83 protein-coding genes (1 of these 83 running past the window's edge) are annotated in these 115343 nt (G+C 72.8%); 38 read left to right on the top strand and 45 right to left on the bottom strand.

Annotation, left to right across the window (positions count from 1 at the left end; all coding sequences use genetic code 11):
• The 4 genes in view from ACWDLG_RS33520 to ACWDLG_RS33505 are tightly spaced (at most 11 nt apart) and all read left to right on the top strand, a layout consistent with a single transcriptional unit that may run on beyond the window.
• On the top strand, nt 1-1364 hold the 3' portion of the coding sequence (locus tag ACWDLG_RS33520; RefSeq protein ID WP_354905238.1) for a hypothetical protein. It extends 154 nt beyond the left edge of the window; the window shows 1364 of its 1518 coding nt (coding positions 155-1518); its start codon lies beyond the left edge, outside the window; it ends in the stop codon at nt 1362-1364.
• An 11-nt stretch (nt 1365-1375) separates the two neighbouring features.
• Nucleotides 1376-2131, top strand: coding sequence for a LamB/YcsF family protein (locus ACWDLG_RS33515; protein ID WP_354905105.1), 756 nt, complete (start codon nt 1376-1378; stop codon nt 2129-2131).
• Nucleotides 2128-2748, top strand: a complete 621-nt coding sequence (locus tag ACWDLG_RS33510) for a 5-oxoprolinase subunit B family protein (protein ID WP_449927888.1) — start codon at nt 2128-2130, stop codon at nt 2746-2748. The genes ACWDLG_RS33515 and ACWDLG_RS33510 overlap by 4 nt, the downstream gene beginning before the upstream one ends.
• Nucleotides 2745-3605 carry a 5-oxoprolinase subunit C family protein gene (locus tag ACWDLG_RS33505; protein ID WP_449927886.1) on the top strand — a complete coding sequence of 287 codons (861 nt, stop codon included), beginning with the start codon at nt 2745-2747 and terminating at the stop codon, nt 3603-3605. The genes ACWDLG_RS33510 and ACWDLG_RS33505 overlap by 4 nt, the downstream gene beginning before the upstream one ends.
• A gap of 75 nt (nt 3606-3680) precedes the next feature.
• On the opposite strand, the gene ACWDLG_RS33500 is transcribed toward ACWDLG_RS33505, so the two are convergent.
• The 4 genes from ACWDLG_RS33500 to ACWDLG_RS33485 form a co-directional block, all read right to left on the bottom strand.
• On the bottom strand, nt 3681-4778 hold the full coding sequence (locus ACWDLG_RS33500; RefSeq protein WP_449927884.1) for a winged helix DNA-binding domain-containing protein: 1098 nt from the start codon (nt 4776-4778) through the stop codon (nt 3681-3683).
• A gap of 99 nt (nt 4779-4877) precedes the next feature.
• Nucleotides 4878-6578 carry an ABC transporter family substrate-binding protein gene (locus ACWDLG_RS33495; RefSeq protein ID WP_449927882.1) on the bottom strand — a complete coding sequence of 567 codons (1701 nt, stop codon included), beginning with the start codon at nt 6576-6578 and terminating at the stop codon, nt 4878-4880.
• 207 nt (nt 6579-6785) lie between these two features.
• Nucleotides 6786-9017: an AAA family ATPase gene (locus ACWDLG_RS33490; RefSeq protein WP_449927880.1), complete on the bottom strand. Its 2232-nt coding sequence runs from the start codon at nt 9015-9017 to the stop codon at nt 6786-6788.
• A 197-nt stretch (nt 9018-9214) separates the two neighbouring features.
• Nucleotides 9215-10978 carry a hypothetical protein gene (locus tag ACWDLG_RS33485; protein ID WP_449927878.1) on the bottom strand — a complete coding sequence of 588 codons (1764 nt, stop codon included), beginning with the start codon at nt 10976-10978 and terminating at the stop codon, nt 9215-9217.
• A 175-nt stretch (nt 10979-11153) separates the two neighbouring features.
• Between ACWDLG_RS33485 and ACWDLG_RS33480 the strand changes: the two genes are divergently transcribed.
• Together ACWDLG_RS33480 and ACWDLG_RS33475 are read left to right on the top strand one after the other, a co-directional pair.
• Entirely contained in the window at nt 11154-12686 is a 1533-nt protein-coding gene (locus ACWDLG_RS33480; protein WP_449927876.1) for an MFS transporter, read from the top strand.
• A gap of 23 nt (nt 12687-12709) precedes the next feature.
• A complete protein-coding gene (locus ACWDLG_RS33475) occupies nt 12710-13687 on the top strand; it encodes a DoxX family membrane protein (protein WP_449927875.1) in 978 nt (325 codons plus the stop codon).
• A 57-nt stretch (nt 13688-13744) separates the two neighbouring features.
• Here ACWDLG_RS33475 and ACWDLG_RS33470 read toward each other — a convergent pair whose 3' ends face one another.
• Nucleotides 13745-14467 carry a VC0807 family protein gene (locus ACWDLG_RS33470; protein ID WP_449927873.1) on the bottom strand — a complete coding sequence of 241 codons (723 nt, stop codon included), beginning with the start codon at nt 14465-14467 and terminating at the stop codon, nt 13745-13747.
• 19 nt (nt 14468-14486) lie between these two features.
• Between ACWDLG_RS33470 and ACWDLG_RS33465 the strand changes: the two genes are divergently transcribed.
• Nucleotides 14487-15344: a hypothetical protein gene (locus ACWDLG_RS33465; protein ID WP_449927871.1), complete on the top strand. Its 858-nt coding sequence runs from the start codon at nt 14487-14489 to the stop codon at nt 15342-15344.
• 113 nt (nt 15345-15457) lie between these two features.
• Here the strand turns inward: ACWDLG_RS33465 and ACWDLG_RS33460 are convergent, their stop codons facing one another.
• Nucleotides 15458-16234, bottom strand: coding sequence for an enoyl-CoA hydratase-related protein (locus tag ACWDLG_RS33460; protein ID WP_449927869.1), 777 nt, complete (start codon nt 16232-16234; stop codon nt 15458-15460).
• A gap of 92 nt (nt 16235-16326) precedes the next feature.
• Between ACWDLG_RS33460 and ACWDLG_RS33455 the strand changes: the two genes are divergently transcribed.
• Nucleotides 16327-17661, top strand: coding sequence for an aminotransferase-like domain-containing protein (locus tag ACWDLG_RS33455; RefSeq protein ID WP_449927867.1), 1335 nt, complete (start codon nt 16327-16329; stop codon nt 17659-17661).
• Between the two features lie 135 nt (nt 17662-17796).
• Here ACWDLG_RS33455 and ACWDLG_RS33450 read toward each other — a convergent pair whose 3' ends face one another.
• Complete coding sequence (locus ACWDLG_RS33450; RefSeq protein WP_449927865.1) at nt 17797-18771, bottom strand: DMT family transporter; 975 nt, start codon at nt 18769-18771, stop codon at nt 17797-17799.
• Nucleotides 18772-18821: 50 nt separating this feature from the next.
• Nucleotides 18822-19322 (bottom strand): MarR family winged helix-turn-helix transcriptional regulator, encoded by a 501-nt coding sequence (locus tag ACWDLG_RS33445; protein ID WP_449927863.1) that lies wholly within the window; start codon nt 19320-19322, stop codon nt 18822-18824.
• 88 nt (nt 19323-19410) lie between these two features.
• On the opposite strand from ACWDLG_RS33445, the gene ACWDLG_RS33440 reads away from it, so the two are divergent.
• Together ACWDLG_RS33440 and ACWDLG_RS33435 are read left to right on the top strand one after the other, a co-directional pair.
• Nucleotides 19411-20052, top strand: coding sequence for an FMN-dependent NADH-azoreductase (locus ACWDLG_RS33440; RefSeq protein WP_354905137.1), 642 nt, complete (start codon nt 19411-19413; stop codon nt 20050-20052).
• Between the two features lie 77 nt (nt 20053-20129).
• Nucleotides 20130-20783: a class I SAM-dependent methyltransferase gene (locus tag ACWDLG_RS33435; protein ID WP_449927860.1), complete on the top strand. Its 654-nt coding sequence runs from the start codon at nt 20130-20132 to the stop codon at nt 20781-20783.
• A gap of 156 nt (nt 20784-20939) precedes the next feature.
• On the opposite strand, the gene ACWDLG_RS33430 is transcribed toward ACWDLG_RS33435, so the two are convergent.
• A complete protein-coding gene (locus ACWDLG_RS33430; RefSeq protein ID WP_449927858.1) occupies nt 20940-21641 on the bottom strand; it encodes an SDR family NAD(P)-dependent oxidoreductase in 702 nt (233 codons plus the stop codon).
• A 144-nt stretch (nt 21642-21785) separates the two neighbouring features.
• On the opposite strand from ACWDLG_RS33430, the gene ACWDLG_RS33425 reads away from it, so the two are divergent.
• Nucleotides 21786-22424 (top strand): TetR/AcrR family transcriptional regulator, encoded by a 639-nt coding sequence (locus ACWDLG_RS33425; protein WP_449927856.1) that lies wholly within the window; start codon nt 21786-21788, stop codon nt 22422-22424.
• A gap of 16 nt (nt 22425-22440) precedes the next feature.
• Here ACWDLG_RS33425 and ACWDLG_RS33420 read toward each other — a convergent pair whose 3' ends face one another.
• Entirely contained in the window at nt 22441-23379 is a 939-nt protein-coding gene (locus ACWDLG_RS33420; protein ID WP_449927854.1) for a methionyl-tRNA formyltransferase, read from the bottom strand.
• Between the two features lie 81 nt (nt 23380-23460).
• Between ACWDLG_RS33420 and ACWDLG_RS33415 the strand changes: the two genes are divergently transcribed.
• Nucleotides 23461-24735: a lysine N(6)-hydroxylase/L-ornithine N(5)-oxygenase family protein gene (locus ACWDLG_RS33415; protein ID WP_449927852.1), complete on the top strand. Its 1275-nt coding sequence runs from the start codon at nt 23461-23463 to the stop codon at nt 24733-24735.
• Here ACWDLG_RS33415 and ACWDLG_RS33410 read toward each other — a convergent pair.
• The 3 genes from ACWDLG_RS33410 to ACWDLG_RS33400 are packed head-to-tail and all read right to left on the bottom strand — an operon-like array spanning nt 24701 to nt 27636.
• Nucleotides 24701-25543, bottom strand: a complete 843-nt coding sequence (locus ACWDLG_RS33410; RefSeq protein ID WP_449927850.1) for an ABC transporter ATP-binding protein — start codon at nt 25541-25543, stop codon at nt 24701-24703. The two genes, ACWDLG_RS33415 and ACWDLG_RS33410, sit on opposite strands and share 35 nt — an antisense overlap.
• Nucleotides 25540-26613, bottom strand: a complete 1074-nt coding sequence (locus tag ACWDLG_RS33405) for a FecCD family ABC transporter permease (RefSeq protein ID WP_449927848.1) — start codon at nt 26611-26613, stop codon at nt 25540-25542. Before ACWDLG_RS33405 ends, ACWDLG_RS33410 begins: the two co-directional genes overlap by 4 nt.
• 3 nt (nt 26614-26616) lie before the next feature.
• Nucleotides 26617-27636 carry a FecCD family ABC transporter permease gene (locus ACWDLG_RS33400; protein ID WP_449927846.1) on the bottom strand — a complete coding sequence of 340 codons (1020 nt, stop codon included), beginning with the start codon at nt 27634-27636 and terminating at the stop codon, nt 26617-26619.
• A gap of 138 nt (nt 27637-27774) precedes the next feature.
• Between ACWDLG_RS33400 and ACWDLG_RS33395 the strand changes: the two genes are divergently transcribed.
• Genes ACWDLG_RS33395 through ACWDLG_RS33385 form a run of 3 tightly spaced genes read left to right on the top strand, consistent with a single transcriptional unit; the run spans nt 27775 to nt 44125 of the window.
• Nucleotides 27775-28782: an iron-siderophore ABC transporter substrate-binding protein gene (locus ACWDLG_RS33395; protein WP_449927844.1), complete on the top strand. Its 1008-nt coding sequence runs from the start codon at nt 27775-27777 to the stop codon at nt 28780-28782.
• Nucleotides 28783-28838: 56 nt separating this feature from the next.
• Nucleotides 28839-43913: an amino acid adenylation domain-containing protein gene (locus tag ACWDLG_RS33390; RefSeq protein WP_449927842.1), complete on the top strand. Its 15075-nt coding sequence runs from the start codon at nt 28839-28841 to the stop codon at nt 43911-43913.
• Nucleotides 43910-44125, top strand: a complete 216-nt coding sequence (locus tag ACWDLG_RS33385) for an MbtH family protein (protein ID WP_354905160.1) — start codon at nt 43910-43912, stop codon at nt 44123-44125. The genes ACWDLG_RS33390 and ACWDLG_RS33385 overlap by 4 nt, the downstream gene beginning before the upstream one ends.
• Nucleotides 44126-44143: 18 nt before the next feature.
• On the opposite strand, the gene ACWDLG_RS33380 is transcribed toward ACWDLG_RS33385, so the two are convergent.
• Together ACWDLG_RS33380 and ACWDLG_RS33375 are read right to left on the bottom strand one after the other, a co-directional pair.
• Nucleotides 44144-45967, bottom strand: coding sequence for an ABC transporter ATP-binding protein (locus tag ACWDLG_RS33380; protein ID WP_449927839.1), 1824 nt, complete (start codon nt 45965-45967; stop codon nt 44144-44146).
• On the bottom strand, nt 45964-47742 hold the full coding sequence (locus ACWDLG_RS33375; RefSeq protein WP_449927836.1) for an ABC transporter transmembrane domain-containing protein: 1779 nt from the start codon (nt 47740-47742) through the stop codon (nt 45964-45966). Before ACWDLG_RS33375 ends, ACWDLG_RS33380 begins: the two co-directional genes overlap by 4 nt.
• 130 nt (nt 47743-47872) lie before the next feature.
• On the opposite strand from ACWDLG_RS33375, the gene ACWDLG_RS33370 reads away from it, so the two are divergent.
• From ACWDLG_RS33370 to ACWDLG_RS33360, 3 genes are all read left to right on the top strand, one after another.
• A complete protein-coding gene (locus ACWDLG_RS33370) occupies nt 47873-48142 on the top strand; it encodes a metal-sensitive transcriptional regulator (protein ID WP_354905167.1) in 270 nt (89 codons plus the stop codon).
• 74 nt (nt 48143-48216) lie between these two features.
• Complete coding sequence (locus tag ACWDLG_RS33365) at nt 48217-49557, top strand: MBL fold metallo-hydrolase (RefSeq protein ID WP_449927834.1); 1341 nt, start codon at nt 48217-48219, stop codon at nt 49555-49557.
• A gap of 38 nt (nt 49558-49595) precedes the next feature.
• On the top strand, nt 49596-50168 hold the full coding sequence (locus ACWDLG_RS33360) for a rhodanese-like domain-containing protein (RefSeq protein WP_449927832.1): 573 nt from the start codon (nt 49596-49598) through the stop codon (nt 50166-50168).
• A gap of 69 nt (nt 50169-50237) precedes the next feature.
• Here ACWDLG_RS33360 and ACWDLG_RS33355 read toward each other — a convergent pair whose 3' ends face one another.
• The 9 genes from ACWDLG_RS33355 to ACWDLG_RS33315 form a co-directional block, all read right to left on the bottom strand.
• Nucleotides 50238-51443: an ROK family transcriptional regulator gene (locus ACWDLG_RS33355; RefSeq protein WP_449927830.1), complete on the bottom strand. Its 1206-nt coding sequence runs from the start codon at nt 51441-51443 to the stop codon at nt 50238-50240.
• Nucleotides 51444-51522: 79 nt separating this feature from the next.
• Nucleotides 51523-51699: a DnaJ family domain-containing protein gene (locus tag ACWDLG_RS33350; protein ID WP_449927828.1), complete on the bottom strand. Its 177-nt coding sequence runs from the start codon at nt 51697-51699 to the stop codon at nt 51523-51525.
• 101 nt (nt 51700-51800) lie between these two features.
• On the bottom strand, nt 51801-53303 hold the full coding sequence (locus tag ACWDLG_RS33345; RefSeq protein ID WP_449927826.1) for an AAA family ATPase: 1503 nt from the start codon (nt 53301-53303) through the stop codon (nt 51801-51803).
• A 65-nt stretch (nt 53304-53368) separates the two neighbouring features.
• The gene (gene sthA / locus ACWDLG_RS33340; protein ID WP_449927825.1) at nt 53369-54772 is read right to left on the bottom strand and encodes a Si-specific NAD(P)(+) transhydrogenase; all 1404 of its coding nucleotides are present in this window, start codon (nt 54770-54772) and stop codon (nt 53369-53371) included.
• Between the two features lie 15 nt (nt 54773-54787).
• On the bottom strand, nt 54788-55039 hold the full coding sequence (locus tag ACWDLG_RS33335) for a hypothetical protein (protein WP_354905185.1): 252 nt from the start codon (nt 55037-55039) through the stop codon (nt 54788-54790).
• A gap of 102 nt (nt 55040-55141) precedes the next feature.
• Complete coding sequence (locus ACWDLG_RS33330) at nt 55142-55894, bottom strand: SDR family NAD(P)-dependent oxidoreductase (RefSeq protein ID WP_449927824.1); 753 nt, start codon at nt 55892-55894, stop codon at nt 55142-55144.
• Nucleotides 55895-55934: 40 nt separating this feature from the next.
• Entirely contained in the window at nt 55935-57038 is a 1104-nt protein-coding gene (locus tag ACWDLG_RS33325; protein ID WP_449927822.1) for a hypothetical protein, read from the bottom strand.
• Between the two features lie 100 nt (nt 57039-57138).
• Complete coding sequence (locus ACWDLG_RS33320) at nt 57139-60477, bottom strand: protein kinase domain-containing protein (protein WP_449927820.1); 3339 nt, start codon at nt 60475-60477, stop codon at nt 57139-57141.
• 16 nt (nt 60478-60493) lie between these two features.
• Nucleotides 60494-63946: a protein kinase domain-containing protein gene (locus ACWDLG_RS33315; RefSeq protein ID WP_449927818.1), complete on the bottom strand. Its 3453-nt coding sequence runs from the start codon at nt 63944-63946 to the stop codon at nt 60494-60496.
• Nucleotides 63947-64348: 402 nt separating this feature from the next.
• Here ACWDLG_RS33315 and ACWDLG_RS33310 point away from each other — a divergent pair, with 402 nt between their 5' ends.
• On the top strand, nt 64349-64522 hold the full coding sequence (locus ACWDLG_RS33310; RefSeq protein ID WP_354905199.1) for a hypothetical protein: 174 nt from the start codon (nt 64349-64351) through the stop codon (nt 64520-64522).
• On the opposite strand, the gene ACWDLG_RS33305 is transcribed toward ACWDLG_RS33310, so the two are convergent.
• Both ACWDLG_RS33305 and ACWDLG_RS33300 read right to left on the bottom strand, forming a co-directional pair.
• On the bottom strand, nt 64519-65142 hold the full coding sequence (locus ACWDLG_RS33305; RefSeq protein ID WP_449927816.1) for a pyridoxamine 5'-phosphate oxidase family protein: 624 nt from the start codon (nt 65140-65142) through the stop codon (nt 64519-64521). The two genes, ACWDLG_RS33310 and ACWDLG_RS33305, sit on opposite strands and share 4 nt — an antisense overlap.
• Before the next feature lie 263 nt (nt 65143-65405).
• Entirely contained in the window at nt 65406-66035 is a 630-nt protein-coding gene (locus ACWDLG_RS33300) for a TetR family transcriptional regulator (protein WP_449927814.1), read from the bottom strand.
• 64 nt (nt 66036-66099) lie between these two features.
• Between ACWDLG_RS33300 and ACWDLG_RS33295 the strand changes: the two genes are divergently transcribed.
• The 3 genes from ACWDLG_RS33295 to ACWDLG_RS33285 all read left to right on the top strand — a co-directional run bounded on the left by ACWDLG_RS33295 (nt 66100) and on the right by ACWDLG_RS33285 (nt 69219).
• A complete protein-coding gene (locus ACWDLG_RS33295) occupies nt 66100-67527 on the top strand; it encodes an MFS transporter (protein WP_449927812.1) in 1428 nt (475 codons plus the stop codon).
• A 105-nt stretch (nt 67528-67632) separates the two neighbouring features.
• Entirely contained in the window at nt 67633-68730 is a 1098-nt protein-coding gene (locus tag ACWDLG_RS33290) for a PrsW family intramembrane metalloprotease (protein ID WP_449927810.1), read from the top strand.
• Nucleotides 68731-68928: 198 nt separating this feature from the next.
• The gene (locus ACWDLG_RS33285) at nt 68929-69219 is read left to right on the top strand and encodes a WD40 repeat domain-containing protein (RefSeq protein WP_449927808.1); all 291 of its coding nucleotides are present in this window, start codon (nt 68929-68931) and stop codon (nt 69217-69219) included.
• 305 nt (nt 69220-69524) lie between these two features.
• Here ACWDLG_RS33285 and ACWDLG_RS33280 read toward each other — a convergent pair whose 3' ends face one another.
• Nucleotides 69525-70373, bottom strand: coding sequence for an alpha/beta fold hydrolase (locus tag ACWDLG_RS33280; protein ID WP_449927806.1), 849 nt, complete (start codon nt 70371-70373; stop codon nt 69525-69527).
• A gap of 53 nt (nt 70374-70426) precedes the next feature.
• On the opposite strand from ACWDLG_RS33280, the gene ACWDLG_RS33275 reads away from it, so the two are divergent.
• Together ACWDLG_RS33275 and ACWDLG_RS33270 are read left to right on the top strand one after the other, a co-directional pair.
• Nucleotides 70427-70999: a CGNR zinc finger domain-containing protein gene (locus tag ACWDLG_RS33275; protein WP_449927804.1), complete on the top strand. Its 573-nt coding sequence runs from the start codon at nt 70427-70429 to the stop codon at nt 70997-70999.
• Between the two features lie 818 nt (nt 71000-71817).
• A complete protein-coding gene (locus ACWDLG_RS33270; protein ID WP_449927802.1) occupies nt 71818-75012 on the top strand; it encodes a S8 family serine peptidase in 3195 nt (1064 codons plus the stop codon).
• Between the two features lie 306 nt (nt 75013-75318).
• Here ACWDLG_RS33270 and ACWDLG_RS33265 read toward each other — a convergent pair whose 3' ends face one another.
• Entirely contained in the window at nt 75319-76527 is a 1209-nt protein-coding gene (locus ACWDLG_RS33265; protein WP_449927800.1) for an amidohydrolase, read from the bottom strand.
• Between the two features lie 69 nt (nt 76528-76596).
• Between ACWDLG_RS33265 and ACWDLG_RS33260 the strand changes: the two genes are divergently transcribed.
• Entirely contained in the window at nt 76597-77079 is a 483-nt protein-coding gene (locus ACWDLG_RS33260) for a hypothetical protein (RefSeq protein WP_449927798.1), read from the top strand.
• Between the two features lie 266 nt (nt 77080-77345).
• On the opposite strand, the gene soxR is transcribed toward ACWDLG_RS33260, so the two are convergent.
• Genes soxR through ACWDLG_RS33240 form a run of 4 tightly spaced genes read right to left on the bottom strand, consistent with a single transcriptional unit; the run spans nt 77346 to nt 80846 of the window.
• A complete protein-coding gene (soxR, locus tag ACWDLG_RS33255; protein ID WP_449927796.1) occupies nt 77346-77801 on the bottom strand; it encodes a redox-sensitive transcriptional activator SoxR in 456 nt (151 codons plus the stop codon).
• A 56-nt stretch (nt 77802-77857) separates the two neighbouring features.
• Entirely contained in the window at nt 77858-79030 is a 1173-nt protein-coding gene (locus ACWDLG_RS33250; protein WP_449927794.1) for an alpha/beta hydrolase family protein, read from the bottom strand.
• 23 nt (nt 79031-79053) lie between these two features.
• A complete protein-coding gene (locus ACWDLG_RS33245) occupies nt 79054-79851 on the bottom strand; it encodes a hypothetical protein (RefSeq protein WP_449927792.1) in 798 nt (265 codons plus the stop codon).
• Nucleotides 79851-80846 carry an ATP-binding cassette domain-containing protein gene (locus tag ACWDLG_RS33240; RefSeq protein ID WP_449927790.1) on the bottom strand — a complete coding sequence of 332 codons (996 nt, stop codon included), beginning with the start codon at nt 80844-80846 and terminating at the stop codon, nt 79851-79853. The genes ACWDLG_RS33245 and ACWDLG_RS33240 overlap by 1 nt, the downstream gene beginning before the upstream one ends.
• A 132-nt stretch (nt 80847-80978) precedes the next feature.
• Here ACWDLG_RS33240 and ACWDLG_RS33235 point away from each other — a divergent pair, with 132 nt between their 5' ends.
• Both ACWDLG_RS33235 and ACWDLG_RS33230 read left to right on the top strand, forming a co-directional pair.
• On the top strand, nt 80979-82229 hold the full coding sequence (locus tag ACWDLG_RS33235; protein WP_449927788.1) for a sensor histidine kinase: 1251 nt from the start codon (nt 80979-80981) through the stop codon (nt 82227-82229).
• Entirely contained in the window at nt 82226-82882 is a 657-nt protein-coding gene (locus ACWDLG_RS33230) for a response regulator (protein WP_449927786.1), read from the top strand. Before ACWDLG_RS33235 ends, ACWDLG_RS33230 begins: the two co-directional genes overlap by 4 nt.
• A 206-nt stretch (nt 82883-83088) precedes the next feature.
• Here ACWDLG_RS33230 and ACWDLG_RS33225 read toward each other — a convergent pair whose 3' ends face one another.
• The 3 genes from ACWDLG_RS33225 to ACWDLG_RS33215 form a co-directional block, all read right to left on the bottom strand.
• A complete protein-coding gene (locus ACWDLG_RS33225; protein WP_354922904.1) occupies nt 83089-85899 on the bottom strand; it encodes a vitamin B12-dependent ribonucleotide reductase in 2811 nt (936 codons plus the stop codon).
• On the bottom strand, nt 85896-86351 hold the full coding sequence (nrdR, locus tag ACWDLG_RS33220) for a transcriptional regulator NrdR (RefSeq protein ID WP_354922901.1): 456 nt from the start codon (nt 86349-86351) through the stop codon (nt 85896-85898). The genes ACWDLG_RS33225 and nrdR overlap by 4 nt, the downstream gene beginning before the upstream one ends.
• Nucleotides 86352-87075: 724 nt before the next feature.
• Complete coding sequence (locus ACWDLG_RS33215) at nt 87076-87276, bottom strand: hypothetical protein (protein ID WP_449927783.1); 201 nt, start codon at nt 87274-87276, stop codon at nt 87076-87078.
• A gap of 732 nt (nt 87277-88008) precedes the next feature.
• On the opposite strand from ACWDLG_RS33215, the gene ACWDLG_RS33210 reads away from it, so the two are divergent.
• Both ACWDLG_RS33210 and ACWDLG_RS33205 read left to right on the top strand, forming a co-directional pair.
• A complete protein-coding gene (locus tag ACWDLG_RS33210) occupies nt 88009-89007 on the top strand; it encodes a hypothetical protein (RefSeq protein WP_449927781.1) in 999 nt (332 codons plus the stop codon).
• Nucleotides 89008-89080: 73 nt separating this feature from the next.
• Complete coding sequence (locus tag ACWDLG_RS33205; protein WP_449927780.1) at nt 89081-89377, top strand: hypothetical protein; 297 nt, start codon at nt 89081-89083, stop codon at nt 89375-89377.
• A 111-nt stretch (nt 89378-89488) separates the two neighbouring features.
• Here ACWDLG_RS33205 and ACWDLG_RS33200 read toward each other — a convergent pair whose 3' ends face one another.
• Together ACWDLG_RS33200 and ACWDLG_RS33195 are read right to left on the bottom strand one after the other, a co-directional pair.
• Complete coding sequence (locus ACWDLG_RS33200; RefSeq protein WP_449927778.1) at nt 89489-90022, bottom strand: hypothetical protein; 534 nt, start codon at nt 90020-90022, stop codon at nt 89489-89491.
• Nucleotides 90019-90438 carry a DUF2867 domain-containing protein gene (locus ACWDLG_RS33195; RefSeq protein WP_449927776.1) on the bottom strand — a complete coding sequence of 140 codons (420 nt, stop codon included), beginning with the start codon at nt 90436-90438 and terminating at the stop codon, nt 90019-90021. The genes ACWDLG_RS33200 and ACWDLG_RS33195 overlap by 4 nt, the downstream gene beginning before the upstream one ends.
• Before the next feature lie 449 nt (nt 90439-90887).
• Between ACWDLG_RS33195 and ACWDLG_RS33190 the strand changes: the two genes are divergently transcribed.
• Nucleotides 90888-91508 carry a TetR/AcrR family transcriptional regulator gene (locus ACWDLG_RS33190; protein WP_449927774.1) on the top strand — a complete coding sequence of 207 codons (621 nt, stop codon included), beginning with the start codon at nt 90888-90890 and terminating at the stop codon, nt 91506-91508.
• 134 nt (nt 91509-91642) lie between these two features.
• Here ACWDLG_RS33190 and ACWDLG_RS33185 read toward each other — a convergent pair whose 3' ends face one another.
• Complete coding sequence (locus tag ACWDLG_RS33185) at nt 91643-92311, bottom strand: hypothetical protein (protein ID WP_449927772.1); 669 nt, start codon at nt 92309-92311, stop codon at nt 91643-91645.
• 941 nt (nt 92312-93252) lie between these two features.
• Nucleotides 93253-93558 carry a LysM peptidoglycan-binding domain-containing protein gene (locus ACWDLG_RS33180; protein WP_449927770.1) on the bottom strand — a complete coding sequence of 102 codons (306 nt, stop codon included), beginning with the start codon at nt 93556-93558 and terminating at the stop codon, nt 93253-93255.
• 1715 nt (nt 93559-95273) lie between these two features.
• Here ACWDLG_RS33180 and lexA point away from each other — a divergent pair.
• On the top strand, nt 95274-95981 hold the full coding sequence (gene lexA, locus ACWDLG_RS33175; protein ID WP_354916687.1) for a transcriptional repressor LexA: 708 nt from the start codon (nt 95274-95276) through the stop codon (nt 95979-95981).
• Between the two features lie 563 nt (nt 95982-96544).
• Nucleotides 96545-97648, top strand: a complete 1104-nt coding sequence (locus ACWDLG_RS33170; protein WP_449927768.1) for a MalY/PatB family protein — start codon at nt 96545-96547, stop codon at nt 97646-97648.
• A gap of 482 nt (nt 97649-98130) precedes the next feature.
• Here ACWDLG_RS33170 and ACWDLG_RS33165 read toward each other — a convergent pair whose 3' ends face one another.
• The 3 genes from ACWDLG_RS33165 to leuS all read right to left on the bottom strand — a co-directional run bounded on the left by ACWDLG_RS33165 (nt 98131) and on the right by leuS (nt 104535).
• Entirely contained in the window at nt 98131-101238 is a 3108-nt protein-coding gene (locus ACWDLG_RS33165; RefSeq protein WP_449927766.1) for a S41 family peptidase, read from the bottom strand.
• A 188-nt stretch (nt 101239-101426) separates the two neighbouring features.
• Entirely contained in the window at nt 101427-101948 is a 522-nt protein-coding gene (locus ACWDLG_RS33160) for a DUF1697 domain-containing protein (protein ID WP_449927764.1), read from the bottom strand.
• 136 nt (nt 101949-102084) lie between these two features.
• Nucleotides 102085-104535 (bottom strand): leucine--tRNA ligase, encoded by a 2451-nt coding sequence (leuS, locus tag ACWDLG_RS33155; RefSeq protein ID WP_449927762.1) that lies wholly within the window; start codon nt 104533-104535, stop codon nt 102085-102087.
• A gap of 545 nt (nt 104536-105080) precedes the next feature.
• Here leuS and ACWDLG_RS33150 point away from each other — a divergent pair.
• Nucleotides 105081-106649, top strand: coding sequence for a hypothetical protein (locus ACWDLG_RS33150; protein ID WP_449927760.1), 1569 nt, complete (start codon nt 105081-105083; stop codon nt 106647-106649).
• Between the two features lie 49 nt (nt 106650-106698).
• On the opposite strand, the gene ACWDLG_RS33145 is transcribed toward ACWDLG_RS33150, so the two are convergent.
• On the bottom strand, nt 106699-107940 hold the full coding sequence (locus ACWDLG_RS33145) for a cytochrome P450 (protein WP_449927758.1): 1242 nt from the start codon (nt 107938-107940) through the stop codon (nt 106699-106701).
• A gap of 125 nt (nt 107941-108065) precedes the next feature.
• On the opposite strand from ACWDLG_RS33145, the gene ACWDLG_RS33140 reads away from it, so the two are divergent.
• Together ACWDLG_RS33140 and ACWDLG_RS33135 are read left to right on the top strand one after the other, a co-directional pair.
• Nucleotides 108066-109262: a beta-ketoacyl-[acyl-carrier-protein] synthase family protein gene (locus ACWDLG_RS33140; protein WP_449927756.1), complete on the top strand. Its 1197-nt coding sequence runs from the start codon at nt 108066-108068 to the stop codon at nt 109260-109262.
• A 249-nt stretch (nt 109263-109511) separates the two neighbouring features.
• Complete coding sequence (locus ACWDLG_RS33135) at nt 109512-110582, top strand: methyltransferase domain-containing protein (RefSeq protein ID WP_449927754.1); 1071 nt, start codon at nt 109512-109514, stop codon at nt 110580-110582.
• Here ACWDLG_RS33135 and ACWDLG_RS33130 read toward each other — a convergent pair.
• Together ACWDLG_RS33130 and ACWDLG_RS33125 are read right to left on the bottom strand one after the other, a co-directional pair.
• Nucleotides 110548-111387 (bottom strand): alpha/beta fold hydrolase, encoded by an 840-nt coding sequence (locus tag ACWDLG_RS33130; RefSeq protein ID WP_449927752.1) that lies wholly within the window; start codon nt 111385-111387, stop codon nt 110548-110550. The genes ACWDLG_RS33135 and ACWDLG_RS33130 overlap by 35 nt on opposite strands.
• Nucleotides 111388-111410: 23 nt before the next feature.
• Entirely contained in the window at nt 111411-112640 is a 1230-nt protein-coding gene (locus tag ACWDLG_RS33125) for a cytochrome P450 (protein WP_449927750.1), read from the bottom strand.
• Nucleotides 112641-112826: 186 nt separating this feature from the next.
• On the opposite strand from ACWDLG_RS33125, the gene ACWDLG_RS33120 reads away from it, so the two are divergent.
• The 3 genes from ACWDLG_RS33120 to ACWDLG_RS33110 all read left to right on the top strand — a co-directional run.
• Entirely contained in the window at nt 112827-114362 is a 1536-nt protein-coding gene (locus tag ACWDLG_RS33120) for a long-chain-fatty-acid--CoA ligase (protein ID WP_449928021.1), read from the top strand.
• 85 nt (nt 114363-114447) lie between these two features.
• Nucleotides 114448-114885: a MarR family winged helix-turn-helix transcriptional regulator gene (locus ACWDLG_RS33115; RefSeq protein WP_354916654.1), complete on the top strand. Its 438-nt coding sequence runs from the start codon at nt 114448-114450 to the stop codon at nt 114883-114885.
• A 71-nt stretch (nt 114886-114956) separates the two neighbouring features.
• Nucleotides 114957-115343, top strand: a 387-nt coding sequence (locus tag ACWDLG_RS33110; RefSeq protein WP_449927748.1) for a hypothetical protein, incomplete at its 3' end; no start/stop codon positions are given.

Here is a 115343-nt window from a genome sequence, read left to right as displayed (position 1 = left end):
AGGCGGGCACGCCCGCGTCGCTGACGCTGCTGATCTGCCTGGCCTACCTGGGCACGGCCCGCCAGGGCGCCAAGGCCGAGGGCGCGGCGCTGGCGATGATGGAGTCGGGGGTGGCCAGGCCAGGATGGGCCGACAGGGTCGGCGCGGTGAAGCCGACCGGGTGCTACGTCTCGCGCGACGCCTACGGCGACCAGGACACCGTGATCTGCACCTTCGGCTACCGGTGGAGCGAGGAGCGGACCGAGGGCGCCCACGCCGCGGCCGCCCACCCGCAGGACCGCCACGCGCTCGTGATGGTCGTCGACTACAACATGTCGGGCATGGCCCGCGACGCGTGGGTCTCCACCCACGTCGACAAGCTGCTCGACGAGGCCCGGGCGGAGGCGGAGGCCAACCCGATGCTGCTGTTCGAGGAGGTCGAGCCGCAGCAGGCCAGGGCACTGCTGGAGTCGGCGATGCGGGCCACCCGCGAGCCGAAGAACCCGCCGCCGGTCAGCGACAGCTACAGCGCCTACCACGCCTTCGCCAGGTCCAGGCTGAAGGCGCTGCCGCCGGGACGCAGGCGGCCCGCCCCGCTGCACAGCGAGGCGCCCTACAGCAGGGAACGCAGGGCGATGCTGGCCGCCGAGTTCCTGGCCTCCGACGCGGCCGAGCACCTGTCCGACCCGTCGGCCGCCTCGCGCTGCGCCGACCACATCATCGACTACGGCTGCGAGCAGGACTTCGACCGCCCGCTGCGGGTCAGCCCCACCAAGTGCGAGACGTTCCTGCTCGACTGGCTGCCGCGCAAGGTCATGCTCAGCCACGCCGAGCAGGAGGCGATGCCGCACGTGCTGGCGGCGTGGGTGCGGTTCGCCGCCCGCCGTACCGGGCTGCCCGAGCAGGGGATCGCGGCCACGCTCGACGGGGTGTGGGAGGCCACCGCCCGCTTCCCCGACGCCTACCGCGATCCGGCCTCCTTCGGGCTCGACATGGCGCTGATGGAGCGGCTGCTGCCGGACGGCGACCTGTCGGCGCTGGCCAGGCGGGTGTTCGCGTTCCCGATCCTGCAGGGCAGGCACGGCGACATCGACCTCGACACGCTCAACCCCGCCGACGAGGCCGACCGGCGCATCCTGCTGGAGATCGACCACGTCGGCGAGATCGACGAGCAGCACCTGGCCTGGCACGAGGAGATCGCCACGCGGCTGTGGGAGGGCGATCCGCCGCAGCTGTGGGAGGCGGCGCAGCGGCTGCTCGACCTGGGCCACGACCGGCACGAGGTGCTCCACGTCCTCATCGAGATCGTCGAGCGCATCGGCGCCGACCCCGAGGAGCTCGCGTCCGCGCTGGATGACATCGCGGACATCCCCGACGGCCTGTAGCGTCATGACCTATGGTGATCGACCTCAACGCTGACCTCGGAGAGGGCTTCGGCATCTGGCGGCTCGGTGACGATCTCGCCCTGCTCGACATCGTCACCTCGGCCAACGTCGCCTGCGGCTTCCACGCGGGCGACCCCGTGACGATCAGGCGCACCTGCGCCGCGGCCGTCGACAGGGGGGTGACCATCGGGGCGCAGGTGTCCTACCGTGACCTGGCCGGTTTCGGGCGCAGGGAGATGGACGTCGAGCCGGAGGAGCTGTGCGCCGAGGTGCTGTATCAACTGGCCGCCGTCGACGGGATCGCCCGGGCGATGGGCGGCCGGGTCGCCTACGTCAAGCCGCACGGCGCCCTCTACAACCGGGTCGTGCGTGACCCCGTGCAGGCCGCCGCGCTGGTCGACGCGGTGCTCGACTACGACGCCGGCCTGCCCGTGCTGACCCTGCCCGGTTCGGTGGTCCACACGGCGGCGGCCGAGGCGGGGGTCCCGACGGTCACCGAGGCGTTCGCCGACCGCGCCTACACGCCGGCGGGCACGCTGGTCTCGCGCCGCGAGGAGGGCGCGGTGATCCACGACCCCGGCGAGGTGGCTGCGCGGGCGGTGCGCATGGCCGTGGACGGCACGGTGACCGCGATCGACGGCTCGGAGGTGTCCGTCAAGGCGCGGTCGGTGTGCGTCCACGGCGACACCCCCGACGCGGTACGGCTGGCGCGTGCCGTACGGGACGGCCTCCTGGAGGCCGGGGTGGCCATCCAGTCCTTCGCATGAGCCTGATCAGGCCCGCCGGAGAGCACGGACTGCTGGTGGAGACGGGGTCGCTGGCGGCCTCCCACCGGCTGGACGCGCTGCTGCGCGCCGAACGGCCGGCCGAGGTCGAGGAGATCGTGCCGGGGCCCGAGACGGTGCTGGTGGTGGCCAGGGGCGGCGACCAGTCGCGGCTGCGCGCCCGGCTGTCCGAACTGGCCGAGCTCGCCTCTGCCGGCGGCGATTCCCCGGCGCTGTCCGAGAAGGTGGTGACGATTCCCGTCGTCTATGACGGGGCGGACCTGCCGTCGGTCGCCGCCGAGACGGGCCTGACCGTGCCCGAGGTGATCGCCAGGCACACGGGCACCGAGCTGGTGGCCGGCTGGCTGGGCTTCGCGCCGGGCTTCGCCTATCTGACGGGGCTGGACCCCGTGCTGCACGTGCCCCGCCTGACCACGCCGCGCACGTCGGTGCCCGCGGGCTCGGTGGCGATCGCCGGTCCCTACGCGGCGGTCTACCCCACGGCCTCGCCCGGCGGGTGGCGGCTGCTCGGCCGCACGTCGCTGCGGGTGTGGGACGTCCACGCCGACCCGCCGTCGCTGCTGCCGCCCGGCACCCGGGTACGCTTCGAGGCGACATGATCGAGGTGCTCGCCCCCGGGCCTTACGCCACGGTGCAGGACCTGGGCCGGCCCGGCTACGCGCACCTCGGCGTGCCCCGCTCCGGGGCCGCCGACGCCGCCGGCCTGCGCCTGGCCAACCGCCTGGTCGGCAACCCCGAGAGCAGCGCGGGCCTGGAGCTGACCTTCGGCGGCGCCAGGCTCCGCTTCCTGAGCGGCGCGTGGATCGCGGTGACAGGGGCGGCCTGCCCGCTGACGGTGGTCTCAGGGGCCGGGGCGCACGGGATGGCGGTGCCCTTCTGGCTGCCGCCGGGCGCCGAGCTGCGGGTCGGCGCGCCCGCCGCGGGGCTGCGGACGTACGTGGCCGTGCGCGGCGGCATCGACGTGGAGCCCGTGCTCGGCAGCCGCTCGACCGACTCGCTGTCGGGGCTCGGGCCCGAGCCGCTCCGGGCGGGCACGCGGCTGCCCGTGGGCGCCACCGGCGCGCTCGCGCCGATCCGCGCCGACCACGCGTCCGCGGGGGCGCTGCCGCCGCCGGTGCTGCGCGTGCTGGCCGGGCCGCGCGACGACTGGTTCGCGCCCGGCGCGCTGGCCGGGCTGTGCGCCCGGCCCTACGAGGTCACCCAGGACAGCAACCGGGTCGGCGTACGGCTGCGCGGCACCGCCCTGGAGTGGGCCCGCCGGGGCGAGCTGCCGAGCGAGGGCGTGGTGACGGGGGCGATACAGGTGCCGCCGAGCGGGCAGCCGATCGTCTTCCTGGCCGACCATCCGCCGACCGGCGGGTACCCGGTGATCGGCGTCGTGCTGGACGCCGACCTGCCGGTCGCCGCCCAGGCCCGTCCCGGCGACGGGCTCACCTTCAGGCTCGTGCGGCGCTGACCCGGCCGGGGCCGCGGACCAGGGCCCCTTCGGCGCGCCGCACCCTTCCCCGACGGCTGGTCGCCTCCCGGTTCGTCAGGCGCCGGGATCCTGCGCGGTGGCGGCCCGCAGCCTGGCGACGGCCGCGGCGAGCGGCTGCTCGGGGACCGGTTCGAAGAGCTCGAGAACCGGCTCGCTGTCCTTGCTCTCCCAGACGCCCGCCACGCGGCCCTGGTAGATGACGACCGGCGAGATCCACCCCGCCGCCCGGCTCACCTTGGACTTGACGCCGGCGGGGATGAGCGGCTCCAGGGAGCGGGGCGCGCCCAGGATGTACTGATCGAAACCGGGCAACAGGTGCACGGCCTGCGAAGGCTCGGTGGCCGCCAGGTCGTCGAGGTGCTCGGTGAGCGCCAGCAGCGGAGTGCCCTCCACGTCGACCTCGGTGAGCTCGGGGGCCAGGTCGCGGAACCAGCCCTTGAGCACGCCCTTCCTGGCCACGCCGCCGAACAGCCAGGTGTCGAAGGCCTCCGGCGAGGCGGGGCCGTGGGCGGCGAGGAACGCGCGCGCCAGCCGTACGCCCGCCTCCTCGAAGGGGGGCAGCGCGGCGGGCCATGACGGCAGCCACGCGCGCGGGGCGGTGAACGTCACCCTGCCCTCGCGCGGCGGGCCGTAGCAGAGCTCGCCGAGGCGGGCCAGCGGTTTGAGGAGCACGCCCCAGCCCGAGGTCAGGGCCTCGCGGAGGTGGTCGTCGCCGGTGCGGTCGACGACGGCCTCGACCAGTTCGTCGCGGGTCAGGGGGGCGCCGCCGAGGACCCGGGGGACGGCGTCGATGATCGCCTCGGTCTCCGCCGCGGTGACGCCGTGGCCGCGCTGCCACGACCCCTTCTCCCAGAAGCGCAGGGTGCTGAGGGCCGCGCAGTAGTCGGGCAGGTCCTCGGCGGGGACGAGGTGGAGGGTGCCGCGCATGATCCAGGTCTTGACCAGGGTGCGGTCCTGCCAGAGGGCACGGTCGAGCTGCCCGGGGTCGGGGGTGGCGCTGCGGACGGCGACGGCCTGCCGGGTGGAGGAGGCGACCTGGTTCTGCAGGCCGCAGAGCCTGCGGGCGATCTCCACCGCGCCGGGGCCGTCGGCTGCGGCGACGAACTGGCGGCGCAGTCGCCAGGAGAGGACTTGGGGCCAGGTCAGTTTCACGGATCCACTTCTACACGGCGCCACCGACACAACCGCCGGCCGGTACGGCATGCCGCCGGACGCCCGCCCCGGGAAGGGCGGGGCGCCAGGCGCGGCAAGTCAGGAGGTGAAGCCGATGTCCTGGTATCTCAGGTCGTAGAACCCCCGCGCCCCCATGTTGGCGAGCGCCGCCTTCGTCGCCACGATCTGCGGCCGCTGGTAGAGGGGCAGGACGTTGACCTCGTCCCAGATCAGCCGGTCGGCCAGGATGGTGGCCTGGCGGGCCTTGCCGGCGTCCAGTTCCTCCGTGGCCCGCTGCATGGCCAGGTCGATCTCGGGTGATCCGATGCGGGCCACGTTCGCGTTCCACTGCCGGGCACCCTTGGCGTCGGTCGTCGCGTCGGCGTACGTGCCGTACCCGCTGGAAACCGGATACGGCGTCCCGAGATATGAAAAAGCCGTTATGTCGTAATTGCCGGGAATGATGTATTTCGGGAAGTAGTCGTCGGCCGGCACCGCCTGCAGCGTCACCTTCACCCCCAGCCGGATCAGCATGTGCTGCACCAGCTCGCCCTCCGACTTGGTCAGCTGCGAGCCCGCCGGCATGACGAAGCGCAGGTTCAGCTCCTTGCCGTCCTTGACGCGTGTCTGCCCCTTGAGCTTCCACCCCGCCGCGTCGAGGGCCGCCCTGGCCCGCTCCGGGTCGTGGTCGCCCACCCGTCCCGCGCCGCCCTCGTAGCCCTCGTGGGTGTTCATGAGGAAGTGGTTGTCCAGCAGCGTGACCGGCCAGTCGAGGCCCCGCAGGTCCGACTCGGCGATCGCGCGGCGGTTGATCGCCATGGCGATGGCCTGGCGCACGCCGGCGTCGGCGAGCACGGCGCTCTGGCCGTTCATCGTGATGTGGCGGAAGTCGGGACCGGCGGCCCGCCGTACGACGGCGCCCCGTGTGGCCTTCGAGCGGGCGTAGCCGGGGGCGGACGGGCCGATGTCGAAGGTGTCGATCTCGCCGTTGGCGAAGGCGCCGACCAGCGCGTCGGTGTCCATGGCGCGGAAGACGATCCGGTCGAGCTTGGCGCGCTCGCCCCACCACGCCGGGTCGCGCACGAGGGTGACGGTCTTGGCGGTCCTGTCGAGAGCCTGGAACCTGAACGGCCCCGCGGTGACCGGGATGCGGTTCACCCACCCGCGGTTGAAGGTCTCCGCCGAGCCGTTGGTGGACCTCGGATAGAGCGGGGTGAACAGCGACTGCCAGTCGCCGAAGCGGTTGGCGAAGGTGATGACGACCTCGAAGTCGTCCTTGCCCCTGGCGACGGACGCGATGTCGCGGTAGCCGGTGGTCGAGCCGGCGCGGAAGCCGTCGGCGGCGCCGTTCATCGCCTTCCACTGGGCCTGGTAGTCCTGCCAGGTGATGGCCCTGCCGTCGGACCAGTGGGCCTTGGGGTTGAGGGTCAGCGTGACGACCTGCCGGGGGGCGGTGGCGGTGACCTCGCCGCCGAGGAGGTAGTCGGGGTTGGCGCTGACGACCGCCTTCTCGTCGCTGCGGAAAGGGGTGGGCATGAGGGCGTCGACGACGTTCTTGGCGTCGATGAGGCCGCCGTCGACGTGGTGGACGTTCCACTGGGCCGGGTACTGGCCGATCCCCCAGTGCAGCGTGCCGCCGTCCTTGACGCGGGCGCGGTCGACGGGGTTGATGTCGAAGGCCTTGACCGCGGCCGCCCTGTGCCCTGGTGGCCCTCCGGCGGCCGGTTCGCCGCCCGAGCAGGCGGCCAGGGCCACCGCGCCTGCCACGGCCATGAGCGCGACGAGCCGGGATGTTCTCACTGTTCCTCCTGGATCGCCTCGGGCGCGGCGGCGTGGTGGCGGGCGGCACCGGAGGCGGGAGGGCCGTCCCGGCGGCGCGATACGCCGCCTGGAACGTTCCCGCCCCAGACCGGCGGACCAGATGGACGCGGGGGCCCGAGACATGAGCCCCGCCATCATCACCGATCGTAGCCAAACAGATACACCCTGCGATCGATATGGAGGAGGTCAGCGTCCCGCGAGCTCGTCGACGGCGGCGCGCACGTCGTCGCTGGTGATGGTGGTCAGCTCCGACTCGCTGGCGGCCTGGCCCAGCGCGGCCAGCCGTACGTCGCGGCGCATGGCGGCCCGCTCGAACAGGGAACGGGCGAAGCGGCCGTTGCCCAGGCCGTCGATGAGGCGCTCGCCGCAGACCCAGGTGAAGACCTCGTCCAGGTCGGTGCGGGCCGCTTCGTCGAAGTGGTCGCCCGAGCGCTCGGCCAGCAGCACGGCGATCTCGGACAGCTCGCGCGGCGAGTAGCTGGGGAAGGCGACCTTCTGGTTGAAGCGGCTGGCCAGGCCGGGGTTGGTGGCCAGGAAGCGGTCCATCTCCCGCTCGTAACCGGCCAGGACGACGACCAGCCTGTCGCGGTCGTCCTCGGCCCGCTTGAGCAGCGTCTGGACGGCCTCGGCGCCGAAGGCGTCGCCGCCCGCGTAGCCGGGGTTGACCAGGCCGTAGGCCTCGTCGACGAACAGCACCCCGCCCAGCGCCCGGTCGACCAGCTCGTTGGTCTTGATCGCCGTCGCGCCGAGGTGCTGGCCGACCAGGTCGGCGCGCTGCGCCTCGACCACGTCGGGCCGGGCCAGCAGGCCGAGCGCGGCGAAGATGCGGCCGATGACGCGCGCGACGGTGGTCTTGCCTGTGCCGGGCGGGCCGACGAAGACGAAGTGCCGCATCTGCGGCGGCGTGGGCAGCCCCCGCTCCTGCCGCATGCGGGACACCTGGAGCTGGGCGGCGATGGCGTGGACCTGCCGCTTGACGGGTTCGAGGCCGGCCATGCGGTCGAGGTCGGCCAGCGCCTCCTCCAGCGTGGGCGTGGCGGTGTAGCCGCGGAAGCGGGCGGTCAGCTCGTTGAAGGCCTTGGTGACGTCGGCGACCGTCGTGGTCGTGAGGTCCTCGGTGCTCGGCGTGCCGCCCGCCCCGACCACGCGCACGTCGCGGGCCTGCGCGGCGGCTTCGACCAGGCTGCGCACGAAGCGCGCGTTGCCGAGCTCGTCGACCAGGCCGCGGCGCTGGACGTCCTCGAACAGGCCGAGCAGCGCGGGCCTGGCCTCGGTGGCCAGCCGGTCGCCGCGCCGCTTCTGCAGCAGGTCGGTGATCTCCAGCAGCTCGGCGGGCGAGTAGCTGGGAAAGCGGACCCTGGTGGCGAACCGCGACGACAGCCCCGGGTTGGAGGCCAGGAAGGAGGTCATCTCCTGCTCGTAGCCCGCCAGGATGATGATCAGGTGCCCGCGGTCGTCCTCTGCCCGCTTCAGCAGGGTCTGTACGGCTTCCGCGCCGAATCTGTCGGGCTGTCCCTCCGAGGAGTTGATGAGGCTGTAGGCCTCGTCGATGAACAGCACCCCGCCCAGCGCCCGGTCGACCAGCTCGTTGGTCTTGATCGCCGTCGCGCCGAGGAACTCCCCCACCAAGTCGGCCCGCTGCGCCTCGACCACGTAGGGCGTCTCGAGGAGGCCGAACGCGTAGAAGATCTTGGCGACCGAGCGGGCGACGCTGGTCTTGCCCGTGCCCGGCGGCCCGACGAAGACGAAGTGCCTGGTCGGCCGGTCGGCGGGATATCCGGCCTCGGCGCGCAGCCTGGAGGCCTCGATGGAGGCGGCGATGGAGCGGACCTGCTCCTTCACCGGGGCCAGGCCGACCATGCCCTCCAGCTCGGCCAGCGCGTCCTCCACCGAGATCGGCGGCGGCGGCGCGGCCCTGTCGGCGTGCTGCGGATGGCCCGGCTGCGCCTCGCGCGCCCTGACCCGGACGGGCTCCTCCGCCACCAGGTCGGCGCGGGCCTTGCGGGCCAGGACGAAGCGGTGCACGAGGACGGCGGCGGCCGCGCCGTACGACGCCCAGACCGCGATGCCGTCGGAGACGGGAGACAGCGCGGCGGCCAGCGCGCCCGCGGGAAGCAGCGCCATCAGCGCCGTCACCCAGGGCGGCACCCAGCGGATCAGGTGCGCGCCGGCCGCGACGGGCAGCGCGAGCACCATGAGAAGGGTGGGCGCCATGGACGGCGCGGGGAACAGCATCACGAACACCGGCAGCAGGCAGCCCCATCCCAGCAGCACGAGCGCGGTGGCGGCGGCGCGGGGGAAGCGCAGGGTGAGCGCGACGAAACCGAGCAGGACGAGCGTGACGAGGAAGGTCTTGAACAGGTCCCAGCCCATGGCGGCCGCCAGACCGACCGCGCCGACCAGGACGCCGACGTGCATCACCCTGCGTATGGCGGGAGGGAGGCGGAAATAGCGCAGCCGTACCTGTTCAAACAGATCTCGCGCCGCGGCCCGCCCCGCAGAGCGAGTCCTGTCGGAGTCCCGCATCACGCCTCCCCGGTTCGACCCCGGTTATACCGCACAGACGTCGCCGCCGCGCTATACGGCGCGCGTGGACGCGGCGATTCGGAGTGCCGCTACCGGCGCTGGTGCCGTCCGGGGAACTCGCCCACGAGGACCTGCTGGGGCGTCACGCGCAGCACGTCGGATTCGGGGTCGGGCAGGGCGACGCCGCGGATCTCCGCCCAGAGGCGGCGGTGCGCCGCGTCGGCGGCGAACAGGGCGACGCGCGGGTCGCGCTCGACCGCCTCCCACGCCTCGGCTCCGGCGATCAGCCGCAGCTCGCCCGAGGCGGTGACGGAGGTGACGGCGCCGACGGCCAGCGCGCGGGGGCCGAGGGGGTCGGCGCAGGCCAGCACGATCTCACGGGAGGACGTGACGGCCTTCATCGTCTCCGGGGTGAGCCGCACCGGCGGGCCCGCCCCCTCCATGACCGGCTCCGCCATGATCAGGGCGGCCCGCCACGGGCCCGGCGCGCCGCGCCACCAGGCGCGTGCCGCGCGCAGCCCGAACACCGCGGCCGCCGCGGCCAGCGCGCCGAGCACCAGGCGCCATGCCCATGCGCCCACCTGCTCGCCGCCGGGCACGAGCAGGGTCGCCAGGCTCGCCGCTCCCCCGGCCGCACAGGCCAGCGCGGCGGTCAGCGTGAGCGCGACCGCCGCCACCAGCCACCTGTCGGCGCCCGAGGCGCCCTGACCGGCCAGCCCTCCGCGCCGCCTGACCCGTGCCAGCAGGTACGGCAGGGCGAGCGCGGCCAGCCCCGCCGCGGGTTGGGCCACCATGGCGGCCGCCGCCAGCGCCGCCAGCGCGGACCAGGATCTGACCAGCACGATCCAGAGCGCGACGGCGACGTCCCGGCGCGCGGCGCGCTCGCCGTAGGCGGCCGACAGCTGGGCCAGGGCGAGCACCGGCCTGCCGCGCCAGGCCTCCGACAGCACGCGCAGGACGGCCAGCACGGGCGCGTTGAGCAGCACGATTCCCGCCAAACCCGCCCAGAGCGGGTCGGCGAGGGGCACGAGCAGGGAGGCGGCGTAGGCGAGGACGGCGATGCCCGCCGTCGCCACCGACAGGCCGAACCACCGGTCGCGGCCGAGCATGACGGGGACGACGGACCAGATCCGCACCCTGCGGGCCTGGCGGACGCTCGCCGCGCCCACCAGGACGAGGGCGATGATGCCGGCCAGTCCCAGCGGCGCGGCCGGGACCGGACCAGTGACCACCAGCAGGCCCGAGGCGGCGGTGGCGACGGCGGGCAGCAGGCGGGCCTGGCGCGACCAGACCTCGAGGGCGCGCCTGGCCCGGCCGGTCTCGCGCGGGTCGATGGTCCAGGCGGGGTCGTGGTGGGCGCGCGGCGGGTCCCAGCGCAGGAGGGCCAGCCCGTGGTTCACGCGGGCGGGGGCGTGCGCGCCGTTCCTGCGCAGCGCGGCCAGGTAGGCGGCCGCCGCGCGTCGATGCTCGCCGCGCAGCAGCGCCAGGTCGCCGGCCATGGCATGGGGTTCGGGCGCCTCCGGGGCGAACCGGGCCGCCGCCGCGGCGCTGTCGGCGGCCTCGCGCCAGCGCCCGGGGACGCGGCGCAGGGCGGCGCCGAGCCGCAGCCGTGCCTGCCACGAGCCTGGCGCCAGCCGCACGGCGCGCTCCGCCTCCCGCACGGCCTCGGCGTCGCCGCCGAGCCGTTCGAGGGCGAGGCTGGCCAGGCGGTGCGGCCACTCGTCGGCGGGCTCGAGGGCGACGGCTCGCCGCGCGGCCTCCAGCGCGGCCTCGGGGCGCTCGGCGGACAGGTGGGCGAGAGCGACGGCGCACCATCCGGCAGCGGAATCCGGTTCCTCGCCGTCGCTCCCCACCGCTCCATGATCCGTTCGCGCAGGTCGTTGCGATAGATCAGGACATATGGCTGTATCTCACTAGAGAGGTGGAACCACTCCATGTGATCAGTCGATCCGGGTGTGCCACGTGCCGGACATCGCCTAAGCTGCCACGCATGTTCCATGACCGAGGCGAACCTGTCATGGACGTCGCATGACGATCCTGCAGAGCGCGCCAGGTGTGCGGCGGGCCGAAACGGCGCGCGGGACCAACCGTTGGTCAATTCTGGTCCTGCTCTGCCTCAGCCTGCTCCTCATCACCGTGGACGCCACGGTGCTGCACATCGCCGTCCCCGCGTTGACGGCGGCGCTGGAGCCGTCCTCCGTCGAGCTGTTGTGGATCATCGACGCGTACTCGCTGGTCGTGGCCCCCCTGCTGATCATGTTCGGCACGCTCGGCGACCGCTACGGCCGAAAACGCCTGGTCCTGTGGGGATACGTGGTGTTCGGCCTGGCCTCCGCGGGCGCCGCGTTCGCGCCGACCCCGCTGACGCTCATCCTCGCGCGAGCCCTGCTCGGGGTCGGCGGCGCGATGATCATGCCGGCCACCCTGTCCATCATCCGCCAGGTCTTCACCGACCGGCGCGAGCGGGCGATCGCCCTCGGGGTCTGGAGCGCGGTGGCCGCCGCGGGCGCGGCCATCGGCCCCCTGATCGGCGGGCTGCTGGTCGAGCACTCCTGGTGGGGCGCCGTCTTCCTGATCAACGTGCCCATCCTGCTGGCCCTGCTGCCCGCCGCCCATCTCCTGCTGCCCGAGTCGCGGGAGCGCGCGGGCCGTCCGTGGGACGCCACCAGCGCGGTCCTGTCCGTGCTGGGCATCCTGGCCGTCGCCTTCGGCATCAAGGAGGCGGGCTCCGGCCACCCGGGCGCCGTCGCCGTGCTGCTGGCGGGCGCGGCGCTGCTCGCGTGGTTCGTACGGCGGCAGCGGCGCCTGCCGTATCCCCTGCTCGACGTCGGCCTCTTCAGGGACAGGGCGTTCGCCACCGGCGTGGCGGGCGTGCTGCTCGGCGTCTTCTCCCTGGTCGGACTGCAGCTCATGCTCGCCCAGTACCTGCAGCTGGTCCTCGGCGACAGCCCGCTGGGCGCGGCGCTCAGGATGCTGCCGCTGGTGCTGTCGGCGATCGCCGGAGGGCTGGCCGCCGCGGCGGTGCTGCGCAGGGTCGGCATGCGGGCCACGATGAGCGGCGGTCTCGCGCTGGTGGCGGTGTCGCTGACGCCGACCCTGGCGTGGGGCGTGGAGCCCCACTCGTTCCTGCTGGCGGTCTGCTTCGTCGGCATCGGCTTCGGACTGCAGGTGGCGCTGCTGGCCGCCTCCGACACGATCATGTCGGCCGCGCCGGAGTCCAGGGCGGGCGGTGCCGCCGCCATCGAGGAGACCGCCTACGAGCTCGGTGCCGGGCTCGGCGTCGCCGTCCTCGGCACGATCACCGCGGTGGTCTACGCGCCGGGCGTGCCCACCGTTACGGGGGTGCCCGCGCAGGCCATGGAGCAGGCGCGCCAGTCGATGGCCGCCGCGGCGCACGTGGCCAGGCAGACGGGCGGCGAGGCGGGAGCCGCGCTGCTCGAGGCGGCGCGGTGGGCGTTCGTCCACGCCCTGCACACGACGATCATCGTCTCCGTGGTCCTGCTCGTCGTCACCTCGGCCGCCGTGGCCGTGCTCATCCGGCGTGACCGAGGTTTGGAATGACCCGCTCAGGTCACAGGAATACCGTGAGACGGACCCTCCACGATCTCGCCACGCTCGCCGCCAGATTAGGGGTCGGCGGGCTCTTCTTCGCCAACGGCTGGCACAAGCTCGAAGTGGGCCTGACCGCCACCGGCGCCCAGTTCGCCGCCCAGGGCGCCCCCGCGCCGGGGGCATGGGCGGCGATCACCATGCTCACCGAGCTGATCGGCGGCGCGCTGCTGGTGGCCGGGCTGTTCACGCCGGTGCTGGGGCTGCTGCTGTTCGCCGAGACGCTGGCCGTCTTCCTGGTCGCCCGCCCGCTGAACCCGGTCGACACCAACCTGGTCGTGGCGCTGGGCGCGGCGTCCGTCCTGCTGGCGGTGACGGGAGCGGGGCGGATCTCGGTGGACCACATGGTGGTGATCAGACGCCGGGAGGCCCAGGCGGCCGACGAGTTCGCGGCCGACAACGAGGCCGACTCCGTCATCGACGCCCTGCGCGAGCCCGGCACCTCCCGCGACCGCGAGTCCAGCCGGGACGGCGAGACCGCCCGCGACCGCGAGTCCGGCCGGGACGGCGAGACCGGCCGTGACCGCGAGGTGATCGGTGACCACGAGATCGTGCGTGACCGGGCGGAGGCCCGTGACCAGCGTGATCGTGCGGGGGCCCGTGACGGCGAGGGTTCGGGCGGTTCCGAGACCTTTCGCGAGCACGGCGTGAGCGCGGCGGGCGCGAGCGGTCCCGCGGCCGTGGCGCCGGGACGGGCATCCAGGTCCGCCGCGCCCGCGGCGGCGTCCCCGGTGCCTCCCCCTGCGTCATCCCCGCCGGCGTCTCTGGCGGCGGGTGGGGACGGCGGGGCCGGCGAGGACACCGCGCCACATCCGCGACCGGGCCGCTCCTCCGGGTCCGAAGCCGCCGAGCCGCCGCTGCCGGGCGACACGCTCGTGGCGGGCCGGAAGGCCACCGACGGCGCCAAGGGCGGGCGCGGCCGGTCACGGAAGCCCGTCGACCCGGCCGGATAAGCGGTCCCGGCCGCCCTCCGCCCGCCATCCCAACCTGGACAACCGGGGTCCGTCGGGTCAGCCCTCGGCCGACTGGGGTCCGGCGGGCATCGGGGCCGTGCTCTGCTGCTTCTCGATCGTCATGGCCGCCGTAGCGGCGGCCGAGCGAGCACGGCCCCGTTTCGCCATGAAGATCGTCCATGTCACCAACGCCGCCACCACCGCGATCGGCAGCACGTTGTTGACCAGGAGCATCGTCGCGGTCGGCAGCACATAGGTCAGCGGGATGCGCACGATCGCCTCCAGCAGGAAGCTCACCCCCCACACCGTCGTCATCAGGTACTGGGTGCGGCGGAAGCCGGGGTACTGCCACAGGCCGTTCCAGGCGGCGAGACCCTCGGGCGTGCCGTCGGTGCCGAACTTGCGGCCCAGATAGAACATGATCGGCCGGCGCAGGGCCAGGCTGCCCAGGAACGTCAGCCCCAGCAGCCCGGTGATCGCCGAGTCCTTGACGAAGAACAGCTCGGTCGTGTTGTAGGCGACCGCGCTCAGCGCGCCGAGCAGGAGCAGGACCAGCATCATCAGTCCGAATTCGTCCACCCGCCGTTTGACCGCCAGGTACAGGACCAGATCCCCGACCGGCCACAGCGAGGCCAGCAGCAGCGCGGTGACCGGGGCGAAGCCGCGGTCGGTCAGCATCCCGTAGGTCACGAACGGCAGGACCACGCCGAACAGGATCGAGGGGACGAGATTCACCAGCACCGCCCCACCTCTGCCGCCCTGCGCCTTGTTCTGTGTCATCTCGATCCCCACTCGTCATATGTCGACTAAGCTCACGAACGTGAGCAAAAGCGTAACAGGTCAGCAGGGTCCGGCAAATGTCTCACGCGGTGCCAACATTGGACTTGTCCCGTTCCTCTATGGGGTGGCGGGCCGCGAGGAGCTACCCGGAACCGTCCTGACACGGCTCCTCACCGACGTGGGACTGACCGAGGGCGCGGCGCGTTCGCTGATCGCCCGGATGCGGCGTGACGGCCTGCTCGCCGCCACGCCGCGCGGCCGGGGGGCCGACTACCACCTGGCCGGGAACTTCCTGGCCGACTTCCGGCGGGCCCGGGACCGGCGAGCCGGGCCGCCGCCGGTCTGGGACGGCTACTTCCACGCGGTCTTCTACACCGTCCCGGAGTCCCAGCGCGCCTACCGCGACCGGCTGCGCCGCGCCGCCACTCTCGCCCGTTACGGGCTCATGCAGCCAGGCGTGTTGATCTCACCGGCCGACCGCCGCGCCCACCTCCTGGAGGAACTGGGCGGCCAGCCGCCCGCGGGGACCGTCTACTACGGACGCGTCGGGCTGTCGACGGCGGACGCGGCCGACGTCGCCCATCGCGCCTGGGAACTGGGCGAACTGAACAGCCGCTTCCACGAGCACGCCGTTCGGCTGCGAGCCGCCGCCCGGGAGCCGATGACACCTGTCGAGCCGAACGGCGCAGCGCTGGCGGCCTACATCCGGCTGTTCGGGGGCGCGTTGGTGGACACCCTGCGGGCGCCCCCGCTACCGCAGGAGTTGTTGCCTGACGACTGGGGGCTGCCCGCCCTGCACGCCGCGATAGGCGAGGTGTTCGCCCGCTTCGGGCCGCCGTCGCAGGAGTACGTGGCGCGCGTCCTCGCCGGGTCCTGACACGACCGTCACTCGCATGACGCCTGCCGTTCGGCCGTCGCTTCGCCGTGCTCGCGCGACATGCCAGGGACAGTCGCGGAGCACGGTCGCCGCGGCGTGGCTCTCCCGACGGGCTAGCCGGACACAGCGGAGCGGTCGAGGAACCGGCGCAGCCCGGTCCGTACGCCGTCGGTGGGCACGGTCGCGGCGAAGCAGGCCGCCTCGACCGCGAGCCCTTCGTCGATCGGCAGGTTGATGCCCCGGGTGACCGCGCGCAGGCAGGCCGCCACGGCGGTCGGCGCGTGCCGGACGATCCGGGCGGCCAGGTTCCGTGCGGCGTCGAGGAGGTCGTCGGCGGGTACGACGGCGTTGACGAGGCCGATCTCGGCGGCGCGGGAGGCCGGGATCGGGTCGCCGGTCAGGATCATCTCCAGGCCGCGCTTGCGTCCAACGTGGCGCGGCAGCCGCTGGGAGCCGCCGAACGGCGGAGGGAAGCCGAGGGTGATCTCGGGCTTGGCGAACATCGCGTGCTCGGCCGCGATCGCGAGCGGGGCGGCCTCGACGATCTCGCAACCGCCGCCGTAGGCGAGGCCGTTGACCGCGACGATCACCGGCTTGGGGAACTCCTCGATCCGCCGGGTCAGCCCGTGGCCACGCCGGACGATCTCGCGCAGGGCGCGCTCGCTCCCGCCCGCGATGCTCCGCGCGAGAGACGGGATGTCCGCGCCCGCGCTGAACGCCCTGTGGCCGGCGCCGGTCACGATGACGGCGCGGGCGCGGTCGTCGGACTCGATGCGGTCGAGCGCGGCCAGCAGCGCATCGATCGTCGGGTAATCCAGGGCGTTGAGTTTCCGTTCCCGATCGATGGTGATCGTGACGAGATGGTCGTCTTGGTGGATGTGGACGGTCATACCTGGGCTCCGTTCGCTCGCGCGTGGACGCACCGAGGTTAGGAGCCATAATCTAGGACGATCCACTTATTGTCCTAGATACAAGGTCCGGTATGCGGCCACCGTCCTACAGGGCCGTCGTCGACGAGTACGTCGCGGCGATCCGCTCCGGCGTGCTCCCCGCCGGTACCCGCCTGCCGACGCACCGCGATCTGGCTCGCGAGCGGCGGATCGCGCTGGCCACGGCCAGCCGCGTCTACGCCGAGCTGGCCGCCATGGGTCTGGTCGTCGGCGAGCCGGGGCGCGGGACGTTCGTCCGGGTCCTGTCCGGCTACGACGGGTTGGAGCCATCGCGCGCCCTGCCGGTGCCGCGCGTGGCCGACCTGTCGTTCAATCAGCCGCTGGCCGACGGGCAGGCCGATCTGCTGCGCCTGGCCCTGCGCGCCCTTGCGACGTCGGGCGAGGTGGAGTCGCTGCTCCGGCAGGACCCGCCGGGCGGGCGCGGGCATCACCGGGCGATCGTGGCCACCTACCTGCTCGGCCGCGGGATCGACACCGTGCCGGCGAACGTCCTGCTGGCGAGCGGAACCCAGCAGGCGCTCGACACCGTGCTCCGCGCGCTCACCCGGCCCGGCGACGTCCTGGCCGTCGACGCGCTCACCTATCCCGGCATCACGGCTCTCGCCTCGGCGCACGGCCTCGACCTCGCTCCGGTCCCCTTGACGGCGACGGGTCCGGACCTCGACGCGCTCGACCGGCTGTGCCGTACGCGGCCCGTCCGCGCGATCTATGCGATCCCCACCGTGCACAACCCCCTCGGCTGGGTGCTCGACCGAGACCAGCGCGCCCGCCTCGTCGCCACAGCCCGCGCCTGCGACTGCGTGATCGTCGAGGACGGCACGTACGCGTTCCTCGAGGCCGCACCGCCCCCTCCGTTGCAGGCCTTGGCCCCCGAACGCACCTGCTACGTCGCCGGCCTGTCGAAGAACGTGGCGACCGGCCTGCGGTTCGGCTTCGCCGTGGTCCCCGACCGGCACGTCCGGGCCGTCACCAGGAGCCTGCGCGTGGCGGCTTGGGGCGCGCCGGGACTCATCACCGCACTGGCCACCGGCTGGATCGCCGACGGCACGGTCGCGCAGCTGGAGAAGGCCCGTCGCCAGGACGCCGCCGCCCGGCAGGACATCGCCCGCGCCGCGCTCGCCGGCATGGACGTCACGGCACACCCGGCGTCCTACGTGGTATGGCTCGGCTTGGCGCCGCACCAGCGTCCCGACCACGTCACGGCCGTGCTCGCGGAGGAAGGGATCCTCGTGTCCACCGCCGACGCCTTCGCCACCGGGCCTTACCGTCCCCGCGCGCTCCGGCTGGCGCTGGGCACGCCACCGCTGGGCGAGCTCGGGCCGGCGTTGCACCGCCTGCGGGACGCTATCGCGGCGATCCCGCCGTAACCGCCGTCGGGGCGGATACCGCCCGGACCAGGTCCTCCTCCTTCGCCGTCCATGCGCCCAGGCGCTGCGACCACGACGGCGCCCGGCCGCTCAAGGAACCCATGGGTCGTATCCCGTCGCGGCCGGTCCACGCCGTCACGTCCTGGAGGGGATCGTGGGTTCAGGTTCGGGTTCGGGTTCGGGTTCGGTCCGGGGCGCCGCGGCGGCCGGGGTACGGCCGAGGCGGACCATCCCCTGGGTCATCGCGATGGCCAGCAGGATCACCACCGCGCCCACCGGCTGGTTCCAGGTGAGGCCCTCCCCCAGCACGAGCACCCCCGACACGACCGCGAACACCGGCAGCAGGTAGGTCACCGTCGAGGTGGTGGTCACCCCCGCCCTGGCCTGCACGCCGTACAGCAGCAGGTAGGCGACGCCGGTGCCGAGCCCGCCGAGGCCGAGCATGCTCCACCAGACCGCGGGCGGCGCGGACAGGTCGACCAGCGGCACTCCCGCCAGCGAGGTGATCACCGCGAGCTGGAGGGTGCCGCTCATCAGCTGCCCCGTGGCGAGCACGACGGGCGCCTCGGTGCGGCGTCCGGTGACGAAACGGCCGAGGTAGGAGCCGCCGATGCCGTAGCAGAGGGCCGCGCCGAAGCAGGCCAGGCTGCCGCCGAGCTGGCCGCCGTCCATGGGCTGCCACACGCCGAGCACCACCATGACGCCCGCGAATCCGAGGCCGAGCCCGGCGACCCTGCCGGCGTTCGGCTTCTCGGTGCGCAGCAGCAGCGTGAAGGCGAGCGTGCACAGCGGGGTGGTGGCGTTCCAGATGGCGGCCACGACCGAGGAGACGTACTGCTCGCCGTAGGCGAAGAGGGTGAACGGCAGCGTGGTGAGCACCACGGAGGCCACCTGGAAGTGTCCCCACAGGCGTGGATCGCGTGGCAGCGCCTTGCGGCTGACGGCCAGGGCGGCCAGCAGGGTCGCCGCGCCGATGGCCATCCGGCCGAAGGAGATCTGGAGGGGATGCAGGGCGCCGACGGCCACCTTGATGAAAAAGAAGCTGTTGCCCCAGATGAGGGCGAGCAGCAGGAAAGCGGGCAGCCAGCGGCCCATGGGGGTGCTCTTCACGAGGTCATGAGCGTAGCGATGAGCCACGCGCACGATGTAGGGAAATATCCCTATTTGTCCGCGACGGCCTCGGCGGCCACGCAGGCGTCGTGCTCGTTGCCGCCGTTGGCCAGATGGTGGGCGGCCAGACGCCGGAGCATGTCGCGGAAGCGCCCGCGCTCGTCGGGGTCGAGCGCGCGCAGCACGTGCTCGTCGACCAGACCGAGCACCCGCGCGGCCTCCTCGAGCCTGGTCCTGCCCGCGTCGGTGGCGACGATGACCCTGCTGCGCCTGTCGTTGGGGTCGGGCATGCGCTCGACCAGCCCCGCGGCCACGAGCTGGTCGACCAGATAGACCATCACGGTGCGGTCGAGGCCCAGCTGGTTGGCCATGTCGATCTGGTTGCGGGCGCAGCCGTTGACGGCCGCGTGGACCACCATGTAGCCGCGCTGGGAGCCGGGGAAATCGGCGAGCGCGTGCTGCGCGGCCGTCAGGTGCGCGTGGAAGACCTGTCCCATGAGCCACCCCAGGTTGGTGTCGAATCCGGCGGGGAGCCCGTGCTCAGTCTTCATGGCCCGATGTTACTTCACTTGACAGATAAGCTGATGGGCAGACAATCTGTCTAACAGATTATCTTTTCAACAGACGAAAGGGATCATCGTGGCTCATCTGCTGCACATCGACGCCTCCGCCGTACCCGCCGGCTCGGTCTCCCGCGGGGTGGCCGAGACGTTCAAGGACGCGTGGGAGGGCACCGTCGCCTACCGCGACCTGGGCTCCCGGCCGATCCCGCACCTGACGGCCTCGGGCATCAGCGCCCGCCTCACCCCCGCCCAGGACCACGACGCCGAGCAGGCGACGGCCTCCTTCCTGCAGGACGCGCTGGTGCGCGAGCTCCTGGAGGCGGACGCTTACCTGTTCGCGGTGCCGATGTACAACTTCGGCGCCCCGTCGACCTTCAAGGCGTGGCTGGACCAGGTCCTGATCCCCGGCCGGACGTTCGGGATGAGCCCGGCCGACAGTCCCGTCGCCGGCCGTCCGGCGACGCTCGTCCTGTCGCGCGGCGGCGCGTACGGCCCCGGCACGCCGAGGGAGGGCTGGGACTTCGCCGACCCCTACCTGCGCAAGATCCTGACCGAGGTCTTCGGCCTGGACCTCCACGTCATCACCGCCGAGCTGACGCTGGCCGAGACCACGCCCGCGATGGCGCCGCTGCGGGAGGCGGCGGCCGCCTCTCAGGCCGCCGCGCACGCCGCGGCCAGGGAGCACGCGCGCAGGCTCAGCGGAGCGGCACTCGTCTGACGGCCCGCCGCCTCGGGGCCGCGGCGGCCGTCCGGGAAGGCCTCGGCCGCGGCCCCGGAGGACTACGGTGGTCACCCGTGATCGAACCGGACTTCCTTCGCGCCACCCGCGCGGCCTACGACCTGGCCGCCGTTCCGTACACCGAGTTCAACAGCACGGTGTTCCCGACCCTGACCTTCGACCATGCCATGATCGCCGTGTTCGCCGACGTCGTGCGGGCGGCGGGGGGCGGGCCGGTCGCCGACCTCGGCTGCGGGCCCGGCCACGTGACGGCGCAGCTGCACGATCGCGGGCTGCCCGCCTTCGGCGTCGACCTGTCGCCGGAGCTGATCGCGCTGGCCCGCCGGGCGCACCCGGAGCTGCGGTTCGAGGTGGGCTCGATGGACGCCCTCAATCTGACGGACGGTTCCCTCGCCGGGATCCTGGCCCGGTACTCGATCATCCACACCCCGCCGGAGCGGCTGCCGGAGATCTTCGCCGAGTTCGGCCGGGTGCTGGCTCCGGGCGGCCACCTGCTCGTCTCCTTCCAGGCCCATGAGGATCCGGCGGGGCCGGCGGAGATGTTCGACCACAAGGTGACCCCGGCCTACCGGTGGCCGCCCGACCGGATCGCGGGCCTGCTGCGTGAGGCCGGGATCGCCGAGGTGGCCCGGCTGGTGTCGGCCCCGGAGGAGGACGCCCAAAGGGGCTTCCCGCAGGCCCACCTGCTGGCCCGCAGGCGGGCCGGCTGAGCCCGGTCGGCCCGCACAAGGACGTGCGTGCGGGCCGACCGCGGGGACGTGCGGTCCGAGCGCCGGGACGTGCGGGCGGCACACGGGGACGTGCGGGCGGCATCGGGGACATGCGGGCGGCACACGGGGACGTGCGGGCCGACCGCGGGCCCCGGGTCAGGCGAAGGCGCTGAACGTCGTCTCGGCGCGGTCGCGCGTGGTGTACATCTGCCACGCGGCGTCGGCGATGGCGTCGGGGTTCAGCGTCTTGTCCCCCACGTCGCCGAACTGCTCCGGCTGCGACGTGACCAGCTGGTGGATGTCGCCACGCTCGATCAGCCCGCCGATGGTGAGCATCCCGGCGTAGACCCCCGTTCCCGCCAGTCCCGCGTTGAGGGTCAGGACGTAGTTGCGCAGCGCCGCCGAGGAGACGGCCAGGTCGCCGAGCGCGGGCATCGGCACGGCGGCGCTGAGCCCGCCCGCGAACAGCAGCCCGCCCGCGCCGCGCTCGATCATGCCGGGCAGCACCGTGCCGGTCACGTCGATGGCCGGGTACACCCAGCTCATCGCCTCCCGCACCCCGGCCGTGTCGGCCTCGGTGATCGGCCTGGGCCGGGGCCCGTCGATCGCGCCGGGACCGTAGTAGATCAGGTCGATGCCGCCGTACCGCGCGGTGACGGCCTCCAGCGCCGAGCGGAGCTGGTCGCCGTCGCGGACGTCGGCGGGGAAGGAGGCGGCCTCGATCCCCTCCTCGGCCAGGCCGGCGATGTACCCCGCGTGCCTGGCGCCGGTACGGGAGACCAGGGCGACGGTGTGGCCTTCGCGGCCGAAGCGGTGGGCGACGGACAGCCCGAGGCCGGGCCCCACCCCGATGACCACAGCCGTCCCGCGGGCGGTTTGAGACGTGGAAAAGGACACAGTGCTGCCTTCCGAGTCGCAGTGACAAATAACTCGAGGGCGCCCTCAGGTTATGTCGACGGTAACATAATCTGAGGGCGCCCTCGAGTTAATGGGATGGGAAACATGGCCACGGGATCACGACCCCTGCGCGCCGACGCCGCACGCAACCGCGACAAGCTGCTGGTCACCGCGACCCAGCTGTTCGGTGAACGCGGCCTCGACGTGCCGCTGGAGGAGATCGCCCGCACGGCCGGGGTCAGCATCGGGACGCTCTACAACCACTTCCCCACCAGGGAGGCCTTCTTCGACGCGATCTTCCCCGAACGGCTGGCGGCCCTGGACCGGATCGCCGCCGCGGCCCTGGAGGACCCCGATCCGTGGAACGGCTTCGCCGGCTTCCTGGAAGGGCTCTTCGCGCTGCAGGCCGAGGACCGCGGGCTCAACGACGCGCTCGCCCGGCGCTTCCCCAGCACCTCCGAGGTGAGCGACGCCTGCCACCGCGGCCTGCGGGACGTGGACCAGGTCATCGAGCGGGCCAGGCGAAGCGGGCAGTTGCGCGCCGACTTCACGGCACAGGACGTGGCGACGCTGGTCTGGGCGATGTCGCAGGTGATCAGGGAGTCGACGGGGGTGGCACCCCAGGCCTGGCGGCGGTGCCTGTCCTTCTTCCTGGACGGCCTGCGCACCGAGGCCGCCCATCCCATGACGCCGGCGGAGCCGCAGCCGGAGCAGGCCGGCCACGCGACGGCGGACAGGCCCTGAGCCCCGGCGGGCATCCCTAGCGGAGGTAGCCGCCCATCGTCGTGAAGAACTCCGTCGCGGGCAGCTCGACGTCGTCGTCCGTCCGGACCCGCTCGATCACCAGGCCCTGGCTGCGGCCGCGCCGGGCGTCGGCGCCGGCGACGATGACCACGCCGTCGCCCTCGCGGATGAACACCCTGCCGGGCGTGCCGCCGTACCTGCCCCGGGAGACCGAGGCGCGCAGCACCCTGATGCGCGTGCCGTTGTAGTGGGTGAAGGCGTTGGGGTACGGGTCGAACTGGGCGCGGACCAGCCGGGCGATCTCCTCGGCGCTCCAGGTCCAGTCGATCCTGCCGTCCTCGATCGAGCGCTTGTGGAAGAAGCTGGCCTTCGAGCGGTCCTGCGGCGTCCAGTCCGTCCGGCCGGAGGCGATGAGCTCGAGCGACTCGGCGACGATGGGGCCGATCAGGTCGACCGTGCGGTGGAACAGGTCGGTGGCGGTGTCGTCGGGGCCCACCGGTACGGCGCGCTGGAGCACGATGTCACCCGCGTCCAGGTCGGCGTCCATCATGTGCGCGGTGACGCCGACCTCCTTCTCGCCGTTGACGAGCGCCCAGATGATCGGGGAGAACCCGGCGTAGGCCGGCAGCAGCGAGTCGTGCACGTTGAGCGTGCCGTGACGGGGCAGGGCGAAGATCTCCGGCGGGATCCACGTGCGCCAGTTGTTGGCGACGATGAGGTCGGGGTCGGCCTCCTTGAGCCTGGTCATCAGTTCCTCGTCGCCTGGCCGGTCGCGCACCAGGACCGGGACACCGTGCTCCGTGGCCAGGTCGGCGACCGAATCGCCCCAGATCCGCTCGTAGGCGTGCTCGCTCTTGGGATGCGTCACGACGAGGGCCACCTCGTGGCCCGAGTCCAGCAGCGCTCGCAGCGTGCGGTGGCCCCACGTCTGGTAGCCGAACATCACGACCCGCATGGCGTCTCCTTGTAGGGGGGATCGGAAAAGGTTAGGCTCGCCTTAATTAGGAGAGGCTAACCTAACCATGGAAGGTCATCAATGCCCTCGTCGGAGCACCACGTCCACGATCTCGTGGGCATCGGTTTCGGTCCCTCCAATCTCGCCCTGGCCATCGCGTTACGGGAACACACCCCGCTCGACGCGGTCTTCTTCGAGAAGCAGCCGGCCTTCGGATGGCATCGCGGCATGCTGATGGAGGGCACGACGATGCAGGTGTCCTTCCTGAAGGACCTGGTCACCATGCGCAACCCGGCCAGCCCGTTCAGCTTCCTGAGCTACCTGAGCGACAAGGGCCGGCTGGTCGACTTCATCAACCACAAGACGATGTTCCCCTCGCGCCTGGAGTTCCACGACTACCTCGAATGGGCCGCGGCCTCCTTCGCCGACCAGGTGGAGTACCGGTCCGAGGTCGTCGCCGTCACCCCCGTGACCGTCGACGGCGTGATCGAGTTCCTCGACGTGGTGGTACGTCAGGGCGGCTGCTCCGACGAGCTGACCACCAGGAGGACCAGGAACGTGGTGATCGCCGCGGGCCTGGACCCGGTGCTGCCGCCGGGCGTGGTGAGCGACGAGCGCGTCTGGCACAGCGAGGAGCTCCTCGACCGGCTGCCCACGCTGCGCGAGCCGCGGCGCGTGGTCGTGGTGGGCGCGGGCCAGAGCGCGGCCGAGGTGACCGACCACCTGCACAGCACCTTCCCCGGCGCTGAGGTGTGCGCCGTCTTCGCCAAGTACGGCTACACGCCCGCCGACGACAGCTCGTTCGCCAACCGCATCTTCGACCCCGCCGCCGTCGACCACTTCTACACCGCGCCGGACGAGGTGAAGCGGCGGCTGCTGGACTACCACGCCTCCACCAACTACTCGGTGGTCGACCTGGAGCTCATCGACGAGCTCTACCGGCGCCACTACCAGGAGAAGGTGCGCGGCGTGGAGCGGCTGCGGATCCTCAACGCCTCCCGGGTGGTGGAGGTCGCCGAAGGGCCCCGGGTGACGGTGGAGTTCCTGCCGACGGGAGAGCGCACGGTCCTGGAGGCCGACCTGCTGGTCTACGCGACCGGTTACCGTCCCGGCGACCCGCTGACGCTGCTGGGCGAGGCCGGCGAGCACTGCCTGCGGCTGCCGCACGGCGGCCTGCGGATCGAGCGCGACTACCGCGTCGCCACGACGGAGGCGATGCGCTGCGGCATCTACGTGCAGGGCGCCACCGAGCACACCCATGGCATCACCTCGACGCTGCTGTCGAACACCGCCGTGCGGGTGGGCGAGATCGTCCACTCGATCAGCCGCGCGCGTTCCTACGCGGGCCGGCGCTGACGCCGCCGTCGTGGTGGCGGCCGATCGGGATGATCAGCGGGGTTCCGCTGACCGGGTCGGCCGCCACCTGGCAGCGCATGCCGAAGACGTGCTCGACCAGCTCGGCGTCGATCACGTCGGCGGGCGGCCCCTCCGCCACGACGCGCCCGGCCCTCATCACGATCAGCTGGTCGGCGTACCTGCAGGCCTGGTTGAGGTCGTGCAGGACCATGACGACCGTGCGGCCCTGGTGGCGGTTGAGGTCGACGACCAGGTCGAGGACGTCGATCTGGTGGGCCAGGTCGAGGTAGGTCGTCGGCTCGTCGAGCAGCAGCACGGGCGTGCCCTGGGCGACCGCCATGGCGATCCAGGCCCGCTGCCGCTGGCCGCCGGACAGCTCGTCCAGCGGCCGGTCGGCGTGTTCGAGCATGCCGGTGGCCACCAGCGCGTGCGTGACCGCGTCCTGGTCGGCCGACGACCACTGCCGCCACCAGGTCTGGTGCGGTGAGCGGCCCTGCCCGACCAGGTCGGTGACGGTCAGCCCCTCGGGCGCGACGGGCGACTGCGGCAGGATGCCGAGGCGCCGGGCGACCTGCCGGGTGGGCATGGTGTGGATGGCGCGGCCGTCCAGGTGCACCGCGCCGTCGCGGGGGGCCAGCAGCCGGGCCAGGGCGCGCAGCAGCGTGGACTTGCCGCAGGCGTTCGCGCCGATGACGGCGCTGATCCTGCCCTGCGGGATCTCCAGGTCAAGGCCGTCGACGACGACGCGGTCGTCATAGGCGAGCGTCAGCCCGCTGGCCCGCAGCGACGGGTACGTCACGTGTCTCATCCTCCCGTGCCCCGCCGGTTGGCCCGGCTGAGCTGCCACAACAGGAACGGCGCGCCGAGCACGCCCGTCACCACCCCGACGGGCAGCACGGAGTCGGCCATGAGGCGCTGGCTGACCAGATCGGCGACCAGGACGACCACCGAGCCCGTGAGAGCCGAGGCGGTCGCGGGCGGGCCTGCGGTGCGGGCCATGCGCTGGGCGATCTGCGGCGCGGCCAGCGCGACGAACAGGATCGGCCCGGCCGCGGCGGTGGCGAAGGCGGCCGCCGCGGCGCCGCACAGCAGCAGGGCCAGGCGGGTGCGCTGCACGGGGGTGCCGAGCCCGCGGGCCACGTCGTCGCCCAGACGCAGCGTCCGCAGCAGCCGTACCAGCAGGAGCACCGCGGGCAGCAGGATGGCGAGCGTCACGGCAAGCGGCCCCGCCTGCGCCCATCCCCGGTCGTTGAGATTGCCGACCAGCCAGCCCAGCACCTTCTGCGCCTGGTGGAGCTCCGCCCTGCTCAGCAGGTAGGAGGTGAGGCTGACGCACATCCAGCTGACCCCGATGCCCACCAGCACGATCCGGTAGCCGGTGGTGCCGCGCTTCCAGGCCAGCAGGTAGATCAGCACGCCCACGGCGACGGCGCCCGCCAGGCCGAGCCACTGGAGCCCCAGGCCGGCGCCGGCGCCGAGCACGATGCCCGCGGCGACGGCGGCGCCCGCGCCCTGGGTGATGCCCAGCATGTCGGGGCTGGCCAGCGGGTTGCGGGTGACGGCCTGGAAGATCGCGCCCGACAGCCCGAGGGCGGCCCCGGCCAGCAGACCCACCACGGCCCTGGGCAGCCGCAACTCCCACACCACGAACAGGTCGGCCCGCTCCCCCTCCCCCGCCAGCGCGCGGACGACGGCGGCGGGCGCAAGCGCGTAGTCGCCCGCGCCCGCGCCGACGGCCAGGCAGAGGACGGCGAGCGTCACGAGGGCGAGCAGCAGCCAGGTCAGCACGAGCCGGGGGCGCAGCACGCCGGAGACGGCGGGCCGGTCCACCCGGAAGGTCAGGCGGTCGCTCGAGCGCGTGAGATGCGGTCCGGGCATCGGCTACAGCTCCGCGAGCCTGCGGCGGCGGACCATGGCGATGAAGAACGGCGCGCCGAGGAAGGCGGCCACCAGGCTGACGTCGAGCTCGGTGGGGCGCACGACGACGCGGCCGAGGATGTCGGCCACCAGCAGCAGGCAGGGCGCCAGCAGCATCGAGGCGGGCAGCAGCCAGCGGTGGTCGGGGCCGGTGACGATTCTCACCAGGTGCGGGACGACGAGCCCGACGAAGACGATCGGTCCGGTGACCGCCACGGTCGCCCCGGTCAGCACGGTCACCGCGAGCGCGCCGCGCAGCCGTACGGACACGAGGCCGCGACCGAGGGCGGCGGCGACGTCGTCGCCCAGGGACAGGCTGTTGAGCGCGGGCGCGGTGCTCAGCGCCAGCACGGCGCCGCAGGCGAGGAACGGCAGGAGCACCAGCAGCGTCCCGCCGTCGTGCCCGGTCAGCGAGCCGGCCGACCAGTACCTGTAGCGGTCGAGCGCCTCGGGGTCGGTCAGCGCGATGCCGCCGGTCAGCGAGTCGAGCAGGTAGGTCACGGCCACGCCCGCCAAGGCGAGCTTGACCGGCGCGGCGCCGCCTCTGCCCCTGCTGCCCAGCAGGTAGACCACGGCACTGGCGACCGCCGCGCCGCCGAAGGCGAACCAGACCGACGACAGCAGGCCGCTGACACCGAGCGCGGCCGCGGCGACCACGGCGCCGAAGGCGGCGCCCGCGCTCACGCCGAGCAGGCCGGGATCGGCCAGCGGGTTGCGGGTCAGCCCCTGCATGACGGCTCCGGCCAGGCCGAGGGCCGCTCCGGCGAGCACGGCGACCAGGGTGCGGATCAGCCGCGTCCCGCCGACGATGGCCGCGACCTCGGGGTCGACGGCGGCCGGATCGGCCAGGGCCGTCCAGACCTGGCCGAGCGGGATCGCCCTGCTGCCGACGGCCAGGGACAGCGCGCAGAGCACGACCAGGACCCCCGCGCTCGCCGCGATCAGGAGCGGCCGCCGTGCCGCGACGGTTCTCTGCTGTGTCACGAAGATCCGATCGTTCGCTTTTTAGGTTAGGCATACCTCACTCATGTGCCTCGCGCAAGACTTTTCCGGCGATTGAAGATAGGTAAGGCTTACCTTAGTCTGCGTGCCGGTGACACTTCAGATCCGGAAGAGGAAACTATGTCCAAGCGTCTCTCGACAGTGCTCGCCGCACTGGCGCTGACCGTCGCCGCCGGCTGCGGCAGCCCCACCCCGGCCGGTACGGCGGAGCCCGCCCCCGCCTCGTCCGCCCCGGCGGCCGGATCGGCCTTCCCGGTGAAGGTCGAGCACATGTACGGCACGACCGAGATCGCCAAGCGTCCCGAGCGGATCGTCACCATCGGCCTGAGCGACCACGAGCCCGTCCTCGCGCTCGGCTTCAAGCCGGTCGGCGTCGTGGACTGGTTCCAGCGCAGCCCGTTCTCCGACTGGCCCTGGACCAGGGACAGGTGGGGCGGCACCGAGCCCACCGTGCTCGGCCTGCGCGAGGACGGCGTCAAGTTCGAGAAGCTGGTCGCGCTCAAGCCCGACCTCATCTTCGCCATGTACTCCGGCATCCAGAAGGAGCACTACGACAAGCTGTCGCAGATCGCTCCCGTCGTCGCCCAGCCGAAGGGCTTCGACCCCTATGGCGCCCCGTGGCAGGAGATGACGCTGCTGGCCGGCCGCGCCCTCGGCGAGGAGGACACGGCCAGGAGGCTCATCGCCGGCATCGCCGACCGGTTCGCGAAGGTCCGGGCCGACAACCCGCAGTGGAAGGGGCTGACGGCCGTCGCCGCCGACAGCTTCAAGGCCGGGCAGTACTCGGCCTTCCAGAAGGGCGACCCCAAGTCGGCGTTCCTGGCCGAGCTGGGCTTCACCGTCCCGGAGGAGATCACCAGGCAGGCCGGCACGTCCAACGTGGCCGAGTTCGGCTCCGAGGGGCTGAGCCTGCTGGAGGTCGACCGCCTCGTCTGGCTGACCACCGGCAGGCAGCCGTGGGAGCGGATCAGGAACGACAGCGTCTACAAGCAGCTGAAGGTCGCCAGGCAGGGCCGCGACCTCTTCCTGACCTACCAGGACCCGCCGATCGGCGCGGCGCTCTCCTTCAACACGGTGCTGAGCATCCCCTACGCCATCGACCAGGTCGTGCCGCTTCTCAAGAAGTGATCCCCGGCCGGCCCGGCCCACCCTGATTCCCGCAGAGTGACGTGAAAGGCAGCCAGATGTCCGTACTTCCGCTGACCGGAGCCCAGACCGGAATCTGGCTGGCCCAGCAGTTAGCGCCGGACAGCCCGGCCTACACCATCGGCGGCTACGTGGAGCTCGCGGCCAACGTGGCGCGGCTGGCCCGGGCGATCAGGCAGGCCGTGACCGAGGCGGAGAGCCTGCACGTGGTGTTCGCCCAGGACGAGGCCGGCCCTGTCCAGATCACCAGGCCCGCGGGCGACTGGCCGCTGCCGGTCCTCGACCTGGCGGAGGCGGAGGCGCGGGCGTGGATGGCGGCCGACCTCGCGCGGACCGTCGATCCGGCCCGCGGGCCGATGTTCGCCCACGCGCTGCTCAGGCTGGGCGACGGCCGGCTGTGGTGGTACCAGCGGTACCACCACCTGGTCACCGACGGCGCCGGGATGCTGCGCCTCATCCAGCGCGTGGCCGCCCTGTACGGCGGCGGCCCCGACGCCGGCGTCGACTGGTCGCTGCCGGCGCTGGTGGCGGCCGACGCCGGCTACCGAGCCTCCGCCGGGCACGCGGCCGACGCCGCGTACTGGCACGGCAGGTTGGCGGGCCTGCCCGACGAGCCTGCCAGGCTGGTGGAGTGCCCGCCCGCCCAGGCCGGCGGTGTCCTGCGCCGCACGGTGGAGCTGTCGCCGGAGCGCTCGGACGGGCTGCGCGCGGCGGCGGCCGCGCTGGGCACCCGGCTGTCGCGGCTGGCCATCGCGGCCGTGGCCGCCTACCTGCACCGGGCGAGCGGCGAGCGTGACCTGGTGCTGGGCCTGCCCGTCGCGGGCAGGCTGCACGGCGAGGACTCCCCCGCCCTGATGTCCAACGTGCTGCCGCTCAGGCTCGCCGTCAGCCCCTGGACCACGGGTGCCGAACTGGTCGCGGCCGTGGCCGAGGAGATCAGGTCGCTGGGCGCGCACGCCCGCTACCGGGGCGAGGACCTGGCCAGGGAGCTGGGCCGCGTCGAAGGGCTGCGCTCGCTGATCGGGCCCACCGTGAACGTCATGCCGTACCACCAGGGGATCAGGTTCGGCGACGGCGACTGCGTCATCCACCACCTGTCCCTCGGGCCGGTCGGCGACCTGTCCGTGGCCGTCTACGACCGGCCCGCGGGCCAGGGGCTGCGGATCGACCTCGACGCGGACGCCGCGGTGTGCGACCCCGAGGCGCTCGCCGAGCACGAGCGGCGCCTCCTGCTGACGCTGGAGGCGCTGGCCGAGCGGCCCGACACGCCGCTCGGCGGCATCGACCTGGCGCCCGTGCCGCCGTTCGTCCCCCTGCCCGGCGACCTGCCGGAGATCTCGTGGACGGCGGCGTTCGAACGGCAGGCCGCGCACGCGCCCGGCAGGCTCGCCGTGATCTGCGAGTCGGAGCGGCTGACCTACGGCGAGCTGAACGCCAGGGCCAACCGGCTCGCCCACACGCTGCGCGCCCAGGGCGTCGGCGCCGAGGACGTCGTCGCGGTGGCGCTGCCCCGCTCGGCCGACCTGGTCGTGGCGCTGCTCGGCGTCATGAAGGCGGGCGCCGCCTACCTCCCGCTGGACGCCGACCATCCGGCCGACCGGCTGGCCTTCATGGTGGCCGACGCCGGTGCCCGCCTGCTCGTCACGGTCTCGGGCCACGCCGCCGACCTGGAGCTGCCCCGCCTGCTTCTGGACGCCCTCCCGCAGGCGGCCGACACCGACCCGCCCGAGGGCGCGCTGCACCGGGCCGCCTACGTCATCTACACCTCCGGCTCGACCGGCCGGCCGAAGGGCGTCGTGCTCTCCCACGAGGGCGTCGGCGCCCTCATCGCCACCGCCGTCGAACGGCTCGGCGTCGACTCCTCCAGCAGGGTCGCCCAGTTCGCCTCCGTGGGCTTCGACGTGGCCGTCTGGGACCTGGTGATGTCGCTGTGCGTGGGCGGCACCGTCGTCGTCGTGCCGTCCGAGCGGCGCGTGGCCGGCGAGGAGCTGACCGGCTACCTGGCCGAGCACCGGGTGACCCACATGATCCTGCCGCCGTCGCTGGTGGCGGCGCTGCCCGCCGGGTGCGCGCTGCCCGAGGGCGGCGTGCTGGTCGTCGGCACCGAGACGGTCCCCGCCGAGCTGGTCGCCCGCTGGAGCGAGCGCATGCGGGTCGTGGCCGCCTACGGCCTGACCGAGGCCACGGTCAACTCCACGCTCTGGCTCGCCGAGCGCGACTGGGCGGGCCCCGTGCCGATCGGCGTGCCGGACCCGGGGACCCGCTGCCACATCCTCGACGCGGCGCTGCGCCCGGTGCCGCCCGGCGTCACGGGCGAGCTGTACGTCGGGGGCCTCGGCCTGGCCAGGGGCTATCTCGGCAGGCCGGGGCTGACCGCCGAGCGGTTCGTCGCCGACCCGTTCGGCGCGCCGGGCGAGCGGATGTACCGCACCGGCGACCGGGCCCGCAGGCGCGCCGACGGCACCATCGACTTCCTCGGCCGCGAGGACGGCCAGCTCAAGATCCGCGGGTACCGCATCGAGCCCGGCGAGGTCGAGAGCGTCCTGATGAGCCACCCCGCGGTCGCCCAGGCGGCGGTCTCCGCCGTCGAGGACCACCGGGGCGTCAGGCGGCTGGTCGGCTACGTGACGGGCGACGGCGGCCTCGACCCCGCCGACCTGCGGCGGCTGGCGGCCGGCGCGCTGCCGGAGTACATGGTGCCCGGCACGATCGTGGTGCTCGACGGGCCGCTGCCGCTCACGCCGAACGGCAAGCTGGACCGCAAGGCGCTGCCCGCGCCCGAGTGGACGGTGCAGGCGGGCGACACCGCCCCCGAAACCCCCGCCGAGCGCGTGCTGGCCGGGCTGTTCGCCGAGGTCCTCGGGCTGCCGTCGGTGGGCGCGTACGACAGCTTCTTCGAGCTCGGCGGCGACAGCATCGTCGCGATCCAGCTGGTCAACAAGGCCAGGCGGGCGGGTCTCGCGATCACGCCGCGGGAGGTCTTCCAGCACAGGACCGTCGCCGCGCTGGCGCGGGGGCGCGGCCAGGCCGTACCCGAGCAGGCTCATGACGCGGGCGTCGGCCTGGTGCCGGAGACGCCGATCGTCGGCCGGCTGCGGGAGGTGGGCGGGCCGATCGACGGCTTCCACCAGTCGGTGACCGTGCGCGTGCCGGACGATCTGGACGAGGGCCTGCTCACCGGGGCGTTGCAGGCCGTCCTCGACCATCACGGCATGCTGCGCGCCCGGCTGCTGCGCGGCGAGGACGGCTGGCACATGGAGGTGCCGCCGCCCGGCACGGTCCAGGCGGGCGGCCTGGTGGCCGGCGACGGGGTCGAGGCCGCCGTCGGCCGGCTGGACCCGGCGGCGGGCGTGATGCTGCAGGCGGTGTGGTCGCCGGACGAGCGGCGGCTGTCGCTGGTGGCGCACCACCTGGTGGTGGACGGCGTCTCCTGGCGCATCCTGCTGTCCGACCTGGCCCAGGCCGCGCGGGCGGTGTCCGCGGGCGAGCCGGTCGAGCTGCCGCCGGTCGGCACCTCGTTCGCGCGCTGGTCGCGGCTGCTGGCCGAGGACGCGCCGACCCCCGCGCGGCAGGCGGAGCAGCAGGTCTGGCGGCGGACGCTCGCCGGGCCGGTGCCGTCGCTCGGGCTGCGGCCCCTCGACCCCGCGACCGACACGGCCGCGCGCGAGCGCAGGCTGACCGTCGTCCTGCCCCCCGACGGGACGACGCCACTGCTGACCGACGCCCCGGCCGCCTACCACGGCACCGTCAACGACGTGCTGCTGACCGCGCTGGCGGCGGCCTTCGCCCGCCGTCAGGGCGCCGGCGGCCTGCTGGTCGACCTGGAGGGGCACGGCCGGGAGCAGGACGCGGTGGCGGGCGATGCCGACGTGACCCGCACGGTCGGCTGGTTCACCAGCCTGTTCCCCGTCAGGATCGACGGCGGCGACGTGGCGTGGGAGGAGTTCCGCGCCGGCGGCCCGGGGGTGGGCCGGGCGCTCGGGCGGGTCAAGGAGCAACTGCGCGCCGTCCCGTCGGCCGGTCTCGGTTTCGGGCTGCTGCGGGGCGCGCTGGGCGACCTGCCGACGCCGGAGGTGCTGTTCAACTACCTGGGCCGGTTCAGGGCGGACGGCGGCGCGGACTGGGAGCCGGCCGCCGGGGCGGAGCCGCTGTCGGCCGGGCGCGACCCCGGCATGCCGCTGACCCATCACCTCGAGGTCAACGCGATCGTCCGCGACGGCGCGTCCGGGCCCGAGCTGAGCGCCACCTGGTCGTGGCCCGAAGGGGTCCTCGAACGGGCCGACGTGGCGGAGCTGGCCGGCGCCTGGCTGGAGGCGCTGCGCGGGATCGCCGCCCACGTGGCCGGGCCGGCGGCGGGCGGGCACACGCCGTCCGACTTCCCCCTGGTCACGCTCGACCAGGAGGAGATCGACGCGCTGCCCCGCGACCTGGAGGACGTCCTGCCGGTGACGCCGCTCCAGCAGGGCCTGTACTTCCACTCGCTGTCCGACCCCGACGTCTACACCGTCCAGCAGGTCGTCGAGCTGGCCGGACCCGTCGAGCCCGCCACGCTGCGCCGCCGGGTGGAACGCCTGGTGGACCGGCACGCGCCGCTGCGCGCCGGGTTCCTGCAGCGCGCCGACGGCAGGGTCGTGCAGTACGTGGCCGGCCGGGTCACGGTCCCGTGGGCGGAGGTCACCGGCGCCGACGTCGACGAGATCGCCGCGCGGGAGCGGGCCCGGCCCTTCGACCTGGCCGCGCCGCCGCTGCTCAGGGCCGCCCTGGTCAACGGGCGGACGCTGGTGCTGACCCTGCACCACCTGGTCGCCGACGGCTGGTCGGTGCCGATCATGCTGCGGGAGCTGCTGGGCGAACACCTCGGCGAGGTCACCCCGTACCGCGACTACTTCACCTGGCTGCGCGACCGCGACGACGAGGCGGCGGGACGGGCCTGGCGTCGGGCGCTGGAAGGGCTCGACGAGCCGACACTGCTCGGCCCGCGGTACCAGGCCGGCGCGCCCGGCCAGATCACCTTCGAGGCCGGCGCGGACCTGGCCGGCTGGGCACGGGCGCGCGGGCTGACGCTGAGCACGCTCGTGCAGGGCGCGTGGGGGCTGCTGCTGGGCCGGCTGACCGGCCGCCACGACGTCGTCTTCGGCAGCACCGTCTCAGGCCGGCAGGCCGCCGTCGAGGGCGTCGAGTCGATGGTCGGCCTGCTGGTCAACACCATCCCCGTACGGCTGGCCTGGCGCCCCGGCGACCGTCCGGCCGACCTGCTGGCCGGGCTCCAGGACGCGCAGGCGCGGCTGCTGGACCACCAGCACCTCGGCCTGGCCGACATCCAGCGGATCACCGGGTGGGGCACCCTGTTCGACACGCTGGTGGCGGTCGAGAACTATCCCGTCGAGGGCGACATGGGGGCGATCGCGGGCGTGGACGTCCGCGACGGCTCCCACTACCCGCTGTCGCTGACCGTCGTGCCGGGACGGCGGACCACCTTCAGGCTCGACCACTCCATCGGCGCCAGCGCCGCCGCGCGGGTGGCGCGGGCGCTGCGGCACCTGCTGGAGGAGCTGGTCACCGCCGGCGAGCGCCCCGTGGGGCGGCTCGACCTGGTCGAGCTCGAGCAGGCGCGCCTGCTGGGCGGGCCCCGTGAGGTACCGCCCACGACGCTGGCCGCCGCGTTCGCCGCCCAGGCGGCCACGACGCCCGACGCCACCGCGGTGATCCTCGGCGAGGAGGAGGTCTCCTACGCCGAGCTGGACCGCAGGGCGCAGGCGCTCGCCGTACGGCTGGCGCGACGCGGCGTCGGTCCGGGCGGGTTCGTCGCCGTGGCGCTGCCCCGCTCGCCCGACCTGCCGGCCGCCGTGCTCGGCGTGCTGCGGGCGGGCGCGGCCTACGTGCCGCTGGACCTCGACCATCCGGCCGAGCGGCTGGCGTACATGCTGGCCGACTGCGGCGCCCGCGTGGTGGTCACCGACGAGTCCTTCCCCGAGCACGAGGGGGTGGAGCGTGTCCTGGTCGGCGGCCCCTCGATCGGCCCCGCGAGCGATCTTTCGAGCGACCCCTTGAGCGACCCCTCGAGCGATCTTTTGAGCGGCCCTTCGAGCGACCCATTCCGCGGCCCCTTGAGCGGCGCCGAGAGCGGCACCCGTAGTGGCGCCGGCGGCGGCGAGGGCGGTCCCGACGGTGGTGGGGGCCCGCTTCGCGCTCCCGCGCCGGACGACCCCGCCTACCTCATCTACACCTCGGGCTCGACGGGCCGGCCCAAGGGCGTGGTGGTCACGCACCGCGCCATCGTCGGCCACCTGGCGTGGGCCCAGGACCTGTTCGCCATGGACGGCACCGACCGGATGCTGCAGCAGGCGTCGGCGAGCTTCGACGCCTCGGTGTGGCAGATCTTCTGGCCGCTGTGCTCCGGCGCCGCCGTGGTGCTGGCCGAGCCCGGCGGGCACGTCGATCCGGCCTACCTGGCCGGGCTCGTCAGGGACCGCGGGGTGACCGTCCTCGACATCGTGCCCTCGATGATGAGGGCCTTCCTGTCCACCGACGAGGTCACGCGGGATCCGGGCTGGGCGGCGAGCCTGCGCAGGGTCTTCGGCGGCGCCGAGGCGCTGACCACGGGGTTGGCCCGCCGCTGGCGGGAGCTGACCGGCGTCCCCGTCGACAACTGCTACGGGCCCACCGAGGCGACCGTCCAGGTCACCTGGTGGGACGGCGACGAAGGTGGCGGCACGGACGGCGACGCGAACGGCGGCACAGACGGTGGCACGGACCGCGGCACGGACCGCGGCACGGACCGCGGCACGGAACGCGACGCGGACCGCGACACGGCCGTGCCGATCGGCGGGCCGGTCTGGAACACCGGGCTGTACGTCCTGGACGTCTGCCTGCGCCCGGCGACCGAAGGCGAGCTCTACATCAGCGGCGCGCAGCTCGCCCTCGGCTACCACGGCAGGACGGCGCTTACCGCCGAGCGGTTCGTCGCCGACCCGTTCGGCCCGCCGGGCACGCGCATGTACCGCACGGGCGACCTGGTGCGGCTGCGCCCCGACGGCGCCCTGGAGTACACCGGCAGGACCGACCACCAGGTCAAGATCCACGGCAACCGCGTCGAGCTCGGCGAGGTCGAGGCGCGGCTGGCGGCCCTGGACGGCGTCGCGCAGGCCGTGGTCGTCGCCCGCGACCACGGTGGCGCCACCCGCCTGGTCGGCTACGCCGTCCCCGAGCGGGGCGCCCGCCTCGACGGGGCGGGGTTGCGCGCCGCGCTGGCCGCCGCGCTGCCCCCGCCGATGGTGCCGAGCGCGGTGGTGACGCTGGAGCGGCTGCCGCTGACGCTGAACGGCAAGGTGGACCGCGGCGCCCTGCCCGTTCCCGAGATGGCGCCGCGGGCCGTGCGGGCACCGCGGACCGAGCGGGAACGGCTGTTCTGCGACATCTTCACCGCCGTGCTCGGCACCGAGGCGGGCCTCAACGACGACTTCTTCGCCCTCGGCGGTGACAGCATCGCCTCGATCGCCGTCTCCGGCCGGGCCAGGAAGGCGGGCCTGGCGGTCAGCCCCAGGGACGTCTTCGCCTGCCGGACGCCCGCCGCGCTGGCGGCCAGCGCGGAGGCCAGCATGGAGGCCACCGCGGAGGCCACCATGGAAGCCACCGCGGAGGAGCACGGGGCAGCCGAGCTGATCACGCTGACCGCAGAGGAGCACGAGAGCGTGCGGCGCGTCTGCCCCGTCCCGGTCGAGGACGTCTGGCCGCTGTCGCCCTTGCAGGAGGGCATCCACTTCCACTCCAGCTACGACACCGCCGCCGTCGACGTCTACACCTCGCAGGACGTCTTCGAGTTCGCGCGGCCCGTCGACGCCGGCCGGCTGCGCGCGGCGTGCGCGGCGATGCTGGCCCGCAACCCGAGCCTGCGGGCGGGCTTCACCGCCGAAGGGCTGTCGCGTCCCGTGCAGTTCATCGGCGCCGGGGTGGAGCCGCCGCTGCGCGAGATCGACCTGTCGGCGCTGCCGCGCGAGGAGCGCGACCGGATGGTCGCCGAGCTGCTGGCCGAGGACAGGACCACCCGGTTCGACCTGGCCGCCCCGCCGCTCATGCGGCTGCTGCTGATCCGCCTCGGCGAGCGCGACCTGCTGGTGCTGAGCCACCACCTGATCCTGTGGGACGGCTGGTCGGGATGGCTGGTGCTCGAACAGCTCCTCGGCGACGCCGCGGCGGCGCCCGCCGCCGGCACCTACCGCGACTACCTGGCCTGGCTGGCCACGCAGCCCGCGGGCGAGGCGCTGACCGCCTGGCGCGCGGCGCTGTCGGGGCTGGAGGAGCCGACGCTGGTACGGCCGGCCGACGACGGCCTGCGCCCGGAGATCCCGGTGAACCTCGACGTCGTACTGTCCGCGGAGCTGGGCGAGGGCCTGCGCGCGCTGGCCCGCGAGACGGGACTGACGCTCAACACGCTGCTCAACCTCGCCTGGGGACTGGTGCTCGCGGCCACGGTCGGCCGCGACGACGTGGTGTTCGGCGCGGCGGTGGCCGGCCGGCCGGTGGCGGTGCCCGACGTGGAGAACGTCATCGGGATGTTCCTCAACACGGTGCCGGTGCGGATCGGGTTCGACCCGCGCGAGCAGGTGCTCGAGCTGGCGCGGCGGGTGCAGGACGAGCGCGTGGCGCTGATGCCGTACGAGCACGTCGGGCTGGGCGAGCTGCATCGGGAGAGCGGCCACCGGCGGCTCTTCGACACCCTCTTCGTGCTGCGCGAGGCGGGCGGGCAGGAGCGGATGGCGGAGTTCACCGGCCGGCACGGGATCGTGAACGTGTCGGCGGTCGACGCCACGCACTACCCGCTGACGCTCATCGTGACCCAGGGCGCCCGCCTGCGCGTGACGCTGTCGTACCGCCCCGACGTGGTCGGCGGCGCCGAGGCCGGCCGGGTGCTCGACCGGTTCACCACCGTGCTCGGGCGCCTGGTGGCGGCGCCGCGGGCGCTGGTCGGCACCGTGGACCTGCTGCTGGAGGGCGAGCGGCGGCAGGCGGCACCGGCCCGGCCGCTGCCCGCGGTGACGGTGGCCGAGCTGCTGTCGGAGCAGGCCGCGCGCACCCCCGGCGAGGTGGCGCTCGTCTTCGGCGCCGAACGCTGGACCTACGCCGAGCTCGACGCCCGCGTCGACAGGCTGGCCAGGCTGCTGCTGGAGCACGGCGCGGCGCCGGAGCGGGTGGTCGCGCTGGCGCTGCCGCGCTCGGCCGACATGGTGGCGGCGCTGTTCGCCGTGCTGCAGACCGGCGCGGCCTACCTCCCGCTGGATCTGGAGTACCCGGCGGAGCGGCTGGCCTTCATGCTGGAGGACACCTCGCCCGTCTGCGTGGTGACCACGGGATCGGTGGCGCTGCCCGAGACCGGGGTGCCGCGCGTGCTGCTCGACGACCCGGCGACCGCCGACCGGCTGGCCACGCTGCCGGCGGGCGTGCCGTCCGACGCCGAGCGGCCCGGCTTCGCCCGCGGCCTGCCGTACCGGCTCGAGCATCCCGCCTACGTCATCTACACCTCCGGGTCGACCGGCAGGCCGAAGGGCGTCGTCACGCCGTACCGCGGCCTGACGAACATGCAGTTCAACCATCGTGAGGCCATCTTCGGGCCGGCCGTCGCCGCCGCGGGCGGCAGGCGGCTGCGCATCGCCCACACCGTCTCCTTCGCCTTCGACATGTCGTGGGAGGAGCTGCTGTGGTTGGTGGAGGGGCACGAGGTCCACGTCTGCGACGAGAACCTGCGCCGCGACGCCGAGGCCCTGGTGGCCTACTGCGACAGGGAGCGCGTCGACGTCGTGAACGTCACGCCCACCTACGCCCACCACCTGATCGACCAGGGCCTGCTCGACGGCCACCGGCCGCCGCTGGTGCTGCTGGGCGGCGAGGCCGTCTCCGAGACGGTGTGGACGGCGTTGCGCGACAGCGAGGGCACCGTCGGCTACAACCTGTACGGGCCCACCGAGTACACGATCAACACGCTCGGGGCGTCCACGGACGACAGCGCGACACCCGCCGTGGGCAGGCCGATCTGGAACACGACGGCGTACGTGCTCGACGCGGCGCTGCGCCCGGTGCCGCCCGGCACGCCGGGCGAGCTGTACATCGCGGGCGTGGGCCTGGCCCGCGGCTACCACCGCAGGCCGGGACTGACCGCCGCGGCCTTCGTCGCCGACCCGTTCGGCGCGCCGGGTGAGCGGATGTACCGCACGGGCGACCTGGTACGGCAGCGCCCCGACGGCGTCATCGACTTCCTCGGCCGCACCGACGACCAGGTGAAGATCCGCGGCTACCGGGTGGAGCCGAGCGAGGTCGCGGCGGCGATGGAGGAACACCCGCTGGTCTCCCACGCGGCGGTCGTCGCCGACGGCGGCCGGCTGCTCGGCTACGTCGTGCCGCGCGAGGAGGGCGCGGACCTCGCGGTGGTGCGGGCGGCGCTGAAGGAGCGGCTGCCCGGCTACATGGTGCCCGCCGCGCTCGTCGCGGTGGACCGGCTCCCGCTCACCGTGAACGGCAAGCTCGACGTGCGCGCGCTGCCCGCACCCGCCCTCAGCGGCGGTCAGGAGAGCCGCCCGCCCCGCACGGCGCGCGAACGGGTGCTGTGCGAGCTGTTCGGCGACCTGCTGGGCGTGACGGGCGTCGGGATCGACGACGACTTCTTCGACCTGGGCGGCCACTCGCTGCTGGCCACCCGCCTGGTCAGCAGGGCGCGCGCGGCCCTCGGCGCCGAGCTGGCGATCCGCGACCTGTTCGAGGCGCCGACCGTGGCCGAGCTGGCCGCCAGGGTCGGCGGGCAGGACGCCAGGCCCGCCCTGACGGCCGCGGCCGACCGGCCCGCCGAGCCGCCGCTGTCGTTCGCGCAGCGCCGGCTCTGGTTGATCGAGCAGCTGGAAGGGCCGTCGGCGCTCTACAACTTCCCGCTGGTGATGCGGCTGCGCGGCGAGCTCGACGTCGAGGCGTTGCGGGCCGCGCTGGCCGATCTGGCGGCCCGGCACGAGGCGCTGCGCACGCTGATCGTCGAGCGGGAGGGCCGCCCCTTCCAGCGGGTGGTGCCGGCGGCCGAGGCGGTCCCCGTCGTCGAGGTGGTCGAGGCCACGGCGGCGACGCTGGAGCCGACGCTGGAATCGGTCGTCGCCCGGCCGTTCGACCTGGCCGCCGAGCTGCCGCTACGGGCCACCGTGGTCCGGCTGGGCGCGCGCGATCACGTGGTGGCGCTGCTGCTGCACCACATCACGACCGACGAGTGGTCGGACGGCCCGTTCCTGCGTGACCTGTCGGCCGCCTACGCCGCCCGCCGCGGGGGCGGGGCGCCCGCGTGGGAGCCGCTGCCCGTGCAGTACGTCGACTACACGCTCTGGCAGCGGCGGCTGCTCGGCGAGCGGACCGACCCGGACAGCGTGGCCGCCCGCCAGCTGGCCTTCTGGGCCGAGACGCTGCGCGGCGCCCCCGAGCGGCTGGAGCTGCCCACCGACCGGCCGCACCCCGCGCGGCCGGCCGCCGCGGGCGGCGAGCTGCGGGTCGAGTTCGGCGCCGAGGACAGCCGGCTTCTGCGGCGGCTGGCCCAGCACTCGGGCGCGAGCATGTTCATGGTCTGCCACGCGGCGGTCGCGGCCCTGCTGCACCGCCTCGGCGCCGGTGCCGACCTGCCGCTCGGCGTGCCGGTCTCCGGCCGCGCCGACGAGGCGCTGGACGACCTGGTGGGCTTCTTCGTCAACACGCTCGTGCTGCGCGCCGACGTGTCGGGCGACCCGACCTTCGCCGAGCTGGTCGCGCGGGTCAGGGAGCGGGCCCTGGCCGCCTTCTCCCACCAGGACGTGCCGTTCGAGGCGGTCGTGGAGGAGCTCAACCCGGTCCGCTCGCCCGGCCGCAACCCGCTGTTCCAGGTGATGGTCGGCTACCGCAACCGCGGCGCCGACGACTTCGCGCTGGAGGGCCTGGAGGTGCTGCCCGCGCCGGTGTCCGCGAGCACCGCCAAGTTCGACCTGGTGTTCAGCTTCGTCGAGGACGAGGCGATCACCTGCGTCGTCGAGTACCGCGCCGACCTGTTCGACCGGTCCACGGTGGCGGCCATGGGGGCGCGGCTCGCCGGGCTGGTCGGGACGGTCGCCGCCGACCCGTCGGTCAGGGTCGCCGACATCGACGTGCTCACCCCGCCGGAGCGGGAGCTGGTCGTCACCGGCTTCAACGCGACCGACCGCGAGGTGGCCGAGCAGACCCTGCACGGCATGTTCCTGCGCAGGGTCGCCGAACGCCCCGGCGCCGTGGCGGTGGTCGAGGGGGACCGCTCGGTCGGCTACGCGGAGCTCGACGCCCTGTCCGACCGGATGGCGGCGATGCTCGCCCATCACGGCGTGCGGGAGGAGAGCGTGGTCGGTGTGGCCGTGCCGCGCTCGGTGGACATGGTGGCGGTGATGCTCGGCGCGCTCAAGCTCGGTGCCGCGTTCCTGCCCCTCGACCTGGCCCACCCCGCCGACCGCCTGGCGTACATGGTCGGCGACTCGGGGGCGAAGGTGGTCGTGGCCGCGCAGCCCGTCGAGGGCCTGGACGTGCTGCTGCTCGGCGACGCGCCCGACGGGCGGTGGCGGGCACCCGCCTACCCGGAGGTGGCGCTCGACCAGGCGGCCTACGTCATCTACACCTCCGGCTCGACCGGACGCCCCAAGGGCGTGGTCGTCACGCACGAGGGGATCGGCAGCCTGGTCGCCACGGCCGTCGACCGCATGGGGCTCACCCCCGACAGCAGGGTGCTGCACTTCGCCTCGATCGGGTTCGACGTCACCGCCTTCGAGCTGAGCATGGCCCTGTGCCACGGCGGCAGCCTCGTGCTCGTCCGCGACGCGGCCAGGGTGCCAGGCCACGAGCTGACCGGCTTCATGACCGAGCACGAGATCACCCACGCGATCCTGCCGCCGTCGCTGGTGGCGGCGCTGCCGGCCGGCTGCGAGCCGCCCGAGGGCTGCACGGTGCTGGTCGGCACCGAGACGGTCCCGCCGGACGTGATCGAGCGCTGGGCGGGCCGGCTGCGCCTGCTGGCCGCCTACGGGCTGACCGAGGCGACGGTGAACTCCACGCTGTGGGCGGCCGAACCGGGCTGGGCGGGAGCGGTGCCGATCGGCGTGCCCGACCCCAACACCCGCGCCTACGTGCTCGACGAGCGCCTGCGCCCGGTGCCGCCTGGGGTGGCCGGCGAGCTCTACATCGCCGGGCGCGGGCTGGCGCGCGGCTATCTCGGACGGCACGGCCTGACCGCCGAGCGGTTCGTGGCCTGCCCGTACGGCCCGCCCGGCGCCAGGATGTACCGGACCGGCGACCGGGCCCGCTGGCGCGCCGACGGCAACCTCGACTTCCTCGGCAGGGCGGACGACCAGGTCAAGATCCGCGGGTTCAGGATCGAGCCGGGCGAGATCGCCGGCGCGATGACCAGGCACCCGATGATCTCCCAGGCGGCCGTCGTCACCGACACGAGCGGTCCCGAGCCGCGCCTGGTCGGCTACGCGGTCGCGGCGGGCGGCCCGCTCGACCCCGCCCAGGTGCGGTCGCACGTCGCGGCGCTGCTGCCCCCGGCCATGGTGCCGTCCGCGGTGGTGGTGCTCGACCGGCCGCTGCCGCTGACGCCCAACGGCAAGCTGGACCGGGCCGCGCTGCCGGCGCCCGACTGGTCGGCGCTGACCGGTGCCACCCGCCCGCGCACCGGGCGGGAGCACGCGCTCGCCGAGCTGTTCGCGGAGGTGCTGGGCCTGCCCCAGGTCGGCGTCCACGACAACTTCTTCGAGCTCGGCGGCCACTCGATGTCGGCCATGCGGCTGCTCGGCAGGATCCGCACGACGCTGGACGCCCGGCTCACGCTGCGGGCCGTCTTCGACGCGCCCACCGTCGCCGAGCTGGCCGCCCGCCTCGACGAGAGGGATCTCGGCGAGCGGGCCAGGCTGCGCCGGCGGGAGCTGCCCGCCGCGCCGCCCCAGGAGTGGCAGCACGCCAGGACCGGGGCCGGGCGGCCGCACGACATGGCCTTCGCGCTCCGCTCCCCCGATCCCGGCGCCGCGGCCGCCGCGCTCGCCGACGTCGCAGCACGTCACGAGCCGCTCCGCACGGCCGTCGTCCGCGGGGACGGCGGGCTCGTCCAGGTGCCGGCCGCGCAATGGCTGGAACACGTCGAGGTGCCCGACCTGGACGAGGGACTGCACGCGCTGGCGGGCGAACCCGCCGACCTGGAGGGGCGCGCGCCGCTGCGGGCCAGGCTGCTCACCGACCGCTCGGGCGCGCGGGCGCTGCTGCTGACCATGCACTACCTCGCCGTCGACGAGTGGTCGGTGGTGCCGCTCCTGCGCGACTTCGCCACCGCCTACGCGGCCCGGCGGCGGGGCGCCGCCCCGGCGTGGGAGCCGCTGCCGGTCGGCTACGCCGACTACACGCGATGGGCGCACGAGGTGACCGACGGCGCCCAGCTCGAGCACTGGCGGCAGGCGCTGGACGGCATGCCGCGCGCCGTCGCGCTGCCGTACGACCGGGCCGGTGAGGGGGTGCGGGGCGACCACGTCGGCGTCACGCTCGACGCCGGCCTGCACGCGGCCATCGACGCGGTCGCCGCCGAGAGCGGCACCAGCATGTTCATGGTGCTCCACGCGGCGTTCGCGACGCTGCTCACCCGGCGGGGGGCGGGCACCGACCTGCCGATCGCCTCGCTGGTCGCGGGCCGTACCGAGGAGGAGCTGACCGGCCTGGTCGGCTGCTTGTTCAACACCGTGGTGCTGCGCACCGACACCTCCGGCGAGCCGGCCTTCCGCGAGCTGCTCGCCCGGGTGAGGGAGACCGACCTGGCCGCGCTCGACCGGCAGGACGTGCCGTTCGACCGGGTGGCCAGGGCGCTGGGCCTGCGGCCGCCACAGGTGATGATCGTCCATCACGAGCAGGCCGACACCGGCGAGCTGGCCTTCGAGCACGTGCCGACGGGAGCGCTCAACGCCGACCTGACGCTGAGCTTCTTCGAGCCGCGCGGCGACGGTCCGGTGGAGTGCCTGCTGGAGTACGCGACCGACCTGTTCGACCGGGCCACGATCCAGTCCATGGCGGACGAGCTGGTCCGCATTCTGCACACCGAAGTGAGGAGCAACGCATGAGCACGAACCCGTTCGAGGACCGGGACGGCCGATTCCTGGTGCTGGTCAACGACGAGGAGCAGCACTCCCTGTGGCCCTCGTTCGCCGAGGTGCCCGCCGGGTGGCGGGTGGTGTTCGGTGAGGAGACGCGGGAGGCGTGCCTGGAGTACGTGGAGACCCACTGGACCGACCTGCGCCCCCGCAGCCTCGTCGAGGCGACGAGGCAGGACTGACCCGCCGGCCTGGTCCGGTCACCCCTGGCGGTGGCCGGACCAGGCGGCCCACAGGGTCGCGTAGCGGCCACCGGCCCGCACGAGCTCGTCGTGCGTGCCTGTCTCGGCCACCCGGCCCTCCTCCAGCAGCACGACGCGGTCCGCGGCCGCGGCCTGGGTGAGCCGGTGGGCGACGACCAGCGCGGTCCTGCCCTCGATCGCGGCCGCCGCCGACGCCTCCAGCGCCCTCGCGCCCGCGCTGCCCGCCTCGGCCGTCGCCTCGTCCAGCACCACCACCGGAGGGTCGGCGAGCACCAGCCGGGCCAGCGCCAGCTGCTGGGCCTGGGCCGCGGTGAGCCGGTGGCCGCTGTCGCCCACCACCGTGCCGAGCCCCTCCGGCAGCGCCCGCGCCCACGCCAGCGCGCCGACACGGTCGAGCGCGGCGACCAGCTCGGCCTCCTCGGCGTCCGGCTTGGCCAGCCGCAGGTCGTCGGCGAGCGGGCCGGCGAAGACGTGCACCTCCTGGGTGAGCAGCGCGACGTCGCGGCCCCCGCCCCCGACGCCGATCGAACCGCTGCCGGGCGGGTGGATGCCCGCGATCAGCTTGGCCAGCGTGGTCTTGCCCGCCCCGCTGGCGCCCACCAGCGCCACCGTCTCCCCCGCGGCGATGTCCAGGCAGACCCCGCGCAGCACCGGACGGCCGCCGCGGTAGGCGTACCCGACGTCACGGACGCGCACCTCAGGCGCGGCCGTGCCCGAGGCGAGCGGCGGGGCGGGCGCGGGGGCGGCCTCCACCACGCCCACCAGTCTGGCCAGGCCCGCCCCCGCCGCCTGCGCGTCGTCGACCAGGCCCAGCGCGATGTTGATCGGGGTGAACAGGCTGTGGAAGTACAGCGCGGCGGCGCCTGCCGTACCGACCGTGACGCCGCCGCCGCGCACCAGCAGGAAGCCGGTCACCAGCACCGCCGACAGCCCGACCCACTCGGCCAGGTTGAGCCTGGCGTAGAACCGGGTGACCAGCCTGACCCCGGCCACCGCCAGGTCGACCGCGGCCCGCGAGCCGACCCCCACCAGGCCGACGTGCCGCTCGGCCAGCCCGAACGCCCTGACGGTCGGCGCGCCGCCGACCGTGCCGAGCAGTTGCTGCTGCTGCGCGCCGACGGCCACCCGCTGCGCCGCGTACAGCGGGACGGCGCGGCGCACGTACCAGCGCAGCGTGTGCGCCTGGATCGGCACCGCGAGCAGCGCGACGAGCAGGAAGCGCCAGTCGAGGACCGCCATGCCGACCAGGGTCAGGACGATCGTCAGCAGCGAACGGGCCAGCGCGGGCAGCGCGTCGCGGACCGCGTTGGTGATCACCGCCACGTCGCCGGTGACGCGGGCGGTCAGGTCGCCGGAGCCGGCCCGCTCGACCTGCTCCAGGGGCAGCCGCAGCGCCCTGTCGACGAAGCGTTCGCGCAGGGTGGCGAGCATCCCCTCGCCCAGCCTTGCCACGAGCGAGACGCCGACGGCGCTCGCCACGCCCTGGCCGGCCGCGATCGCCACCAGCCAGACGACCGGCTCGGTGACCGCGTCCGCGGGCCTGCCCTGGACGACCAGGTCGATGATGTGGCCGAGCACCGGCGCGGTGAGCAGGCCGACGCCGGTCGCCACGACCAGGACGGCGAAGCCGGCCAACGCGGTGACCCGGTGCGGGCGGGCCAGCCGCCACACCGCCGCCCTGGTGCGTGCCGCGGTGGCGGTGGGCAGCAGCTCGCGCTCCCCGCCCTTCGCCGGGGCGCCGCCGGGCGCGGGCCTGCTCTCCTCAGCGGTCACGTGCCGCGCCTCCTCCGTCGTCGCCTGCTCGCTCTTCGCGGCCGTCACGTCAGCACCGCCGCCCGGTAGGTCTCGTGCTCCTGGACGAGGTCGGCGTGGGTGCCGTCCGTCACCAGGTCACCGTCCAGGAAGATCACCCTGTCGGCCGCCGCCAGCAGCGCCGGGCTGGTGGCCACCATGACCGTGGTGCGCCCCGCCCTGGCCGTCCTGATCCCCTGGGCGATCGCGGCCTCGGTGGCCGCGTCGACCGCGGTGGTCGGGTCGTGCAGGACCAGCACCGGAGGGGCGGCGGCCAGCGCTCTGGCCAGCGCCACCCGCTGGCGCTGGCCGCCCGACAGCGACAGCCCGCGCTCGGTGAGCAGGGTGTGCGCGCCGTCCGGCAGCGCCGCCGCGACCTGGTCCGCGGCCGCCGCCGCCATCGCCGAGACCACGGCACGGGACACCGGGCCGTGGCCGGACCGCGCGGCGGCGTCGCCCTTCTCCGGCAGGAGGCCGTCACCCTGGGCGGCGGCGACGTCCTCCGGCAGGAGGGCGTCATCCTGCGCGGCCGCGGCGACGTTGTCCAGCAGGGTGCCCTCGAACAGGTCCGCGTCGTGCGCGGCCACCACGATCGCCCGGCGCACCAGTGCGGGCTCGACGCTCGACAGCGGCACCCCGTCCAGCTCGACGGTGCCCGACCCCGGGTCGGCCGTCCGGCCGAGCACCTGCAGCAGCGCTGTGGCCACCGCCGGGTCGGTCGTGACGACACCCAGCAGCTCCCCCGGCGCCACCTCGGCGCTCAGCCCGCGCAGGGCGCCGTGGGAGACGTCCTTGATCACCAGCCCGCCGCGCACGACCTCGGGCAGCTCGCGCGAGCCCCCCGCCACCGCCGGCGGCGCGGCCAGCACGGAGGCGATCCTGGCGGCCGACGCCCGGCCCTGGGCCAGCTCGCCGTTGGCCCAGGCCAGGATCGACAGCGGGGTGAGCAGAAACTGGGCCAGCCCGACCGCCGCCACCAACTGGCCGACGCTGATGTCGCCCTGCGCGGCCAGCCGCCCGCCCACCAGCGCCACGATCGCGAGGAAGACGCCGGTGAGGATCAGCATCCCGCCGTCGTGCCAGGCCTGCGCCCTGGCCGCCCGCACGGTCGCGGCCAGGGCGTCGCGGCTGGTCCGCCGGTACCTGTCGACCGCCGCCCGCTCGGCGCCGATGCCCTTGAGCACCCGCAGTCCTGCGACCAGGTCGGCCGCCACGCCCGAGGCGCGCGCGGCGCGTTCCTGCTCGGCGCCGCTGCGCCGTTCCAGCGGCTTGCCGAGCAGGTGCGCCAGCGCCAGCAGCGGCGGGACGCCCAGCAGGACCAGCAGGCCGAGCGGTACCGACACCATCAGCAGCGCCACGCCGCCGGCCACCAGCCCCGCCAGGGCCGCGACGCCCGCGGTCAGGGCGACGTTGACGGCGCCCACCCGCTTGGCGTCGGAGGTGGCGACGGAGACCAGCTCGCCCGGCAGCCGGCCGGTCTCGGCGCCCGCCCCTGGCGCCAGCACCCGGCTGGTCAGCGCCAGGCGCAGCTCGTGGGCGGCCAGCTCGGCGGCCTTCTCCGCGGCGCGGGCGCTGAAGCGGTAGCTGAACGACAGCCCGGCGAAGGTGAGCGCGAGGACGGCGATCCAGCCGGCGAGCGCACCGCCGTCACCGCCGGAGATCGCCTGATCGATCACCACGCCGACCACGACGGGGACCAGGGCCTCGCCGGTCTGATGGCTCGCGGCGAGCAGCGCTCCGCTCGCGGTCTGTCTCCACTGTCCGGTGATGGCACGTCGCAGGACGTCACGGCCTTCGCTGGGCACCCGGGGTTCCTCCGGTCGTCGCGCGCGGGGGTTCGCACTAAGGTGAGCCTAACCTAATCATCCGGATCACCGAAGCCTCCCATCGGCTCCGATTTGCCTTGCCGGATGCCCCCGGGGGTATAGTCGAAGCATGGAGCTGAACGAGGGCATGGTCGGCGACGCGCTGACCCGGCTGAAGCGGGCACACGGCCAGCTGGCCGGGGTGATCGCGATGATCGAGGCGGGCGAGGACTGTACGAAGGTGCTCACCCAGCTCGCCGCCGTCTCCAAGGCCCTGGACCGGGCCGGCTTCAAGATCGTCGCGACCGGCCTGCGCCACTGCCAGGACGCCCAGAACCGCGGCGACCAGCCCCCCATGAGCGTCAGCGAGCTGGAGAAGCTCTTCCTGGCCCTCGCCTAGCCCGGCGGCCGCGCGCCCGCGGCCGCACTTTTTTGCTCGAACGATACCCCCAGGGGTATCAGAGAGGAGACGGGATGGAGATCACGTCGTTCCGTACGCCCGGCCTGGGCGACCAGACCTACCTGCTGTCGCACGAGGGCCGCGGCGTCCTGGTCGATCCCCAGCGCGACATCGACCGCTTCCTGCGCGCCGCCGCCGAGCGCGACGTGGAGCTGCGGTTCGTGCTGGAGACGCACCTGCACAACGACTACGTCTCCGGCGCCGAGCAGGCCGCCCTGCGCACCGGCGCCGAGCTGGTCCTGCCCGCCGCCGCGGCGGCCGCCTACCGGCACACCCCCGCCTTCCACCTGGAGGACATCGACGGCGGTACGGGCCTGACCATCCGCCCGGTCCACACCCCTGGCCACACTCCCGAGCACACCAGCTACCTGGTGCTGGTCGACGGCGAGCCGGTCGCGGTGTTCTCCGGCGGCAGCCTGCTGGTCGCCTCGGCCGGACGTCCCGACCTGCTCGGCCCCGAGCGCGCCCGCACGCTGGCCCGCATGCAGCACCGCTCGCTGCACCGCCTGGCCGCCCTGCCGCCCGGCGTCGGCCTGTACCCCACGCACGGCGAGGGCTCCTTCTGCACGGCCACCGGCGCCGGTCGGCTGACCTCCACCATCGGGGCCGAACGCGCCGGCAACCCGCTCCTGACCATCGACGAGCCCGAGAGGTTCGCCGACGAGCTGCTGGCCCACCCCATGCCCATCCCCGCCTTCTACGCGCGCATGGGGCCTGCCAACACGTTCGGTGTGCCGCCCATGCCGTCCGTGGCGGTTCCCGATCTCGGCGTGGCCGACATCCCCGCCGGCTCTCACGTGGTCGACCTGCGGCCCCGCCGGGCACAGGCGCTCGGCATGCTGCCCGGCTCGGTCGGCATCGAGCTGGACGAGGACTTCGGCAGCTGGGCGGGGTGGCTGCTGCCCCACCAGGAGCCGATCACGCTGGTCGCCGAGCCGGGGCAGGACGTCGCCGAGGCCGTCACCCAGCTCGCCAGGATCGGCGTCGACACCGTCCAGGGCGTCGTCCGCGACCTCGGCGAGGCCGCCACGCAGACCTACGAGCTGCTGGAGCTCGACGCCTTCGTCGAGCGGGCCGCCCAGCCGGACGCCCAGCTGCTGGACGTGCGGATGCCCGGCGAGCGGGAGGAGAAGCGCCTGGAGGGCGCGGCCGAGCGCTTCCTGCCCGAGCTGTTCACCCTGGGCGTTCCCGGCGAGCTCGACCCGGCACGACCGGTGCTGGTCGCCTGCGTCTCCGGACGCCGCGCGAGCATCGCGGCAGGCCGCCTCGCCGGCGAGGGCTACCGGGCGATCGCGCTCACCGGCGCCGGCGTCCGTGAGGTCGCAGCCGCGCTGGAGACGCGCGCGAGCGCCTGACGCCCGCGCCCCACCTTCGACAGAACAGGAGAAACCCCGTGTCACGTATCGACGCCGCCTCCGCCCGAGCGCTGGTCGCGGCCGACCCCGGCGTCCTCGTCGTGGACGTCCGTACCCCGGCCGAGTTCGCCTCCGCGCACATCGACGGCGCCGTCAACCTGCCCCTCGACCAGGTGGAGGCCCACCGGCGGCGCATCGTCGCCGACGCGGGCGGCCGCCTGCGCCTCGTGTGCCAGTCCGGCAGCCGCGCCGAACGTGCCGGAACGGCGCTCGCCGGCGCCGGGCCCGCCGACGTCGTGGTCCTGGACGGCGGCATGAACGCCTGGATCGCCTCCGGCGCGCCGGTCAACCGCGGCCGGCCACGCTGGGCGCTGGAGCGGCAGGTCCGCCTCGTCGCGGGGACCATCGTGGTCGCCTCCGTCGTGGCGAGCCTCTGGATCCCCGCCGCGGTGGTCGTGGCCGGGCTCGTCGGGACGGGCCTGGCGGTGGCCGCCGTCACCGACACCTGCGCCATGGGCATGCTGCTGTCCAGGCTGCCCTACAACCGGGCGGGCGGCGCCGACGTCGAGGCCGCTATGACCCGCCTGCGCCGCCCCGCCCCCCGCGCCTGACCCCCGAAACGCCGTACGGCACGCCGGCCCATGACCTCTGGATACCCCCGGGCGTATCGCCGTCCGGGGTCACGAGGCCTGGAGGGCGGGGAGGCGGCCCGAGTCGACCGAGTCGAGGACGCGCGCCGCCCCGCCGAGGGCCGCCGCGCCGTACCCCAGGGTGGAGGCGACGATCCGGCACCCGCCCAGGTCGCCGGCGAGGGTGCGGTCGCAGGCTTCGGCCGTGGCCGCGGGCAGCAACCACGGGGCGAGCGGCACGTAGTAGCCGCCCAGGATGACCGCCTCGGGGTTGAGCAGGTTCGTGACGATCGCGATGCCCCTGCCGAGGTCGCGCCCGACCCTGGCGAGCAGGTCGAGGGTCGGGCGGTCGCCCGCCTTCGCCCGGCGGACGACCTCCCGGATCTCCGGCTCCACCTCCGCGGGGTCGGTGGCCGAGACGAACACCCCGATGCCGGCGACCGCCTCGAGGCAACCGGTACGGCCGCAGCGGCACGCGGGCCCCTCGGGGTCGATCTGGATGTGCCCGATCTCCCCGCTGAAGCCCTGGCCGCCGCGCCGCAGCCGTCCGTCGAGGACGACACCGGCGCCGACGCCCACCTCGCCGGTCAGGTAGACCAGGTTCGGCGTGCCGCTCAGCGGACCGAACCGGTGCTCGGCCAGGACCGCGAGGTTCGCGTCGTTCTCGACCTGGATGGGGAAGCCGGGGTCGCGGAGCGCCGTGGCCAGGTCACCCGCGAGGTCCACCTCGCGCCAGCCGAGGTTGGGCGCCACCACGACCGTGCCGCTGGTGCCGATCAGGCCGGGAACGGCGACCGCCACGCCGAGCACCTGCCGCCGGTCGCGGCTCATGCGGCTGATGACCCGCCTGGTGAGAGCGGCGACCGCGGACACGGCCTGCGCGGCGGTCGCCGTCGCTCCGGGGAAGGAGCGCCGCCACGACAGCAGCCGCTCCCCCGACAGGTCGACCGCGACCGCGGTGAGGTAGTCGACGTTGACCTCGAGGCCGACCGACGCGTACGGCGAGCCGTCCAGGACCAGCATGGTGGCCGGCCGTCCGACGCGGTTCTCCGTCAGGCCCACCTCGCGCACGAGCCGCCGCTCGATCAGGTCGGCGACCAGGCTGGACACGGTCGCCTTGTTGAGCCCGGTCGAGGCGGCGATGTCGGCCCGCGAGCACGGCGCCTTGTCACGCACGAAGCGGAGGACGACGGCGAGGTTGGTCGCCCTGACGTCGGTGAAGTCGGCGGGCCGCGGGCCCGCTGAGGAAGAGATCAAGATCAGCCTCCGACGATCGGCCAGGCTGGCCCCATCATGCCGCAGCCTGCGCCCGCCGACCAATCCGCCGACCCCGGCGTCAGGACCCGCCGCCCCGGCGGGCGCCGGCGAGCTTGCGCTTCACCCACCAGAGCTCGTCGTTCAGCTCGTCCCTGTTCGGCAGCGGCTTGCCGGCGCCCGGCAGGTCGTCGAACTCGCCGCGCTCCTGCGCTTCGCGGATCTGCCGGTCGATCAGGGTCTCGAAGCGGTCGGTCATGGACGCTCCTTCCCGTGTCTCGGGCGATGCCGCCATCCTGGCACGCGACCTGCTCGCTCCCGCCGCCCGCCCTGCCGCCGCGCCCCCGGCGGGGCGGCGGATCAGAAGTCGTGGAAACCCACGGTCGAGCCGGGATGCGGGCCGCCCGGCAGGCCCGGCAGGTAAGGCGCGGGCTCGGGGAACGGCTCGTCGTCGTCCGCGCCGGGGTGATGGACGCGCTCACCCGAGCCGAGCAGGGCCCTGGTCAGTGCCGCGCGCTCGTCGAGCATGTCGTCGAGGGCGCGGCCGAGGTGCGCGCCGGTGAGCGTGGGCACGGTCGCCGTGCCGCTCCCGGGAAGGGCGGCGAGAACGGCACGGCGCAGCAGTTCCTTGAAGAACGACGCGGTGGCGCCCTCCGTCCTGGCCACGATCGGCTCCAGGTCGGCCTCAAGGCGCAGGTCCCCGGCGTACAACCGGAGCAGGGCGGCACGGCCTCCGGCGTCCGGCTTGGGGATCTCGACGGCCAGGTCGACCCGTCCGGGCCGGTCGGCCAGGGCCCGCTCCAGGACGTCGGCGCGGTTGGTGGTGAGCACGAACGTCACGTCGGCGTCGGCGCCCACCCCGTCCATCGCGTCGAGCAGCGCGAACAGCAGCGGGTTGCCGTCGGCGGTGTAGGAGCGGTCGCGGGCGACCAGGTCGACGTCCTCCAGGACGACGATCGCCGGCTGCAGCCGCCTGGCCAGGCCCGCGGCCTGGGTGACGTACCTGATCGCCGAGCCGGTCATGACGATCACGGTGCAGTCGCGCATCCGGCCCATCAGATAGCGGACGGTGTGGGTCTTGCCGGTGCCGGGCGGCCCGTGCAGCAGCAGGCCGCGCTTGAGGTGCTGGCCGTTGGCGCGCAGCCGTACGGCGTGCTCCCCGATCTCCACGATGTGCCGTTCGATCGTGGCCAGCACGTCGCCCGGCAGGATCACCTGGTCGGCGGTCATGCGGGGCCGGGGCAGGAACGTCACCAGGTCGTTGCCGCGATGCTCGCTCCACTCGAACGACAGGACCTGCCCCTGGTAGACGTCGTTCTCGCGCATGCGCCGCGAGATCTCGTCGCGGGCGCGGGTGGCGCTCGGCCGGTCCTGCGCCAGCACGACGAGCTGGCACTGCGGGGTGTGCTCCCGTGCCCCGCGCAGGCCGATCACCACCGGGGCGCCGTCGGGAGAGCGGGCGAGCGCGAGGCCGAGCGAGACGACCTCGGTGGTCTCGTCGGGCCCCACCGCGGCCGTGGCGTAGTCCACCGCGCCGGGCTCGTACCGCTCCCAGCCACGCGCGGCGCCGGCCAGCATGTTGACGATGTCCTCGTGCTCGCGGCCGTGCCCGGCGATGCCGAACCACTCGGCCTGCGGGCTGTGCGCGGCCAGGTAGGAGTCCACACCGCGCTGGAGGTTGACGTGCTCCCAGCCCGGAAGGTTCTCGGCGACGTTGACGATGTGCCGCAGATCGCACCCCAGGTGCGCGGTGACCCGGGTCACCAGTTCGGGCGGCTCCCTCTCCTCGCTGATCGTCTGGCGCGCGGTCGTGATGAGCTCGTCGAGCGCCCGGGCCAGCCGCTTGGCGTCATGGAGATCCATAAGCCATACCCTGACAGACTCCGTCACGCCGCCGCCGACATTCTCCTGTCGCGTGCCGTTCTCGCTCAGAGCTCGAACTTCGCCACCCTGCGCAGCTTGTTCATCGCGTCCAGCGCCGCCACCTTGTACGACTCGGCCAGCGTCGGGTAGTTGAACACCGCGTCCACGAGGTAGTCGATCGTCCCGCCGCAGCCCATCACCGCCTGCCCGATGTGCAGCAGCTCCGTCGCCCCCGTGCCGAACACGTGCACGCCCAGCAGCGACCGGTCCTCGGGCGAGACCAGCAGCTTCAGCATGCCGTACGTGTCGCCGATGATCTGGCCGCGGGCCAGCTCGCGGTAGCGGGAGATGCCGACCTCGAACGGCACGTGCGAATGCGTCAGCTCGTCCTCGGTCTGCCCGATGAAGGAGATCTCGGGAATGGTGTAGATGCCGATGGGCTGCAGGGTCGACAGGCCGCCGAGGGGCTCGCCGCAGGCGTGGTGGGCGGCGATGCGGCCCTGTTCCATGGAGGTCGCCGCCAGCGAGGGGAAGCCGATGACGTCGCCGACGGCGTAGATGTGCGGCACCGCCGTACGGTAGACCGCGTCGACGGTGATGCGGCCGCGGTCGTCGGCGGTCAGGCCGGCGGCCGCCAGCCCCAGGTCGTCGGTCATGCCGTGGCGTCCCGCCGAGTACATGACGGTCGCGGCGGGGATCTTCTTGCCACTCTCCAGCAGGGTGATCGCGCCGCGGGGACGGCGTTCGACGGCGGCGACGGTCTCGCCGAAGCGGAAGGTGACGGCCAGGTCGCGCAGGTGGTACTTCAGCGCCTCGACGATCTCCAGGTCGCAGAAGTCGAGCATGCGTTCGCGCCGCTCGACGACCGTGACCTTGGTGCCGAGCGCGGCGAACATGCTGGCGTACTCGATGCCGATGACGCCCGCGCCGACCACGACCAGCGAGTCGGGCACCGACGGCAGGTTGAGGATGCCGTCGGAGTCGATGACGGTCTGCTCGTCGAACTCGACGGAGGCGGGACGCGCGGGCCTGGTGCCGACCGCCACGACGATCTTGTCGGCGGTGACCTTGACGTCGTTGCCGTGCTCGTCGACGACGCTGACGGTGTGCGGGTCGACGAAGCGGCCCGTCCCGTTGAGGACGGCCACGTGGTTGCGTGACAGCTGGCTGCGGATCACGTCGACCTCGCGCCCGATCACGTGTTGCGTGCGGATGCCGAGGTCGCCCACGGTGACCTCGTCCTTGACGCGGTAGCTCTGGCCGTACATCTCCCGCTGGTTGAGACCGGTCAGGTAGAGCACGGCCTCGCGCAGCGTCTTGGACGGGATGGTGCCGGTGTTGATGCACACGCCGCCGATCATGTTGCGGCGTTCGACCACGGCCACGCGTCGTTCGAGCTTGGCGGCGGCGATGGCGGCCTTCTGCCCGCCAGGGCCCGAGCCCACGACCAGTACGTCAAAGTCGGACACAAGGCCAGTGTCCACCTAAGCGGACGTCCCCGCCATGACCCTGTCGACGATCGCCGTCGCCCCCTCCTGCCGGGCGCAGTGGGCGCAGCAGTACCAGCGGCGGTTGGCCTCCACGCCGTGCCCGATGATCTTCTGTCCGCAGTGCTCGCAGATGGGGGCCATCGCCTGGATGGCGCACTGGAAGGAGTCGAAGGTGTGCACCGCGCCCTGGGCGTGCACCTCGAAACTCATGTCGTAGTCGTTCCCGCACACTTCGCAGACGGCCATGTCGGTCCTCCGATCCCGGGGTTACTTCAGCGGAGATACCCCGAGGGAGGAATGCATTCGTCCTCCGCGCCGACTCTTGGCCGATGATCTACGTGTTGGCGGTCAGACGGAGGCGCCGCCGTCGACCACCAGGTCGGTGCCCACGGCGAAACCGGCTTCGGGCGAGGCCAGGTACAGCACGGCTCCCGCGATCTCCTCCAGCGTGCCCACCCTGCCGAGCGGCAGCGCCGACTTCATCCGCTCGGCCCGCTCGGCCTCGCTCTCGCCCGGCCGCAGCGACATCGCCGTCTCGGCGGGGCCGGGGCTGACGGCGTTGATGCGGACGCCTTCCCCGATGTACTCCAGCGCCGCGGCCCTGGTCAGCGCGCTCACCGCCGCCTTGGAGGTGATGTAGGCGGCCAGTCCGGCGTAGCGCTTGTGGGCGCCCAGGTTGGAGGCGGTGTTGACGATGACGCCGCCCCCGTTGCGGCGCATGTGCTCGATCTCGTACTTCATCGACAGCCACACGCCCGTCACGTTGACGTCCATGACGTGCGCCCATGTCCGCTCGTCCAGGTCGGCGACCGCGCCCCCGGCGAAGACGCCGGCGTTGTTGAAGGCGACGTCGAGCCGGCCGTACCTCGCCACGACCTCGGCGACCATCGCCTCGGCGTCGGCGGCGCGCGTGACGTCGGCCCGCACGTGGCCGGCCGTACCGCCGGCCTCCTCCACGAGCCGCACCGTCTCCAGCAACGGCTCGACGCTCCGGCCCGCCACTACCACCGTGGCCCCTTCGCCGGCGAACGCCTGGGCGCTCGCCCGCCCGATGCCGGAGCCGCCTCCGGTGACGAGCACGACCTTGCCCTTGAAACGCATGACCACTCCCTTTTCTAGAACGAGTGGTCTTGAATATGCCTTATCGAGAACGATCGGTCAAATATCTACCGAGGAGCGGGACGGCCAGCACCCCGAGCAGCGCCAGCGCCACGGGCAGGGAGAAGGCCGCCGACAGCGCCGCGACCAGCAGCGGGCTGGCGACGAACCCCGCATAGGAGAAGGTGGACACGGCCGAGACCAGCGCGCCGTCCTCGTCGCCCACCGCGGCCCTGCTCAGCATGGCCGGCACCAGCGGCCCGAGCGCCAGCCCGGTCAGCCCGAACCCGGCCAGCGACAGCCACGCCACAGGGGCCAGCCCCGCCAGCGCGATCCCGCCCCCGCCGCCGAGTCCCGCCACGAGGTAGAGCGTGCGCAGACCCAGCCTGGGAAGGGCCTGGGCGGCCAGCCGGCCCGCGGTGAGCGCGCCCATGTAGACGGCGGGCGCCGCGCTGGCCAGCAGGGTGGGCGCGGCCAGATGGTCCTCCAGCAGCAGGACGGACCACTGCTCGACGGAGTTCTCGATGACCAGCGCCCCCGCGGCCAGCGCGCCGAGCACGACCGCGTGCCGCCAGGCGCCGTGCCGCCCGGACTCGGCGACCGGCTGGACGCCCCGGCCGAGCGCGAGGCCGGCGGCGAAGACCGCGCAGGCCAGCACCAGGACCGCGACGACGGCCAGCACCTGCGCGGGGCCGTACCCGAGGGAGCGGGCCAGCCCCGTGGCCGGGGCGGCGACGATCACGGCGACGGGGAAGGCGGCGTGCACGGGCTGGAAGAGCCTGCGCCCCGACTCGCGCTCGGCCCTGCCGGTCGCGGTGTTGAGCGCGATGTCGAACGCCCCGCTGGTCGCGCCGAGCCCGACCAGCGCCAGCCCCAGCGCCAGGGGGCTGCCGACGAGGCCGACCAGCGACACCGCGACGGCGAACAGCACGGTGGTGACGGCCAGCGCCGCGCGTTCCCTGCCCCTGACCAGCCTGCTGGTGAGCGCCATCGCCGGGATGGCACCGGCGGGCACGCCGGCCAGCGCCACGCCGAGATCGGCGTCGCTCGCCCCGACCTGGGCCTGTACGGCAGGCAGCAACGCCGACCACGACCCCCAGAACACCCCCCAGGCCGCGCAGACGGCGACGAGCCTGGCCAGGGTCATGCGAGCGGGAAGGCGTGAGCGTCGATCAGCGTCATGGCCGTAGCGTATGCGGGCGGGTCGCCCGGCGCCGCTCCTTTCTCACCTGCCGCACGTCCGCCTCTCACCTCCCGCACACCCGCCGGTACGGCAGGCCCGGCACGTACACCGCCCATTCCGCCTCGCTCAGCGACCGCCCGGCCCGCGCGCACACCCGCGCCGCCACCACGGCCGGGTCCAGCGGGTACTCGGCCAGCTTCCCGTCGACCAGCGCCAGCAGCCTGCCCGCGGCGAACCGCGCCTGGCTGATCGAGGGATCCTTGACCGTGACGATCACCACCCCGGAGGCCACGTCGTACACCCGCACCCCGTCCATGGCGGTGACGGCGACGAGCGAGCCGTCCGGGGAGAACGTCAGCTCCGGGTTGACGGGCAGGTCGCGCAGCGGCGCCGAGGACGGCCCCGCCGTCCCCCGCCGCCAGAAGGCCATGCGGGCCGAGCCGTCGGGCCAGCCGAAGACGGTGCCGTCGGTGGAGAAGCCCAGCCCTCGCACCACCGCGCCGAGCGGCCGCGGGGTGGCCGGACGCCCGGTCGCGGCGTCCAGGAAGCCGTCGCCGACCGACAGGTGGCGCCCGTCAGGGGTGAAGGCGAGCTCGTCGGCCATGTTCGACGGCGCCCGCCAGATCTGCCTGCCGCTCTTCAGGTCGACCAGGCTGACGAAGGTCTGCGCCGAGACGGCCAGGCGGGCGCCGTCGGGGCTGAAGGCCAGGCCCTGGGGCGCCTCGTCGCGCATGGGCAGCTCGGCCAGCCTCCGGCCGGACGCGGTGTCGTGGACGGAGACGCTCTCGTCGCCGCCCGTGGCGACGGCCGCGCCGGTGCCGCTGAAGACCCGCGGGTACTGGGGTTCGTCCTTCAGGGTGACCGTCCGGCCCGTGGCCAGGTGGCGCACCGTGCGGCCGGCCAGCAGGCGTCCGCCGTCGGGGCTGATCAGCTCCCCGCTCGGGCCGCGGCGCGGGCGCGCATCGAGCGGCACGCCGACCACCGTGTCACCGGCGAGGTAGCGCAGCGTGCGGCCGTCGGGATCGAAGGCCAGGTGGTCGGCGCCGGTCGGGACGGGCTCGTCGAGCACCATCGTGGCGTCGCCGGCCCGCCACACCTGCAGCCCGTTGTCGCCCAGTGCGGCGATCAGCCTGCCGTCCCCGCTCCAGGAGATGGCGCCGCCCTTCCAGCCGCTCAGGTTGATGTCCGTTTCCTTGCCCGTGCTGACGGCCAGGCGCTGGATGTCCTCCTCAGGCCCCGGAACGGCCGCCTTCGCGCCGTCCGGGCTCAGGGCGAAGTCCTGGCACAGCCGCGGGCAGCGCGACAACGTGGCCGCCCGCCCGCCAGGCAACGCCTGGCGGCGCAGCTCGGAACCCATCAGCGTGTACACCGCCGTCCTGCCGTCGGGCGTCACCTCCAGGTTCCCGCCGAGCGTGGGCACACCTGTCTTCGCTCCCGTGCGGGTGTTCCAGAACGTGGCGCCCTGCCCCACCCGCACCACCACGACGTCCTCGGACGCGCTGTACGACACGGCGAAGTCGATCTGTTCCGCGCCCTCGAAGAGCCGGTAGCGGGGCCGGCGCGCGGCGCCCGTCGCCGCGTCCCACAGCATGACCCCCTCCTTGTCGGTGGCGATCGCGAGCGTGCGGCCGGACGGGCTGGCCGCCATCCCGATGACGTCGCCTTCCTGGTGCCGGAAGGCGGCCGTCCTGCGGCCGGTGCGCGTGTCCCACACCCTCACCTCGCCGTCCGAGGCGCTGAACAGGCGGTGGCCGTCGGCGCCGAGCACCCTGACCGCCACAGCGGCCGGGTCGGTGAACGACCGGGTGGCCGCCGAGGTGAGACCGCGGTACATCGCCGCCATCGCCTGCGGCGTGGCCGCGACGTCGTGCGCGGCGACGCCGAGCAGCATGCCCAGGACCGGATCCTTCGCCCGGACCGAGTCGGCCAGCGCCGCCAGCCGTCCCGACTCGGCCACGTCGCGCTGCTCGGCCACCTGGCTGCTCTGCTGGACGGCGAAGCCGCCCGCGGCCACCGCGAGCACCAGAAGGACGGCCAGCGCGACCGAGACGGCCCTGACCCTGCGCCCCCTCCGCCTGACCAGCGCCGAGCCGGCCTCCAGGAAGTCGCGCTCGGCAGGGGTGAGCGTGATGTTCCTGCGGCCCGTCGCGGCCCAGCGCTGAGCGGCGTCCAGGGTGCTGCCGTGGAACAGGTCGGCGTCCCTGCGCCCGCCGGAGGCCCAGCTCGTGGCGGCGGCGGCGATGCGCCGGTGCACGGCCAGGCCGTCCCTGTCGGCCTGGATCCACGCGCGCAGCCGCGGCCAGGCCAGCGGAAGAGCCGGACGCAGCAGCCTGACGGGATCCCCGCCGGACACCACGTAGGCGAACGCCCGCAGGACCGGCTCGATGCCGTCGGGCAGCTCGGCGCGGGCGGCCTGCCGTACGGCCAGATCGCCGTCCTCGGTGACGGTCACCAGGCGCAGGAACAGCTCGGGCACCAGCTCCCGCTCGGCGGAGCCGAGCGCGGCGTAGGCGTCCTCGGCGAGCGTGCCGAGCGCGGGGTCGGCGGCCGGCCGGCCGCCGTGGGCCGCCATGGCCGCGGCCGAGCCCACGCCCTGGGCCAGCAGCCTGGCGGTGTCGAGGCCGTCCCCGCTGACCAGCCCCAGCAGCAGCTCCCTGGCGGTGGGCCGCTGCCGGGGGTCCTTGGCGAGCGCGGCACCCACCAGCGCCCGCAGCGGGCCCGGCAGCATCGACAGGTCGGGCTCGTGGGAGAGCACGCGGTGCATGACCGCGCCCAGCGAGTCGGCACGGAACGGGTCCTGCCCGGTCGCGGCGAACAGCACGGTGGCGCCCCAGGCGAACACGTCGGCGGCCGTGCCGGCCCGCTCGCCCGAGAAGACCTCCGGCGCCATGTAGCTGGGCGTGCCCGCCAGCAGCTGCGCCGAGGTGAGCGACATCTCCAGCGTGCGGGCCACCCCGAAGTCGATGACGCGCGGCCCGTCCGGGCCGAGCAGCACGTTGTCCGGCTTGAGGTCGCGGTGCACGACGCCCGCGTCATGGATGGCGGTCAGCGCGGTGGCCATGGCGGTGGCCAGCCGGTGCAGCTCGTCGCCCGCGAACACGCGGCCCGCCTGCCGCAGGCTCGGGCCCTCGACGTACTCCGAGACGATGTACGGCCGCGGGCCGTCCAGGTCGGCCTCCAGCACCCTGGCGGTGCAGAAGGCCGGGACGCGGCGGGCCGCCGCGGCCTCCTTGGCCAGACGGGGCTGGGTCGAGGGGTCGCCGCGCAACACCTTGATCGCCACCCGCTCGCCCTGGGCGTCGTAGCCCTCGTAGACGACTCCCTGGCCGCCCTCCCCGACCCGTCCGGCGAGCCAGTAGCCGCCCAGCCGCTGCGGGTCCCCGTCGATCAGCGCATCCCCCATGGCGTGTTGGATGCTCTCAGGAGCTGCAAAGTTGGCGATAGGGAACCTGCTCGAAGGACTCTCGCCATTCCCGCTCGGTCAGCTCGCGTCCCGCCCGCTCGCAGAGGGCGCCGGCCATGCGCTCGGGGTCCACCACGAACTCGTGGATCAGGCCGGCGTGCTCGGCGACGTACAGCGCCTTCCCGTCGGGGCTGAAGGCGAGGCCGCCCTCGCCGGGCAGCCCTTCGGCGTACGCGCTGACCGGGCCGCCGAGCCGGCGCCGGGCCCGCACGTCCCACAGCTGGAGCGTGCCGGGGTCGTCGCCCACGGTGGCCAGCAGGTCGCCCTGAGGAGAGAAGGTCATGTGCGCGACCCGCTCGATCGCGCCTCTCAGCATCGGCGAGGCGGCGGCCTGGCCGTCGAGGCGGCGCAGCGCGATCCGGCCGGTGCGGTCGCCGCTGACGGCCATCGTCGACTGGTCGCTGACGGCGACGACCCCCGTGCCGAACCCGGCGCCGAGCGGCCTGCCGGTGGCCACGTCATGGAACCTGCCGTCGGTGCCCGCCAGCCGCTTCCCGTCGGGGGTGAGGACGCCGCCGGCGGCGCGTGTGGCGGAGGTGCCCAGCCCGCGGCCGGTGCGCGCGTCCACGCGGCTCATCCTGATGTCCGTCTCCGTGAGGGCGGTGGTGAGGACCAGCGTCCGGCCGTCGCGCGTGAACGCCGCCTGGACGGCGGGCCTGTCGAAGGGCACGGGCGCCGACCACCGCCGCTGCCGCGTCCTGAGGTCCCACAGCGTCATCCGGCCGCTCTCGGGGATGGTGAGCAGCCGCTCGCCCTGCTGGTCGAAGACCGGCCGGCCGGAGGCGCGCATCCGCCACACCCTTCGACGGGCGGCCAGCTCCCACAGCTCCATCGTGTGCTCGTCCGGCCTGGTCAGGGCCCACCTGCCGTCGGGACTCAGCTCGGTGCCCCACTGGGCGGCGGTGGTGCGGAAACCGCTCACCCGGGGCCGCAGGTCGAGGGTGACGACGGTGTCGTCGAGCAGGTAGCGCAGGACGTCGCCGTCGAAGCGGGCGTCGGTCAGCTCGCCCTCGGCCTGGTAGGCGAGGACCTGCCGCTGGTCGGCCACCTCCCAGACGCGCAGCGACCGGTCGGCGAACGCGGCCAGGTAGCGGCCGTCCGGGCTGAAACGCAGGCCCTTGACGGCCGCGTCGCACAGCTCGCACGCCGGCGCCGCGGGCCAGAACTCGTGTTCGCCGCCGGGCAGCGGCAGCCGCCTGCCCGTCGCGGGGTCGACGAGCTGGATCTCCCGTCCCGCGCAGGCCAGCATCGTGCCGTCGGCGGTGAACGCCGCCGCGTGCGGCTGGTCCTTGCAGGCGGCCGTCAGCCTGTCGTCCCTGGTCCACGCGGGCAGCCGCAGCGCCGAGAAGGGCGGGTCGCCCGGCACGAGCAGCAGCCGTCCGGTCCTGTCGACCAGCGGGTCGCCGCCGGTGAAGGAATCCCGCGCGCGGATGCCGCCGAACGTGCGGCCCCTGTCGTGGTCCCACAGGTAGATCAGCGAGTCGGTGAGGCTGACGGCCAGCGTGGACTCGCTGTCGCCGTAGTCGGCGCCGCGTCCGCCCGACCCCTCGGGCATCGCCTTCTGCGCCACCAGCCGTCCCGTGGCGACGTCCCAGACGGTGATCCTCTTGTCGGTCGTCACGGCGACGCGCCGCCCGCTGCCATTGACCGACACGTCGAACAGGTACTCGCCGCCGATCCCCGGTACGGCCCAGCCGCGCGTCCTGCGGCCGGAACGCAGATCGTGGACCGCCACGCCGCTCTCGCTCACGCTGACCAGGAAGCGCCCGTCATGGGTGAGCGCGCGCAGCGCCACCCCGTCGACCGGCGGGTCGTGGAAGGCGGCGACCTCGCTCTGCTGGTAGGACGACACCAGCGCCGAGCGCGTGTCGACACCGGGCGAGACCCGCCAGGCGGCCAGCGTCAGCAGCATCGCCCTGACCGGATCGCCCGCCCGCAGCGCCGCCGCCTCGATCGCGACGTTCCTGGCCGTGGCCGCGTCGCGCTGGGCGTCGGCGCGCCGGGCCTGCCACACCGCGAGCCCGCCCGCCACCAGCGCGACGGCGAGCAGGCCGGCCAGCGCCGCGGTGGTCAGCCTGCGCCTGCGGGCCCGCTTCCTGGTCAGCTCGGTGCCCGCGCGCAGGTAGTCGCGCTCCGTCGGGGTGAGCGTGACGTGCTTGCGCCCCGTCGCGGCCCAGCTCAGCACGCTTTCCAGGCGGCTGCCCTGCAGCAGGTCGCCGTCGCGGCGGCCGTGGTCGGCCCACTGCCTTGCGGCCGCGCTGAGCTCGGTCAGGACGGCGAGGCCGGCCCTGTCGGCGTCCACCCACCCGCGTAGCCTCGGCCACGCCCGCAGCAGCGCCGGACGCGAGAGCGCGACCATGCCGTCCCTCTCGGTGACGAGATAGGAGAAGGCGCGCAGGATCCTCTCGACCGGCTCGTCCCGCCCGCCGTCGAGCAGTTCCGACCTGGGCGTCCAGCGGACGGTCTCGCGGCCGTCCTCGTCCACGGCGACCAGCCGCAGGAACACCTCGGGGACCAGCTCGCGCTCCCGCGGCCCGAGCCCTCCGTAGGCGTCCTCGGCGATCGTGCCGAGCGCGGGATCGGCTTCGCCCGTCACGTGCAGGCCCATGGCCGAGCGGCTGCCGGCCGCCAGCAGCTCCCCGGTACCGGCCACCGGAGCGCTGACCAGCGCGAGCAGCAGGTCGCGGGCGGTCGGCCGGGCGGCCGGATCCTTGGCCATCGCCGCGGCCACCAGCGGGGCCAGCCGTTCCGGCAGGACGCTCAGGTCCGGCTGCGAGGACAGCACCCTGTGCATGACGCCGCCGAGGTGGTCGGCGCGGAAGGGGTCCTCGCCGGTCGCGGCGAACAGCACCACCGCGCCCCATGCGAACACGTCCACCGCCGGCGTGGCGCGCTGGCCCGTGAAGATCTCCGGGGCCATGTAGCTGGGAGTGCCGGCGACCTCACCGCTCCTGGTCAGCGACATCTCCGCGGTCCGTGCGATGCCGAAGTCGATCACTCGCGGCCCGTCGGGGCTGAGCAGCACGTTGTCCGGCTTGAGGTCGCGGTGGATCACGCCCGCGTCATGGATGGCGGTCAGCGCGGTGGCCACGGCGGTCGCGAGCCGGTACAGGTCGTCGCCCGCGAACAGGCGGCCCGCCGCACGCAGGCTCGGGCCCTGGACGTACTCCGAGACGATGTGCGGCCGCGGCCCCTCGGTCTCGACGTGCAGGACCCGGGCCGTGCAGAACGAGGCCACCCGCTGGGCCGCGGTCGCCTCCCTGGCCAGGCCTCGCGCGTCGGCGGTGTGCAGCACCTTGATGGCGACCCTGTGGCCCTCGCCGTCGTATGCCTCGTGGACGACGCCCTGGCCACCCTCGCCGAGCCGTCCGGCCAGCCAGTAACCACCGATGCGCGCTGGATCATTCACGGGGGGTTAGATGCCCTTCCCTGTCGCGAAGTTGCGGTGCGCGGGCGGGGTGCTCGCGCCGGTTGTGGCCACGCCGGGCCCGCCCGGACCTGAGGGTGGTGCTCGTCCGGGCTTGCTCGGGGCTTGCGCGGCGTGGAGACGACCTGGTCGGCGGGCCGCAAGTGCTCGCCAAGCCGCTGTCAAGCGGCCGGGTGCACTGTGGGGACAACCAAAGGGGGCAGACCATGCGACGCACCAGGATCGTCAAGACACCGTCCAAGCGCCAGCCGAGCCGGCCTCAGGACCTGGACCTGCGGTCGCCGTCCGGACGACGGCTTCCGTACTGACGCGATCTTTACATGGGACTTATGGGGCAATCTGTAAGTAATGTGATGTAACAAAAACATCACGCCGGGGGGCTCAGTGAACACGAGGCTTGAGGCGGTGCCGCCGCGGGTGGCGCGACACAAGGTCCGCGACATCAGGAAGACCGGCCGCCGCAACCACACCCAGACCGACACCACGGTCGTCGACCTGAGCGCATACAGCGGCCGCAACGTGATCCGGCTGCCCTCGGGACCCCCGTCCGCCGCCTAGGACTTGTACAGCTTCTCCTGGTAGGAGTCCCCGTAGTAGCGCTCCAGCTCTTCGAGGGACTCCTCCACTTTCTGGACACTCTTCAGGATCGCCGCGTGGGACGGCATGGCGTCGGGCCGCCACGTCTCCGGCTTCCACAGCGTCGAGCGCAGGAACGCCTTGGCGCAGTGGAAGAAGATCTGCTCGATCTCCACGACCAGCGCCAGCCGCGGCCGATGGCCCTTGACGATCATCTCGTCGAAGAACGGCGCCTCCCTCACCAGCCTGGCCCTGCCGTTGATGCGCAGCGTCTCGCCCCGCCCCGGCACCAGGTAGAGCAGGCCGACGTGCGGGTTGGTCAGGATGTTGAGGAACCCGTCTGCCCGGCGGTTGCCGGGACGGTCGGGGATCGCGATGGTGGTGTCGTCGATGACGTGGGTGAAGCCGGGCGGGTCACCCTTGGGCGAGACGTCGCACGTGCCGTCGGCGGCCGCGGTGGAGATCAGGCAGAACGGGGAGTTGGCCAGCCACTCCTTGTCGCGCTCGTGCAGCGCGAACCGATCCTTGGCTGCGGCCCTGGGCATCACCTCGCCCAGCAGGTCGCGCAGCTCTTCCTCGGACGTGATCTCGGCCCAGTCCATGTGATCCCCTCTGCCGGACGGCTCTGGCGTGCCCATCCTCGACCATGCCGCCACCATCACCACCACCGGGTCGCCCACCCGACCCCACCGTTCGGCCACCTCTGACCATCCGGCACCCAGGACCCACCCCACCCAACGCACGGGCCCCTGGATCGCCGCGCCGCGCGACACCCACCGTCCGTCAGCACGGCCGGACCCTCCTGCGGCGCGGGCGCTCCGGGCCGCCGCATCGCGCCGCGCGACACCCCCTACGGCCGGCCACCTCACCGGTCGGCGTTCGCCCCGGTCAGCGCGATGCTGTCGGGGATGGCGGCGAAGGCCGTGTCGAGGCGCTCCTGCAGTCCCGCGAGCCCGCCCGGCCCGCCGTCGGCCGTCCAGCTGAGCGCCGCGTGCCGCCACGCCGCGATCGCGACCTCGATCACCAGCTTCAGCCGTACGTCTTCGGCGTCGAACCCCGCCCGGGCGCCCATCCTCGCGAAGGCCGCCTGCGTCGTCTGGTCGCAGTAGCGCAGGCTGTGCGCCTGCACCGCCGGGGTCACCGCGCACAGCGCCCTGGTGGCCAGGAACCTGGCGCCCCATCCCTCGTCCATCCGCTCGAGGCTCACCCGCAGCGCCGTCCTGAAGGCGTCGAGCACCAGCCCCGCCACCTCCATCGCGTCGACCTCGTCCAGGAAGGTCGACCACAGCTCGGTGTCGGCCGCCAGGGCGACGTCCTCCTTGCTCGGGAAGTTGCGGAAGAAGGTCCGCTTGGAGACCTCCACGGCGTCGACGAGCTCGTCGAGCGTGGTGTGGTCGAACCCCTTCTCGGTGAACAGCCGCAGCGCCGCCTCCGTCAGCGCCTGCCTCGTGCGGGCCTTCTTGCGCTCCCGAAGCGGCAGCTCGCGTAGATCCATGCGATCACCCTAACGCAAAAGTGCCGATTGACAGCTAACGCCACTCAGTGGCATTTTCTGCCGAGTGGCAATTCAAACGCGCTCCTCGAGCCCCGCCCTGACCATGGCCGTGGTCCTGCTGGGCTTCCTCGTCGTCCCCATGTCCATCTCCGGCGCGGCCGTCGCGCTGCCCGGAATCGGCGCCGACCTGCGCGCGGCGGGCGCCCCGCTGCAGTGGGTGATGAACGCCTACAACCTCACCTTCGCCTCCTTCACCCTGGTCGCGGGCTCGCTGGCCGACCTGTTCGGCCGCCGCAGGGTGTTCGCGACCGGAGCCGCGATCTTCGCCGCCGGGTCGGTGGTGGCCGCCATCTCCGACGGCATCTGGCTGCTCGACGCGGCCAGGGCGCTGTCCGGCGTCGGCGCCGCGGGCGTGATGGCCGGCGGCGCGGCGATCCTGGCCACCGCGTTCGACGGACCGGCCAGAACCCGGGCCTTCGCACTGCTCGGCACTGTCGCGGGCATCGGGCTCGCGCTCGGCCCGACGATCTCGGGCTGGCTGGTCGGCGGGCTCGGCTGGCGGGCGATCTTCCTGTCGAACGCGCTGATCCTGGCCCTCTCACTGGCCGGCATCCCGTTCATCGGGGAATCGCGCGCCCCGCGTCGTCCGCAGGTGGACGTCAAGGGCGCGGTGACGTTCGTCGCCGGTCTCGGGCTGCTGACCGTGGCGGTGGTCCAGGGACCGCAGGCGGGCTGGGGAGATCCTGTCGTGCTGGGTCTGCTGGCCGCGGCCGCGGCGCTTCTCGTCGCCTTCGCGGCCGTCGAACGGCGCAGCCCCCACCCCGTCCTCGACCTCACACTGGTGCGCAACCGGCGCTTCCTCGCGCTCAGCCTCGTGCCCGTCGCCACCAGCTTCGGCATGGTGACACTGCTGACCTACCTGCCCACCTACTTCGCCGGCGTCCACGGCGCATCTCCTCAGCAGGCGGGCCTGTGGATGCTGGTGATGACCGCCCCCGTGCTGATCGCCCCGCCGGTCGGCGGCTGGCTGCTGAACAGGGGCGTGCCGGCCAGGACGCTGGTGACCGTGGCGGTGGTGCTGTTCGCGGCGGGCAACGCCTGGCTCGCGACGACGGACGCGGCGCCGCCCGTCGCGCCGCTGCTGCTGGTCGGGGTGGGCGCGGGCCTCGGCTTCGGCGTCGGCGACGGGCTGGCGATGAGCATGGTGGAACCCGAGCGGGCCGGGATGGCCGCCGGCTTCGTCAACACGCTGCGGATCGGCAGCGAGGCGATCGTCATCGCGGTGTACGGCTCGGCGCTGGTCAGCCTCGTCCAAGCCAGAGTCGGCGACGCGGAACTGGCCAACACGATCGCGGCGGGCGGCCCCGGCGGCGGCCCCCAGCTCGCCGCGGCGTTCCAGGTCGTCGTATGGGCCGTCGCGGGGATCACCCTGGCGATGGCGGTGGGGATCCACGCGATGCTCCGCCCTCCGGCCGCCGCCGACCAGCCGTAGCCGCGCCGTACCCGACCTCTCCAGGGGTGCTTGGGAGGGACCCCTTGTGAGGGCCCGCAAGCACGCGTCAACTATCCGTCTATCGCGACAGCTCAATGTGAGAGCGTGACTGGTGTGACACGCCCCGCGGTGCTCTCACCGCGCCCCAGCAAAGCTCTCATCATCGGCCTCGTGGTCTCGGGCATCTGCGCGCTGCTGATGCTGGCCCTGATGCTGATGTCCAACGAACCCTCGGGCTTCGGCCTGGCGGCGCTCATGGCCGTGGCGCCCCTGCCCATCCTGCTCGGCGCCGTACTCGCGCTCGACCGGCTGGAGCCCGAACCCAGGCTCCATCTCGCCTTCGCGTTCGTCTGGGGCGCGGGAGTGGCCGTCGTGCTGGCCGTCATCCTGAGCATGGCCGGCCAGGAGCTCTTCCGCCGCGCCGGGTACGGCGAGACGGTGGTCAACGACATCGGCACCGTCGTCCTGGCCCCCGTCACCGAGGAAGGCCTGAAGGGGGCGGCACTCCTGCTCCTCCTGCGCAGGCGGAAGGAGATCGACGGGCTGACCGACGGCATCATCTACGCCGCCATGGCGGGGCTCGGTTTCGCGCTCGTGGAGAACGTCGGCTACTACGCGATCGCCTTCATGGAGGGCGGGGCCGACGACGCGATGGGCGTGTTCGTGCTGCGCGGCCTCGTCTCGCCGCTCGGCCACCCCGTCTACACCTCGATGATCGGGCTCGGCGTCGCCTACGCGGCCACCAGGCGAAACCCGGCCAGGTGGCTGGCCATCCCGCTCGGCTACCTGGCCGCCGTGCTGCTGCACGGCCTCTGGAACGGCGCCGCGACGCTGGGCGGCGTTCGCGCGCTGGGCGGGGTCTACCTGCTGGAGTTCACGGTGATCGTCGTACTCGTGGTGGTGATCCTTACCGAACGCAGGCGGGTGCTCGCCAAGATCGGCAGTGTCCTGCCCGGCTACCTGCCGACCGGTGTCCTCACGCAGCAGGACATCGGCATGCTCAGCTCGCTGAAGGCGCGCAGGCACGCGCGCACCTGGGCCAAGAAGGCTGGACGGTCCCGCGCCATGTCGGACTACCAGCACGCGGCGACCGAGCTGGCCATGCTTCACATCCGGGCCGAGCGGGAAGGCATGGCGCAGGCCACGTTCGCCGGACGCCGCGATGCCCTGCTGCACGTCATGGGCACCGCCCGAAACTGGTGACTCTTCCCCTCCATTGATCCTCTGGTCGCCCCGCGGGAAGATGGGCCGACAGACGGCCATCAGCGGTGATATGCATCGCGGGAGGGTTCGGGTGGCACGAGCGGCGGCGAGGCCGAATCCCTGGCGATCGGGCAGGTCGACGGCAAGACCATCGTCTTCTTCCAGCGCAAATACGCCCCCGGATGGGGCGGCATCCGCTTGTGGGACGCCACGACGGGCGAACCGTATGGCAAGGCTCTGAGCATCCGCTCCACCGCCATGGCCGTCACGCGCGTCGGATCCCGGACGGTGCTGGTGACCGGGCAGGACGACGGCACGGTGATCGTGTGGGACCCGCGGACGATGGAACCGCTCCTGCCTCCCCTCCCCGGCCACCACGGTGCCGTCAGCGGGGTCGCGGTGACCATGCTCAAAGGCAAACCAATCGCCGTCTCCGGCGGCAGCGACGGCAGCATCCGAACCTGGGACCTCGCGGACATTTCTCATTAACGCCCTCTCGCCCAATCAGACCGCACGCACAACCGCAACCCACGACCACGACCCCCACTCACCCCGGCCCGAAAACCACACCCGATCCCAACGCCCGATCAGACCACACGCACAACCGCAACCCACGACCGCGACCCCGACTCACCCCGGCCCGAAAACCACACCCGATCCCAACGCCCGATCCGACCACACGCACAACCGCAACCCACGACCGCCGGACTCGCCCTGGCTTGGGGCTCGGCCACGATGCCTGGCGTGGCGCCGGGGCCGGATCGCCGTCGGCTGCACCTTCAGGAAGTCGTCGGCTACACCTTCAGGAAGTCGCGCAGGTGCGACAGCACGACGTCAGGGCGCTCCTCCGCCAGGAAGTGGCCGCAGTCGGGGATCTCCGCGCCACGCACGTCGCGGGCGTAGTCGCGCCACACCTCCTCGACCCCGACCCGGGCAGGCAGCCCCGCCGAACCCCACAGCGCGAGCACCGGCATCTCCAGCCGCTTGCCCGCGTCGTAGTCGGCGTCGTCGTGCGCCGCGTCGTCAGGGAAGGAGGCGCGGTAGTCGTCGAAGCCGGCCCGCAGCGCCCCGGGCTGCGAGAAGGCCCGGTAGTACTCCTCCACGTCGAGCGCGGCCCGCTGGACGGTCCACTTCTCGAAGAAGTAGCCGAGATAGCCGCGGACGTCGGCTTCCACTAGCCGTTCGGGCAGGTCGGGCTGAAGGTGGAAGGTCCAGTGCCAGGTGCCGAGCGCGATGCCCGTCTTCATGTCGAAGCGCCGCCACATCTCCCTGGTGGGGATGATGTCCATGACGACCAGGCGCTCCACCTCGTCGGGGTGGTCGAGGGCGTAGCGGTGGGCGACCCGCCCTCCCCTGTCGTGGCCGACCAGCGAGACCCTCTCGTGGCCGAGCTGCCTCGCCAGCTCGCGCACGTCGGCGGCCATCGTGCGCTTGTCGAACCCGGTGCGCGGCTTGTCGGTCAGCCCGTAACCGCGTAGATCGGGCGCCACGACCGTGAAGTGCTCGGCGAGCGGGGCGATGAGGTGACGCCAGCAGTGGCTGTTCTGCGGCCACCCGTGCAGCAGCATCAGCAGTGGCCCCTCCCCTTCGATCAGGTAGTGCATGCGCAGGTCGCCGACCGCGGCCATCCGTGACTCCACCATGGCGTAACTCCATCATGTGGTTACAGGGTTAACCCCATCATATGGTTAGAAGCATGCGAGCGCGAGACTGGGTGTGGGACGGCGGGCGTCCGGCACTGGATTTCGTCAATACCTATCGGGACCGCAAGACGGGCGGCCGGGAGCTGCTGCTCCAGCCCGAGGACCTGCTGGAATGGCTCGGGCTGCCCGAGGACCTGCCGTTCGGCACCAGCCCGCAGGAGTCGGCGGTGGCGGGGACGACGATGCTGATGGAGGCGCGGGAGCTGAGAGAGGCCATCTGCCGGTGCCTCGACGCGGCCATCGCGGGCGAGAGCGGCTTCCCCGAGCCGATCAACCGGTGGGCCGCGCGCCGGCAACCTGCCCTGGTCCAGCTGGCCCCCGACCTGTCCGTCGCACGGCTCCCGCCGGCCGATCCCGTGGCTGCGGCCCTGGCCGAGATCGCCAGCGACGCCGTCGAACTGATCGGCGGGCCGGACCTGCGCCAGGTGCGGGTGTGCGCCTCACCTACCTGCGGGATCCGCTTCGCCGACCGGTCGAACGCGGGCACCAGGCAGTGGTGCTCGATGAAGCGGTGCGGGAACCGGGAGAAGGTCCGCCTGCACCGCGCCCGCCGTACCGACCACTAGCCCGCCGCGCCCATCACCGGCCGGCCGGGCCTCTTCGTGGATCTCCCGTCTCCGTCTGCAGGTTGACCGGGGCTACGGGCCCTCTCACCGCCTGCCCACGCCGCCCCGACGGCGCTGGCCGGCCAGGCCTCCCCCGCCCCGACGCCGCTGCCCGGCCAGGCCTCCCCCATCTCAACGCCTCAGCCCAGCCAGGCCTCCCCACCCCGACGCCTCAGCCCGGACGGGTGTGGCGGCAGCCGCACGAGGTCCTGCTGGATTGGGCCCGGGCGGCCGGCGCGCTCGGCTTCTCCCACGCCGCGACGGACTCCTCGCAGAACAGGGCGCCGGAAGGGGGTCGCAGGCCGGCCCGCCTCGCTGCCGATCGAGGCGTCGGAAGGGGGTCGCAGGCCGGCCCGCCCGCGGCCGATCGAGGGCGCCGGAAGGGGGTCGCAGGCCGGCCCGTCCGCGGCCGATCGAGGGCGCCGGAAGGGGGTCGCAGGCCGGCCCGCCTCGCTGCCGATCGAGGGCGTCCGGCGGAAGGCGCCACCTGGTCCGCCGGCTGCCGATCCGGTCGCTGATGGCCCGCCGCGGCATCGAACGCGGCTTCGGCCTGAGCGAACTACGTCGAGCGCCCTGCCGCATCCTCTTTCGACGCCCGCGCATCCGCTGGGAGGTGCGCGCCGACGTCCACGGGGCCTTCCTCAAGCCGGCCTGCGCACTCATCGGCCGGCGACGCCTCAGCTCATGGCGTCGGAAGCTCTTGGCGGCCCAGGCCGTGAACTTTTGCTCCGTACGAAACCAACAGAGAGGTAGATCGTCTTTCGGACGGAGAGGAAAGCATGAACTTAAGCAGTGGACTGATGGCCGCCGTCCTGGCCGGATCGATCGGCATGACCACGTTCCAGGCGCCGGCGCTCCAGGCGTCACCGTCGCCCGACCGGGGAGGTGTCCGGCTCGACGACAGCGCGCCCGAGGGCGCCGTCACACTGATCACCGGCGACCGGGTCGTGGTGACCGGACAGAGCCACCGGGTGGAACCGGGGCCGGACCGGCAGGTCACGTACCACACCCGCCGGCGTGACGGGCACCTGTACGTGTTTCCCTCCGACGCGATGCCGCTGGTCGCCCAGGGGGTCCTGGACGAGCGGCTGTTCGACGTCACGCAGCTGCTGCAGTGGCGTTACGGCGACGCCTTCCGGGCCGACATCCCGCTGATCAGCCAGTCGCCCCGGAGAGCCGCATCCACGCCGCGGGCGGCACGGCAGACCGCATGGCTGGGCACCGTCGGCATGACGGCACTGCGCGTCACCAAGGCTGATGCGGCCAAGGCGTGGAAGGACCTGGTCGCCGGGCCGCGGGCGCTCGCGGCGGGCCGGACGAAGCTGTGGCTGGACGGGCGCCGCCCGTTCACCCTGGACCGCAGCGCCGCGCAGATCGGCGCGCCCGAGGCGTGGAAGCAGGGCTTGACCGGGGCGGGCGTCACCGTCGCGGTGCTGGACAGCGGCTACGACCCCGACCACCCGGACCTGAAGCAGGTGGTCACCCAGTCGCGCAACTTCACCGACACCCCGGACATCCGCGACAACGTCGGCCATGGCACACACGTCTCCTCCATCGTCGCCGGCGCCGGGGAGAAGTACCGGGGTGTGGCGCCGGGCGCCAGACTCGCGGTCGGCAAGGTCGGCGAGCAGGACATCACCGAGTCGCAGCTGCTGGCGGGCATGGAGTGGGCCGCGGTCGAGGTCAAGGCCAAGGTCATCAACATGAGCATCGGCAGCCCCGACACGCCGGAGGTCGATCCGATCGAGCAGGCGGTGAACACGCTGTCGGAGAGAACCGGCGCGCTGTTCGTCATCTCCGCCGGCAACAGCGGCTCGACTCCTGGAACGATCAGCAGTCCCGGCAGCGCGGAGGCCGCGCTGACCGTCGGCGCGGTGGACAAGTCCGACCGGATGGCCGAGTTCTCCAGCCGTGGTCCCCGCCAGGGCGACCACGCGATCAAGCCGGACGTCACCGCTCCCGGCGTGGACATCACGGCCGCCGCGGCGGCCGGCAAGGCAGACGGGCCTTATGTCTCCTACAACGGCACGTCGATGGCCGCCCCCCACGTGGCCGGGGCGGCGGCGATCCTCGCCCAGCGCCACCCCGACTGGAACGGTGCGCGGCTCAAGGCGGCGCTGATCGGCTCGGCCACCCCCATCGCGGACGCCGGGCCGTACGACCAGGGCGCGGGCCGGGTGGATGTCGTCCGTGCGCTGGCACAGCAGGTCGTGGCCCTGCCGGGCAGTGCCTGGGCGGCCTTCCCCTGGAAGGATTCCGGCAAGCGGGAGGCGACCAGGACGATCACCTACGCCAACTCCGGTGACACTCCCGTCACCCTCGACCTGGCCGCCGACGGCGACGTGCTGTCCCTGTCGGCCGCCCGGCTGGAGGTTCCGGCGAAGGGAGAGGCGTCCGTCACCGTGACGATCAACGCCGAGCGGAAGCCTCCCGGCGACCATCCCGGGGTGATCACCGCCAGGTCAGGTGACGCGGTGGTCCGTACGCCGGCCGGTGCATTCGTCGAGCCGGAGTCCTACGACGTCACGATCACCGGCCTCGGCAGGAACGGCCGGCCCGCCTTCGGCGCCGGAGAGCTGTACAGCCTCGAGACCGGCGCGGTGCACAAGTTCTACCTCGCCGACGGGAAGAGTACGGTCCGGCTGCCGGTCGGCCAGTGGAACCTCTACGCCGAGGTGTACGAGGAGACCTCGGGCACCACCGCCCATGTTCCGGTGACGGTCGGCAAGGCCGACCAGGACGTGGTGCTGGACGCGCGGAAGGCCAAGAAGATCCAGTTCGCCGTGGACGAGCCGACCGCCGCGCCTGAGCCCTCACTCCAGGTCTTTCTCGCCCATGGTTCGTGGGGCTTCGGATGGGCCGCTCCTATGACTCCCGGTTTCGACTACCTCGTGCTTCCGGTACGACAGCCCGGCCTGCACTACATGGCCGGCACGGTGTGGCACAAGAAAGGCGTGAAGCCGAGCCCGTACCGCTACGACCTGGTCGACTATCACGCCGACGGCATTCCGGACGATCCCTCCTACACCGCGCGGACGCGTGACCTGGTGAAGCTGACCGCGACCTACCGGGCCGCGGGCGTGGCGACCACGGGATCCGTCTGGGCGGGTGCCCGCAACCCGGCGTCGGGCATGTCCTGGGAGTTCCCGACCCACGAGGTCCCTCTGCCCAGCACCTTCACCCACTACCGGACGCCGGGCTTCGTCTGGGGCACGGAGGTCAGGGCGGGCAAGTCGTGGGTGCGTGACACCGGAAGGCGGCTCGATCGGGGGCCCGTCCAGGAAACCTGGAACGTGGCGGTGACCGGGCCGGCCTTCGCCACCTCGGGCGGGAGCCGTACCGGGGACGAGCTCCGATTCGCCGCCAACCAGCTCTTCGCGGACGGCGCGCCCGGACGGACCGGCGGCGACGGCGCGGCCACCGGAACGATCACTCTGGCCACCGGCGGCGGCGTGCTCGCCACGACCGATCTGGCCGACTGCACGCAGTATGAGACGCCGCAGTGCCTGCTGTCGGCGCGCCTTCCGGCGGCCGAGCACACGTACACGCTGCACGCGTCGGCGCGCAGGCAGGTGCCGTACGCGGCACTGTCCACGGCGGTGGACTCGGTCTGGACCTTCCGTTCGGCGACCACGGAGAAGCAGCAGACGCTGCCGCTGATGGCGGTGCGCTACGCGCCGAAGGGCCTCGACAGCCTCAACCGCGCCGCGCCGAGATCCGTGACCCGGTTGCCGATCTCGATCGAGCGCAACCCGGGAGCGGCCCAGGCCGCGGTGAGATCCCTCAAGCTGGAGGTGTCCTTCGACGACGGCGCCGGCTGGCGTGAGGTGCCGGTGATTCCCGCTCCGTCAGGATGGGCCGCGCTGCTGGCCAACCCCGGCACGCCGGGCTTCGTCTCGCTGCGCGCCACGGTGACGGACGCCGCCGGCGACGGCGTCGTCCAGACAGTGACACGGGCGTACGCCGTCGGATGACGACCGGGCCCGTGTCGCCCAGACCGCGACACGGGCCTACGCCCTCGGGTGACCTTCGGGCCCGTGTCGCCCAGACGGTGACACGGGCGTACGCCGTCGGATGACGACCGGGCCCGTGTCGCCCAGACGGCGACACGGGCCTACGCCCTCGGGTGACGACCGGGCCGAGGGCGGGGCCGCAGGTCCTCGCCCTCGGCTCCGGACGCTCCAGGGTGGCGAACCGTGACGCCGCCGAGGCGGTACGGCCCCGGCCGGGTCGCTGATCGCCGGCGACCACTGACCGGCGTCAGGACTTACCCGTCCAGCTCAGGATTCGCGGTAGTACGGGTCGGCGACGGTGCCGTCGCCGGTTTCGGTCGAGTAGGAGTACACCTCGCGCCCGTCCACGAAGACCCGCAGCGCCCTGCTCATGATGTCCAGCGGGTCGCCCGACCAGATGACGACGTCGCCGTCCAATCCCGGCTTCAGCGATCCGACCCTGTCGTCCAATCCCATGATCCTCGCCGGGTTCACGGTGATCGACCGGAGTGCGGTGTCCCGGTCGAGGCCCTCCTTCACCGCCAGGGTCGCCTGGTGCACCAGGAAGTGGATCGGCACCACCGGATGGTCCGTGGTGATCGCCAGCTCCACTCCCGCGCGCGCCAGGATGCCGGGGTTGCGCAGGGATCGGTTGCGCAGCTCCACCTTCGACCTGCTGGTGAACAGCGGCCCGATGATCACCGGAATCTCCCGCTCGGCCAGCAGGTCGGCGATCAGGTGCCCCTCGGTGCCATGGTTGATGATCACGCGGTAGCCGAACTCGTCGGCCAGGCGCAGCGCCGTGGCGATGTCGTCGGCCCGGTGCGTGTGCTGGCACCAGGGCAGTTCTCCGTCCAACACCTTCACCAGCACCTCGAGCGTGCCGTCCCGGTCGAAGGCCTTGCCGTCCGCCTCGGCCTGCTCGCGCCTGTCCCGGTAGTCCTGCGCCTTGCGGAACGCGTCACGGATCACCGCGGCCACACCCTGCCTGGTGGAGGGCATCTTCTTCTGGTCACCGTACACACGCTTGGGGTTCTCGCCGAGCGCGCTCTTGACGCTCACCGGCTCGCGGACCAGCATCTCCTCGACCGTACGGCCCCAGCACTTCACCGCCACCGTCTGGCCGCCGATCGGGTTGCCGGAGCCGGGCTTGATGACCGCCGTGGTGACGCCGCCGGACAGCGCGTCGCCGAAGCCGAGGTCGCCGGGGTTGATGGCGTCGAGCGCCCGCAGCCTGGCACCGTTGGGATCGGTCATCTCGTTGGTGTCGTGACCTGCCCACCCGTCGGCCTCCTCGTGAACGCCCAGGTGGCCGTGCGCCTCGACAAAGCCGGGCAGTACCCAGCCGCCCGCCGCGTCGACGACCGGCACGCCTTCGGGGATCTCGACGTCGCGCCCGACCGCCACGATCTTGCCATCCTGGATCAGCACGGTGCCTCCGTCGATGGGATCACCGTCGACAGGCACCACATATCCGCTGGTAATCGCGATATTCATGCATGCAACCTAGCCGAATTGACCACCCCATTTTCGGGGTTTCGGCCCCACTGTCAGGGATTGTCCGGCATGATGATCGGCAGTCTCAACGAAGGGAAACAGAGCGTGCTCAAGTCTGTTCTCGCGGCTACGGTGATCATGGGTGGGGTTCTCGCCGTGCCCGCGACCGCCAACGCCGCCGGATACACCCCCGAAGGGATCTGCGGCAACGGCTTCGCGGTCGTCAACAAGGCGCCGGTCGGCAAGCTGGGTACGGTCTACCTGCTGTACAACCGCCGCAACGGCCAGAACTGCGCGGTCACCATCAAGTCGCAGCTCGCCGGCCAGAGCACCCGGACCACGGTGGAGCTGCAGGTGGCGCGCCCGGCCGGCAACAACACCGCCCCCTACATCCACAAGGACTCCGACTCCGGGCTGTTCAAGTACTACGCCGGTCCGGTGAAGCTGGACGGCAAGGGCATGTGCGTGAAGTTCTCCGGCTCGATGGCCACCGGCTACCGGAGGACGAGCATGGTCTACGGCGGTAACAACGCGTTCACCAACTGCGGCTGACCGGCCGCCGTCCGGCCCTTGACGGGCCGGACCCGGACATCGCGGGGTGCGCCAGGACCGGGCGCATGGCCGTGATCACCGGTGCCCGCCCGACGACCGACCGAACGCACGCCGTGGGCGATCAGCCGACGGGGGCAACCGGTCGGTGGTCGGGCAGGAGGCGCCGGTCGGCCGATATCGTCCTCGCCCCGCCATCCGGCGGGCCGGTCACCGTGACCGGCGGCCGCCAGGAATCCGCGGCCCGGGCGGCGACGAGTGCGCCGGGATCAGGGCTCCAGCAGGCGGCGGGGGCCAGGCCCCTGCGCGCCCAGCGCGTCACCGGGGTTGACCAGCGCGCACTGCTCGAACGACAGGCACCCGCACCCGATGCACTCGGTGAACCTGTCGCGCATCCGCTCCATCTTCTCGATCCTGGCGTTGATCTCCTCGCTCCAGCACTGCGAGGCCCGCACCCAGAACTCCCGCGTGGGCGGAACATCCGCCGGCAGGAAGGCGAGCACGCCACCGATCACCGACAACGGCATGCCGACGCTCTGGGAAGCCCGGATGAAGGCCACCCTGCGAAGGGTGCTGCGGTGGTAGCGCCGCTGGTTCCCCGCGGTGCGACGGCTGGCGATGAGACCTTCCCGCTCGTAGAAGCGCAGCGCGGAGGCGGGCACGCCGCTACGCTCCGACAGTTCGCCGATGGTGAGTTCCTTGGTGATCGCGGCGGGCTCCTGCACGCCCCCAGACTAACGTGACGTCAACCTTGGTTTAACTGTCGGAACGCGGGGCGAGGTCAGGGATTGTGGAAGGCGACCTCGGGGTTGACCGGGGACGGACCGCCCAGCAGTGGCTGCTTCCTGCCTTTCAGGTGCTGGTCGAAGAAGGCGCCGACGTAGCTGCGGGTGATCTCCAGTGAGCGTTGCGGTGACAGGTCATCGGGGCCCGACATGCCGGCCGCCTTCTGCAGGATCGACAGATCGGTGAAGCTCAGGTGGTTGGTTCGGGCCACGGTGAGCCAGCGCTTCCAACCGCGCGAAGTGGCCCAGCTGCCGTCCCAGGTGTGGTCCTTGCCGGGAACGTGATCGGCCTGGCTGCCCAGCAGCAGGAAGGGCCGGTCGAAAGTGATCGCGGGGTGGAAGGTGCCGTCCAGGTTCGCCCCGGCCCGCACGCGCTTGTCGACGGCCATGGTGGCGGCGCTGGCGTCACCGCCGAGGGAGTGACCCGCCATGCCGATCCGCTGGGGAGCGATCATGCGGGCGTGCTTCCAGGCAGGGTGCCGGCGGGTCAGCTCGTCGATGACGAAACGGACGTCCTTGGTCCGGTTCCTGGTGATGGTCGCCTGCCCTCCTTCCGGGGGCTTGGGCTGGTCGCAGAGGGGGGCGCAGGTGATGGTCCGGCCGTTGGGAAGCGTGGTGCCGGAGGACTCGTAGGCGTGGTCGACCAGCGCGACGACGTAGCCGCGGCTGGCCAGCTCCTCGGCAAGGGAGGTGAGGCTGGCCCGCGGGAGACCGAAGCCGGGAGAAAGGACGAGCGGATATCGGCCGTGCTTGGGTGACGCACCGGTGCGGGCGTGGGTGCGGATGGTGCTGACGATCGCAGGAGAGAGTTCGGTGCCGGGGGCCTTGCGCTGCAGGAGCGAGGCGGCCTCGGCGGCGGTCATGTAGGGGGCGGGGTCGCCGGTGGCCGAGCGGGCGGGGTAGTACATCGAGACCATGAGCTGGCGTGGGCCCGATTCGGGCACCCAGGGGTCCTTACGGCTGTTGTCGACCAGGTGCAGGACGTCGCGGCCGACCGGGTCGGGCCCGGTCGGCCGTGGGAGCTCCAGCCGTACGGCGGCCGCCGTGGCGGTGGGGCTGGGTTGTCCGGACGCCGCCGCGGCCGCCGGGGCGCAGGTCGCCGCGCTCAGGACGAGGCAGGCCGTCAGCAGAACGGCCAGCAGACGGGCCCGGGTGGTCGGTGCTGTCATGGGATCTCTCCTTGTCGGGACGGTCATACGTCGCGGTGACGGACGACGATCAGGGTCACGGCGGCGGCGGCGAGCGGCCACAGCGCGAAGGCGGCCCACGAGCCGGCCACCGTGGGCAGGGCGGGGTCGTCACGGAGCTGGGGCAGGCCCAGGCAGGTGCGCCAGACGTAGAAGGGGACCAGGGCGTACAGGTCGTTGACCCACTGGTGGACGGTGGGCCGGAAGAACATGGGCACGATCACCAGCGCGGCGCACACGCTGACGACGGCGGCGGCGGTGTGCCGCACCAGCGCGCCGATGCCCATGCCGACCAGTGCCGACACCGGGGCGAGCAGCGCGTTGGCGGCGAGGACGCGCAGCACACCGGGGTCGCCGACCGACACGGCGACGCCGCGGCCGGACAGGATGACGTGACTGACGCCGAACGTGCCCGCCGAGACGAGCGCACCGGCGACGAGCGTGATGGTGGCGGTGACGGTGACTTTGGCGGCCACCACGCGGTGGCGGACGGGAACGGCGATGAGCGTGGTGCGGATCAGGCCGGTGGCGTACTCACCGACGATCGTCAGGGCTCCCAGACTCCCCGCGCCGATCATGAGCATGCAGGCGGCCAGGCCGCTGAACGCCTCGGTCAGGGGGTTGAACCTGGCCTTCTCCATGGCGGTGAAGCCAGGCCAGCCCTGGTAGGCGTCCAGGCTGCTCTGGGCGGCGAGCGCGACGATGGCCAGCGTGCCCAGGCCGAGAAGCCAGGAGGTCGAGCGCAGGGACCAGAGTTTGATCCACTCGGCGGCGAGCAGGTCGCGGAAGCGGGCCGGTGTCATCACGGGCGACCTTCCAAGGCGTCGGCGCGGTGGCCGGCGCGGTCGGCGGCACGGGCAGCGGCGCCCTGGTCGGCGCGGTCAGCGGCGCGCTGGTCGGCGGCGCGGTGGTCGGCGCGGTCGGCGGTCAGCTCCATGAACGCCTGCTCCAGCGAGGCGGTGCGCGGGGCGAGCTCGTACAGCATGATCCGGCGCTGATGGGCCAGTTCGCCGATGCGGGTGGCGCTGAGACCGATCACGGTCAGGCCGTCGGCGCCGTCCGGCCGTACGGACGCGCCTTCCAAGCTGAGGACGGCCGCCAGCTCCGTGGGGTCCGGCGTGCGCACGGCGACGGACGCGCCGGCGCCGCGGGCGGCGAACGCGGCCAGGCTCTCCTCGGCGATCAGCTCGCCGCGGCCGACGACGACCAGTTGGTCGGCGGTGTTCTCCATCTCGCTCATCAGATGGCTGGAGACCAGCACGGTGCGGCCCTCGGCGGCCAGGCGCCGGAACAGGCCGCGTACCCAGCGCACCCCTTCCGGGTCCAGGCCGTTGATCGGCTCGTCGAACAGCAGCACGGGCGGGTCGCCCAGCAGGGCGGCGGCGATGCCGAGCCGCTGGCGCATACCCAGGGAGAACCCGCCGATACGGCGGCGCGCCGCCCCGGCCAGCCCCACCTCGTCCAGCACCTCGGCCACCCGGCGGCGGGGCAGTCCGTTGCCGGCCGCCAGCGCGTGCAGGTGGGCGGCGGCGCTCCTGCCGCCGTGGACGTCGCCGGCGTCCAGCAAGGCGCCGACGTGACGCAGCCCGGCCCGATGGCGGGCGAAGGAGCCGCCGCCGATGGTGGCGCTCCCCGCGGTCGGGCGGTTCAGGCCGAGGATCAGGCGCAGGGTGGTGCTCTTGCCGGCGCCGTTGGGGCCGAGGAACCCGGTGACGTGCCCCGGCCGTACGACGAACGTGAGATCCTTCACCGCCGTCACCGCGCCGTAGCGCTTGGTCAGTCCATTGACTTCGATCACGTCGCCAACGTTGACGCAGGTCACAGCCCCGCCGCATCGGTCCGCGGGCCGGTTTCCGCGCTGCGCGGGTGGCCCGCGGGCATAGGCCTTCGGGCCGATGCCCGCACCTGAGCAGGCGAATACGATCGACGCGTGCGTGACAGAACGCCCAGACCACCTCTTTGGGCACGCCTGCCCCGTGGCGTACGGGCGCTCGTCATCTGGTGCGGGCTGGCGGGCCTGGTGCCGCTGCTGTACGTCATGACGCTGACGGACGGCGAGGACCTGCTCCCGGTGGCCGCCTCCCACGCGGCGTTCGCCGTCGCCATGGCCGTTCCGCTGGCCTGGGCCCGGCGATCACCCGAAGCGGTGCTCGCGGTACTGCTGGCCGGCGCCATCGGGGCGGCGGTGCTGGGACAACCGGTGCAGCGGTGGTGGCCGCTGTTCCCGGCGGCCGACGTCCTGGTCTGCCTCCTGACCGCCACCCGGTCGCGTCGCGCGGGCCTGGTCGCGGCCGCTGCCACGCTGATCGTCCAGGAGACGACCTGGCAGGCGGACCTGCTGCGCCACGGCCTGCGCGCCTGGGCGCCCGGCTTCCTCGCGCTGTCGTTCCTGCTCGGCCTGGGCGTCCTGATCGCATGGCTGGCCGGGGTGGTCGTCCGGCAGCGGCGCGCGTACGACCTGGCGCTGCGCGCGCACGCCGGGGCGCAGGCGGTCACCGAGGAGCGGCTGCGCATCGCCCGCGAGCTGCACGACCTGGTCGCGCACAGCATCGGCATCATAGCCATCCAGGCCGGTGCGGGCGCTCGCGTGATCGACACCCGGCCGGAGCAGGCGCGCCAGGCGCTCGGCGCGATCGAGGACACCAGCAGGCAGACGTTGAAGGGACTACGGCAGATGGTCGGCGTGCTGCGCGAGACCGACCGCGAGCACCCCGGCTCGCCCGAGCATGATCCTGCCGCCGGGTTGGCCGAGGTCGACCGGCTGGCCCGGACGACCACGGCCGCCGGTGTGCGCGTGGACGTGCGCAGACACGGGCGACCACGGCTGCTGCCCGCCGCCGTCGACCGGTCCGCCTTCCGCATCGTCCAGGAGTCGGTGACCAACGTCCTCCGCCACGCGGATACCGGTCACTGCCGGGTTCTGATCGACTACGGGAGCGAGGACGTGCGCATCGACGTCGTCGACGACGGCCGCGGCGCCGCCTCCCCCGCCGCCGGCGAGGGGAGCGGGCACGGGATCGCGGGCATGCGGGAACGGGTCGCCCTGCTGAACGGCGACTTCAGCGCCGGCCCCCGGCCCGAGGGCGGCTTCCGCGTCACCGCCCGGCTGCCGCTCACGACCGCGGCCGAACCTGCGATCGTCCGGGCACGGGCCGAGGCCGGGCGGACGGAGGCCCGGTGACGATCCGTGTCGTGCTCGCCGACGACCAGCCGCTGATCCGAGCCGGCCTGCGCATGGTCATCGACACCGCCCCCGACGTCGAGGTCGCAGGAGAGGCCGGGACCGGCGCCCAGGCCGTCCAGCTCGCCAGGCAGTTGCGTCCCGACGTCGTGGTGATGGACATCCGCATGCCCGGCATGGACGGCATCGAGGCCACCCAGACCCTCACCGCCGAGTCTCCCGCCTGCCGAGTGATCATGCTGACCACGTTCGACGACGACGACAACGTCTACGCCTCCCTGCGCGCCGGAGCGAGCGGATTCCTGGTCAAGGACATGGCGCTGGAGGACATCCTGTCCGCCGTCCACGTGGTCGCCGCCGGGGACGCCCTGATCGCGCCCAGCGTCACCCGCCGCCTCATCGAGGACTTCACCCGCCGCCCCGCCCCGGCTCCCCGGCCGCGCGAGCTCGCGGGCGTCACCGGGCGGGAACGCGAAGTACTGACCCTGGTCGGAGGCGGCCTGTCGAACGCCGAGATCGCGGCCCGGCTGCACATCAGCCCCGGCACCGCCAAGGCGCACGTGGCCAGCCTGCTCGCCAAGCTGGACGCCCGTGACCGCGTGCAGCTCGTCATCACGGCCTACGACGCCGGCCTGGTGTCCCCCGCCCGCTGACCGGCGCGGCCGGCCGTTCTGGTGCCCGGTCCATGCGCCTGCCGAGTGCGGCGCCCTCAGCTCCGGCTTGCGGCGCGCCCACCGACTGCTCAACATGTCACGGCGAGCCACGCGCCCCGCCGGCGAACATGGCGAAGGGGGAGTCCGGTCGCGACCGGACTCCCCCTTCATCCGGCCAGACCCTCATCGGGTCAGGCCGGGATGCCTCAGCTGCAGCCGCTGGTGGAGCCGCAGCCCTCGCAGACGTAGCAGCTGCCGGCGGGGCGCATCTTCGTGCCGCACGTCATGCAGAGCGGCGCGTCGGCGGTGAACCGCTGGTGGCTCTCCAGCGTCAGCTCCTTCGTCGTCTCCCGCACCGGAGCGGGCGCGACCGGCTCCACGGCCTTGGCCTCGATCGGCGCCGACTGGGCCAGCGCCTCCTTGTCGACGGCCGGGTCGTCACCGCGCTGCTGCGCCGTACGCTCGGCGGCGGAGAAGATGCCGACCGCGGCCCGCTCGTCGAAGGGCAGGTGGTCGAGCGCCAGGCGGCGGAAGATGTAGTCCACCACCGAGGTCGCCATGCGCACGTCGGGGTCGTCGGTCATGCCGGCGGGCTCGAAGCGCATGTTGACGAACTTGCTGACGTAGGTCTCCAGCGGCACGCCGTACTGCAGGCCGACGGAGATCGCCACGGAGAAGGCGTCCATGACGCCGGCCAGCGTCGAACCCTGCTTGGACATCTTGAGGAAGACCTCGCCGAGCCCGTCGTCAGGGTAGGAGGAGGCGGTCATGTAGCCCTTCGCGCCGCCCACGGTGAAGCGGGTGGTGGTGCTCGGGCGCTGGTTGGGCATCCGGCGCCTGGTGGGCCGGTTGACCTCGATGACCTTGACCTGGGGCTCCTGCGTCTCGGCGGCGGCAGGCGCCTCCTTCTTGCCGGCGGCCGACAGCGGCTGGCCCACCTTGCAGTTGTCGCGGTAGACGGCCAGGGCCTTCAGGCCCATCCGCCAGCCCTCCATGTAGACCTGCTCGATGTCCTCGACCGTCGCCGACTCGGGCAGGTTGACGGTCTTGGAGATCGCGCCGGACAGGAACGGCTGCGCCGCGGCCATCATCCGGACGTGGCCCATGGGCGCGATCGCCCGCTCGCCCATCGCGCAGTCGAACACCTCGTAGTGCTCGCGCTTCAGCCCGGGGGCGTCGACGACGTGGCCGTGCTCGGCGATGTACTCGACGATGGCCTCGATCTGCTCCTGCTGGTAGCCGAGCTGCTTGAGCGCCCGCGGGATCGTCTGGTTGACGATCTGCATGGAGCCGCCGCCGACCAGCTTCTTGAACTTCACCAGCGCCAGGTCGGGCTCGATGCCGGTGGTGTCGCAGTCCATCATCAGGCCGATGGTGCCGGTCGGCGCCAGCAGCGAGGCCTGCGCGTTGCGGTAGCCGTGCTTCTCGCCCAGCTTGAGGCAGTCGGCCCACTGCTTGGACGCCTCGGTGTGGATCTTGGCGTCCATCGTGCCGATGGTGCGCAGGCTGTCGTTGGCGCCGGCGTGCTTGCGCATGACGCGCTTGTGGGCGTCGGCGTTCCTGGCATAGCCCTCGTACGGCCCGACCACCGCGGCCAGTTCGGCGCTGCGCCGGTAGGACACGCCGGTCATCAGCGAGGTGATCGCCCCGGCGACCGCCCGGCCGCCGTCGGAGTCGTAGGCGTGGCCGGTGGCCATGAGCAGCGCGCCCAGGTTGGCGTAGCCGATGCCGAGCTGGCGGTAGGCGCGGGTGGTCTCGCCGATCTTCTCGGTCGGGAAGTCGGCGAACGTGATCGACACGTCCATCGCCGTGATGATCAGCTCGGTGAGCTTGACGAAGCCGGCCACGTCGAAGGAGTTGTCGTCCTTCAGGAACTTCAGCAGGTTGATGCTGGCCAGGTTGCACGAGGAGTTGTCGAGGTGCAGGTACTCCGAGCACGGGTTGGACGCGGTGATGCGGCCGGTCTCCGGGCTGGTGTGCCAGTCGTTGATCGTGTCGTCGTACTGCACGCCCGGGTCGGCGCACTCCCACGCGGCCTTGGCCATCTTGTGGAAGAGGTCCTTGGCGTCGATCTGCTCGATGATCTCGCCGGTCAGGCGGGCCCGCAGGCCGAACTTCTCGCCCTTCTCGACCGCGCGCATGAACTCGTCGGAGACGCGGACGGAGTTGTTGGCGTTCTGGTACTGGACGGAGACGATGTCCTTGCCGCCCAGGTCCATGTCGAACCCGGCGTCGCGGAGCGCGCGGATCTTGTCCTCCTCGCGCGCCTTGGTCTCGATGAACTCCTCGATGTCGGGGTGGTCGACGTCGAGGACGACCATCTTGGCGGCCCTGCGGGTGGCGCCGCCCGACTTGATCGTGCCTGCGGAGGCGTCGGCGCCGCGCATGAAGCTCACCGGGCCGCTGGCCGTACCGCCGCTGGACAGCAGCTCCTTGGAGGAGCGGATGCGGGACAGGTTGACCCCCGAGCCCGAACCGCCCTTGAAGATGACACCCTCTTCCTTGTACCAGTCGAGGATCGACTCCATGGTGTCGTCAACGGCCAAGATGAAACAGGCACTGACCTGCTGCGGGCTCTGCGTGCCCACGTTGAACCACACCGGGGAGTTGAACGCGAACACCTGGTTGACCAGCGCGTGCTTCAGCTCGTGGTCGAAGATCTCGACGTCCTCGTCGCTGGCGAAGTAGCCGTTCTCGACCGCGGTCCTGGTGTACATCCCGACCACGCGGTCGACCAGCTGCTTCAGGCTCCACTCGCGCTGCGGGGTGCCCACAGCGCCGCGGAAGTACTTGGTCGTCACGATATTGGCCGCGTTGACCGACCAGAAGTCGGGGAACTCCACGCCCCGCTGCTCGAAGTTGATCGAGCCATCGCGCCAATTGGTCATGACGACGTCACGGCGCTCCCACGTGATCTCGTCATAAGGGTGCACACCGGGCGTGGTGAAGATCCTCTTCATCTTCAGCCCCTTGCGCCTGCCCCCACGCGTCGCTGACCCGCTGACCGTCTCCGTCATGACTCCCCCTTCTCGGCTTTCAGTTGCTTGATCTCGGCCTCGAAGTCCGCCAGGCTCTCGAAACCGCGATATACCGATGCGAACCGCAGGTACGCCACCTCGTCCAGGTCACGCAGCGGCCCCAGGATCGCCAGGCCCACCTCGTTGGAGGGGATCTCGGCCGCACCCTTGGCCCTGATGGCCTCCTCGACCCGCTGCCCTAGCTGCGCGAGCGAATCCTCGGTGACAGGCCGGCCCTGGCACGCCCTGCGCACGCCCGCCACCACCTTGTCTCTCGAGAACGGCTCGGTCACTCCGCTGCGCTTGCTCACCATCAACAGGACCGTCTCCTGCGTGGTGAACCTGCGCCCGCATTCAGGGCAGGTACGGCGTCGCCTGATGGCGGCACCGTCGTCCGTGGAGCGGCTGTCGATGACCCTGGTGTCCGGGTGACGACAGAACGGACAGTGCACGCTTCGCCTCCTCGACACGCCACCTGCTCACCACTCGTAAAATGCTCGTCGGCAGATGCTCGCGCCCACTCCACGGCCTGCCATGGAGCGGTCACGGAAACACAATTTGTGGTGAACTACATCGGTGTAACTACTAGATGTTGTGGTCCAACCGTAGAAGCGAGCGAGCATGAACGCAAGTTGACGGCGCCCCCGGCATCGAAGTCGCTGATCAGCCCCGCGGGGTCGGGCGTGTCGCACCCGAGTGACGCGGAGATGCTCGTGTGACCTCCCTGTGCACGCGGTCCCGGACGGCCGATCAGAGGTCGAGCGTGTCGCACCCGAGTGACGCGGGGACGCTCGTGCGACCCCCCTGTGCGCGCGGTCACGGACGGCCCGGTCAGGGGTCGCCCGCGCCTCTCTCCGCGAGCCCGCCGTGCCTCCGCGGACCCCGTTTGTCGGCCTCGTCGCCGCCTCCGGGAGCGCGGAAGAGCCCTCACCACTGCGCGGGGTTGCGGCGACCTACCGTCGCATCAGGCCGCGACGTCCGCGACCCGAACTTCCCCGGAGTCGCGGCGGGCCGGATAGCCGTCACCGTCCTGGAGATCGCCGTGATTCGTGGAGGTCCCAGCCCTCCATGGAGATCGCCGTCGCCCGTGGAGATCGCTGTATCGCCGTCGTCCGCGGAGATCGCCATGTGCCGCCGCGTCCAGCCGTCCAGCTTGGCCGAGGTCGTGCGGACTCGTCAGCGGCCGGTCGCCAGAGGGAACGCGCGTAACGACGGCGGGGGCGCGCACCCGCGCACGGGCCGGGCGGCGTCCGGCTCCTCCTTCGGGACAGGCGGCAGGCTCGGCCCGCCGTACATGCCTGGCGTCACGACCCCCAGGAAAAGCACCGTGGGGAGGGTCCAGGGCCGCAGGAAGGGCAGCCACGCGTCGATGTTCATGCCGCCCCTCCGCTCGCCTCGGCGATGTTGCATCCATCCCATCAGACGGCACCGACATTTTCGGGGCCCAGTTGCCCGCACCTCCTGCGGCCGTCTCCACGGGCTCCCACGCCGCTTGGCCGAGCTCACCGCGACCCACGCATCCGCCGGTCACGCGCCTCCAGCGGACCCATCGGTCGGATCTCCACCGCGCCCTGCCGTCCGACCACGGCCGTCAACCAGACGCAGGAGCCAGACCACAGCCCCAGGGAACGCATGACGCGGAGCGGACGCGGGCCGGGCACAGAACACGTGTGGCGCGGATGCGAGGCGGGCGCAAAGCGATGAGGGCGGCACTTGGGATGAGAGGGCCATCCGAGGCCGGTGCGAACTGAGTGAGTGCGGGCGAGCCGGATACGAGGCGGGCCCAAAGCGATGCGGGCGCTGACGATGCGAGGCCCATGCGAGGCGGTGCGAACTGAGTGAGTGCAGGCGAGCCGGATACGAGGCGGGCGCGAAGCGATGAGGGCGGATGCGGGGCGAGTGCGGACAGAGTGGGAGGCGGGTTGGGGATGCGGAGCGGGTGCGAACAGATGCCGGCGGGTGCGGGCGGGTGCGGGGTGCAAAGGTTCCTTCTTCCGGCATGGGTGGCCCATGCGTCGGGCGTGGACCGCGCTGGTGGCCGCGATCTGCCGCACCATGGGGGCCGAGCCACCGGCCCGCCGCCCCTGACGGCGAGATTATGATCACCCCATGCGCGCGATTAACACGTTTTTATTGATCACCTGCCTAGCCGTCGCGGGCTGCGGCACCACAGGCGAGACTTCGCTGCCCGGCAGCGGGCTGCGCGAGGTCATGGGCCGGCTGTCCGCCGACGGGCCAGCCGCCACCTATCTCGACTACGGTGACATGGCCCACTGGCGCGCGCTGGGCGTGGTCACGGCCGACGGGCTGGGAGACGACCGGCGCTGGCTGGCTGCCGTGGGGTACGGCTTCGGCGATCTCGCCTCGCGCATCGATCTCCTGCCCGAACGAACGGGGATCAAGGCGTTCGCGACCGACAGGGCGGTGTCCGTCGGCCGTCCGCCCGACACCGCGGTCAGGATGGAGGGCGGCCTCGACGCCGCGGCGATCAGCGAGAAGCTGACCGCGCTCGGCGCCAAGCCGCGCACGATCGGCGGTCAGGAAGGGCTGACGTTCGCTCCCGACCACGAGATCAGGCAAACCAGGCTGACCGCCGAGTTGGGCCTGGTGACCCAGCTCAACCAGGTCGTGGTGACGCGGTCCGCGCTGGTGGCAGGAGCGGCCGCGGCCCCCGTGGCCGCCGCCCTGGGTGGCGGCGGCTCCTCCCTCGACGACAGGCCCGAGCACGTCGCCGTCGCCGAATGCCTCGGCGATGTCGTGACGGCCACCGTCTTCGCGCCGCAGCAGCCGGCGGGCGTCAGCCTGTACGGCGTCGGCCTGCGGCGTCCCGCCGGGCCGGGCGACCAGGCGGTCAACGTCGTGTGCGTGCTGCCACGCATCGCCGAGGTGACGCAGACGTTCACCTCCAGGTTCACCCTGCAGGCCCAGGTCGGGGGCAAGCCGCTGGCGCAGCTGGCAGACAAGGTCGAGCACGACGAGGTGCGCTCGGGGGACCTGACCGTACGGCGAGCCACCGTGACCATCAAGCAGGGAGGTCCCGTGACGCTGGTCCATCAGATGCTGCAACGCGTCGAGCTGTCCAGGCTGGCCGATCCCGCCGCGCCCTGACACGGTCGGGCCGGCGTGACCCGTACACCCGCATGGGACGGCGGCGGTTGATCATTGGAGGATGAGACCCGAAGTGCAGGCCTTCATCGCCGATGGCCCCCTCCCTGACGGGGACGCCGAAGAAGGGCAGATCGACAGGCGCGACAGGCAGCTCCGGGCGATCCCCGCACCGGTGACGGCGGAGGAGGCGAAGGCACTCGCCGCCTGCTTCGGCCCGGACGACTGCTACGGCGTCGCCTGGACGCTTCTGCATCTCATCGAGACGGGCCCGAATCCGGTGCTGACGGCCCGGCCCGCCGCTGACGCCAACGAATGGCACCAGAGGCTGTGGATTCGAGCGGTCAACGGAGGGCTCGTACACGAAACCTGACGGCTTGGCAGGCGAGGCGCCTTCGGCATCGGCCCGCAACGTCACGCACCCGCCCGTGCCGGCGGTCTTGTCCGGAGCGTCTCGCCGGCCTCCCAGGATCTCCCCAGTGGATCATGGCTGCAGCCGGTACCTGTCTGTCTTCGCCGCGGCGCCCCGGAGCAGCCCGGGTGCCAGCCGGCGATGGACGGCGGACAGCGGAGGCCACACGGCACGGCCGAGGCGGCGGTCATAGCGCAGGAACGTCCCCAGCGACACCCGCCTATCGGCTGCCTGGACGACTAGGTTGCCGGTCACGAACCAGGAATCGGCCTCGAGCCGGATCCAGTCGTCGCCGCGTCCGGCGATCCGCCATCCGGCCACAGTGTCCGGCGATCGCCCTCGGCTGATGCGGAGACCGAGGAAACCACACCAGATCAGCCGCTCCGCGGCATCGGGAACGTCACCGAACATCGCCCGAGCCCACTGCTCCGGTGTGGCGTCCACGTCCGTGAAGAGAGTGAAGTGGTCGACGTAGTCGATGCGGGACAACGAGCTGAGAGCGAGAACGGACTCGGGGACGTCGCGCGTTCCCACGGTGCCTACCACAGTGCCTTTCACAGTGCCTCCCAGGGCGCCTTTCACGAAGACTTTCGCGACGCCTTTCACGGCGCCTTCCACAGTGGCCGCGCCGCCGCCTGCCGTACGCGGCCGGCCACGGTCCCGCCACGCGCGTTCCGCCTGCCGAGCGCGTGTGGCAGGACGATGAGGTGCCGGAACGGCGCGATAGCGACCATGTACAGCCGTCCGGCCAGGCCGCCGGGGTTCACGAGGACCGCCGCTCGCAGCTCGTGCCCGCCACCCAGCCCAGGTGCGTGACCGTGCGGACGGTCTTTGTTCGCCAGTCCGAGAGCGCATTCGTCGTCGAGCTCGTACACCGGGGTGAACGGCGCGAACCCCGCGCCTGAGCCAGGTGTGGCCGCGCGGAGGTTGCTCGGCAGGCGGTCGCGTAGTGACGGGACCTGTCCCCCGATGTCCGCATTGGGCTTGTCCCCCTCGAAGAGGGCACCGAGTTTCCAGCGCACCGCGAACGGCGACCGAAGGAGCCGGAGTCTCGCCCGGCGCCCGACGTCTGGATCGCGGCGAGCTTCGTGGGGAAGTGGTCCAGCCCGGCACCGGGAGCGCGGATCGCCCAGACGTCCTCAAGTCGGAAATCGCCGGAGATCTCGTGGATCCGCAGGGCGACGCGTGTGCGCGGTATCGGGGAGCCTCATGGCCGTGACCACCTCTCTTGCCGCGACAGTCGGGCGGGAATGCGTTCGCCCAGGTCGCGAGCGGCGGCCGGCGCCGGCCGAAGAAGCGTCTCGCGCGCCTGGTGCGTGCGTCCGACGGACTTCTCGACGCGCCCGGGCCGCGGGTGGTGAAAGGCGACATGACCGCCGGTCATCTCGGTGTCTCCATTCATGCATACGCCACCGTATAAAATGAGAATAGCCCCTGTTATACGGGGGCGTATACATGGTGGAGAAGTGAGGTGAGACACATCGTGGGCGCAACTCGCACGCCGCGTGACAGGTGGATCGAGGAGGGGCTGCGGGCGCTGGCCGCCGGCGGCCCGGACGCCGTCCGCGTCGAGGCCCTGGCGAAGAGACTCGGCGTCACGAAGGGCGGGTTCTACGGGTCCTTCGCCGACCGCGACGCGCTGTTGGAGGCGATGCTGGACGCCTGGGAGCGGGAGAGCACGGACGAGGTGATCGACCGTGTCGAGCGCGAAGGCGGCGACCCGAAAACCAAGATCGAGCGCGCGGGCGTGCTCACCTTCTCCGACGACCGCCTGCTGCCCATCGACCTCGCGGTCCGGGACTGGGCCCGGCGCGACGAGGGGGTCGCCGAGCGCTTGCGACGGGTGGACAACAAGCGCATGGCGCTACTGCGGGAGATGATCGGCACCTTCTGTTCCGATCCCGACGAGGTGGAGGCCCGCAGCATGCTTGCCTTCTGCGTGGCGATCGGGGAGCACTTCCTCGCCGCCGACCACGGCGACCGCACCCGGGCCCAGGTCCTCGCCCGCGCCGCCGACCTGCTGCTCAACCGCCCCCACGAAGACCACAACAGCCAGGTGTCGTCCCGGGTGGCCGGCCACGATGACGCATGAGCGCGGCGGCAGGTCGGTCCGCGATCCCGGCGCGCCTCACCCGGCACATCCCGGGGACGCCGCGGCGCGCGCGGGCGGGCTGACGCCGCGGCGCGCGCGGGCGGGCTGACGCCGCGGCGCGCGCGGGCGGGCTGTCAGCGGGACAGGGCGGAGCGCGCCCGGTGGATGTCGGCCGCCGGGTAGGGTGCCGTCCTGGTCTCGTCGAACAACGTGCCGTAGAACTCGTTCATGACGGCGGCGACCGGCGCGTGGCGTCTGAGGATCTTCCCGATCGGCTCCGGGACGCCAGGGAGGCTGTCACCCTCGGCGCACCGCCGTACGAGATCAAGGAGCTCCGCCCGGTCAGCCGGGCGGCTCAGAGCGATCACCAGCCGGTTGACCAGTTCCCGGGCCGTGTAGGACTCGTCGTGGCCGGCGTTCAGGCGGAGGAAGTCGCGCTCGGCGCCGGAGAGCTCGAAGCGTGGGGAAGACGCCAGGCCGAAGTCGGTGAAGTACAGGCGGCTGCCGTCGGTGAGGATGTTGCCGAAATGCGCGTCGAAGTGGAGCAACCCGTTCGCGTTCATGAAGGAGACCCCGGCGGCCAGCTCCCGTTCCAGGAGGGAGCACGCCGATTCGACGGCGTCGCCGCCGAGGGCGGCCTGCATCTCCAGCCACCGGTTGACGTCCTGCGGAACGTACTCCAGGAACAGCACGACCGCGGCCGACGCCTGCGCGAGCGCCTCCAGCCGCGCGCGCACCGCCGGGGAGGACTCCCAATACGCCGCGGCCTCCTCCAACGCCGCTTGTTCTCCGGCCGTCGCCATCCGGGCCGGCTCCCGCAGCACCCGCAGTGGTGCAGCAGCGGAAAACCGTCGAAGTGGCCGCCGAGCACCCACCCGGTCGTCATGACGTGCGCGGCCAGCTCGCGCCAGACGCCGGACCCCGACCCCAGCCCGAGCCCGTAGTGGCAGAACGTGGGAAGCCCGAACAGGTTCGCGGTGGACCTGGTGTTCTCCGGCCGCCTCTCCAGGTCGGTGAGGGGGACCCGCTTGACGAAGACCGGCCTGCCCTCGACCTCCAGGAGTGCGGTGGGACCGCCGACACCGGCTCCGAGGGGTGGGGCGGCCTCCACCAGCTCGGCCAGCCGTCGGTCGGCGAGCAGCCCCAGGGCGGTGGAGACTGCACTATGGCGAGCCAAGCGGGCGGCACGGGACATGTCCGGCGCATTACTGGACGATTCAGTCACAGCGGTCCTCGTTTCATGATCGTCATGCGGACGCTACCGTGTGCGTGTCCACAATCGATCAGCCGGGAGCCGCTTAAGGGCAGGACGCATGGGGCGATCAGTCGCTAGATCCTCCGTGCACACCGCCTTCAGCAACGCTTGTGTCGGCTCCGCCGGCTCGTGGATCGGGCCGTCTCCGGGCCGGCAACCACCGTTCGGACCACGGCTGCGAGCGGCTCTTTCGATGCCATCGCCGCCGCCCTGATGGGCTGCCGCCGACATTCCCATGAGACGGCGTCGGGCCACCCCGACCGACGGGATGCCGCCGGCGGCTTGGTGCTCCGTCCGTCCGATGCCGTCACGCACTCGTGTGTGCACGCTGGGTCGGCAGTCGGCGGTCGGCGGTCGGCGGGCGGTGGTCGGCGGGCGGTGGTCGGCGGGCGGTGGTCGGCGGGCGACGATCGGGGAGGCACGGGGGCGGTTCGCGTCGGTCGCACGCGCGGGCGCCTGCCGTCCCTCCGATCCGGAATCGCCGGTCGGTCAGGGGGCTTTGTCGGGGAGGTACAGCCGGCCGCCCGGACGGATGAGTGAGCTCTCCAGCCCGTTGAGCCGCTTGATCTCCTCGGCGACGGCGGTGGGGTCGTCGCCCGGAGAGATCGCCGCGGCGATGGTCCACAGCGTGTCGCCCTTCTCCACGATCACCCACGGCAGGCCCGCGTGTCCCGCACTCGTCGTCTCCTGAGCCATGGCCCAGTTGGTCGCCTTGGCCCCGAGCACGAACCCGCCCAGGGACAGCACGGCGAACAGCCCCACGACCGCGACCCTGCCTCGCCTGGTCAGCCTCATGGGCGCCGTGAGCCGCACCGACTTCCTCGCCTGTCGCTCCCCCGCCAACTTTCTTGGTTGTCGCTCCGCCGCCGACCTCCTCGCCTGTCGCTCCCCCTCCGACCTTCTTGGTTGTCGCTCCCCCGTCTGCCTCCTCGACTGTCGCTCCTCCGGCGCGACCACCCGAAGCGCTCCCCGCGTGCGGCGCGCGCCCGACCGCGGCCGCCTGCCACGACCCGTACCCGCCCGTTGCTCTTGCGCGCGGACCGTTCCAGGCCTTTCCCCCGCCCCCGCCTCGACGACCTGCGCCCGGCGAGCCGGACCCGCGACCGCCTGCCCCACGCGACCCGAACCCCCATCCACCTGTCCCGTGCGTGCCCGGCCAGAGAGCTCCTGCGCCTCCCACGCCGAAGCCGCGACCGTCTTTCCTATGCGAGCCCGACCGGAGACAGGCTGCCCCTCCCAGGCCGAAGCCGCGGCCGTCTCTCCCGTCCGAACCCGGCCGGAGACCGACCACCTCTCCCAAGCCGAAGCCGCGGCCATCTCTCCTATGCGAGCCCGACCCCGGAGCGACTGCCCCTGACCATCGCGGCTTGAACGCGTCGCCCCTGCTCGTCCAGGGCGTGCGAGCGCCTCCCGCACACGGCGTGCCCCCGGTCCCGGTTCTTTCGTCTGCAGGTTCGCGGTCGGCGTGTCGCCCGGCCGACCCCTACCGGCCTGTGCGTGCGCGGCGTCAGGGGGAGCCTCGCGCCCTTGTGGCGCGGGCCTCCCGGGACCGCCGTCCATCGCGCCAGGTCGCCGCCTGCCCCGAAGCCGCCACCCGCCACGCAGGCCGCCGCTCTTGCCCCTTGACGTGAGCCGCTGCGGCTCGCGCCCGCCACGCGCCACGTCACCGCGACCCGTCCCACCCGACCGGCCGTCACCGCGCCCCGTCCCACCCGACCGGCCGTCACCGCGCCCCGTCCCACCCGACCGGCCGTCACCGCGCCCCGTCCCGCCGGACCGGCCGTCACCGCGCCCCGTCCCGCCGGACCGGGTGTCTGCGCGGCCTGTCCCACCCGACCGGCCATCTCCGCGCCCCGTCCCGCCCGACCGGGCGTCTGCGCGTGCCTTCCGCTCTCGCCTGCCGTTCATCGCCGCCCCCGTATCTGTGCTGTCGTCTGCCGGGCCGGGCGCACCCTCCCGCACACCCGGCCCCGCCACCCCCTGGTCGCGGACGACCCGCAACCGCCCGCCTCCTGCCCCGCGTGGTCCCGTGGACCGTCCGCCCGATGCCCCCCGCGACCCGGCAAACCGTCCACCCCCAACCTCGCGCGGCCCCGCGGGCCGTCCGCCGATCTGCTTGTCCTGGCCTGCCGTACCTCGGGGAGGAGGGACCAGGCGGAGGCGCCGGTCTCCTGGTACGGCAGGGCGTCCGCGCTCCTCCCTGGTGATGTCGGCGATCAGGGTGAGTTGCTCGTCTTGGCCGGTCGAATCTGTCGTCGTGGTCGCCCGCACTGATGACCTCCCGCCACCGTCGACCCAAGGAAAAGGTCAAACAAAGATCAGTGAATCGAACACGGTGTCGATCGAACTCCCGTACGATGTTGTACACCACGTCACCGACGATTTCGAGGAAGACTCGAACAATTGTTTGAAGTTGATCTCCATCGGCGGTACGGTCGCTGTGTGCGACATGAAGACCACGGACCGGAAGGGTGGGCCGGTGAGGCAGGCCGCCGGGCGAGGAGGAAAGCATGAGCGAGCCGAATGACGGCAACGGCGTCAGCGACCTTGCGGTCCGCCGTCGCGACTCACTGGGCCTGACGCCCAGGCAACGCAAGATCCTTGAGGTGATTCGCGACTCCGTCCAGCAGCGCGGCTATCCGCCGTCCATGCGTGAGATCGGCGAGGCCGTGCAGCTGACCAGCACGTCCAGCGTGTCTCACCAGCTGACCGCGTTGCAGCGCAAGGGCTACCTGAGGCGTGACCCGCACCGCCCTCGCGCCCTTGAGGTGAGGCTGCCGGGTGAGCCCGTGCTGTGGGTCGACCCCGATGCCAGCGAGGTCGAGTCGCAGGTGAGCAGGCCGACGGCCGCCTACGTTCCCCTGGTCGGTCGCATCGCCGCCGGTGGCCCCATCCTCGCCGAGGAAAGTGTGGAAGACGTCTTCGCGCTGCCCAAGCAGCTCGTCGGCGAGGGCACCCTCTTCCTCCTCCAGGTCGCGGGTGACTCGATGATCGAGGCAGCGATCGCCGACGGCGACTGGGTGGTCGTACGGCAGCAGCCGGTGGCCGAGAGCGGTGACATCGTGGCAGCCATGATCGACGGCGAGGCGACGGTGAAGACGTTCAAGCGCAAGGACGGCCACGTCTGGCTGGTGCCGCACAACGCCAACTACGACCCGATCCCCGGCGACGAGGCCAGCGTCCTCGGCAAGGTCGTCGCAGTCCTGCGCCGCCTCTGACCGCATCTCGCCGCTCGATCGGCCCTCACCTTTCCCGAGGGTCGATCGAGCCGGCGTAGCGCTGGCCGGTGGGACCGACACAGCCCTGCCCAGTCCGGAATGCCGTGTCGCATGAGTGTCCGTCGCTTCCGCACGCCGACGCCCGGAATGGCTTGTCGCCTGGCTGTACGCCGCCTCCACATGCCGACGCCCACGCGCGGATCCCGGCTCCTACCCGCGAGCGACGCCTTCGGGTGGAACATCACCCGACCCGCGACCGACGTTATGCACGGAGCAGCGACCCGACCGGCGGCCCATTCGTGCACGTCGGCGGCCGGATGCCGACGGGCCGGGCGGAGCCGTACCCATCGAGGGGCGCGTGTCCGAACCCCAGCCCACAGTTCGGGGAACGGACTGGCCATCTCTTCATGCGTTGGCGCGAGGGCTCTTCCAGGCATCCCGCTATCCGGACTCGGGCGCGAGCTGGTCGCACAGAACCCTCCGACGCTCGGCGACACCGATGCGTTCGATTTCCGCAATCCCGGCCCATCGGACATTTCCCGAGCCTGGGTGACACTGATCAGGTGGACGATTTCTTCCCCCCGCCCGCCAAGGACGGCCTGAAATGGGCGAGCGCCGGTCCCGATGTCATCGCCTGCTGGATCGCCGACATGGACTTCGCCACCGCTCCCCCGATCGTCGAGGCACTCCAGCGGCGTGCCCGCGGGGACCTCGGCTACCCCACCTGGGCCGCCGACCCGCAGGCCGGACCGCTGGCGGAGACCTTCGCCGAGCGCATGCTCACCCGGTACGGCTGGCCCGCCGACCCGGCAGCCGTCCGCACCTTCTCCGATCTCAACCAGGCGCTCCAGGTGGTCCTTCACCTCGCCACCGAACCCGGTGACAGGATCGCCATGCAGGTTCCGGCGTACCCGCCGTTCCTCGGCACGATCGAGGAGATGGGCCGCACGCTGCACACCGACCTGGCGGATCTGGCCGGCTGCCGTGCGCTCGTCCTGGTCAACCCGCACAACCCCACAGGAAAGGTCTTCACCAGGGACGAGCTCACCACCGTGGCCGAGCAGGCCGAACGGCACGACGTGCTGGTCATCGCCGACGAGGTCCCCGCCGACCTGGTCTACTCGCCCGCCACGCACATCCCGTTCGCCACGATCCTGCCCGAACGCACGGTCACGCTGACCTCCGCGACCAAGGCCTTCAACCTCGGCGGCATCCGCTGCGCGCTGGCCCACGTCGGCTCGGCACGGGTCCGCGGGGCGCTCCATTCGCAGCCCGCCTTCCTGTACGGCGGGGCGAACATCTTCGGCGTCGAGGCCACGGTCGCCGCGTGGAGGCACGGCGACGGGTGGCTGCGCGACACCATGGCGATCCTGGACCGCAACCGGCGTCTGATCGCCGAGCGGGTGCCGGGGTACGCGATGCCGGAGGCGACCTATCTGGCATGGCTGGACATGCGACGGCCGGGGATCGCGGAGGTGCTGGAGAGGGAGGCGCGGATCCTGGTGAGTGACGGCGCCGCCTTCGGACCGGGCGGGGAGACCTACGTACGGGTCAACTTCGCGACGTCGACGGAGACGCTGGCGGAGATCCTGGACCGCCTGGCCCGGGTCTGGTCGCCGGACCCCGATACGCCCTACTCGTCGCGATCCCTTGCCCGACCCAGCTGAGGCCGAGGCTCGTCACGAGCACTCTGATTTCGGACAGCCGGGGTCGCACCGCGACACCCGGCACCTCCGGGGCGCTGAGCGTTCTCGGGGGTGGGCGTTCTCGGGGGTGGGCGTTCTCGGGAGGGAAGCGGCGCGACGAGACGCAGGCGATGCCGGTTGGAGCGGCGCCGATTGGAGCGATGCCGGTTGGAGCGATGCCGGTTGGAGCGATGCCGGTAGGAGCGATGCCGGTAGGAGCGATGCCGGTAGGAGCGATGCCGGTAGGAGCGATGCCGGTAGGAGCGATGACGGTAGGAGCGGCGCCGGGATCAGCCTCCCGTGGTGCCCGCTGAGCCGCGCACGAGAGGCGGCCCCGACAGCTCCGACCGTAGACGGCCCAGCAGCGCCGACCGCACGAAACGTCGGGCCCCGGCAGTGTCGACCACACGGAACGTCTGGTCTCCGGCACTGCCGGGGCCCGCGCGACCCCGCTCAGCGGCCCGTCAGTTGCGGGTTGGGGGAAGGTCGGGCGGTGTGGCCGCCGGTTGCTGGTCGAGTGCCGCCAGCGCCAGTTCCACCGCCTTCTCCAGCTGCGGGTCCCGTCCCGCCACCCGGTCCTGCGGTGTGATCACCACCTCGATGTCAGGGTCGACGCCGTAGTTCTCGATGTTCCACCCCTCGCCGTCCAGCCAGAACGCGTACCGGGGCTGGGTGACGACCGTTCCGTCGACCAGCTGGTACCGCCCGTCGATGCCGATCACCCCGCCCCAGGTGCGGGTGCCGATGAGCGGACCGATGTTCCGGTTCTTGATCCCGGCGCTGACGATGTCCCCGTCGGATCCCGCGAACTCGTCCGTGACGGCGACGACGGGGCCACGCGGCGAGTCCTCGGGGTAGCGCATCGGCTCGTACCCGCGCGAGATCGCCCAGCCGCTCACCTTGCGTGACAGCTTCTCCAGCACCAGTTCGGAGGTGTGGCCCCCGCTGTTGCCGCGTACGTCCACGACGAGGCCTTCCTGCGGCATCTCGGTGCGCAGGTCGCGGTGGAACTGCGCCCAGCCGCTGGCGACCATGTCGGGTACGTGCAGGTAGCCGAGCCGGTTGCCGGAGGCCTGCCGGACGTAGGCGCGCCGGCTCTCGACCCAGTCGTGGTAGCGGAGCGCGGTGTCGTCGGCCAGCGGTGTCACGACCACGCGCCGGGTGTCGCCGCCCGAGGCGGGCCTGATCGTCAGTTCGACCGGCTGCTCGGCCGTTCCGGCGAGGAGGGCTTGCGGGCCGCGCACCTGGTCGACGGGCCGGCCGCCGACGGCGACGATCGCGTCGCCCTCGCGTACGGCGACGCCGGGGGCCAGCAGCGGCGAGCGGGCGGCGTGGTCGGAGGACTCTCCGGGCAGGATCCTGGCCACCACCCAGGCGCCGTCGCGGAGGGCGAGGTCGGCGCCGAGGAGTCCCTGGCGCCGCTTGGGGTCGACGGCGGCGCCGTTGGGCCGGGCGTAGGCGTGGGAGGTGGCCAGTTCGCCCTGCACCTCCCACAGCAGGTCGATCAGCTCGGAGTAGGCGCCGATCCGCTCGACGAGCGGGGCGTAGCGGGCCAGCGTGCCCGCCCAGTCGACGCCGTCCATGTCCGCGCGCCAGTAGTGGTCGCGCATGAGCCGCCCGGCCTCGTGGTAGGACTGCCGCCATTCGGCGACCGGGTCGATGGTGACGGTGATGCGGTCGAGGTCGACGCCGACGACCTCGTCGCCCTCGCTCGCCGCGCGGGTCTGCAGGCCGTTCTTGCCGTTGGTGACCAGGCGGGTGCCGTCGCCGCTGACCTCGAAGGCACGGACGTCCTTGGCGATCTCCGCTTTGGCGCGCTTCTTGAGGTCGTAGCGCTCCAGCACGACCTCCTCGCGTTCGTTGCCGTCGCCGAGCTCGCCGGCCAGCGGGTGGCGCAGCCACAGCAGGGCGTCCTTGGCGGTGCGCAGGTTGGAGTAGCGCCCGGCGGGGACGGGGACGGCGACGACGCGGGCGGGCAGCCCCTCGGCGTCCACCTCGGTGGCGGGTTTGGCCTTCTTGTCCTTCCCGCCGTCGGGGGTGTCGGGCGACGACGGCGTGTCGGACTCGGCGCCGTTGAAGCTGCGGCCCTCCAGTGAGGGGGCGAACGGCGAGGCCGTGGTCGCCTGCAGCGGCACCAGGTACGGCTTGGCTCCGGCGGGGAAGGACAGGTCGAACACGTGCGCGTCGTAGACGGGGTCGAACGTCCTGATCGACAGGAACGCCAGGTGCTTGCCGTCCTTGGTGAAGACCGGGGCGTAGTCGCTGAAGCGCTGCGAGGTCACCTCGATGACGGAGGTGCCGTCGACGCGGCCCATCTTGATCTGGCGCAGCGGCTCGTGGTGCGGGTGCGACCAGGCCAGCCAGGCGGAGTCGGGCGAGAAGGTGATGCCGTCGATGTCGCCGTTGGCCGTCCGGTCGAGCTCCCTGGTCGCGCCGGTCGTGGTGTCGACGACGAGCAGGCGCCCGTCGTGACCGGCCAGCGCGACGTGCTTGCCGTCGGGTGCGACGGCAAGGTCGAGGACGCGCCCGAGCTGTCCGGAGGCCAGCGTGCGGATCTCGCCGCCGGGGCGGCCGATCTCCAGCGCGTCCTCTCCGGTCGCGTCGCTGATCCAGACGGCCAGGCCGTCCTCGCCGAGCACGCGCGGCAGCCGTACCCTGACGCCGGGTTCGGCGCGCAGCACGCCGGCGGGTCCGTCCCGGTGGGTGACCCAGTGGGCGGTGCCGCGGATCTCGACGGCGCTCGCCCGGCCGGTCGTGTCGGGCGCGAAGTCGGCGGCCCTGCTGGGCGCCGGGCGGGTGGCCCGCGCGGGCCGGGGCCCGCCCAGCCTGACCTCCAGCCGGTACGGCTCGCCGTCCAGGGAGTCGAGCGCCCACAGGTCGCCCGCGTGGCTGTAGATCACCCGGGTGCCGTCGGTGGCGGCGTGCCGGGCGTAGAACTCCTCGTGCTGGGTGTGCCGGCGCAGGTCGGAGCCGTCGGGCAGGGCGGAGTAGAGGTTGCCGACGCCCTCGTGGTCGGCCAGGAAGGCGATCCTGCCGCCGACCCACATGGCCGACCAGTACTGCGCGATGCTGTCGGCGAACAGCCTGGTGAACTCGCCCGACCCGGTGGCGTCGATCCAGATCTTGGCGGCGGTGCCGCCCCGGTAGCGCTTCCACTGGGACGGCTCGCGCCACACCGGCGAGACCGTCACCACGCCGCCGCCCGCGTTGGGGGCGGCCTCGCTCACCCATCCGTACGGCAGGCGCTCGGCCTGCCCGCCGTCCAGCGGTACGGCGTAGGCCCACGTCCGGTCGCGTGAGGCCTGCCCGGTCGCGCTGATCGCCAGGACGCGGCCGTCGAGTGTCCAGCCGCGCACACCGGTGGAGGCGTGGCCCCAGTAGGTCAGCCGCTCGCCCGCGGCCCCGTCGATCTCCGCGGCGAACGCCTCGGGCGTGCCCTCGCGCGTGCTGGTCCATGCCAGCCTGGTGCCGTCAGGGGAGAAGCGGGGGTAGGAGACGGGGGCGCGCTCGGCGGTGAATCGCCAGGCCCTTCCTCCGTCCAGCGGGGCCAGCCAGACGTCGTCGTCGGCCACGAACGTGATCAGGTCTCCGTGCAGATGGGGATACCTTAGGTAAGCACCAATTGTCACAGTTGCACACTAATGCTCGGCTGGTCGGCCGCCGCGGATTTTCCCTGCTGGAGCCGTACCGGCCGGGGCGCCGGCGGGTAATGACCTGGATCTTCACGGCGGGCGCCGGCCGGATGCGCTACGAGCGAACCTCATCCGTCAGTTCCCGTCAGCTCCAGCAGCTTCGTCACGGTGTTCCAGTTGCGCATCGTGCCGGTGTTGTCCGACCTCTTCTCCAGCAGCGGCGGCAGTTTGGGCCGGGCCAGGCCGTCGGGGAAGTCGATGTACAGTTCCCGCTCGCCGACCCGCATCACCTCGGGGGCGTAGTCGGCGGGGTCGATGCTCTCCAGTTCCTCGCGGTCGGGCGCCCGCGACAGGAACACGACCGCGAACCTGGCCGGGTCGCGCACCTCGAGGGGGTTGCGCTCGACCACGGCCCGCAACTCGGCGGCCGTGCGCACCATCACCGCCACCGGCGGCTCCAACGCGCCGCCGATCGCCTTCTCGATCCGCTCCCTCGGCTGCGGCTCGGCGGTGAAGACGGCGTTGCCGCTGCGCAGATGGGTGCGGACCGCGGTGTAGCCGAGGTCCTCCAGCATCGCGCGCAGGGCGGCCATGTCGACCTGGGTGCGGGGGTTGACGTTGATGCCGCGCAGGAAGGCCACGTATCGCATGTCTCGCACGGTACGCCGCATACCTGACAGCTCCTGGCAGGTAGGACGGAAAGCAGGGAGGAGCGGGCGGAAAGGCGGACGGCCACCGGGTCAGCCCGGTGGCCGTCGTGCCTGCCGTACGGGACCGCCAGGATCCCTACGGAACGATGTTGACCAGCTTCGGCGCGCGGACGATGACCTTGCGCGGCTCGCCCGGCACCAGCGCCCGCACCTTCTCGGAGGCCAGTGCCAGCGCCAGCAGGTCGCCCTCGGAGATGCCGGGCGAAACCTCCAGCCGGTCGCGGACCTTGCCCGCGACCTGGACGACGCAGGTCACCGAGTCCTGCACCAGCAGCGCCGGCTCGGCCACCGGCCAGCCCGCGTGGAAGACCGAGCCGCCACCGCCCATGCGCTCCCAGCCCTCTTCGGCGGTGTACGGCGCGACCAGCGACAGCATGACCGACAGCGCCTGCGCGCCCTCGCGGACGGCCGGGTCGGCCGCGCCGGGACCGGAGTCGATGGCCTTGCGGATGGCCGAGGTCAGCTCCATCATGCGGGCCACCGCCACGTTGAAGCGGTGTGTCTCGACCAGCTTGGTGACCTCGTCGACGGTGCGGTGCGTGAACTTGCGCAGCTCCAGGTCGCCGCCCTCGAAGGAGACGCCCGGCTCGCTCGCCACCTCGGTGAAGACGCGGAAGGCCCTGGCCAGGAACTTCTGCGAGGCGGCGGGCGAGACGTCGGCCCAGTCGATGTCGTCCTCCGGCGGACCCGCGAACACCATCGTCAGGCGGACCGCGTCGACGCCGAACGCGTCGATCTGCTGGCCCAGGTCGACGCCGTTGCCCAGCGACTTGGACATCGCCTTGCCCTGGTTGATGACCTGGCCCTGGTTCAGCAGCCGGGTGAAGGGCTCGGTGAAGTCGACCATGCCCATGTCGTGCAGGACCTTGGTGAAGAACCTGGAGTACAGCAGGTGCAGCACCGCGTGCTCGACGCCGCCGACGTACTGGTCGATCGGGCCCCACTTGCGGACCTTCTCCACGTCGAAGGGGCCCTCGGTGTAGGTCGGGTCGGTGTAGCGCAGGTAGTACCAGGAGCTGTCGACGAAGGTGTCCATCGTGTCGGTGTCGCGCTGGGCGGCGCCACCGCACTTCGGGCACTCGACGTTGACCCACTCGGTCGCGCCGGCCAGCGGGGAGATGCCCTTCGGCGCCAGCGCCTCGCCCCGCAGGTCGGGCAGCGTGACGGGCAGCTGGTCGTCGGGGACGGGCACCTCGCCGCAGTCGGGGCAGTGGATGATCGGGATCGGGGTGCCCCAGAACCGCTGGCGGGACAGCAGCCAGTCACGCAGGCGGAAGTTGACCGTGGCGGTGCCGGTGCCGCGCTCCTCCAGCACCTCGATGATCTTGGCGATCGCCTCGGCCTTGCTCAGGCCGTCCAGCGGGCCCGAGTTGACCAGCTGGCCCTCGCCGGGGGTCGCGATGCCGGTCTCGCCCGGGTCGGCCATGCCGGTGTGGACGACCACCTTGACCGGCAGGTTGAAGGTGCGGGCGAAGTCGAGGTCGCGCTGGTCGTGCGCGGGCACGGCCATGATGGCGCCGTGGCCGTAGTCGGACAGCACGTAGTCGGCGGCCCAGACGGGGATGCGCTCGCCGCTGACCGGGTTGATCGCGTAGCGGCCCAGGAAGACGCCGGTCTTCTCCTTCTCGGTGGACAGCCGCTCGATGTCGCTCAGCTTGGCGACCCGGCGCCGGTAGACCTCGAAGGCCTCCCTGTGGATGTCGTCGCAGATCTCGTCGGCCAGCGCCGAGTCGGCGGCCACCACGAAGAACGTCGCGCCGTACAGGGTGTCGGGGCGGGTGGTGTAGACCGTGACGGGCTCGTCGCGGCCCTCGATCTCGAAGCGCACGTCCGCGCCGGTGGAGCGGCCGATCCAGTTGTTCTGCATGGCCAGCACGCGGTCGGGCCAGCCGCCCTGCAGCTGCTCCATGTCGTCCAGCAGGCGCTGCGCGTAGTCAGTGATCTTGAAGTACCACTGGGTCAGCTCGCGGCGGACGACCTCGGCGCCGCAGCGCTCGCACCGGCCGGCGACGACCTGCTCGTTGGCCAGCACGGTCTGGTCGTTGGGGCACCAGTTGACCAGGCCGCCCTTGCGGTAGGCCAGGCCGCGCTCGAAGAAGCGCAGGAACAGCCACTGGGTCCACTTGTAGTACTCGGCGTCGCTGGTGTGCAGACGCCGCGACCAGTCGAAGGAGATCGCGTAACGCTTGAACGAGGCCGCCTGGGTCTCGATGTTGGCGTAGGTCCACTCCGCGGGGTGGGCGTTGCGCTTGATCGCCGCGTTCTCGGCGGGCAGGCCGAAGGAGTCCCAGCCGATGGGGTGCAGGACGTTGTAGCCGCGCTGGAACCAGTAGCGCGCCACGACGTCGCCCAGGCCGAACGCCTCGGCGTGGCCCATGTGGAGGTCGCCAGACGGGTACGGGAACATGTCCAGCAGGTAACGCCGCTCCCGGGTGTCGGCGGCGTCCTCGCTCGCCCGGAAGGGGTCCTGCTCCTCCCATCGCTGCTGCCACTTGGCCTGCAGCGCCTGCGGATCGTACTCACTCACGGCGGTTTTCCTTCGGTTAAAAGATGTGACCCATAAGAAAACCCCTCGTTCCCGCAACGAGGGGTCGCCGCGACGGCGGGAGTTCAGCTCGACGGCCGTCGCGGCCCGCTAAGCAGCTGGGTCGCGGAACGCACGTGTCAAGACTAGCGCAGCCGACAACCGCTCGTCTTCCGTGGAAAGCCATGTCCGGGCCGGGATCCCCGGGCACAATGGACGCTTCCGCTCCTGCGAGACCGGATGGTGATGTATGCAGCGCTTCCCGGCCGCGCCCAGTTCGGTCCTCGCGCTCCACACTCGAGTATCTACGCCCCGTGTGACCTCTTATGTCCCTTTAGTTTACTCTCGTCACCGTGGCGCGCTCAGCTGAGCCCGGATGGGACCCCGACGGCCTGCCCATGCAGGACCCGCCGACCGATCCCACTGGCTTCTCACGTTTTGCTGCGGAACCACCGGCTTCGCATGAGATCATGCCGGGTGCGTCCAATCCGGACATAACCTCGGGAGGTACGGCAGCAATGGCAACGGAGAATTCCGGAGCGTCACCCTTGCCGCCGTCCTGGCCCGACGTGCCGGCGTCGCGGCCCGACGCCCGCGACGAGCGCGGCCCCGGCGCGTGGTCCGACACGTCACGTCACGAGCCCGTGCCGACCGCGTGGCCGGAGGCCTCCCGCATCGAGCCCGCGTCGGGATCGTGGCCGGAGGCGCCTCGCGCGAACGGCTCGGCCCCCGCGTGGCCCGAGCAGGCGCCGCCCGCCCGCGAGCCGCTGCCCGCCTGGTCGAACCTGTCCACCCCGGCGCCCTGGCCGCCCAGGGACTCCGCCGCGGCGCCGCCCGCGCCCGACCCGCTCGGCGGCATCGACCCCGCCGACCCGCTCGGCGCGGGCACCAGCCCCTCGCACCCCCGGCTCAACCCGCCGGCCGGCAACCCCGCACCCGGGGGCCACCCGGGCGGCCCCGTCCAGAGCGGCCCCGTTTACGGCGATCCGCGCCAGGGCGCGCCGGCGCAGGGCGGCCCGCTCCATGGCGATCCTCTCCATGGAGGTCCGCATCAGGGCGCCCCGCTCGGGGCCGACCCCAGGACGATGGGCGCACCGGCCGGTCACCCGCAGCCGGGCGGTCACCAGCAGGCAGGCGGTCCGCTCATGAACGCGGCCGACGCCGCGGGGCCTGCCGCGCCCGGCCCGATGACGGGCGTCCCCGGCGAGCAGCGTCCCGGCGCCCAGCTGAGCCGTGACCCGTCCGACCCCGACAACCGATTCGTCACCGCGGGGCAGATCAGCGGCTCGCGCACCCCGCCGCCCGAGCGCCAGCAGGAACTGTGGAACACCGTCTTCGGCGACGGCGACGAGGAGGCCATCGGCGCCGAGGACAGCGACGACGACGGCCCCGGCAAGCCCGTCTGGATCTACGCGCTGGCCGGCTCGATCGGCATCGCGCTGGTCGCCGCGCTGCTGTGGGCCTTCCTGGCGGGCCCGCTGGCCAAGGAGACGTCGGCGTCGCCCGCCGCCGAGCCGTCCCCGACGGCCTCGACCGCCAAGCCGCCCACCAAGAAGCCGTCCGTGGGACGTCTGCCCAGGTTCCAGGGCACCCCCTCCCCCGTCATGGGCGTGACCGCCGATTCCACCGCGGGGATCTCCGTGCCCAGGCTCGGCGGCCCGTGGAAGGCCGACGTGCGCACCACCATGAAGTCCACGTACGGCTACAGCACCCGCCAGTTCTCCCCCGCCGGCACCGACGCGTCGGGCAAGCCGGTCGTCGCCCAGGTGATGACGGGCCCGCTGCCCGCCAGGCTGGCCGGCACCTACTCCTCCCCCGACGACCTGGAGCCGGTGATCAAGGCCGTGGTGGTGTCGGCGCGCAAGCTGTACTTCGCCACCCCGAACATCGCCAGGAAGACCGCCACCCAGACGCTGAAGGTCGGCGACCTGCCCGCCCAGCTCAACGCCTACGAGGTGACGGTCGACGGGGCGAAGACGACCGTGGTGGCCGCCGCGATCAACACGGGCGCGGACGTGCCCGCGATCGTCTACATGTCGGTGCCGTCGGAGCACAAGGAACTGCTTCCCGACATCAACAGCGTCTTCAAGCAGATCAAGCCGACCGCCGCTTCCTGACCTCACGCCGGGGAGAGCCAGGAGGCGGGGACGGCCGGGCCTGACGGCCTCAGAACGTGCACTCCATGTGCTTGATGCCGTTGATGAAGGCCGAGTGGAGCCGGTCGGGCTTGCCGCCCTCGATCGCGGGCACACGGCGCAGCAGCTCGCGGAACATCACCGTGATCTCCCTGCGGGCCAGGTGGGCGCCCAGGCAGAAGTGCGGGCCCGGCCCGCCGTAGCCGACGTGCGGGTTGGGGCTGCGGGTGATGTCGAAGGCGTGGGGGTCGGTGAAGACGGCGGCGTCCCTGTTGGCCGACCAGTAGAACAGGACGGCCTTCTCGCCCGCCCTGTAGAGGTGCCCGTTCATCTCGACGTCGCGCGTCACCTTGCGGCGCATGAAGTTGACCGGCGAGGCGAGCCGGACGATCTCCTCGACCGTGCCCGGCAGGTGGGCCTCCATGTCCGACAGCAGCAGGGCGCGCTGGGCGGGGTTCTTGGTGAGCAGGCGCAGGCCGTAGGAGATGGCGTTGCGGGTGGTCTCGTTGCCCGCCACGACGAGCAGGATGAAGAAGGAGCCGAGCTCCTGCAGCGTCAGCCGCTCGCCGTCGAGGTTGGCGTTGACCAGCGCGGAGGTCAGGTCGGACGTGGGGTGGTCGGCGCGGTGGGCGGCCAGGTCCTGCACCAGCTGCTGCAGCTCGAAACCGGCGTTGAGCAGGCGGGTGGCGACGTCGCCCACGTCGGAGCCGATGTACTCGGGGTCGAAGCCGCCGAGGATGAAGTTCGAGCGGTCGAAGACGAACTGGTAGTCCTTCTCCGGGATGCCCATCATGTCGCAGATGATCTTCAGGGGCAGCCTGGCGGCCACCTCGGTGACGAAGTCGCAGCCCGGGCCCTTGGCCAGCAGGTCGTCGACGATGCGGGCGGCGGCCGCCTCCACGTCCGCCTCGAACTGCCTGATCATCTTGGGCGTGAAGGCCCTGGACACGATACGGCGCAGCCTGGCGTGCCGCGGATCGTCCATGTTGATCATCGAGCCGAAGTACTCGGTGAACTCGGGCGGCATGTCGGGGATGTTGGTCGCGCCGCCGTCGCCCGAACAGAAGACCGCGGGGTTGCGGCTGGCTTCGAGGATGTCGGCGTGCCGTACCAGGGCGTGGTAGCCCGGACCCTTCGGCGCGAAGGACACCTCCATCTCCTCGAAGAAGACCGGCCCGTCGAGCGCGCGCAGCCGGGCGAACGCCGCCTCGCGCTCGGCCATGGGCAGCGCCCAGAAAGCCTGGTCAGACAGGTCGAAGTCCACGAGCCTCATGGGCACCATGGTTGGCGAAAGTGACTACTTACGTCAAGATTATGTGCGCGTTCGACAAGATCTGGAGCCCACGTTCGTCTGTTACGGCATCCACGCGGGCGATCACCGCCCTGCAGCGTGGAGGTATGAGATCTGATGTGGTGATCACCGGGCTGGGCGCGACCACCCCGCTGGGCGGGAACGTGGCGACGACGTGGGAGGGGCTGCTGGCCGGCCGCTCGGGTGTCGGCCCGACGGAGTGGGACCTGCCCGCGCGGATCGCGGCGCGGCTGACCGACGACCCCGCCGAGGTGCTCGGCCGGCCGCTGGCCCGCCGCCTCGACCGGTGCGAGCAGGTCGCGGTGGTGGCGGCGCGGGAGGCGTGGGCGGACGCCGGCCGTCCCGAGGTCGACCCCGTACGGCTGGCCGTGGTGATCGGCACCGGCACCGGCGGCGCGGTGACCATGCTCGACCAGGACGACATCCTGGAGAAGGAGGGCGTGCGCAGGGTCTCGCCCCACACCATTCCCATGCTCATGGCCAACGGCCCGGCCGCCTGGGTCAGCATCGAGCTGGGCGCGCGCGGCGGCGCCCACGCTCCGGTCAGCGCGTGCGCGTCGGGCTCGGAGGCGATCGCGATGGGCCTCGACCTGATCAGGCTGGGCCGGGCGGACGTGGTCGTCGCCGGCGGCGCCGAGGCGTGCGTCCACCCGCTGACGATGGCCGCCTTCGCCCAGGCCAGGACGCTGTCGAAGCGCAACGACGAGCCCACGCGGGCCTCCAGGCCGTTCGACGTGAGCAGGGACGGCTTCGTCCTGGGCGAGGGCGCGGGCCTGGTGGTGCTGGAGCGGGCCGCGTTCGCCGCCGCGCGCGGCGCGAGGGTGCTGGCCACGCTGGCGGGCGCGGCGGTCACGTCGAACGCCGTCCACATCACCGCCTCCGCCGTCGAGGGCCAGTCCAGGGCGATCACCACGGCGCTGCGGGAGGCACGGCTCGATCCCGCCGACGTGGGGCACGTCAGCGCGCACGCCACCTCCACCCCCGAGGGCGACCCCGTGGAGGCCGAGGCGATCGCCGGCGCGGTCGGCCGGCACCCTTCGGTGACCGCGATCAAGTCGATGATCGGCCACCTGTGCGGGGGCGCGGGCGGCGTGGCGACGGTCGCGGCCGTCCGCTCGATCGTGGAGGGTGTGGTGCCGCCCACCATCAACGTGGAGAGCCTCGATCCGGCGATCGAGCTCGACGTGGTGCGCGGGACGGCGGCGCCGCTCCCTCGCGGGGCGGTGCTCGTCAACGCCTTCGGCTTCGGCGGCCACAACGCCAGCCTGGTGCTGGGACGCTAGCCGCGATCTCCCTCTCCCCTCCGTCCAGCACTCGCCCTCCTCCTCGAAGACCCTCGTCCCGAGGTCGGCAGGGGTGGTGAAAACACGTTGAGCCGGGTGCGCGGCGCCCGCTAGGTTCTGCGCGTGACGTTCTTCTTCCGACGTTGACGACCCGCCGGCGGGCCGCGGCCGCTCTCGCGAGCACCGGCCCACCGCCGGTGATGCGGGACGGCATGCCGCCGCCCCGGGTCGCGACGTGGGAGAAGACAGGTGCATACGCTCCTGGTGGCCAGGACGGTACGCGGCCTTGAGCCGCTGGTGGCCGAGGAGATCGGCGGTGCGGAGCGCTTCCGGCACCGCGAGGTGTGGTTCAGGCGGGGCGTGCCCGATCCCGGTGTGCTCGAGCTGCGAACGGCTGACGACGTGCTGCTGGCGGGCACGGTGGCCGGGCGGGTGGGGCACACCAAGGCCGCGCTGGACCGCCTGCGCGCGGCCGCCCGCGAGGTGGACGCCGCCGCACTGGTGTCGCTGAAGGCGCTGTTCGGCGGCTCGGCCGAGGCGAAGGCGCTGTCCGAGGTGGCAGGGCTGGAGGTGTCCGCGTCCTTCCTGGGCAGGCGCACGTTCACCCGCTACGACATCGAGGACGCCGTGGGCGCCGAGCTGGCCGCTCGCCTCGGCGTGCCGTACCACTCCAGGAGGCAGGGGCCGCCGCCGCCCTGCGCGTTGTCCTGGCGGGTCAGCGTGGAGGGCGACGAGGCGGTGATCGGGCTGCGGATCGCCGGCAGGCCGCTGCACCGCAGGCCGTACAAGATCGGCACGGTGCCGGGCACGCTGCATCCGCCGGTGGCGGCGGCGATGGTCAGGCTGGCGGGGCTGGAGCGGGCGCGCACGGTGCTGGATCCGTGCTGCGGGGCGGGCACGACGCTCATCGAGGCGCGCGCGGCGGCCCTGTCGGCCCGTTATCTCGGCGCCGACCTCAGCCCCGCCGCGGTGCGGGTGGCCGCGGGCAACGCGGCGGCGGGCGCCGGCGCGGGGATCGGGTGGCTGGCCGCTGACGCGGGCCGGATCCCGCTGCCCGCCGGCAGCGTGGACGTGGCGCTGGTCAATCCGCCGTGGGAGCGCCAGGTGGCCGCGGGCGGCTTGCTCGCCGCCGGCCACGACAGGTTCTGGAGCGAGCTGCGGCGGGTGCTGAAGCGGCCGGGCAGGGTCGTCGCCCTGCTGCCGGAGCTCGTCCGGCCGCCGGGCTTCCAGGTGGACAGGGCGATCCGGGTGAGCCTCATGGGCAGGCACCCGGTGATCGCGGTGCTCAGTCCTCCAGCCAGGCGAGGATCAGGTCGTTGACCTCGCGGGGGCGTTCGAGGTGCAGGAAGTGCCCCGCCCCCGCGACCTTCTCCATCCGCGAGCCCGGCGGCAGGTGGGTGAGCGCGTCCTTGGCCAGGTGCTCGCCGAGGCAGCCGTCCTGGGCGCCGTGCAGGTAGAGCACGGGCCGGTCGGGCGCGGGCGGCTCGGGGAAGCGGCCCGAGGGCGGGGTGGTGCCGAGCATGGCGCGGTAGTAGCCGATCGCGGCGGCGAGGTTGGCCGGCGCGCCGATGCTCCGCCTGACGAACTCCAGGTCTTGGGTGGCGTCGTAGCCGGGCGACCAGTCGCGCCAGAGCCCGTCGAGGAAGCCGGGGGTCGCGGCGGCGCTCTCGGCCAGGCCGGTCTGGAACAGGAAGATGTAGAAGGAGCGCTTGAGCTGCGCGTAGTCGAAGAACCCGGACAGCAGGGCGCCGACCGGCGGCACCGCCATGGCCACCGACCTGCGGAAGCGGCCGGTCGTGCCGTACACGGGAAAGGCGCCCCAGTCGTGCCCGACGACGACGGCCCGCTCGTCGCCGCCCAGTTCCTCGTGCAAGGCCAGGACGTCGGCCACCAGCGCGGCCGCCTCGTAGGCGCCGTCGGCGGGGATCTCGGTGGGCGCGTAGCCGCGCAGGAACGGCGCCACCGCGCGGTAGCCGCGGCCGGCCAGTTCGGGCATCAGGTGGCGCCAGGTGTGCGCGGTGTCGGGGAAACCGTGCAGGCACAGCGCGAGGGGGCCGTCGCCGCACGTCAGGTAGGCGAACTCCAGCCCGTTGGCGTGGACGGCCCCGATCTCGATGGCGGTCATGTCGTCGCTCCCCTGCCGGTCGGTCAGTACGCGTACGTGAGGTGCTTGACGCCGTTGATGAAGTTCGACAGCAGGAAGTCGGGCTCTCCCACGGCACGGATGCCGGGCAGCCGGGTGAACAGCTCGCGGAACATCACGGTCATCTCCCTGCGCGCCAGGTGGGCGCCGAGGCAGTAGTGCGGCCCGGGACCGCCGAAGCCGACGTGCGGGTTGGGGTCGCGGGTGATGTCGAAGACGTCGGGGTCGGTGAAGACGGCCTCGTCCCTGTTGGCGGAGTTGTAGAAGAGCAGCACCTTGTCGCCCTTGCGGTACATCCCGTGGTCGCGGGTGACGGTCCTGCGGAACTGGATCACGGGGGTGGAGTAGCGCACGATCTCGTCGCACGCCTTGGTGATCCGCCCGTCGAAGTCGGCCATGAGGTGCTCGCGCTGCTCGGGATGGTCGGTGAACAGCTTGAGCCCGTAGGCGATGGCGTTGCGGGTGGTCTCGCTGCCCGCCACGACCAGCAGGATGAAGAACGAGCCGAGTTCCTGCGGGGTGAGCCGTTCGTCGCCGTTGACCAGCAGGCTCACCAGGTCGCCGGTGGGCCGCTTGCGCCGCTCGTCGCCGAGGGCGGCGGCCAGCCGGTTGAGGGAGTGGCCCGCGTGCAGGAGCTTGCCGAGCCCCTTGGCGACGTTCCAGCGGCTGAAGTCGGGCCGGACGCCGGTGTACTCGGGGTCGGCGTTGCCGAGGATCACGTTGGTACGGCGCAGCACCATGTCATGAAATTTCGCCGGAATCCCCATCATGTCGCAGATGACGCGGACGGGAAGCCTGGCGGCGATCTGCTCGACGAAGTCGCCAGGTCCCGCCTCGACCGCCTGGTCCACGATCTCGGTCGCCGCCACGGCGAGGTCGTCCTCCATCTTCGCCAGGATGCGCGGCGTGAACGCCCTGGAGACGATCCTGCGCAGCCTGGCGTGGCGGGGGTCGTCCATGTTGATCATCGAGCCGAAGTAGACGGCGAGCCAGCGCGGCATGTCGGGGATGCTGTTGGAGCACGGCTCGCTGCTGAACACCTCGGCGTTACGGCTGGCCTCGACCACGTCGGCGTGGCGGACCAGCGCGTAGTAGCCCTCGCCCGCGCCGATGAAGGGCACCGGGTTCTCCTTGACGAACACCGGCCGGTCCAGTTCGCGCAGCCGCCTGAAGGCGGCCATCCGCTCGGCCTGCGGAAGACCCCAGAAGGGGATCTGCGACAGATCGATGTCCATGCCGTCCATCGTTGGCGCAAGTGTTCACTTACGTCAAGGGCCCACACCGTCCCGCCAGTGTGGCGCGTACGTCACCCGGCCCGGCTCGTCCATATGCATCTGTAACCTTTGTTACCTACCGGTCGGTATGTGGTTCCTGCCAAGATGGCGCGCGTAGGAGTCAGCGCGAGGGAGGAAGGCCTGCCCATGCTCAACCTGTCGATCGTCCTCGAGGACAGCGCTCGCAACGCCCCTGACGACACCGCCGTCGTCTTCGGCGATCTGCGCCTGCCGTACTCCATGGTCGAGACGATCGCCAACCAGGTGGCGAACCTGCTGGTGGCGCGCGGCGTCGGCAAGGGCGACAAGGTCGCGCTGGCCTGTCCGAACGTACCGTACTTCCCCTTCGTCTACTTCGGCATCCTCAAGGCGGGCGCGACGGTCGTGCCGCTGAACGTGCTGCTGCAGGCCAGGGAGATCACCTACCACCTCGACGACAGCGACGCCAAGGCGCTGTTCTGCTTCGAGGGCACCCCCGAGCTGCCGCTGGGCGAGCGCGGCAAGGCGGGCTTCGAGGCCGCCGAGGGCTGCGAGCACTTCTTCGTGCTGCCGGCCACTCCGCTGGCCACCGAGTCGGAGTACGGCGAGTCGATCTGGGCGGCGCTGAACGGCATGCCGGGCGAGTTCCAGACGGTGCAGACCGCCCCGGAGGACACCGCGGTGATCCTCTACACCTCGGGCACCACGGGCCAGCCCAAGGGCGCCGAGCTGAGCCACCAGAACATGCTCATGAACGCCATGGTCGCCGACGAGATGTTCCCCCGCACCCCCGGCGGCGACACCTACCTGGCCGTGCTGCCGCTCTTCCACTCCTTCGGTCAGACCGTCGTGCTGAACACGGGCTTCCGCAGGCGCGGCACGCTGGTGCTCATGCCGCGGTTCGAGCCCGGCGCGGCACTGGAGCTGATCCGCAAGGAGAACATCACCTTCCTGGCCGCCGTGCCGACGATGTTCTGGGGCCTGCTGACCAAGATCCACGCCGACGGCGTCGAGGCGCCCTCCTCCCTCAGGCTCGCCGTGGCCGGCGGCGCCTCCTCCCCCGTCGAGGTGCTGCGCGACTTCGAGCAGACCTTCGGCATCGGCATCCTGGAGGGCTACGGCCTGTCGGAGACCTCCCCGGTGGCCAGCTTCAACCAGCTCGGCCGGCCGACCAAGCCCGGCACCATCGGCACCCCGATCTGGGGGGTGGAGATGAGGCTCGTCGACAACGACTGGAAGACGATCGAGGGCGAGGGCCCCGGCGAGATCGCCATCCGCGGCCACAACATCATGAAGGGCTACTACAACCGGCCCGAGGCGACCGCGGAGGTCATGAACGACGGCTGGTTCCGCACCGGCGACATCGCCACCCGCGACGCGGACGGCTACTACGCCATCGTCGACAGGGCCAAGGACATGATCATCCGTGGCGGGTTCAACGTCTACCCGCGCGAGATCGAGGAGGTCCTGATGACCCACCCCGCGGTCTCGCTGGCCGCGGTCGTGGGGGTCCCGCACGAGTCGCACGGCGAGGAGGTCAAGGCGTACGTCATCCGGGCCGCGGGCGCCGCCGCCACCGAGGCGGAGCTGGTGGCCTGGAGCAAGGAGAACATGGCCGCCTACAAGTACCCCCGGATCGTCGAGTTCCGCGACGACCTGCCGATGACCGCCACCGGCAAGATCCTCAAGCGCGAGCTGCGCTGAGGCGGACCGGGCCGCGGGGGCGTCCCCGCGGCCCACGGTGATATCTTCCTTAGTGCAACTCTTGCACGAGACAAGGAATCCCCCGATGGAACCCAGCGTGGTCTTCCGCCACTACCTCAGCGCGGTGGTCCTGCACAGCCTCGCCAGCGCCGAGGCGGCGGGGCTGAACGCCACCGACCTCTACGCGCTCAACACGCTTGAGCTGTCAGGTCCGCTCACCTCGGGCGAGCTGGCCGCCCGTACGGGCCTCACGACGGGCGCGACCACCAGGCTGATCGACCGCCTGGAGCAGAGCGGCTACGTCAGGCGGGCCGCCGACCCCGCCGACCGGCGCAAGGTGATCGTCGAGGCGTCCGGCAGGCCGGCCCGGCTGGACGCGGCGCTCAGCGGCGCCCGGCAGCGGCTGGCGGAGCTGCTCGGCGGCTACACCGAGGAGCAGCGCGCCACGCTGTTCGACTACTTCGGCAAGGCGGCCGGCGCCTTCCAGGAGGCCACCGACGAGCTGACGGCCACCCGCGGGTAGGGCGCTCCCTACCGGCGAAACGGGTGCGCGCGGGGGAGATCCGCCCGCGGGTGATCCAGAACACTGGACGCATGCCCACCACGCAGACACTCCCCGCATCCGTCAAGGCCTCCTCCACCCTCTGGTTCGCCGCCGTCGGCGCGGGCGCCTTCGAGGCCACGCTCGCCGTCGGACAGGCGCTGTCGGCCGGCACCCCGTTCGCCGCCCTCGCCGGCGGGCTGGCCTTCCGGCTGGCGGTGTTCGCCGGGGCCGTCGCCCTGGCGGCGAGCCTGCGCCGCGGCCACAACTGGGCCAGGATCGCGCTGGCCCTCACCCTCGGCGTCTTCGGCACGCTGTCGCTGGTGATCGAGCCCGTCCGGTGGTTGCTCGCGGGCAACTCCGTCGCCGACTTCTACGCCTCCGCCGGGCCGCTGACCTACGTCTTCACCCTCAGCCGCGTGCTGCACCTGGCGGCGGTC

This window comes from Nonomuraea sp. NPDC003727 (genome assembly GCF_053586935.1).
Note: the sequence above shows the minus strand (reverse complement) of the source record. Positions and strands in the feature narration are given on the sequence as shown.

What these genes read in the sequence shown, in the direction of transcription:
- ACWDLG_RS33515 (WP_354905105.1), top strand. Translation starts at nt 1,376, where the DNA reads ATGGTGATCGACCTCAACGCTGACCTCGGAGAGGGCTTCGGCATCTGG.
- ACWDLG_RS33510 (WP_449927888.1), top strand. Translation starts at nt 2,128, where the DNA reads ATGAGCCTGATCAGGCCCGCCGGAGAGCACGGACTGCTGGTGGAGACG.
- ACWDLG_RS33505 (WP_449927886.1), top strand. Translation starts at nt 2,745, where the DNA reads ATGATCGAGGTGCTCGCCCCCGGGCCTTACGCCACGGTGCAGGACCTG.
- ACWDLG_RS33490 (WP_449927880.1), bottom strand. Translation starts at nt 9,017, where the DNA reads ATGCACGTCGGCGTCCTGGTCGGCGCGGTCGGTCTGGCGGCCGCCATG.
- ACWDLG_RS33480 (WP_449927876.1), top strand. Translation starts at nt 11,154, where the DNA reads ATGACGATCCTGCAGAGCGCGCCAGGTGTGCGGCGGGCCGAAACGGCG.
- ACWDLG_RS33470 (WP_449927873.1), bottom strand. Translation starts at nt 14,467, where the DNA reads ATGACACAGAACAAGGCGCAGGGCGGCAGAGGTGGGGCGGTGCTGGTG.
- ACWDLG_RS33465 (WP_449927871.1), top strand. Translation starts at nt 14,487, where the DNA reads ATGTCGACTAAGCTCACGAACGTGAGCAAAAGCGTAACAGGTCAGCAG.
- ACWDLG_RS33460 (WP_449927869.1), bottom strand. Translation starts at nt 16,234, where the DNA reads ATGACCGTCCACATCCACCAAGACGACCATCTCGTCACGATCACCATC.
- ACWDLG_RS33455 (WP_449927867.1), top strand. Translation starts at nt 16,327, where the DNA reads ATGCGGCCACCGTCCTACAGGGCCGTCGTCGACGAGTACGTCGCGGCG.
- ACWDLG_RS33445 (WP_449927863.1), bottom strand. Translation starts at nt 19,322, where the DNA reads ATGAAGACTGAGCACGGGCTCCCCGCCGGATTCGACACCAACCTGGGG.
- ACWDLG_RS33425 (WP_449927856.1), top strand. Translation starts at nt 21,786, where the DNA reads ATGGCCACGGGATCACGACCCCTGCGCGCCGACGCCGCACGCAACCGC.
- ACWDLG_RS33420 (WP_449927854.1), bottom strand. Translation starts at nt 23,379, where the DNA reads ATGCGGGTCGTGATGTTCGGCTACCAGACGTGGGGCCACCGCACGCTG.
- ACWDLG_RS33415 (WP_449927852.1), top strand. Translation starts at nt 23,461, where the DNA reads ATGCCCTCGTCGGAGCACCACGTCCACGATCTCGTGGGCATCGGTTTC.
- ACWDLG_RS33410 (WP_449927850.1), bottom strand. Translation starts at nt 25,543, where the DNA reads ATGAGACACGTGACGTACCCGTCGCTGCGGGCCAGCGGGCTGACGCTC.
- ACWDLG_RS33405 (WP_449927848.1), bottom strand. Translation starts at nt 26,613, where the DNA reads ATGCCCGGACCGCATCTCACGCGCTCGAGCGACCGCCTGACCTTCCGG.
- ACWDLG_RS33395 (WP_449927844.1), top strand. Translation starts at nt 27,775, where the DNA reads ATGTCCAAGCGTCTCTCGACAGTGCTCGCCGCACTGGCGCTGACCGTC.
- ACWDLG_RS33390 (WP_449927842.1), top strand. Translation starts at nt 28,839, where the DNA reads ATGTCCGTACTTCCGCTGACCGGAGCCCAGACCGGAATCTGGCTGGCC.
- ACWDLG_RS33385 (WP_354905160.1), top strand. Translation starts at nt 43,910, where the DNA reads ATGAGCACGAACCCGTTCGAGGACCGGGACGGCCGATTCCTGGTGCTG.
- ACWDLG_RS33370 (WP_354905167.1), top strand. Translation starts at nt 47,873, where the DNA reads ATGGAGCTGAACGAGGGCATGGTCGGCGACGCGCTGACCCGGCTGAAG.
- ACWDLG_RS33365 (WP_449927834.1), top strand. Translation starts at nt 48,217, where the DNA reads ATGGAGATCACGTCGTTCCGTACGCCCGGCCTGGGCGACCAGACCTAC.
- ACWDLG_RS33350 (WP_449927828.1), bottom strand. Translation starts at nt 51,699, where the DNA reads ATGACCGACCGCTTCGAGACCCTGATCGACCGGCAGATCCGCGAAGCG.
- ACWDLG_RS33345 (WP_449927826.1), bottom strand. Translation starts at nt 53,303, where the DNA reads ATGGATCTCCATGACGCCAAGCGGCTGGCCCGGGCGCTCGACGAGCTC.
- ACWDLG_RS33335 (WP_354905185.1), bottom strand. Translation starts at nt 55,039, where the DNA reads ATGGCCGTCTGCGAAGTGTGCGGGAACGACTACGACATGAGTTTCGAG.
- ACWDLG_RS33330 (WP_449927824.1), bottom strand. Translation starts at nt 55,894, where the DNA reads ATGCGTTTCAAGGGCAAGGTCGTGCTCGTCACCGGAGGCGGCTCCGGC.
- ACWDLG_RS33325 (WP_449927822.1), bottom strand. Translation starts at nt 57,038, where the DNA reads ATGACCCTGGCCAGGCTCGTCGCCGTCTGCGCGGCCTGGGGGGTGTTC.
- ACWDLG_RS33320 (WP_449927820.1), bottom strand. Translation starts at nt 60,477, where the DNA reads ATGGGGGATGCGCTGATCGACGGGGACCCGCAGCGGCTGGGCGGCTAC.
- ACWDLG_RS33305 (WP_449927816.1), bottom strand. Translation starts at nt 65,142, where the DNA reads ATGGACTGGGCCGAGATCACGTCCGAGGAAGAGCTGCGCGACCTGCTG.
- ACWDLG_RS33300 (WP_449927814.1), bottom strand. Translation starts at nt 66,035, where the DNA reads ATGGATCTACGCGAGCTGCCGCTTCGGGAGCGCAAGAAGGCCCGCACG.
- ACWDLG_RS33280 (WP_449927806.1), bottom strand. Translation starts at nt 70,373, where the DNA reads ATGGTGGAGTCACGGATGGCCGCGGTCGGCGACCTGCGCATGCACTAC.
- ACWDLG_RS33275 (WP_449927804.1), top strand. Translation starts at nt 70,427, where the DNA reads ATGCGAGCGCGAGACTGGGTGTGGGACGGCGGGCGTCCGGCACTGGAT.
- ACWDLG_RS33270 (WP_449927802.1), top strand. Translation starts at nt 71,818, where the DNA reads ATGAACTTAAGCAGTGGACTGATGGCCGCCGTCCTGGCCGGATCGATC.
- ACWDLG_RS33265 (WP_449927800.1), bottom strand. Translation starts at nt 76,527, where the DNA reads ATGAATATCGCGATTACCAGCGGATATGTGGTGCCTGTCGACGGTGAT.
- ACWDLG_RS33260 (WP_449927798.1), top strand. Translation starts at nt 76,597, where the DNA reads ATGATGATCGGCAGTCTCAACGAAGGGAAACAGAGCGTGCTCAAGTCT.
- ACWDLG_RS33250 (WP_449927794.1), bottom strand. Translation starts at nt 79,030, where the DNA reads ATGACAGCACCGACCACCCGGGCCCGTCTGCTGGCCGTTCTGCTGACG.
- ACWDLG_RS33245 (WP_449927792.1), bottom strand. Translation starts at nt 79,851, where the DNA reads ATGACACCGGCCCGCTTCCGCGACCTGCTCGCCGCCGAGTGGATCAAA.
- ACWDLG_RS33225 (WP_354922904.1), bottom strand. Translation starts at nt 85,899, where the DNA reads ATGACGGAGACGGTCAGCGGGTCAGCGACGCGTGGGGGCAGGCGCAAG.
- ACWDLG_RS33215 (WP_449927783.1), bottom strand. Translation starts at nt 87,276, where the DNA reads ATGAACATCGACGCGTGGCTGCCCTTCCTGCGGCCCTGGACCCTCCCC.
- ACWDLG_RS33210 (WP_449927781.1), top strand. Translation starts at nt 88,009, where the DNA reads ATGCGCGCGATTAACACGTTTTTATTGATCACCTGCCTAGCCGTCGCG.
- ACWDLG_RS33185 (WP_449927772.1), bottom strand. Translation starts at nt 92,311, where the DNA reads ATGGCGACGGCCGGAGAACAAGCGGCGTTGGAGGAGGCCGCGGCGTAT.
- ACWDLG_RS33180 (WP_449927770.1), bottom strand. Translation starts at nt 93,558, where the DNA reads ATGAGGCTGACCAGGCGAGGCAGGGTCGCGGTCGTGGGGCTGTTCGCC.
- lexA (WP_354916687.1), top strand. Translation starts at nt 95,274, where the DNA reads ATGAGCGAGCCGAATGACGGCAACGGCGTCAGCGACCTTGCGGTCCGC.
- ACWDLG_RS33160 (WP_449927764.1), bottom strand. Translation starts at nt 101,948, where the DNA reads ATGCGATACGTGGCCTTCCTGCGCGGCATCAACGTCAACCCCCGCACC.
- ACWDLG_RS33145 (WP_449927758.1), bottom strand. Translation starts at nt 107,940, where the DNA reads ATGAGGCTCGTGGACTTCGACCTGTCTGACCAGGCTTTCTGGGCGCTG.
- ACWDLG_RS33140 (WP_449927756.1), top strand. Translation starts at nt 108,066, where the DNA reads ATGAGATCTGATGTGGTGATCACCGGGCTGGGCGCGACCACCCCGCTG.
- ACWDLG_RS33130 (WP_449927752.1), bottom strand. Translation starts at nt 111,387, where the DNA reads ATGACCGCCATCGAGATCGGGGCCGTCCACGCCAACGGGCTGGAGTTC.
- ACWDLG_RS33125 (WP_449927750.1), bottom strand. Translation starts at nt 112,640, where the DNA reads ATGGACATCGATCTGTCGCAGATCCCCTTCTGGGGTCTTCCGCAGGCC.
- ACWDLG_RS33120 (WP_449928021.1), top strand. Translation starts at nt 112,827, where the DNA reads ATGCTCAACCTGTCGATCGTCCTCGAGGACAGCGCTCGCAACGCCCCT.
- ACWDLG_RS33115 (WP_354916654.1), top strand. Translation starts at nt 114,448, where the DNA reads ATGGAACCCAGCGTGGTCTTCCGCCACTACCTCAGCGCGGTGGTCCTG.